At 66.2% G+C, this 110,854-nt stretch carries 110 protein-coding genes and 3 pseudogenes (1 of these 113 running past the window's edge); 49 read left to right on the top strand and 64 right to left on the bottom strand.

The genetic code is table 11. From position 1 onward, the window contains the following. The 6 genes from M2351_RS18235 to M2351_RS18255 all read right to left on the bottom strand — a co-directional run. A protein-coding gene (locus tag M2351_RS18235; RefSeq protein WP_264657536.1) for a PAS domain S-box protein crosses the window boundary here: on the bottom strand, positions 1-832 show its 5' portion. Its footprint begins 1,616 nt before the window's first position; only the first 832 of its 2,448 coding nucleotides appear in the window; the start codon lies at positions 830-832; its stop codon lies off the left edge, out of view. A gap of 333 nt (positions 833-1,165) precedes the next feature. Then, positions 1,166-2,857, bottom strand: a complete 1,692-nt coding sequence (locus tag M2351_RS18240; protein ID WP_264657537.1) for a methyl-accepting chemotaxis protein — start codon at positions 2,855-2,857, stop codon at positions 1,166-1,168. A 464-nt stretch (positions 2,858-3,321) separates the two neighbouring features. Further along, complete coding sequence (locus M2351_RS18245) at positions 3,322-4,608, bottom strand: MFS transporter (RefSeq protein WP_264657538.1); 1,287 nt, start codon at positions 4,606-4,608, stop codon at positions 3,322-3,324. Between the two features lie 470 nt (positions 4,609-5,078). Further along, on the bottom strand, positions 5,079-6,584 hold the full coding sequence (locus tag M2351_RS18250; RefSeq protein WP_264657539.1) for a tagaturonate reductase: 1,506 nt from the start codon (positions 6,582-6,584) through the stop codon (positions 5,079-5,081). A gap of 124 nt (positions 6,585-6,708) precedes the next feature. Then, positions 6,709-7,197, bottom strand: a complete 489-nt coding sequence (locus tag M2351_RS45130) for a hypothetical protein (RefSeq protein WP_406567405.1) — start codon at positions 7,195-7,197, stop codon at positions 6,709-6,711. Continuing rightward, on the bottom strand, positions 7,086-7,433 hold the full coding sequence (locus M2351_RS18255; protein WP_264657540.1) for a hypothetical protein: 348 nt from the start codon (positions 7,431-7,433) through the stop codon (positions 7,086-7,088). Before M2351_RS18255 ends, M2351_RS45130 begins: the two co-directional genes overlap by 112 nt. Here M2351_RS18255 and M2351_RS18260 point away from each other — a divergent pair. The 9 genes from M2351_RS18260 to M2351_RS18300 all read left to right on the top strand — a co-directional run bounded on the left by M2351_RS18260 (position 7,432) and on the right by M2351_RS18300 (position 16,938). After that, positions 7,432-8,598, top strand: a complete 1,167-nt coding sequence (locus M2351_RS18260; RefSeq protein ID WP_264657541.1) for a hypothetical protein — start codon at positions 7,432-7,434, stop codon at positions 8,596-8,598. The two genes, M2351_RS18255 and M2351_RS18260, sit on opposite strands and share 2 nt — an antisense overlap. Positions 8,599-8,665: 67 nt before the next feature. Then, positions 8,666-9,634: an IS5 family transposase gene (locus tag M2351_RS18265; RefSeq protein ID WP_264657542.1), complete on the top strand. Its 969-nt coding sequence runs from the start codon at positions 8,666-8,668 to the stop codon at positions 9,632-9,634. 102 nt (positions 9,635-9,736) lie between these two features. Continuing rightward, positions 9,737-10,363, top strand: a complete 627-nt coding sequence (locus M2351_RS18270; RefSeq protein WP_319801898.1) for a 4Fe-4S binding protein — start codon at positions 9,737-9,739, stop codon at positions 10,361-10,363. 2 nt (positions 10,364-10,365) lie between these two features. Beyond that, the gene (nosZ, locus tag M2351_RS18275) at positions 10,366-12,345 is read left to right on the top strand and encodes a TAT-dependent nitrous-oxide reductase (protein WP_264657543.1); all 1,980 of its coding nucleotides are present in this window, start codon (positions 10,366-10,368) and stop codon (positions 12,343-12,345) included. 25 nt (positions 12,346-12,370) lie between these two features. Beyond that, positions 12,371-13,627, top strand: coding sequence for a nitrous oxide reductase family maturation protein NosD (locus M2351_RS18280; RefSeq protein ID WP_264657544.1), 1,257 nt, complete (start codon positions 12,371-12,373; stop codon positions 13,625-13,627). Then, on the top strand, positions 13,614-14,543 hold the full coding sequence (locus M2351_RS18285) for an ABC transporter ATP-binding protein (RefSeq protein WP_264657545.1): 930 nt from the start codon (positions 13,614-13,616) through the stop codon (positions 14,541-14,543). The genes M2351_RS18280 and M2351_RS18285 overlap by 14 nt, the downstream gene beginning before the upstream one ends. After that, on the top strand, positions 14,540-15,373 hold the full coding sequence (locus M2351_RS18290; protein ID WP_264657546.1) for an ABC transporter permease: 834 nt from the start codon (positions 14,540-14,542) through the stop codon (positions 15,371-15,373). Before M2351_RS18285 ends, M2351_RS18290 begins: the two co-directional genes overlap by 4 nt. Further along, a complete protein-coding gene (locus M2351_RS18295; protein WP_264657547.1) occupies positions 15,370-15,930 on the top strand; it encodes a nitrous oxide reductase accessory protein NosL in 561 nt (186 codons plus the stop codon). The genes M2351_RS18290 and M2351_RS18295 overlap by 4 nt, the downstream gene beginning before the upstream one ends. A 3-nt stretch (positions 15,931-15,933) precedes the next feature. Then, positions 15,934-16,938, top strand: coding sequence for an FAD:protein FMN transferase (locus M2351_RS18300; protein WP_264657548.1), 1,005 nt, complete (start codon positions 15,934-15,936; stop codon positions 16,936-16,938). 88 nt (positions 16,939-17,026) lie between these two features. On the opposite strand, the gene M2351_RS18305 is transcribed toward M2351_RS18300, so the two are convergent. Then, complete coding sequence (locus tag M2351_RS18305) at positions 17,027-17,398, bottom strand: c-type cytochrome (RefSeq protein ID WP_264657549.1); 372 nt, start codon at positions 17,396-17,398, stop codon at positions 17,027-17,029. 1,116 nt (positions 17,399-18,514) lie between these two features. Between M2351_RS18305 and M2351_RS18310 the strand changes: the two genes are divergently transcribed. The 3 genes from M2351_RS18310 (at position 18,515) to M2351_RS18320 (ending at position 20,075) form a co-directional block, all read left to right on the top strand. Continuing rightward, positions 18,515-18,895, top strand: coding sequence for a response regulator transcription factor (locus M2351_RS18310; RefSeq protein ID WP_264657550.1), 381 nt, complete (start codon positions 18,515-18,517; stop codon positions 18,893-18,895). Between the two features lie 183 nt (positions 18,896-19,078). Next, positions 19,079-19,804: a helix-turn-helix domain-containing protein gene (locus M2351_RS18315; RefSeq protein WP_264657551.1), complete on the top strand. Its 726-nt coding sequence runs from the start codon at positions 19,079-19,081 to the stop codon at positions 19,802-19,804. A gap of 79 nt (positions 19,805-19,883) precedes the next feature. Next, complete coding sequence (locus M2351_RS18320; protein ID WP_264657552.1) at positions 19,884-20,075, top strand: (2Fe-2S)-binding protein; 192 nt, start codon at positions 19,884-19,886, stop codon at positions 20,073-20,075. 114 nt (positions 20,076-20,189) lie between these two features. Here the strand turns inward: M2351_RS18320 and M2351_RS18325 are convergent, their stop codons facing one another. After that, on the bottom strand, positions 20,190-20,474 hold the full coding sequence (locus tag M2351_RS18325) for an HU family DNA-binding protein (protein ID WP_264657553.1): 285 nt from the start codon (positions 20,472-20,474) through the stop codon (positions 20,190-20,192). A gap of 632 nt (positions 20,475-21,106) precedes the next feature. Here M2351_RS18325 and M2351_RS18330 point away from each other — a divergent pair. Continuing rightward, complete coding sequence (locus tag M2351_RS18330; protein WP_264657554.1) at positions 21,107-22,987, top strand: AMP-binding protein; 1,881 nt, start codon at positions 21,107-21,109, stop codon at positions 22,985-22,987. Positions 22,988-23,018: 31 nt separating this feature from the next. On the opposite strand, the gene M2351_RS18335 is transcribed toward M2351_RS18330, so the two are convergent. The 3 genes from M2351_RS18335 to M2351_RS18345 all read right to left on the bottom strand — a co-directional run bounded on the left by M2351_RS18335 (position 23,019) and on the right by M2351_RS18345 (position 24,096). Next, on the bottom strand, positions 23,019-23,204 hold the full coding sequence (locus tag M2351_RS18335) for a YdcH family protein (RefSeq protein WP_264657555.1): 186 nt from the start codon (positions 23,202-23,204) through the stop codon (positions 23,019-23,021). Positions 23,205-23,548: 344 nt separating this feature from the next. Continuing rightward, positions 23,549-23,731, bottom strand: coding sequence for a hypothetical protein (locus M2351_RS18340; protein ID WP_264657556.1), 183 nt, complete (start codon positions 23,729-23,731; stop codon positions 23,549-23,551). A 32-nt stretch (positions 23,732-23,763) separates the two neighbouring features. Continuing rightward, entirely contained in the window at positions 23,764-24,096 is a 333-nt protein-coding gene (locus tag M2351_RS18345; RefSeq protein ID WP_264657557.1) for a hypothetical protein, read from the bottom strand. 180 nt (positions 24,097-24,276) lie between these two features. Between M2351_RS18345 and M2351_RS18350 the strand changes: the two genes are divergently transcribed. Beyond that, positions 24,277-24,435, top strand: a complete 159-nt coding sequence (locus tag M2351_RS18350; RefSeq protein WP_264657558.1) for a hypothetical protein — start codon at positions 24,277-24,279, stop codon at positions 24,433-24,435. Between the two features lie 99 nt (positions 24,436-24,534). On the opposite strand, the gene M2351_RS18355 is transcribed toward M2351_RS18350, so the two are convergent. Together M2351_RS18355 and M2351_RS18360 are read right to left on the bottom strand one after the other, a co-directional pair. Further along, positions 24,535-24,795, bottom strand: a complete 261-nt coding sequence (locus tag M2351_RS18355) for a hypothetical protein (protein WP_264657559.1) — start codon at positions 24,793-24,795, stop codon at positions 24,535-24,537. A 10-nt stretch (positions 24,796-24,805) separates the two neighbouring features. Then, complete coding sequence (locus M2351_RS18360; protein WP_264657560.1) at positions 24,806-25,654, bottom strand: DNA/RNA non-specific endonuclease; 849 nt, start codon at positions 25,652-25,654, stop codon at positions 24,806-24,808. A gap of 151 nt (positions 25,655-25,805) precedes the next feature. On the opposite strand from M2351_RS18360, the gene M2351_RS18365 reads away from it, so the two are divergent. Further along, positions 25,806-26,573 (top strand): IS5 family transposase, encoded by a 768-nt coding sequence (locus M2351_RS18365; protein WP_264657561.1) that lies wholly within the window; start codon positions 25,806-25,808, stop codon positions 26,571-26,573. Positions 26,574-27,135: 562 nt separating this feature from the next. On the opposite strand, the gene M2351_RS18370 is transcribed toward M2351_RS18365, so the two are convergent. The 5 genes from M2351_RS18370 to M2351_RS18395 form a co-directional block, all read right to left on the bottom strand. Next, positions 27,136-27,726: an IMPACT family protein gene (locus tag M2351_RS18370; RefSeq protein WP_264657562.1), complete on the bottom strand. Its 591-nt coding sequence runs from the start codon at positions 27,724-27,726 to the stop codon at positions 27,136-27,138. Between the two features lie 214 nt (positions 27,727-27,940). Next, positions 27,941-33,181, bottom strand: a complete 5,241-nt coding sequence (locus M2351_RS18375) for a RecQ family ATP-dependent DNA helicase (protein ID WP_264657563.1) — start codon at positions 33,179-33,181, stop codon at positions 27,941-27,943. Between the two features lie 216 nt (positions 33,182-33,397). After that, positions 33,398-33,580, bottom strand: coding sequence for a hypothetical protein (locus tag M2351_RS18380; protein ID WP_264657564.1), 183 nt, complete (start codon positions 33,578-33,580; stop codon positions 33,398-33,400). A gap of 608 nt (positions 33,581-34,188) precedes the next feature. Beyond that, positions 34,189-34,977, bottom strand: a complete 789-nt coding sequence (locus tag M2351_RS18385; RefSeq protein WP_264657565.1) for an IS5 family transposase — start codon at positions 34,975-34,977, stop codon at positions 34,189-34,191. Positions 34,978-35,408: 431 nt separating this feature from the next. Further along, complete coding sequence (locus M2351_RS18395; RefSeq protein WP_264657566.1) at positions 35,409-36,167, bottom strand: molybdate ABC transporter substrate-binding protein; 759 nt, start codon at positions 36,165-36,167, stop codon at positions 35,409-35,411. 590 nt (positions 36,168-36,757) lie between these two features. Here M2351_RS18395 and M2351_RS18400 point away from each other — a divergent pair. Beyond that, positions 36,758-38,056 (top strand): IS701 family transposase, encoded by a 1,299-nt coding sequence (locus M2351_RS18400; RefSeq protein ID WP_264655659.1) that lies wholly within the window; start codon positions 36,758-36,760, stop codon positions 38,054-38,056. Between the two features lie 258 nt (positions 38,057-38,314). Here the strand turns inward: M2351_RS18400 and M2351_RS18405 are convergent, their stop codons facing one another. After that, positions 38,315-38,896: an HNH endonuclease gene (locus M2351_RS18405; protein ID WP_264657567.1), complete on the bottom strand. Its 582-nt coding sequence runs from the start codon at positions 38,894-38,896 to the stop codon at positions 38,315-38,317. A 100-nt stretch (positions 38,897-38,996) separates the two neighbouring features. On the opposite strand from M2351_RS18405, the gene M2351_RS18410 reads away from it, so the two are divergent. Next, positions 38,997-39,209 carry a hypothetical protein gene (locus M2351_RS18410; RefSeq protein WP_264657568.1) on the top strand — a complete coding sequence of 71 codons (213 nt, stop codon included), beginning with the start codon at positions 38,997-38,999 and terminating at the stop codon, positions 39,207-39,209. 320 nt (positions 39,210-39,529) lie between these two features. On the opposite strand, the gene M2351_RS18415 is transcribed toward M2351_RS18410, so the two are convergent. From M2351_RS18415 to M2351_RS18435, 5 genes are all read right to left on the bottom strand, one after another. Next, complete coding sequence (locus M2351_RS18415) at positions 39,530-40,816, bottom strand: S41 family peptidase (protein ID WP_264657569.1); 1,287 nt, start codon at positions 40,814-40,816, stop codon at positions 39,530-39,532. Between the two features lie 403 nt (positions 40,817-41,219). Continuing rightward, positions 41,220-42,065 (bottom strand): MBL fold metallo-hydrolase, encoded by an 846-nt coding sequence (locus M2351_RS18420; protein WP_264657570.1) that lies wholly within the window; start codon positions 42,063-42,065, stop codon positions 41,220-41,222. Between the two features lie 116 nt (positions 42,066-42,181). Next, complete coding sequence (locus tag M2351_RS18425) at positions 42,182-42,463, bottom strand: hypothetical protein (RefSeq protein ID WP_264657571.1); 282 nt, start codon at positions 42,461-42,463, stop codon at positions 42,182-42,184. Positions 42,464-42,720: 257 nt separating this feature from the next. Then, a complete protein-coding gene (locus tag M2351_RS18430) occupies positions 42,721-42,942 on the bottom strand; it encodes a CDGSH iron-sulfur domain-containing protein (RefSeq protein ID WP_264657520.1) in 222 nt (73 codons plus the stop codon). A 456-nt stretch (positions 42,943-43,398) separates the two neighbouring features. Continuing rightward, on the bottom strand, positions 43,399-43,581 hold the full coding sequence (locus M2351_RS18435) for a hypothetical protein (RefSeq protein ID WP_264657521.1): 183 nt from the start codon (positions 43,579-43,581) through the stop codon (positions 43,399-43,401). Positions 43,582-44,462: 881 nt separating this feature from the next. Here M2351_RS18435 and M2351_RS18440 point away from each other — a divergent pair. Next, entirely contained in the window at positions 44,463-44,861 is a 399-nt protein-coding gene (locus M2351_RS18440; protein ID WP_264657572.1) for a hypothetical protein, read from the top strand. Positions 44,862-44,922: 61 nt separating this feature from the next. Here M2351_RS18440 and M2351_RS18445 read toward each other — a convergent pair whose 3' ends face one another. Further along, complete coding sequence (locus tag M2351_RS18445; RefSeq protein ID WP_264657573.1) at positions 44,923-45,165, bottom strand: hypothetical protein; 243 nt, start codon at positions 45,163-45,165, stop codon at positions 44,923-44,925. Positions 45,166-45,224: 59 nt separating this feature from the next. Further along, positions 45,225-45,899: a M50 family metallopeptidase gene (locus M2351_RS18450; RefSeq protein ID WP_264657574.1), complete on the bottom strand. Its 675-nt coding sequence runs from the start codon at positions 45,897-45,899 to the stop codon at positions 45,225-45,227. Between the two features lie 236 nt (positions 45,900-46,135). Between M2351_RS18450 and M2351_RS18455 the strand changes: the two genes are divergently transcribed. Then, entirely contained in the window at positions 46,136-46,642 is a 507-nt protein-coding gene (locus M2351_RS18455) for a hypothetical protein (RefSeq protein ID WP_264657575.1), read from the top strand. 630 nt (positions 46,643-47,272) lie between these two features. Beyond that, positions 47,273-47,632 (top strand): hypothetical protein, encoded by a 360-nt coding sequence (locus M2351_RS18460; RefSeq protein ID WP_264657576.1) that lies wholly within the window; start codon positions 47,273-47,275, stop codon positions 47,630-47,632. A 109-nt stretch (positions 47,633-47,741) separates the two neighbouring features. Here the strand turns inward: M2351_RS18460 and M2351_RS18465 are convergent, their stop codons facing one another. Next, positions 47,742-47,957, bottom strand: a complete 216-nt coding sequence (locus tag M2351_RS18465) for a hypothetical protein (protein WP_264657577.1) — start codon at positions 47,955-47,957, stop codon at positions 47,742-47,744. 45 nt (positions 47,958-48,002) lie between these two features. Between M2351_RS18465 and M2351_RS18470 the strand changes: the two genes are divergently transcribed. Together M2351_RS18470 and M2351_RS18475 are read left to right on the top strand one after the other, a co-directional pair. Further along, a complete protein-coding gene (locus M2351_RS18470; RefSeq protein ID WP_264657578.1) occupies positions 48,003-48,260 on the top strand; it encodes a type II toxin-antitoxin system Phd/YefM family antitoxin in 258 nt (85 codons plus the stop codon). Further along, positions 48,260-48,646 (top strand): type II toxin-antitoxin system VapC family toxin, encoded by a 387-nt coding sequence (locus M2351_RS18475; protein ID WP_264657579.1) that lies wholly within the window; start codon positions 48,260-48,262, stop codon positions 48,644-48,646. Before M2351_RS18470 ends, M2351_RS18475 begins: the two co-directional genes overlap by 1 nt. Before the next feature lie 206 nt (positions 48,647-48,852). Here the strand turns inward: M2351_RS18475 and M2351_RS18480 are convergent, their stop codons facing one another. The 5 genes from M2351_RS18480 to M2351_RS18500 all read right to left on the bottom strand — a co-directional run bounded on the left by M2351_RS18480 (position 48,853) and on the right by M2351_RS18500 (position 54,129). Continuing rightward, on the bottom strand, positions 48,853-49,548 hold the full coding sequence (locus M2351_RS18480; RefSeq protein WP_264657580.1) for an IS6 family transposase: 696 nt from the start codon (positions 49,546-49,548) through the stop codon (positions 48,853-48,855). A gap of 134 nt (positions 49,549-49,682) precedes the next feature. Then, complete coding sequence (locus M2351_RS18485) at positions 49,683-51,479, bottom strand: sensor histidine kinase (protein ID WP_264657581.1); 1,797 nt, start codon at positions 51,477-51,479, stop codon at positions 49,683-49,685. A 2-nt stretch (positions 51,480-51,481) separates the two neighbouring features. After that, positions 51,482-52,948: a tyrosine-type recombinase/integrase gene (locus M2351_RS18490; protein ID WP_264657582.1), complete on the bottom strand. Its 1,467-nt coding sequence runs from the start codon at positions 52,946-52,948 to the stop codon at positions 51,482-51,484. Positions 52,949-53,578: 630 nt separating this feature from the next. Further along, positions 53,579-53,785, bottom strand: a complete 207-nt coding sequence (locus M2351_RS18495; protein WP_264657583.1) for a hypothetical protein — start codon at positions 53,783-53,785, stop codon at positions 53,579-53,581. Between the two features lie 11 nt (positions 53,786-53,796). Then, positions 53,797-54,129, bottom strand: coding sequence for a hypothetical protein (locus M2351_RS18500; protein WP_264657584.1), 333 nt, complete (start codon positions 54,127-54,129; stop codon positions 53,797-53,799). A gap of 314 nt (positions 54,130-54,443) precedes the next feature. On the opposite strand from M2351_RS18500, the gene M2351_RS18505 reads away from it, so the two are divergent. Next, positions 54,444-54,698, top strand: a complete 255-nt coding sequence (locus tag M2351_RS18505; RefSeq protein ID WP_264657585.1) for a DUF4167 domain-containing protein — start codon at positions 54,444-54,446, stop codon at positions 54,696-54,698. A 125-nt stretch (positions 54,699-54,823) separates the two neighbouring features. Then, positions 54,824-55,036 carry a hypothetical protein gene (locus tag M2351_RS18510; RefSeq protein WP_264657586.1) on the top strand — a complete coding sequence of 71 codons (213 nt, stop codon included), beginning with the start codon at positions 54,824-54,826 and terminating at the stop codon, positions 55,034-55,036. Positions 55,037-55,160: 124 nt separating this feature from the next. Here M2351_RS18510 and M2351_RS18515 read toward each other — a convergent pair whose 3' ends face one another. From M2351_RS18515 to M2351_RS18535, 5 genes are all read right to left on the bottom strand, one after another. Continuing rightward, a complete protein-coding gene (locus M2351_RS18515; protein WP_264657587.1) occupies positions 55,161-56,123 on the bottom strand; it encodes a complex I NDUFA9 subunit family protein in 963 nt (320 codons plus the stop codon). A 129-nt stretch (positions 56,124-56,252) separates the two neighbouring features. Continuing rightward, positions 56,253-56,504 (bottom strand): hypothetical protein, encoded by a 252-nt coding sequence (locus tag M2351_RS18520; protein WP_264657588.1) that lies wholly within the window; start codon positions 56,502-56,504, stop codon positions 56,253-56,255. A gap of 12 nt (positions 56,505-56,516) precedes the next feature. Then, positions 56,517-57,830 carry a DUF6745 domain-containing protein gene (locus M2351_RS18525; RefSeq protein ID WP_264657589.1) on the bottom strand — a complete coding sequence of 438 codons (1,314 nt, stop codon included), beginning with the start codon at positions 57,828-57,830 and terminating at the stop codon, positions 56,517-56,519. A 28-nt stretch (positions 57,831-57,858) separates the two neighbouring features. Continuing rightward, entirely contained in the window at positions 57,859-58,191 is a 333-nt protein-coding gene (locus tag M2351_RS18530) for a hypothetical protein (protein ID WP_264657590.1), read from the bottom strand. A 651-nt stretch (positions 58,192-58,842) separates the two neighbouring features. Further along, complete coding sequence (locus M2351_RS18535; RefSeq protein ID WP_264655659.1) at positions 58,843-60,141, bottom strand: IS701 family transposase; 1,299 nt, start codon at positions 60,139-60,141, stop codon at positions 58,843-58,845. 325 nt (positions 60,142-60,466) lie between these two features. Between M2351_RS18535 and M2351_RS18540 the strand changes: the two genes are divergently transcribed. From M2351_RS18540 to M2351_RS18550, 3 genes are all read left to right on the top strand, one after another. Then, a complete protein-coding gene (locus M2351_RS18540; RefSeq protein ID WP_264657591.1) occupies positions 60,467-62,242 on the top strand; it encodes a Rieske (2Fe-2S) protein in 1,776 nt (591 codons plus the stop codon). Between the two features lie 176 nt (positions 62,243-62,418). Then, complete coding sequence (locus M2351_RS18545) at positions 62,419-62,703, top strand: hypothetical protein (RefSeq protein WP_264657592.1); 285 nt, start codon at positions 62,419-62,421, stop codon at positions 62,701-62,703. A 184-nt stretch (positions 62,704-62,887) separates the two neighbouring features. Continuing rightward, the gene (locus tag M2351_RS18550) at positions 62,888-63,742 is read left to right on the top strand and encodes a TAXI family TRAP transporter solute-binding subunit (protein WP_264657593.1); all 855 of its coding nucleotides are present in this window, start codon (positions 62,888-62,890) and stop codon (positions 63,740-63,742) included. Here the strand turns inward: M2351_RS18550 and M2351_RS18555 are convergent. From M2351_RS18555 to M2351_RS18600, 11 genes and pseudogenes are all read right to left on the bottom strand, one after another. After that, positions 63,703-63,888, bottom strand: a pseudogene (locus tag M2351_RS18555) (IS3 family transposase); the annotation flags it as partial. The gene M2351_RS18550 and the pseudogene M2351_RS18555 overlap by 40 nt on opposite strands. A 343-nt stretch (positions 63,889-64,231) precedes the next feature. Continuing rightward, the gene (locus M2351_RS18560) at positions 64,232-65,431 is read right to left on the bottom strand and encodes an IS256 family transposase (protein ID WP_264654291.1); all 1,200 of its coding nucleotides are present in this window, start codon (positions 65,429-65,431) and stop codon (positions 64,232-64,234) included. A 304-nt stretch (positions 65,432-65,735) separates the two neighbouring features. Further along, positions 65,736-66,470 (bottom strand): ISAzo13 family transposase, encoded by a 735-nt coding sequence (locus tag M2351_RS18565; RefSeq protein WP_264657594.1) that lies wholly within the window; start codon positions 66,468-66,470, stop codon positions 65,736-65,738. Continuing rightward, the gene (locus M2351_RS18570; protein WP_264657595.1) at positions 66,370-66,924 is read right to left on the bottom strand and encodes an ISAzo13-like element transposase-related protein; all 555 of its coding nucleotides are present in this window, start codon (positions 66,922-66,924) and stop codon (positions 66,370-66,372) included. The genes M2351_RS18565 and M2351_RS18570 overlap by 101 nt, the downstream gene beginning before the upstream one ends. Positions 66,925-67,057: 133 nt before the next feature. Beyond that, a complete protein-coding gene (locus M2351_RS45135) occupies positions 67,058-67,549 on the bottom strand; it encodes a helix-turn-helix transcriptional regulator (protein WP_406567406.1) in 492 nt (163 codons plus the stop codon). After that, entirely contained in the window at positions 67,546-67,791 is a 246-nt protein-coding gene (locus M2351_RS18575) for a helix-turn-helix domain-containing protein (RefSeq protein WP_264657596.1), read from the bottom strand. The genes M2351_RS45135 and M2351_RS18575 overlap by 4 nt, the downstream gene beginning before the upstream one ends. A gap of 365 nt (positions 67,792-68,156) precedes the next feature. Further along, complete coding sequence (locus M2351_RS18580; RefSeq protein WP_264657597.1) at positions 68,157-69,131, bottom strand: recombinase family protein; 975 nt, start codon at positions 69,129-69,131, stop codon at positions 68,157-68,159. A gap of 209 nt (positions 69,132-69,340) precedes the next feature. Next, positions 69,341-70,240 (bottom strand): recombinase family protein, encoded by a 900-nt coding sequence (locus M2351_RS18585; protein ID WP_264657598.1) that lies wholly within the window; start codon positions 70,238-70,240, stop codon positions 69,341-69,343. Between the two features lie 46 nt (positions 70,241-70,286). Continuing rightward, positions 70,287-70,613: a helix-turn-helix domain-containing protein gene (locus M2351_RS18590; protein ID WP_264657599.1), complete on the bottom strand. Its 327-nt coding sequence runs from the start codon at positions 70,611-70,613 to the stop codon at positions 70,287-70,289. After that, entirely contained in the window at positions 70,606-70,866 is a 261-nt protein-coding gene (locus M2351_RS18595; RefSeq protein WP_264657600.1) for a type II toxin-antitoxin system RelE family toxin, read from the bottom strand. The genes M2351_RS18590 and M2351_RS18595 overlap by 8 nt, the downstream gene beginning before the upstream one ends. 569 nt (positions 70,867-71,435) lie before the next feature. Then, positions 71,436-72,347: a class I SAM-dependent methyltransferase gene (locus M2351_RS18600; protein WP_264657601.1), complete on the bottom strand. Its 912-nt coding sequence runs from the start codon at positions 72,345-72,347 to the stop codon at positions 71,436-71,438. Positions 72,348-72,479: 132 nt separating this feature from the next. Between M2351_RS18600 and M2351_RS18605 the strand changes: the two are divergent. After that, positions 72,480-73,452: pseudogene (locus M2351_RS18605) on the top strand (IS3 family transposase); the annotation flags it as partial. On the opposite strand, the gene M2351_RS18610 reads toward M2351_RS18605, so the two are convergent. Further along, complete coding sequence (locus M2351_RS18610; RefSeq protein WP_264658083.1) at positions 73,415-74,833, bottom strand: IS30 family transposase; 1,419 nt, start codon at positions 74,831-74,833, stop codon at positions 73,415-73,417. The pseudogene M2351_RS18605 and the gene M2351_RS18610 sit on opposite strands and share 38 nt — an antisense overlap. Positions 74,834-75,168: 335 nt before the next feature. Here M2351_RS18610 and M2351_RS18615 point away from each other — a divergent pair, with 335 nt between their 5' ends. Then, positions 75,169-76,407 (top strand): IS110 family RNA-guided transposase, encoded by a 1,239-nt coding sequence (locus tag M2351_RS18615; RefSeq protein ID WP_264657602.1) that lies wholly within the window; start codon positions 75,169-75,171, stop codon positions 76,405-76,407. Then, entirely contained in the window at positions 76,404-77,603 is a 1,200-nt protein-coding gene (locus M2351_RS18620) for an IS256 family transposase (protein ID WP_264654291.1), read from the top strand. The genes M2351_RS18615 and M2351_RS18620 overlap by 4 nt, the downstream gene beginning before the upstream one ends. 39 nt (positions 77,604-77,642) lie before the next feature. On the opposite strand, the gene M2351_RS18625 is transcribed toward M2351_RS18620, so the two are convergent. Then, complete coding sequence (locus M2351_RS18625) at positions 77,643-78,296, bottom strand: recombinase family protein (protein ID WP_264657603.1); 654 nt, start codon at positions 78,294-78,296, stop codon at positions 77,643-77,645. Positions 78,297-78,395: 99 nt separating this feature from the next. Here M2351_RS18625 and M2351_RS18630 point away from each other — a divergent pair, with 99 nt between their 5' ends. Next, a complete protein-coding gene (locus M2351_RS18630; protein ID WP_264657604.1) occupies positions 78,396-81,368 on the top strand; it encodes a Tn3 family transposase in 2,973 nt (990 codons plus the stop codon). 184 nt (positions 81,369-81,552) lie between these two features. On the opposite strand, the gene M2351_RS18635 is transcribed toward M2351_RS18630, so the two are convergent. Continuing rightward, positions 81,553-82,290 (bottom strand): IS1 family transposase, encoded by a 738-nt coding sequence (locus M2351_RS18635; RefSeq protein WP_264657605.1) that lies wholly within the window; start codon positions 82,288-82,290, stop codon positions 81,553-81,555. A 285-nt stretch (positions 82,291-82,575) separates the two neighbouring features. Between M2351_RS18635 and M2351_RS18640 the strand changes: the two genes are divergently transcribed. The 3 genes and pseudogenes from M2351_RS18640 (at position 82,576) to M2351_RS45145 (ending at position 84,165) form a co-directional block, all read left to right on the top strand. Beyond that, a complete protein-coding gene (locus tag M2351_RS18640; protein WP_264657606.1) occupies positions 82,576-83,097 on the top strand; it encodes a DUF2141 domain-containing protein in 522 nt (173 codons plus the stop codon). Positions 83,098-83,360: 263 nt separating this feature from the next. Continuing rightward, positions 83,361-83,912: pseudogene (locus M2351_RS45140) on the top strand (lysophospholipid acyltransferase family protein); the annotation flags it as partial. Positions 83,913-83,979: 67 nt separating this feature from the next. Then, complete coding sequence (locus M2351_RS45145; protein ID WP_406567422.1) at positions 83,980-84,165, top strand: LpxL/LpxP family acyltransferase; 186 nt, start codon at positions 83,980-83,982, stop codon at positions 84,163-84,165. A 107-nt stretch (positions 84,166-84,272) separates the two neighbouring features. On the opposite strand, the gene M2351_RS18650 is transcribed toward M2351_RS45145, so the two are convergent. Continuing rightward, a complete protein-coding gene (locus tag M2351_RS18650; RefSeq protein ID WP_264657608.1) occupies positions 84,273-84,461 on the bottom strand; it encodes a hypothetical protein in 189 nt (62 codons plus the stop codon). An 83-nt stretch (positions 84,462-84,544) separates the two neighbouring features. Between M2351_RS18650 and M2351_RS18655 the strand changes: the two genes are divergently transcribed. Then, complete coding sequence (locus tag M2351_RS18655; protein WP_264657609.1) at positions 84,545-85,165, top strand: DUF1003 domain-containing protein; 621 nt, start codon at positions 84,545-84,547, stop codon at positions 85,163-85,165. A gap of 409 nt (positions 85,166-85,574) precedes the next feature. Here the strand turns inward: M2351_RS18655 and M2351_RS18660 are convergent, their stop codons facing one another. The 3 genes from M2351_RS18660 to M2351_RS18670 form a co-directional block, all read right to left on the bottom strand. Continuing rightward, the gene (locus tag M2351_RS18660; protein ID WP_264657610.1) at positions 85,575-86,528 is read right to left on the bottom strand and encodes a sensor histidine kinase; all 954 of its coding nucleotides are present in this window, start codon (positions 86,526-86,528) and stop codon (positions 85,575-85,577) included. A gap of 230 nt (positions 86,529-86,758) precedes the next feature. After that, complete coding sequence (locus M2351_RS18665; RefSeq protein ID WP_264657611.1) at positions 86,759-87,481, bottom strand: Crp/Fnr family transcriptional regulator; 723 nt, start codon at positions 87,479-87,481, stop codon at positions 86,759-86,761. 327 nt (positions 87,482-87,808) lie between these two features. Continuing rightward, a complete protein-coding gene (locus M2351_RS18670) occupies positions 87,809-88,402 on the bottom strand; it encodes an exopolysaccharide biosynthesis protein (protein WP_264657612.1) in 594 nt (197 codons plus the stop codon). A gap of 256 nt (positions 88,403-88,658) precedes the next feature. On the opposite strand from M2351_RS18670, the gene M2351_RS18675 reads away from it, so the two are divergent. Beyond that, the gene (locus M2351_RS18675) at positions 88,659-90,545 is read left to right on the top strand and encodes a PHA/PHB synthase family protein (protein WP_264657613.1); all 1,887 of its coding nucleotides are present in this window, start codon (positions 88,659-88,661) and stop codon (positions 90,543-90,545) included. 59 nt (positions 90,546-90,604) lie between these two features. Here the strand turns inward: M2351_RS18675 and M2351_RS18680 are convergent, their stop codons facing one another. Next, positions 90,605-91,117 (bottom strand): hypothetical protein, encoded by a 513-nt coding sequence (locus tag M2351_RS18680; protein WP_264657614.1) that lies wholly within the window; start codon positions 91,115-91,117, stop codon positions 90,605-90,607. Between the two features lie 53 nt (positions 91,118-91,170). Beyond that, the gene (locus M2351_RS18685; RefSeq protein ID WP_264657615.1) at positions 91,171-91,413 is read right to left on the bottom strand and encodes a hypothetical protein; all 243 of its coding nucleotides are present in this window, start codon (positions 91,411-91,413) and stop codon (positions 91,171-91,173) included. Between the two features lie 450 nt (positions 91,414-91,863). Between M2351_RS18685 and M2351_RS18690 the strand changes: the two genes are divergently transcribed. From M2351_RS18690 to M2351_RS18700, 3 genes are all read left to right on the top strand, one after another. Continuing rightward, positions 91,864-92,109, top strand: a complete 246-nt coding sequence (locus M2351_RS18690; protein WP_264657616.1) for a hypothetical protein — start codon at positions 91,864-91,866, stop codon at positions 92,107-92,109. Between the two features lie 169 nt (positions 92,110-92,278). Then, a complete protein-coding gene (locus tag M2351_RS18695; protein ID WP_264657617.1) occupies positions 92,279-92,578 on the top strand; it encodes a hypothetical protein in 300 nt (99 codons plus the stop codon). A 78-nt stretch (positions 92,579-92,656) separates the two neighbouring features. After that, positions 92,657-92,944 (top strand): hypothetical protein, encoded by a 288-nt coding sequence (locus M2351_RS18700; RefSeq protein ID WP_264657618.1) that lies wholly within the window; start codon positions 92,657-92,659, stop codon positions 92,942-92,944. Positions 92,945-92,997: 53 nt separating this feature from the next. On the opposite strand, the gene M2351_RS18705 is transcribed toward M2351_RS18700, so the two are convergent. After that, positions 92,998-93,330, bottom strand: coding sequence for a hypothetical protein (locus M2351_RS18705; RefSeq protein ID WP_264657619.1), 333 nt, complete (start codon positions 93,328-93,330; stop codon positions 92,998-93,000). Positions 93,331-93,700: 370 nt separating this feature from the next. On the opposite strand from M2351_RS18705, the gene M2351_RS18710 reads away from it, so the two are divergent. From M2351_RS18710 to M2351_RS18755, 10 genes are all read left to right on the top strand, one after another. Continuing rightward, complete coding sequence (locus M2351_RS18710) at positions 93,701-93,991, top strand: hypothetical protein (protein WP_264657620.1); 291 nt, start codon at positions 93,701-93,703, stop codon at positions 93,989-93,991. Between the two features lie 156 nt (positions 93,992-94,147). Then, positions 94,148-96,004 (top strand): magnesium-translocating P-type ATPase, encoded by a 1,857-nt coding sequence (gene mgtA, locus M2351_RS18715; RefSeq protein WP_264657621.1) that lies wholly within the window; start codon positions 94,148-94,150, stop codon positions 96,002-96,004. 36 nt (positions 96,005-96,040) lie between these two features. Next, positions 96,041-96,685, top strand: a complete 645-nt coding sequence (locus tag M2351_RS18720) for a cation transporting ATPase C-terminal domain-containing protein (RefSeq protein ID WP_264657622.1) — start codon at positions 96,041-96,043, stop codon at positions 96,683-96,685. A 361-nt stretch (positions 96,686-97,046) separates the two neighbouring features. After that, on the top strand, positions 97,047-97,343 hold the full coding sequence (locus M2351_RS18725) for a hypothetical protein (RefSeq protein ID WP_264657623.1): 297 nt from the start codon (positions 97,047-97,049) through the stop codon (positions 97,341-97,343). Continuing rightward, positions 97,306-97,725, top strand: a complete 420-nt coding sequence (locus tag M2351_RS18730; RefSeq protein ID WP_264657624.1) for a CBS domain-containing protein — start codon at positions 97,306-97,308, stop codon at positions 97,723-97,725. The genes M2351_RS18725 and M2351_RS18730 overlap by 38 nt, the downstream gene beginning before the upstream one ends. Positions 97,726-98,057: 332 nt before the next feature. Further along, on the top strand, positions 98,058-98,591 hold the full coding sequence (locus M2351_RS18735) for a pentapeptide repeat-containing protein (protein ID WP_264657625.1): 534 nt from the start codon (positions 98,058-98,060) through the stop codon (positions 98,589-98,591). Between the two features lie 3 nt (positions 98,592-98,594). After that, positions 98,595-98,927 (top strand): hypothetical protein, encoded by a 333-nt coding sequence (locus M2351_RS18740; RefSeq protein WP_264657626.1) that lies wholly within the window; start codon positions 98,595-98,597, stop codon positions 98,925-98,927. After that, a complete protein-coding gene (locus M2351_RS18745; RefSeq protein WP_264657627.1) occupies positions 98,924-99,121 on the top strand; it encodes a hypothetical protein in 198 nt (65 codons plus the stop codon). Before M2351_RS18740 ends, M2351_RS18745 begins: the two co-directional genes overlap by 4 nt. Positions 99,122-99,266: 145 nt before the next feature. After that, the gene (locus M2351_RS18750) at positions 99,267-99,557 is read left to right on the top strand and encodes a hypothetical protein (RefSeq protein ID WP_264657628.1); all 291 of its coding nucleotides are present in this window, start codon (positions 99,267-99,269) and stop codon (positions 99,555-99,557) included. A gap of 74 nt (positions 99,558-99,631) precedes the next feature. After that, positions 99,632-100,819, top strand: a complete 1,188-nt coding sequence (locus tag M2351_RS18755; protein ID WP_264657629.1) for a histidine kinase dimerization/phosphoacceptor domain -containing protein — start codon at positions 99,632-99,634, stop codon at positions 100,817-100,819. A gap of 77 nt (positions 100,820-100,896) precedes the next feature. Here the strand turns inward: M2351_RS18755 and M2351_RS18760 are convergent, their stop codons facing one another. From M2351_RS18760 to M2351_RS18785, 6 genes are all read right to left on the bottom strand, one after another. Next, positions 100,897-101,580, bottom strand: coding sequence for a chemotaxis protein CheB (locus tag M2351_RS18760; protein WP_264657630.1), 684 nt, complete (start codon positions 101,578-101,580; stop codon positions 100,897-100,899). A 23-nt stretch (positions 101,581-101,603) separates the two neighbouring features. After that, positions 101,604-101,969, bottom strand: a complete 366-nt coding sequence (locus M2351_RS18765; protein ID WP_264657631.1) for a response regulator — start codon at positions 101,967-101,969, stop codon at positions 101,604-101,606. Beyond that, entirely contained in the window at positions 101,966-105,133 is a 3,168-nt protein-coding gene (locus M2351_RS18770) for a CheR family methyltransferase (RefSeq protein ID WP_264657632.1), read from the bottom strand. The genes M2351_RS18765 and M2351_RS18770 overlap by 4 nt, the downstream gene beginning before the upstream one ends. Before the next feature lie 266 nt (positions 105,134-105,399). Then, positions 105,400-109,389 carry a chemotaxis protein CheB gene (locus M2351_RS18775; RefSeq protein WP_264657633.1) on the bottom strand — a complete coding sequence of 1,330 codons (3,990 nt, stop codon included), beginning with the start codon at positions 109,387-109,389 and terminating at the stop codon, positions 105,400-105,402. Positions 109,390-109,822: 433 nt separating this feature from the next. Continuing rightward, complete coding sequence (locus M2351_RS18780; RefSeq protein WP_264657634.1) at positions 109,823-110,083, bottom strand: anti-sigma factor family protein; 261 nt, start codon at positions 110,081-110,083, stop codon at positions 109,823-109,825. Next, positions 110,076-110,570: an RNA polymerase sigma factor gene (locus tag M2351_RS18785; RefSeq protein ID WP_264657635.1), complete on the bottom strand. Its 495-nt coding sequence runs from the start codon at positions 110,568-110,570 to the stop codon at positions 110,076-110,078. Before M2351_RS18785 ends, M2351_RS18780 begins: the two co-directional genes overlap by 8 nt. Between the last annotated feature and the right edge of the window lie 284 nt (positions 110,571-110,854).

Raw genomic sequence — 110,854 nt, forward strand, 5'->3', positions numbered from 1 at the left:
CGGCCCCGGCGGGCAGGTGCTCAACCATGCGCGCGAGGCGGCGTGCGGACGTCATCATGGCCTGTTCGGCGCGGACATGCTCGGTCACGTTGCGCTCGTTCACCAGGACCATCGGCTCGCCGGACACTGGGTCGATCGTGATGCGGGCATCGAACCGGTGCCACCCGAGGCCGCTGTTGGTTGAGACCTCCACGAACCGACGGAACACCTCGCCACGGTCCAGAGCGGCCAGCAAGTCGCACCGGTCTTCCTCATGCACGAAGTGTGCGGCCAAACGGTCCCGGTCGCCGTCCAGGCCGACTGGCCCAAAGGTCCTCTCGGCGGCGGGATTGCGCATGAGCGGAAGGCCGTCGCGTGAGAACAGGGAAATTTTCACGTAGGTCTGATTCAGGGCTTCGACGCCGCGCAGCGTGGCCGGATCGACCGGTTGGTCGATGACCTGGGCCTCGTGCAGCATGCCCAAGCGGCCATCCGGCAGGATCATACCGGTGCGGCGCACGCGCGTGGTGACCGGCTGGCCCTTAGGGTAGAAGGTCCATTGGTCGATGACCTGGTTTCCCGCCGTCAATTGCTGCAGCAATGACGCCAGGCGGGTCCGCGCCGCGTCCGACATATCGCTGAAGTCCCGCTCCAGGAACTCCTGCTGGCTGGCTGCACTCCAGAGCTCCAATGCGGCTTGGTTGGCCCAGACCATCCGGGTGCGCTCGCTGTCGAACAACCACACCGGCATCCACAAAGCATCCAGCAGCGGCAGATCGGAAAACGTCAGATGGCCGGACGGTAGCCGTGCCTTGTCGGGTTGCGGAGTATCCCAAACAGCCTGGCCACGCATCTGGTAACTTCTCTTGGTTGCAGTCGATTGGGGGGCCGGTGCCATAGAGAATACGCCTGAAAACATTAATTTATAGCAACGCTCCCTGGTCGAAGTCCTGGGGAGTGTTTGACGGAGCGTTGGCCAGCGTATTGCCGGGAGGTGAGGTGGGGCACGAAGGCTCCAAGTCTCAGAGGATGCGTAACCTGAGGTCTGGACGTTCGGCTGTTGGGCCGCTGGGTTTGCCGCGCCGCGTACCGGGCGCCCCTTCAGCCCGGTCATCCTCAGCGCCGAACCTGCCGCGCCGTCAGGCTGGCGACCGCCGAAATGACACAGTCTGCAAAGCACGGTGGGTCATCCGCGGCGCACCCCTTCCAGGAAACGGTTCACCTCGGCGTCCAGCGCGTCCGTGTGCGCGGACAGCTGGCGGACCGACGCCAGGACCTCGTGGGCCAGCGTGCCGCTCTGATCGGCCGCGGCGTTCACCCCGGCGATGCTCTGCGAAATCATCTGGGTTCCCTGGGCAGCCTGCTGGATGTTCCGGCTGATCTCGCGGGTGGCCGCTCCCTGTTCCTCGACGGCCGAGGCGATCAATGTGGCAACCCCGTTGATGTCGCCGATGACGCGGACGACGCCCTGGATTTCCTCCACCGCCGCGCCGGTCATCGACTGGATGTCGGCGACCTGCGCCGCGATGTCCCCGGTCGCCTTGGCGGTCTGGTTGGCCAGGGCCTTCACCTCGTTCGCCACGACGGCGAAGCCCCGGCCGGCCTCGCCGGCGCGGGCCGCCTCGATCGTGGCGTTCAGCGCCAGGAGATTGGTCTGCGAGGCGATGGAATTGATCAGCTCGACCACCGCCCCGATCCGCTCGACCGCGGCGGCGAGGCCGCCGACCTTGCCGTTGGCCCGTTCGGCGACGCCGACCGCGCTACGGGCGATCTGTGAAGATTGCCCGACCTGGCGGCTGATTTCCCCGATCGAGCTGGACAGCTCCTCGGTCGCGGACGCGACGGTCTGGACGTTGGCCGAGGTCTGCTCGGTCGTGGACGCCACCTCGCTCGCGAGCCGGCCGGTCTGGTCCGCGGCGCGCGTCACATCGTGCGCGCGGCTCTCCATGCCCTCGGCTTCCCGGGCGACTGCACGGATGACGCTGCCGACGCTCTGCTCGAAACCGGCCGCGAGGTCCGCCAGGGCCTTGCGCTTGTCCTCCGCGGCACGGCGGGCGAGGTCCGCCTGCTCGGCCTCCAGGCGCTGCCTGGCCTGGGCGTTCTCCTTGAACACCTGCAGGGCCTTGCTCATGGCGCCCAGCTCGTCGGTGCGGGCCGCCTCGGGAAAGGCGATCGCGAGGTCGCCGGCGGCGAGGGCGCGCATCCGCTCCGCGAGGGACCGGATGGTGGTGCTGATGTTCTGCCCGACGAGCGCCAGCAGCAGGATCGCCGGCAGAGCGAGCGCCGCGATCACGCCGAGCAGCGTCCAGAGCTGCGTGAGGAAGGCCGCCCAGATGTCGTCGATGAAGACGCCGGTCCCGATGAAGATGCCCCAGGGCTCGAAGCCCTTGACGTAGGCCAGCTTGACGGCGGTTTCACTGCCGCCGACCGTGCGGGGCCAGTCATAGACGTAGGTGCCTTCGCCCTTGCTCTTCACAAGGGCGATCAGCGCCGGGATGACCGGCACGCCTTTGGCATCCTTGATGCCCGACACGTCGGCCCCCATCAGCTTCCGGTTGGCGTGCGCGAAGCCGATGGCGTCGTACGTGTGCGCGAACAGATATTCTTCACCGCTGTAGCGGATGGCCAGAAAGGCCTCCTTGAAGCGCGCCTGCGCGTCCTCCCGATTGAGGATTCCCGTGGCGACATCGGCCTCATACTTCGCGGCCATGCTGTGGCCCGCTTCAACCATGAAGCGCAGGGCGTCGACGCGGTCCTGGTACATTCGGTTGTAGCTGAGGGACAGCCCGGCGCCCGCGATCACCAGGCAGGCCACGCTGGCCGTCGCAATCAGGCCCAGGAGCTTTGCGCGAATGGAGAGGGTACTGAGTGTCATCATGCACCGCCTTTGGGCAGCGATCGCTCGTATTGTGTGCACAATTTATCATTAGACTTCGAAGGAAGGACTCCAAAGCGGCTGTGCCATTGTGCCGCAGCGTCTGCGGCATGCCATCGTGGTGCAGGAATGCGCGATCGGCGGCGGCTTACGGATCGGCATAGGAGCCATTGGCCCGTTGATGCCTGTTATCACCGTCGCCCGATGCCGTTCCAACACCACGCTGTGCATCGCCACCAGTTCCTCGCGCCACATCCCGTGTGACGACTTGGGGGGCCGATGAGGTCAGTCTGTGCCCTGACGATCTGGGTCAGTGAGGATACCATCCAGGCCTGGTGCGCGGCTCCGCGGACCACCCGTGGCGGCCGGCCGAGCTGGCTGGCCCTGTGGGTGGCACGTGCCTTGGCACGTCAACAAAACGCCGTGCCCCGGGGAGCCCAAGGGCACGGCGTTTCGGGATGCGCCGGTCACTCGGCTGCGGCGGGGTTCAGCGGCGTCGCGGTCGCGGCTTTGCCCGCGCCGCGCTGGCCCAGCATCAGGGCGATGATCGCGAAGGCGGTCAGGTCGAAGACCGAGAGGCAGGCGAACAGCGGCTCGTACCCGATGGTGTTGGCGAGCTGGCCGATGATCAGCGAGAAGATCATGCCGCCGAGGTAGCCGGCCATGCCGCCGAAGCCCGTCGCCGTGGCGACCTCCTGCTTCTCGAACGTGTCGGTGACCAGGGCGTAGAGCAGGCTCGACAGCATCTGGTGGGCGAAGGCACCCATGGAGAACAGGAAGATCGCGGTGATCGGGCTGGTCGACAGGCCGATCAGCGCCGGGCCGATCATGCACACTGCACCGATGCCGACGCCGGCGATGCGGGAGTTGACCAGCGTCATCTTGAAGCGCTTGGCGAAGAAGGGCGACAGGTAGCCGGACAGGATGCAGCCCAGGTCACCGAACAGGAAGGGCAGCCAGGCGAACAGGGCGAACTGCTTGATGTCCATGCCCCGGGTGCTGACCATGTACAGCGGGATCCAGAAGCTGAAGGTCTGCCAAGCCGGCTCCGTCAGGAAGCGGGCGGCGGCGATCGCCCAGAACCTGCGCTTGCCCAGAACCTTCTTCACCGACGGCTTGGCGAGCTGGGTCTGCTGCTGGCCGTCCAGGATGTAGGCGTGCTCGTCCTTGGTCAGGCGAGGGTGGTTCTCCGGGTTGCGGTACAGCGACACCCAGATCAGCGACATCGCCACCCCCATCAGGCCGGTGACGACGAAGGCGATCTGCCAGCTGTAGCTGACCGACAGCCAGATGACCAGCGGCGGGGCGACCATGGCACCGACCGAGCTGCCGGTGTTGAACCAGCCCGTGGCGATGGAACGCTCCTTGGCCGGGAACCACAGGGTCGAGGTTTTCACGCCCGAGGGCATGGCGGCGGCCTCGGACACGCCCAGCAGGCCGCGGAAGAAGGCCATCGACTGCCAGCCGCCGGCGAGGGCGTGCAGAGCGGCGGCGGTGCCCCACAGGAAGGCGAACATGAAGTAGCCGAGCTTCAGGCCGATCAGGTCGGTGATGTAGCCGGCGACCGGCTGCATCAGGCTGTAGCAGAGCTGGAAGGCGCTGACGACGAAGGAATACTCCTCGGTCGTGAAGTGCAGTTGTTCCTTCAAAGTCGGAGCGAGGATGCCCAGCGTGTTGCGGTCGATGTAGTTGACGATCGTGCCGAGCATGACCAGGGCGAGGATCTGCCAACGCAAACCACGGATTTTTTTCATGTTCGCCTCGCTTGCGTGTTGCGGGTCGGAGGACCCTGCACGCCACTGCGCTTGGTGGGGTGTTTGATCGTGGAGCCGGCGTTCGGCTCCCGACTGTCCAGAGCGCTTTGGGCCTGAGGCTTCGCAGCGCTGCGATCGGGCCCGTCGTTCCGATTCGGAGCGGGCCAATCCTTAAGGTAATTATACTAGTATATCAGTCCCGCTCGCAACGGCGATTTTGGTCAGCTTTTGGAAGAGCCAAAATGTTCCACCTTTTCGGATCGGGGGCTGAGTGCTTTATCGCACGAGCGGAACAATGCATCGCGCGGTGCGTCATCGGCATGACCTAAGTCAAACGGACTGCAATAACCGATGTCGTGCGAAATGCCATTGCTCTCGTCGAGCCGGACAACGGAAGGTCGGGCCTCGAAAATGTGAAAAGCCCATTCCCGTGACAGAAAAGGGCTTTTCCGAGAGATGGACGGAACGGCTTACCTGGCGAGCAGGTCCGCGAGGGCGCCGCGCATTCCCTTGGCCTGGATGGCGGCGAGGTGGGCGGCGGTGCGGACGGCGAGCCCGGGGATGCGGGTCAGGTCCTCGCCCCACAGCCGGGCGTCGGCCAGCACCGTGTTGACCAGCGCCGCGGGGTCGTTGTCGTGCGCCGCCCAGGCCGCGGCCATGGCCGCGATCACCGCCGCGTCGTCGTGGATCGGGTAGGCCCCGGCGTCGCGCGTGCCGGTGTAGGCGCCGTCCGTCAGTATGCCCTGGTAGAAGCGCAGCAGTGCGGCCAGCGAGAAGGACAGCCCCTCCGGCGCCTCACCCCTGGCGGCCACCGCGTCCTTCAGGCTGGGCAGCACGCGCACGGCCCACTTCGACACGGAGTTCAGGGCGATCGAGATCAGCTCGTGCCGGATGTACGGGTTGCCGAACCGCTCCATGATTGTGCGGGCGTAGTCCTGGCGCTCGGCCTCGGGCAGCGGCACGCAGGGGACGATCTCCTCGAACATCACCTTGGACAGGTAGGCCGACAGGGTGGCGTCGTCCATCATGCCCTTGACCGTGTCGATGCCCGCGCCATAGGCGGCCAGCGCGCTTGCGGTGTGGGCGCCGTTCAGGATGCGCACCTTGCGGCTGCGGTAGGGCTTCAGGTCGTCGGTCCACACCACGTTCAGGCCGGCCTTGTGCAGCGGGAACTCCTCGGCCAGGGCCGCCGGGCCTTCGATGACCCAGACGTGGAAGGGCTCGCCGGCGACGGCCAGCGTGTCCTCGTAGCCCCACTTGGCGGCCAGTTCAGGGGCCTCGTCGCGCGGGTAGCCGGGGACGATGCGATCGACCAGCGTGTTCAGGAAGTGGTTGTGCGCCTCGACCCAGGCGGCGAAACCTGGTTCCAGCCCCCAGCGCTTGGCGTGCGCCAGCACAATGCGCTTGAGGTTGGTGCCATTCGCCTCGATCAGCTCGCAGGGCAGGAAGACCAGGCCGGTCTCGGCCGTGCCGCCCAGCACCTTGAAGCGGGCGTACAGCAGGGCCGCCACCTTGGCCGGGAAGCTCTGCTGGCAGGCGCTGGGAGTGTAGGGCTCCTCGACGTCGGCGATGCCGGCCTCGGTGGTGTTCGAGACGACGAAGCGCAGCGCCGGTGAGGTGGCGTGATCGAGCATGCGGCCCCAGTCGGGATAAGGGTTCAGCGCGTCGGACACGCAGCTGACCACACGCCGGTCCTCGACCTCCTGCCCCTTTTCGAGGCCGCGCAGCAGGACGGTGTAGAGGCCGTCCTGCGCCTTCAGCAGGCCGGCAATGCCCTGGGCCAGCGGCTGGGCCACCGCCACGCCGGCCTGCGTCAGGCCTTGGCCGTTGGCGACGTCCACCATCCAGTCGACGAAGCCGCGCAGGAAGTTGCCGTCGCCCACCTGCAGGATGGTGACGGGAAGCACCGGCGCGCCGGCGGTGTGCGCGACGTCGAGCGAGCCGCCGGCGAGACGGTCACGGGAGAGGAGAGACATGGGGAGCTCCTAAAGCCACACGGCGGTTCGAGCACGGCGTCCCTGGCGCGCAGCCGCTGTATTTTAATATATCAGTTCGATCCGCACTCTAGGCGCGAGTGGCCGGGGGGCGAAATGAGCTAGGTCAAGAACGGTCCCGCCTCAGGGATTGGGCGTGGCGAGGGCGGTGGCCCCGCGGGCGAGGCGCTCGATGTCGGCCCAGCGGCGCTGCTTGACGGCGTCGGTCGGGGATAGCCCGGTGCCGCCGAGGGCGAAGACATTGGGCAGGGGCAGAATCTCGCGGACATTCTCCGCCTTGATGCCGCCGGGTGGGGCAGAAGCGGATGTCCGGGAGGAGCGGGGCCATGCCCTTGAGCGCCGGGGCGCCGCCGTTGAGCATGGCGGGGAAGAACTTCAGCTCGCGGAATCCGTGCTCGTAGGCGATCGGCGCCTCGGTCACCGTGGCGGTGCCCGGCAGATAGGGCAGGCCGACGGCCTTGGCGGCCTCGCCCAGCCGGTCGGTCAGGCCGGGGCTGACGACGAAGCGGGCGCCGACGTCGCGTGGGTGCCGCCGTGCACCACCCGGTGGCCGGCCGCAACGACCGTGGTGTCCTTCAGGGTGCCTTCCAGCCACCTCAGCCGGAAGCGCAGCAGCGAGCCGCGCTCGGCCCCCTCCAGCCCTGTGAGAGTGTGGTCGGCGAGGACGTGCTTGGCGGCGTCCTTGGCCTCGAACTTCGGCGCCGTGCCGATGCCGGAGATCTGGCCGTTGAGTACGTGGTCAAAAAGACCGGGCGGTTGGTATCGGGTTGGGGGTGACGGGAAGCGTCGGCAGCTGTTCTGGCGAGCGTCCCCCAGCTGCTCTCCGGTCATGCCGACACCGCTGCTCGACCTTGATGCCCTCTCCCTGGACGACCTGAAGCGCCTGGTGGCGGAGCTTCTGGTCCGGGTGTCGGCGCTGGAGGACGAGAACCGGGCGTTGCGCGAGGAGAACGCCCGGCTCAAGGGACTGCCCAAGCGCCCGAACCTGGCGCCGGGCGGCATGGACAAGGCCACGGATCCGGACAAGCGCTCCAAGGTCAAGGCGGCGCGCCGGCAGAAGCGCAAAGGCGGCAAGCGCACCCCGCCGGCAACCGAGGAGCGCACCCTCACGGTGGCGGTGCCGGTGGGCTCAAAGCGCAAGGGCTACGAAACCTACACCGTCCAGGATCTCGCACTGACGCCGCGCATCATCCGCTACCGCCGAGAACGCTGGCTCACCCCGGACGGCCGACCGATCGTCGCTCCCTTGCCCGAGGAGGTCAGCGGCCATTTCGGCCCCGGCGTGGTGCGCTTCGTGCTGATGCAGCACGTCCAGGGGCAGGTCACCACCGAACGCCTGCTCATCCAGCTGCTCGCGCTCGGGCTGCGCATCTCCAAGGGGCAAGTGATTGCCTTGCTGAACGCTGACAATGCGGCCTTCCATGCGGAGAAGGACGCCATCCTGGACGCCAGGCTGGCCACCGCGCTCTGGGTGACGGTGGACGACACCGGCGCCCGCCATGCCCGCGCCACCCAGACCACCACCCACATCGGCGATGAGCGTTTCGCCTGGTTCGCCACCCGGCCCTCCAAGAGCCGCTTGAATTTCCTGGAGCTGCTGCGCGCCGGGCGGCCCGACTACGTGATCAACGCCGCCGCCGAAGCTTACATGATCGACCACAAGGTGCCCGAGGCGGTGATCGCCACCCTGGTGGAGCATGAGCACCGCCGCTTTGCCGACCCGCCGACCTGGGAGGCGCATCTGGCAAGCGTGGACATCGGCGGCCAGCGGCGCGCCGTCACCGAAGCCGCCGTGATCGGGGCGATCACCGAGCGCGGGCTGCTGAGCGACACCGTGATCGTCTCCGACGATGCCGGGCAGTTCGACGTCTTCACGCACGCGCTCTGTTGGGTTCACGCCGAGCGCCATCTCCGCCGCCTGATCTGCGTCACCGACGAGCAGCACCGGCTGGTCGCCGTGCAGCACCATCTGGTGTGGTGGGGCTTTGGCGCATAAATCGGGAAACGGCGGCTGAACGGGCGATGGACGGGTATAGAGGTATGCCCCGTTGCCGAGAGCGCGCATGCCCTACAAGCACAACGAGCCACGTCGTCATCACATCCCGAAGGCCAAGTACAAGGTCGCGAATTGGCCGGCGTATGATCGGGCTCTGCAGCAGCGCGGCAGCTTGACCGTCTGGATCACGCCGGAGGCGCTGGAGGCGTGGACGCCAGCCAAGACAGGCAAACGCGGCCGACCGCCGGCCTACGCGGACCTCGCCGTCGAAACCGCTGTCATGTTGCGCTTGGCCATGGGCCGGCCGTGGCGCCAGACCGAGGGGCTACTGCGCTCCATCATGCAACTGCTTGGTCTCGACCTGCCGGTTCCAGACCACACAACCCTGGCCCGGCGCAGTGCGCGCCTGGCGCTGACGACGGCGTTGAAGGTACCAAATGGAGCGGTGAGCGTGATCATCGACTCCTCGGGCCTGAAGGTCTTTGGGGCGGGCGAATGGCAGCACGAGAAACATGGTGGGAAACCGCACCGTACCTGGCGGCGGCTGCACATCGCCGTGGATCCGGATCACGGCGACATTCTCGCGGCGGAGCTGACCACCACGGACGAGGGTGATGCCTCGCAGGTCGGCCCCTTGCTCGATCAGATTGCCGCCCCGATCAGGGCGGTTCTGGCTGACGGCGCGTACGATGGCGATCCCGTATATCGGACCGTCGCTGAACGCCAACCCGACGCCAGGGTGATCATCCCGCCGCGCTCCACGGCCGTCCCGAGTGGCACGGCCGAGGTGGCTCCAACTCAGCGCGACCATCACATCCGGATGATTGCCGAGAAGGGCCGCCTGGGGTGGCAGCGTGCCGTCGGCTACGGCAAGCGCTCGCTCGTGGAAACCGCGTTCTACCGGTACAAAGTGTTGATCGGCCGCAGCCTGCGGGCTCGGAGTCTGTCCGCCCAGAAGGTGGAAGCTCGCATCGCCTGCGCCGTGATCAACCGAATGACCAGCCTCGGTCGGCCGATCTTCCAAAAGGTGTCCTGAACACCGCAACACCGGGGGACAATCTGGCCGCACCCCGATTTGTGCAACAAGGCCCGTTCGGCGCGCTGCAGGAGTTCGTCAACATGGCGGCGCGCGCTCCGCGTGCCGCAGCTGCGGCTGCCCTGGGGGCTGCACGAGCGGCTGTGGCCGATCAAGTACATCGTCTTCCTCGGGCTGTTCGCTGTCTCGCTGCACTCGCTGGCGCAGGCCGAGGTGCTGGCCGAGGAGGAGCCGTTCAAGACGGCCATCATCCTCAAGTTCGCCCGCGACTGGCCGTTCGTGCTGTACGTCGGCGCGTTGCTCGCCGCCAACCTGTTCATCGAGCGCTTCTACTGCCGCTACCTGTGCCCGCTCGGGGCGGCGCTGGCCATTCCGGCCCGCCTGCGCATGTTCGAGTGGCTGAAGCGGCACAAGGAGTGCGGCTCGCCGTGTCAGCGCTGCGGCGTCGAGTGCCCGGTCCAAAGCATCCATCCGGAAGGCAACATCAATCCCAACGAGTGCATCTCCTGCATGCACTGCCAGACCCTGTACTGGGACGACCACCGCTGCCCGCACATGATCCAGCGCCGGCTCAAACGCGAGCGCGCCCAGGCCATGAAGCCGGCTCTGCCCAAGCACGTCACCGACCCGCCTCTGAGCCAGAGTGACGATCCGAACAACCCGCTGGTCGCTGGCGGCATCGTTGCCGCCCCGCCGGTGCGGCCCCCCAAAGACCAAGGAGGATCCTGATTATGTCGAAGGACGACACCTCGAAGGACGCGTCCACGCAGACGGGTGGCACGACCGGCGACGTCTCGCGCCGCGACCTGCTCGGCGGAACGGCCAAGCTCGCCACGCTTGCGGGGCTGGCCGGAGCCGGCGTCGCCGGGGGTGGGCTGGCGCTGCGCCCCGGCGCGCCCGAGGCGCAGGCCGCGACGACGGCGTCCGGTGGCACGCGCGGGGCCCAGAGCGCGGCGATCGAGCCCGGCCAGCTCGACGAGTACTACGTGCTGTTCTCCAGCGGCCAGTCCGGCGAGCTGCGCCTGTACGGGCTGCCCTCCATGCGCGAGCTCATGCGCGTCCCCGTCTTCAACCGCGACAGCGCCACTGGCTGGGGGCAGACCAACGAGAGCCTGCAGGTGCTGACCCAGGATCTGCTGCCGGAGACCCGGGAGTTTCTGAAGAGCCGCGGCGGCACCTACCAGAACGGCGATCTGCACCACCCGCACATGACCTTCACCGATGGTACCTACGACGGCCGCTACATCATCGCCAACGATAAGGCCAACACGCGCATCTGCCGCATCCGCGCCGACGTCATGAAGTGCGACAAGATCATCGAGGTGCCGAACGCCCACGACATCCACGGCCTGCGCCTGCAGAAGTACCCGAAGACCGGCTACATCTTCGCCAACGGCGAGCACGAAGCACCGATCCCCAACGACGGCAAGGTTCTCGATGATCCGTCGAAGTACCTGGCGATCTTCACCGCCGTTGACGTCGACAGCATGAAGGTGGCTTGGCAGGTCATCGTTGACGGCAACCTCGACAACGTCGACGCCGACTACCAGGGCAAGTATTGCTTCTCGACCTGCTACAACTCCGAAATGGGCATGAACACCGGGGAGATGACGGCCAAGGAGCAGGACTGGGTCGTCGTCTTCAACATCAAGCGCATCGAGGATGCGGTGAAGGCCGGGCAGGCGCAGATGATGAACGGCGTCCCGGTGGTCAACGGCCGGCACGGCTCGCCGCTCACCCGCTACATCCCGATCTCCAACAGCCCACACGGCATCAACACCGCTCCCGACCAGCGCCACGTCGTGATCAACGGCAAGCTGTCGCCGACGGTGTCGGTGATGGACGTGACCAAGCTCGACGACCTGTTCGACGACAAAATCCAGCCGCGCGACGTCATCGTCGCCGAACCGCAGCTCGGCCTCGGGCCGCTGCACACCGCCTACGACGGCCGCGGCAACGCCTACGCCACGCTGTTCATCGACAGCCAGGTCTGCAAGTGGAACATCGACAAGGCGATCCGCGCCTACAAGGGCGAGAAGGTCGACCCGATCATCCAGAAGCTCGACGTCCATTACCAGCCGGGCCACAACCACACCTCCATGGGCCAGACCAAGGAGGCCGACGGCAAGTGGCTCATCTCGCTCAACAAGTTCTCCAAGGACCGCTTCCTCAACTCCGGCCCGCTGAAGCCCGAGAACGACCAGCTGATCGACATCTCCGGCGATGAGATGAAGCTGGTGCACGACAGCCCGTCCTTCGCCGAGCCGCACGACGCGACGATCATCCACCGCTCCAAGATCAGCCCAAAGCACGTCTGGGACCGCAACGACCCGATGTGGGAGCAGGCCCGGCAATGGGCCAAGGAGGACGGCGTCACGCTGGAGGATGCCTCCGGCGTCTACCGCAAGGGCGACAAGGTGCGCGTCTACATGACCACCGTAGCGCCAAGCTTCAGCCTGGAGAAATTCACCGTGAAGCAGGGCGAGGAGGTGACGATCATCATCACCAACCTCGACGATGTCGAGGACCTGAGCCACGGCTTCTGCATCTCGAACTACGGGATCAGCTTCGGCATCGACGCTCAGGCGACGCAGTCGGTGACCTTCGTCGCCGACCGGCCGGGCGTGCACTGGTTCTACTGCACGTGGTTTTGCCATGCCCTGCACATGGAGATGCGCGGGCGCATGCTCGTCGAGCCGCGCTCGGCCTAAGCCGATGGCAAGGTTGGCCCTTGCTGTGATCCTAGCGCTCGCCGCCATCCCTCTCGGGGCGGTGGCGGGCACCGTCGACGTCGTGCCCGGCGGAGGGCTGGCCCAGGCCATCGCCGCGGCGTCCGACGGCGACGTGCTGCGCCTGGAGCCAGGCGTCCACGCCGGCCCGGTGATTGTCGACAAGGCGGTGACCCTCGAAGGACTGCCAGGGGCGGTGGTCGATGGGCGAGGGCAGGGGAGCACCATCAAGGTGACCGCTCCGGGCGTCACCATTCGCGCACTGGAGGTCCGCAACTCCGGGCTCAACCTCGAAGCCCAGGATTCCGGCGTCTTCCTCGACAGGAAGGCCGCCGGAACGACGGTCGAGCATAACCGCCTCGAGGACAACCTGATCGGCGTCTACGTCTGGGGCGCCGCGCAGTCGGTCGTCCGCCGCAACACCATCGTCGGGCGCAAGGACATCCGCGTCAACCAACGCGGCAACGGTGTGCAGGTGTGGAACGCGCCCGGCGCCAAGATCATCGACAACGACATCAGCTTCGGGCGCGACGGCATCTTCACCACCTCGAGCAAGCGCAACGTCTTTTCCGGCAACCGCTTCACCAACGTCCGCTTCGCCGTTCACTACATGTACACCAACGACAGTGAGGTCAGCCGCAACGCCTCCTACGGCAACGACGTCGGCTACGCGCTGATGTACTCGTCGCGCCTGCTGGTGCGCGACAACCTCTCTGAAGGCGACCGCAACCACGGCTTGATGTTCAACTTCGCCAACGAGTCGGTGGTGGAGGGCAATGTCATCCGCAAAGGCGGCGAAAAGTGCGTCTTCATCTACAACGCCAACAACAACCGCATCGCCGACAACCGGTTCGAGGGCTGCGACATCGGCGTGCATTTCACCGCCGGCTCGGAGCGCAACCGCATCACCGGCAACGCCTTCATCGGCAACCGCACGCAGGTGAAATATGTCGGAACCCGCGACCTTGAGTGGTCTGAGCGCGGACGCGGCAATTACTGGAGCGACAACCCGGCCTTCGACCTGAACGGCGACGGCATCGCCGACACCGCCTACCGGCCCAACGACGTGGTCGACCGCGTCGTCTGGTCGGTGCCGCTGGCCAAGCTGCTGCTCAACAGCCCGGCGGTCCAGGTGGTGCGCTGGGCGCAGTCGCAGTTCCCGGCCATCACCCCCGGCGGGGTGGTGGACTCCGCCCCGTTGATGCGCCCGCCTGAGCGCAAGCCGGGCTGGCGTCAGGAGGACCTCGCCCGTGAAGGAAGCTGACGCGGTCATTCTCGACGGTCTCACAAAGCGCTACGGCGACCGCACCGTGGTGCATGGGGTGACCTTGGCGCTGGCCGCCGGTGAGCGGCTGGCCCTGCTCGGCCACAACGGCGCGGGCAAGACGACGCTCATGAAGATGATGCTGGGTCTCGTGCGCCCGGACGGCGGAGAGGTGCGCGTGCTCGGCCGCGACCCGGCCGAAGCGGCGGCCGACGTCCGCCGCTCGGTCGGCTTCTTGCCCGAGAGCGTCGCCTTCTACGAGGCGATGACCGGGTGGGAGACGCTGCGCTTCTACGCGCGCGTGAAGCGCCGCCCGGCCGAGGAGTGCCGCGCCCTGCTGGCCCGCGTCGGGTTGGCGGACGCGGCCGGGCGGCGCGTCGGCACCTATTCCAAGGGCATGCGCCAGCGCCTCGGGCTGGCCCAGGCGCTGCTCGGCGCGCCACGGCTGCTGCTGCTCGACGAGCCGACCACCGGCCTCGACCCGGAGCTGCGGCAGAGCTTTTACGGCATCATCGCCGAGCTGAAGGCGCAGGGCACGGCGGTGCTGCTGTCCTCCCATCTGCTGACCGAGCTGGAGGAGCGGACCGACCACATCGCCATCATGAACCAGGGCCACCTGGTCGGGCTCGGCACGCTGGGCGACCTGCGCGAGCAGGCCGGCCTTCCGGTGCGCTTCCGCTTGCGGGTGGTCAACGGCGACGCCGCGACCGTGGCGGACCATTTCGGCGCGCTCGTCTTCGAACGGGTGCCGGGCGAGGTGGGGCCGGCCTGCCCGGCGCGCGACAAGATGGACGTGCTGCGCGCCATCGCCGGCTTGGGCGATCGGGTCGCGGACGTGGAGGTGGTTCCGCCCAGCCTCGACGACGTCTACGCCAGCTTCACCGGGCGGCCGCTGAGCGAAGGAGCCCCGGCATGACCACCGTTCTCGCCATCGCCTGGAAGGAGGTGCGGGACGGGCTGCGCAACCGCTGGGTCCTGGCCACCACGCTGCTGATGGCGGCGTTGGCCCTGGGCCTCGCCTTTCTCGGCGCCGCGCCGACCGGCAGCAACGTCGCCGCCTCGCGGCTTGCCGTCACCGTGGTCAGCCTGGCCAGCCTGACGATCTTCCTGGTGCCGCTGATCGCGCTGCTGCTGGCCTACGACGCGCTGGTCGGCGAGATCGAGCGCGGCACCATGCTGCTGCTGCTGGCCTACCCGGTGGCGCGCTGGGAGATCGTTGCCGGCAAGTTCCTCGGCCACGCGGCGCTGATTGCCATCGCCACCGGGGTCGGCTACGGCGTGGCCGCCGCCGCCGTCGCCTACGCCGCGCCGGGCACCGGCGCGGAGGATTGGCAGGCCATGGGGGCGCTGATCGCCTCGTCCATTCTGCTCGGCGCGGTGTTCCTGTCCATCGGCTACCTGCTGAGCGGGCTGGTGCGCGAGCGGGCGACCGCGGCCGGGCTGGCCATCGCGGTCTGGCTGGTCTTCGTGTTGCTGTACGACCTCGGCCTGCTCGGCTATCTCGCGGCGACCGAGGGCAAGGGGGTGTCGGCGGAGACGTTCGGTTGGCTGTTGCTGCTCAATCCGGCCGACGCGTTCCGGCTGTTTAACCTGACCGGCCTCGAGGGGGTGCGGCAGTTCTCCGGCATGGCCGGGGCGAGCGGACAGGCGCCGGTCAGCCCGTTCGCCCTGATGGCCGCGCTCCTGGCCTGGGTGCTGGTGCCGCTGCTCCTCGCCCAGGCCGTCTTCCACAGGAGGCAGTTGTGAGGCGTGCTCTTCCGGTCCTGCTCGCGCTTGTTCTCGCCGCCTGCGGCGAGGAGAAGGCGCCGGCCCCGCCGCCGCCGGCGGCGCTGACCCAGGACGCGATTGGCTACTACGACCACATGACCGTCCTCGACCACGCCGGGCCGAAGGGGCAGATCTTCGTCAAGGACCGCGACCAGCCCTACTGGTTCTCCTCGGTGCGCGACACCATTGCCTTTACACTGCTCCCGGAGGAACCCAAGGACCTCCGCGCCATCTACGTCCAGGACATCGGGCGGGCGCAGAGCTGGCAGGACCCCGGACCGCAAAGCTGGATCGACGCCCATACGGCGCTCTACGTCATCGGCAGCCGGCGCCTGGGCGGCATGGGCCAGCCGGAAGCGGTTCCCTTCTCCGCCCGCGAGGCCGCCGACGCCTTCGCCCACGACAACGGCGGCCGGGTCGTCGGCTTCGCCGACGTCCCGCATGACTACATCCTGGGCGACGACCGCTCCGCCGCCGCGGCAGCGGCCGCGCCGCCACCGCACGACGCGCATTCCGGACACGGGCAAGGGCACTGAGCCATGCTGACCCGCCGCCGCTTCCTGACCATCACCGCGGCCTCGGCCGCTCTGGCGACCGCTCCGTCGGCCCGCGCCGCCGTCCCACGGGTCGAATGGCGCGGCACGGCGCTCGGCGCCGAGGCGCTGCTGCGCCTCGACCACCCCGACGAGGCGCTGGCGTGGCGGCTGATCGCCGACTGTCTCGCCGAACTCGAGCGGCTGGAGGGCGTCTTCAGCTTGTGCCGCCCGGACTCTGCGCTGTGCCGCCTAAATCGTGGCGGCGCGCTCGAGGCACCGCCATTGGACCTCGTCGTCCTGCTGACCGAGGCCAAGCGCTACGGCGACCTGAGCGGCGGCGCCTTCGACATCACGGTGCAGCCACTGTGGGAACTGCACGCCCGCCACTTCGCGGCTGCGGACGCCGATCCGGCGGGCCCGCCAGAGGACAGGGTCGCCGCCGCCCGGACGCTGGTCGATTACCGCCAGGTGCGCGTTGCTCCCGACCGCATCGCGTTCGAGCGCCCAGGCATGGCCGTGACGCTGAACGGCATCGCCCAGGGCTACATCACCGACCGCCTCGCCGATCGCTTGCGCGCGGCTGGCCTGACGCACGTGCTGGCCGATTTTGGTGAGGTGCGGGCCCTCGGGCCGCAGTGGGATGGGCGTCCATGGCGCATCGGTCTGGAGGACCCGATGGAACCGGGGCGCATCGCCGCGACGATGCCGATCCAGGATGGCGCCGTCGCCACCTCCGGCGGCTACGGGACGCGGTTCAGCCCGTTGTGTCACCACATCTTCGACCCGGCGACCGGGCACAGCGCCAACGGGGTTGTGGCCGTGACCGTGAGGGCACCGACGGCAACCCTGGCCGACGCGCTGTCGACGGCTCTGGCCGTGCTGCCCCCGGAACACGCCCAGGAGTTCCTGGAGCGATGTCCGGGGGTCGGGGCGTGGATCACGATTCCTCCGAACAAAACTGTGGTGTATGGGGGAGCTATGATCGATGAGCGCCGTGCGGGACCGTGATGCTGGGGTCAGGCCGCCCGACCGATCGTTTGAGGCACCCGCTGGCCAGAGCCGGCGGGTGCGCTCCTGTGCCAGGCGGACGAACCGCTCAGCTGTTCTTTTTCAGATAGGCGATGAGATCCTTGCGGGCCTGCTCGTTCTTCACGCCGGCGAACGCCATTTTGTTGCCGGGAATGGCGGCCTTCGGGTCGGTCAGGTACTTGTCCAGGCTGGCCTCGTCCCAGGTGATCTCCGCTTTCTTCATGGCGTCGGAGTAGTTGAAGCCCTCGTGCGAACCGGACTTGCGGCCGACGACGCCGTGCAGATTCGGGCCGACGCGGTTCGGGCCGCCGGCATCGATGGTGTGGCACGCCTTGCACTGGTTGAACACCTTCTCACCGGCCTCGGCGTCCTGCGCAGAGGCGACGCTGGGGAACGACGCGATCAGCCCGAGAGCAAACACGGCAAACGCGCGCTTCATTTTGGTTTCCTCAGGTTGTGAACACGACATTGGCCGGCGGCTCCATCAATGGGGAGGGGCTACGACACGGAGGCTTCCGTGACAAGGCCCCGTGGCCAGCGCGGGATCAGCGTTCCCGCAGTGCCATGCGATCTTGGAAGACGCGGGCCAGTACGGGAACATCATTCCGCCGTTTCCGTTCCACGCGATCGTCAGTCGCGAACGACGAGCTAAGGTGGAGCGAGGTGTCGTGCCGACGGCAAGGTGGCTGCGGTCTCCGCCATCCGGCATCGTACGTCGGGCATGTCGGCCGAGTTTTCGACATTGGGGCGGCTCGGGCGACTCTGATGGCGGGTGTGTCGCGACGAGCGCGCCGCGCGGGGACGCACAGCGTGTCGCGCGGCGGCGCCGGTGAGGCACCGGCAGCGGCACGGAGGACCAGTCGTCCGGGAATGGTGCTCGCCGTCCATTCCCAAGAGAATGCCTCGGGGCTATCGACGCACCGCCCATCAGCGGCATAGTCCATATGGGGCCCGCAGAATGTGCGCGGGCATTGGTTCCTCAAGGACCGGATTTCACCACTTCACCCAGCGGCAATGGGCATTGTCGTTGGATGTTGCCGCTGTGATCGCCGTGGCGCGCTAGGGTGGGGCGTCGCTCTGCGGCACTCCCCGCAAAGCCGCGCGCCCGGCGCTCGCAAGTGACGAGTTGCTCGAGTGTGCAGGACGTCGCTCTGCATTCATACTCGCAAAACGCCAGGGTATCCGGGACCATGGCGACAAACCTCGTCAGGGCCTTTGGAAACAATTGTGCCAGCATGCCCCACCTCCATTCCAGCGAAGGAACCGGCCTCGATTGCGCGACAGACTCACTCTGAACGGTTTGATCACGGTCAACCCCACGGCTCTCTTTCGGGTACCAACCCTTTTGCGCCGCGCTCCGGTGCGCACCCGCAGCTCCTCGACGAAGACGACTTTGCTTGCCGCTACCGGGAAAACACGGGAAAGCGGCTGATCTGGATCAGAACAACCGCGCATACGGGGATCTCCGGATACCGGCGCCGCGAGGCGACGCTTATCGTCTGTGAAGCGCCGACGTCCGGCGTTTCTTTGCGGTGAGCGGAAGTGGGAGGCCGTCATGGCCGAGACGAGTGAAGGCATCGTGTACGTCGTCGACGACGATGAGCCGGTCCGGGACTCGATGAAGGCGTTGCTGGAAGCCTGCGCCCTCGAGGTGCGGGACTTTGAAAGCTGCCAGAGCTTCATCGACCAGTTCGACGGCACGCCGGCGGGTTGCCTTGTCCTCGACCTGCACCTGCCGATCATGAGCGGCCTTGAGTTCATCGAGCGCTATGGCCCCACCCTGCACGGCCTGCCGGTGATCATGGTCTCTGGGCGCGGCGATCCCGCCACCTTCGCCCGCGCCCGCGAGGCCGGGGTGAGCGCCTTTCTGGAGAAGCCCTTCGAGGCGGACCAGCTGCTCGACGCCGTGCAGCGGCTGCTGCCCGCAGCCGCCTGAGGCCGCGTAAGGCCGGATGTCGAGGGCCCGTACGGGGGTCCGCGTATAGGTAGTTTTCCGTAGGGGAACTCCCTTAGGTACAAGACCGAACTGCACAGCGGGCAAGGCGGTGGCTAACTTCGACCCATCAGGCGGTTGCGACACACCACAGCAGCCGCTTCCGCAAGCTGCCGAGGGCCCGTCATGTCCGCTCACGCCTCTACCATCGTCGCCCAGCCCACCCGCGTCGTCCCGGGCTTCCTGGCCGCCACGATGCCACCGTCGCTGAGCGCGATGCCCAAGGCCCAGAGCACCCCCGCCGCCGACCCGCTGGCCGCCATCACCCAGGTCAAGGTCATGGACCGCGAACAGCCGATCTTCGCGGAAGGCGACGCGGCCGACGCCCTCTTCCGGGTGGTCGACGGGGTGATCCGGCTCTACAAGCTGCTGCCCGCCGGCCGCCGCCAGATCATCGGCTTCCTCCAGGCGGGCGACATGATGGGCCTGGCCTTCGCCGAGCGCTACCTCTACTCGGCCGAGGCGGTCACGGCGACCACGGTGCAGCGCATCTCCCGCGCCCAGCTCGACGACCTGCTGGACGCCCAGCCCTCCCTGGCCCGCAAGCTGCTGTCGGTGACCACGTCGGAGCTGGTGGCCGCCCAGGACCAGATGCTGCTGCTCGGCCGCAAGACCGCGCTGGAGAAGCTGGCCTCCTTCCTGCTGGCGCTCAGCGAGCGGGCCGGCGGCAAGCGCCTGGTCGGCGTGCCGATGAGCCGCAGCGACATCGCCGACTACCTGGGCCTGACGACCGAGACCGTGTCACGCGGCTTCACCAAGCTGAAGACCAGCCGCCTGATCCGCATCCTCGACGGCGGCAAGGTCGAACTGCTCGATCACAACGCCCTCGCCGACCTTGCCGACTGCGCCTGACGGCCTGAGTGACGCAAGCGTCCGGCTCAAAGGCATACGGAACGGACACCCCACCCACCCGCGTTCCTCATCGGATTCCATGTACGTCTGCATCTGCAACGCCCTGACCGAAAACCGGGTTCGTCACGCCGTCCGTGCTCATCGACCGGACACGGTGCGCGACGTTTACGCCGCCTGCGGCGTGGCTCCCCAATGCGGCAAGTGCGCCGACACCATCGCGGGCATTCTCGATGAGGAAGGTCCTTCGGCCCTACAGCTCGCCGCGGAATGACGCCAACACGGCCGCTGTGCTTCCGGTCATCGCCGGCTCACCCAACACGGCTCGAGTGAAACGGGGACGGCGTTGCCGCCGCCCCTCCATCGACACAGGCAGCACGCCTGAGGGTCAGGCCGCGTTGCCGTTGACCGCTGCCTTCAGAGCTTTCCCCGCTGAGAACTTCGGCGCCTTGGAGGCGGCGATCGTGATCTCGGCGCCGGTCTGCGGGTTGCGGCCGGTGCGTGCGCCGCGCTCGGCGATCTCAAACTGCCCGAAGCCGGGCAGCTTCACCGTCTCGCCCTGGATGAGCGCGTGCTGCAAGCTCTCGAGCACGGCATCCAACGCCTTGCCGGCATCGGCTTTGGTGCCGCCCAGCTTGGCGGCGACGGCGTCAATCAGTTCAGCCTTCGTCATTTCTCGTTCCTCGTCCCGTGGATCGCGGAAACACCAAGAGCTTCGGCGAGTTTCGCGTCGAGATTGAGCTAAGCCCGACAACACACTTTGCGCAAGCCCAAATCGGCTGAACACCCAGGACTTCCAGCGTTTACACAGGGATTGGAAGACACTTTGCGCGAAGAGGAAGGGGCTCCGACATCCCAAAAAGGCGAACAGCAGGGCAGGGCAGGGCAATGTCCGCTGAGTGTCTGGCCCGCCGCGTTCAATCCGTCGCCATTTGGAATTACCGTGGTGTGTGTCGGCAGGGCAGTGTGAAGGGTGCCGATCGGCCCTTGCTAGCATTCCATCAAATCCGCTTGAACCGGTGTGCACACCCTCGCCGTGTCGCCTGTTGGACGGGGTGCTGATGGCCAAAGCCAGCGTAAGAGCTTGGCTCCCGCCTGCTGTTTTCTTCGCGCCCCATACTTGAGAGGGCACATGCGCGGAGCGGCCATGGCGGCGTGGTTGGTCAGAGCGGCGGTGCGCGGACGGCTGCGCTTTGCTTATCGCATCAAGGTGCATGGACGCGCCCATGCCGGCAGCGCGCGCGGGTGCGTCGTCGCCGCGGATCCGCAATCGCTTGTGGACACATCGTCCCACCACGACGGGCGGTGTCCGGCGTCGACTTGGTCGCCGTCTACGGCACCCCGGCGCTGGTCGCGCACCTCGCGAACGCGGCCGTGCTGCCGGTGCGCATCGACGGCGCCGCTTTCACGCTCTTCTCCCTGGCCAAGTGGCCGGGCGTGCGCCGGTTCCCGAGGATTGCGCTGGCGATGGCGCCAGCGCGCCGCCTCACCGTGGACCCGGCCCTGCGCGGATGGGCGCGCCGGACCGCTCTGGCGGACGCGCTGTACACGGTGATGGCCCGAGCGGCATTGGACGCTTATGACCAAAACCGCAGCGTCTTCGACGCGCTGCTCGATGCCCGCTCGCGCTTCGGTCGCAACACCCGGATTCTGGAGGATGCCGAGCGCCAGCCCCTCACCTACGGCCGGCTGGTGTTGGGCAGTGTGGCGCTGGGACACGCGCTGACCCGGGCTGCGGGGCGGGGCGGGGCGAGGTCGTGGGCGTCCTGTTGCCCAACACCACGGCGGTTGGCGATCACCATCTTTGCCCTGCAGGCGTTCGGCCGCGTGCCGGCCATGCTGAACTACAGCATGGGACCGGACGCGCTGGTGACCGCCTGCCGAATGGGCCGCATCCGAACGGTGCTGACCTCACGGCGCTTCATCGCGCTGGCGCGCCTTGAACCGATGGCCGCGGCGTTGGCCGAGCACACCGTGTTGGCCTGTCTGGAGGACGTGCGCAAAGAGGTCGGCCCGCTGGATAAGCTGTGGGGGCTGGCGGTGTCCTGGGTCCCCACACTGATGCGCGGGCGGACCGCCCCCGCGGGCTCGCCGGGCGCGGTGTTGTACACCTCCGGCTCCGAAGGAACGCCCAAAGGCGTGGTGCTGAGCCACGCGAACTTCCTGGCCAATGTGGCGCAGATCGCCGCGGTCGTCGACCTGTTCCCGACCGACCGGGTGGTCAACCCCTTGCCGGTCTTCCACAGCTTCGGCCTGACCGCCGGTCTGTTCCTGCCCCTGCTGGTTGGCGTGCCGACCTGCTTGTATCCCAGTCCCCTCCATTACCGCGCCGTCGCGGCGCTGGTCGCCGAACGGAAGGCGACCGTTCTGTTCGCCACCGACACCTTCCTCACCGGTTACGGCCGCGCGCCGTCGGAGGGCGAGCTGGCCTCGCTGCGCTACGCCGTGGCCGGGGCCGAGCCGGTGCGTGAGAGCACGCGGCGCCTCTACCGCGACCGCTTTGGCGTGCCGCTTCTGGAGGGCTATGGCGCGACAGAAACCACGCCGGTGCTGGCGGTCAACACGCCAACGCACGGCCGCGCCGGTACGGTGGGGCGCTTCTTGCCCGGCATCGAAGCCCGGCTGGCCCCCGTGGAGGGCTTCGCCGAGGGCACCCAGCTCGTGGTGCGCGGCCCAAACGTCATGCTTGGCTACTATGTGGCGGAGCGGCCCGGCGTGCTGCACCCGCCGCCTGGGGGGTGGTACCCGACCGGCGACATTGTGACGGTGGACGCCGCAGGGTACGTGCGGATCGTTGGGCGCGTGAAACGCTTTGCGAAGATCGGCGGCGAGATGGTCTCGCTGGCCCGTGTCGAGGCGGACGCCGCGCAGCATTGGCCCGACGACACGCACGCGGCGGTCGGTCTGCCAGACCCGCGCAAAGGCGAGCGTGTCGTGCTGGTGACCAGCCGTGCCGGCGCACAGCACGATGAGTTCGTCGCGTTCGCCCGCGCCCGCGGCATCCCGGAGCCGACGGTGCCCAAGGCGGTGCTGTGGGTGGAGACGATCCCGACGCTCGGCTCCGGCAAGGTGGATTACCCTACCGTGCGGCGCATGGCCGAGAACGCGTTGCGTGAAGCAGGCGCGCGGCAAGCCGGCCTCAAGAACGTTCCATCGTCGAAGGATGTGATCCTTGATGGTGGCTGACCGGCCAAGCCACGCTTCGAGATCGACCGGCTCAGCTGCGGGTGAGCCGGTCGATCTCGTCCTTCAGGGTCAGTTTTTCGAGCTTGAGGCGTTTGACGGTTGGATCGTCGGCGCGGGGCGTCGCCTCGCGCGCGGCCACCGCGTGATCGAGTGCGGCATGGCGTTGGCGCAGCTTTTCAAGGTGAGTGTCCGGCCGGTGGAAGCGTGGGGGCGGCATGGAGGACTTCTCGACAGGGTGATCGCATGACCAACCGCTGGACGTGCCACGCATGCTGAACGTCGGCGGGCATACGCCATCGGCGCTCCCCTGCCCTGAAAACTACCATGATTTTTCATAATAGCGCTTATAAGACTTAAGCTTGGCGTTAGGGTTGATTCTATCCTTAAGTGCAACTTTTGTGTCAGTGCAAGGGCTTCCCGGGCCAAGGGGACTCGGCTCATGACCGTTGCGCGCCTGGGGTGCTGACCACAGAGTTGGTCGCGACATGGAAGGCACAGCGTCCATGCTCCGCGCGTCTCACGGCAGCCGGTCGGACATCCGATGTGTCGCCGCGGAGCCGCTCACGGGACCGGGCGCCAATGTTTGCGGTCGCCCAGGGCTTCCACGCTGACGAGGAGTTCGTCGCTGGGCATGCCGTCCTCCAGGAGCAGGCAGGCGTGCGGGAGAAGACCCGGCTTGTCGACGAGGGCGGTGACGACGTAGACCTTGGACGAGCCGGCCGCCCGGGTGAAGCGGTCTCCCACCTGTACCGGCGTGCGTGCCGTCTCCCCTCCCCTCACGGTAGGCCGGCGAGTTCGTCGAGCAACTGCTGGTACTGGCTGGGCGGCAGCGCCCGCTGGTCCGCGGCCATGCGGCGCAGGGCCTCAATGCCCGCCGGCGTGAAGGTCGCCTTCAGCCAGTGCGCGCCGTCGTCCACCAGAGACAACAGGCCACGATCGATCATGCTCTGCACGGCAGCAGCCGGCTTAGGCTGACCCTTGTGCGGGCCGGTCGCCCAGCGCTTGACCAAGATGCCGTCGTGGAGGGAACGGGCGCTGCTGAGCCGGAGCATGAACTCGCGCCGGATCAGGTCGCGCTCCTTGGGTAGAAACTCAGGCGTGGCGGTCATCGCGTCTCACGGAATGGCCAAAGCGGCGCTGAGATGTAGCGTACCCGTCCAGGGAAAAGAAGGTGCCCGGGAGGATTGGTTGCCCGCGGCGGTTTTCCGAACGGGGACGGCCGGCGCGCACGCGTGTTGGAGAGCGATCGACGGGCTGCATCGGCCCGTTCCACGAGCGAGGACGACGCGATGGGCGAAAACCGCAACCCCGACACAAAGCCGGACCAGGCCGGGAACGACGGCGCCACCAGCAAGCCCGAGATCCCGCCGCCGGGGACGAAAGACGAGTTGGCGAAAGCTCAGGAGGAAGCCGCTCAGGAGCGCGCGGAAAACGGCGGGTATCAGTGACCGCCGTGGTCCAATCCCGCTGACCCGCTCACCGGCACCCGCCAGGCCCTTCACCCCGGCACCATCGCGGGAGGCGCGCCAGCCCGCGCGCGGGCAGCCTCAGACGAAGGGGTTGGGCGCGGTGTCGGGCGGCTCCGGCGGGGCAATGTTCTCTGGCAATGCCTTGTCGGACTCTAGGGCGTGCACGACCTCGTCCAGCAGCGCCTTCAGGGCGCGGGCATGACGGAGGCCCACCTGATCCCTGGTCAGGTCCAGCGAGCCGAAGAGCGCCAGTCGGTCGATGTGGTTCTCCACAATCAGCTCGCCGAGCGTCAATGCCTCGCTCTCGTTGGCGAACGGCTTGATCGTCTTCCCCGTCATCACGCTCTCCTCACCGCAGCAGCTTTTTCAACGCACCGGTCCAGCCCTCGTCCGCCTCCGACGCCGGGCCTTCGCCGCCCGGCCGCCGCTTGCCCGGCAGGCGCGGGGCGGGCAACGCCATCGCCGTGCTCTTCACCATGTCCGACACCCCTGGAAACGGATCAACGCCGCTCATGTCGCGCAGCTGGCTGATGGAGATCGCCTGCCACGCATCTCCGGGAGCGTTCGAAGACACGTAGGCGCCGGCCTCATTGCGCTTGGGATCGTAGACGGCCTTGAACAACGCGGTTGGCACGAACACCCAGCCCTTCAGCCGCTGCAGCGTGGTGCCCTGGAACAGCGGCCCGATGACCACGTAGAGCTCGCCGCGCTGCCGCGCCAGACCGCGCACCGCCCCTTCGATGCCTGCCCACACGCCGCAGTTCTGCTCGGACACCTGCGGCACCATGTTGGCCAGCGAGAAGCTCTCCTCCTGCGAGGCATCGTCGGGCGCGTCGGCGGCCGGAAAGAGGTGGCCGCGGTCGTACCCGGACCGGGCGAAGTCGGCCAGGGTGGAGCGCTCATCGGCCGGCAGGCGTTCTTCCTCGTGGAAGGTGCCCTTGCGCGGCGTGTCGACCGCCGCCTTCAGGCTGGCACGCGTCATACGCTCGGCCGCCCACAGCGGAGTCCGGGTCACGCCGGAGTGCAGCACCGCGAAGGCCCGGAAGCACAACTCTCGCGTCTTGGCCGTCATCTTCGGATCGGTCAGGTCAGGCGCGCTGCCGCCCTTGAAGTGCTCCGGGCAGGCAGTCGGCGCGGCCCCAGCGGTGCTGGGGAGCGCCAGGAGAACGAGAAGCGCTGCGGCGGTGCGGGTTAGCATGGTGGCCGGTGATGGGGGGCTTCGGTCCAGGGCAGCCAAGCACCAACGCGGCTGTTTGCTTAGGCCCGGTTTCCAGAACTCTCCGAGGTCAGCTGCGAGCGTGATCAAGTAACCGCATGCCGGTTCCCGTGCCTTTGGCATGGGAGCGGACATGCGCGCGCAGGCGGTAGAGCTGGTGGCTGGCATCATCGACCGGATCGAGCCCCGGCACCCCGGTCCGGGGCGCCCCCCGGTGCCGACGGCGGAGGTGATCCGGACGCTCGGCTTCTTTGTGCGCGAGGGTGTCCAATGGCGGGAGTTGAAGGCTGCGGACGGACGCGCCTCGGGCTCCACCCTGCGCCGCCGCCTGGACGAGTGGCACACCACGGCGTTGCTGCGCCGTGTCCATGCCGTCCTCATCCGCATGGCGCGCTCCGGCCCCGACGCCGCCGCATGGGACGTCGTGGTGGACAGCTGCTCGGTGCGGGCCAAGCGGGGCGGCGAGTTGACCGGGGCGAACCCGACCGACCGCGGTAAGCCCGGGACCAAGTACCACGTGGTCGTCTCGACCGATGGCCTGCCGCTGGCGGTCGTCCCTTCGCCCGCCAATGTGCATGACACCAAGCTCTTTCCGGATCTGCTGCGCCTGGCCCAGGTTGTCTGCGCCGCCATCAGCAGGCTCTACGCGGACGCGGGTTACGACAGCGCCGATAACCGCTGGCTCTGCTTGCGCGACGGCATCCAGCCGCACATCCGCAAGATCGGCGAGCCCCACGGCTCGGGGCTCGGCAAAGTCCGCTGCGTCGTCGAGCACGGCTGCGCTTGGCTGCTCGCAAACAAACGCCTAGATCGACGGCAGGACAGGTTGGGGCGGATCATACTCGCGCTGCTCACCGCCGCGGCGATCTTCATCGTCGCCAACCGCCTCAGCGCATTCTGAAAACCGTCCCTTAGGGGGAATGTCCGTTTCAGCCGAAAACTTCCCCCTTCAAACCTGTGCAGTGGGCTCCATGCTTCCCAATGGGGCCGCTCAAGCCGCTTGGTCGCGCTGGTGCTGCCGCACGGCTTCCGAGTCCCACGCCGAGCTCCGAAGGGCTGCAAGGGGCTCCGGAGTGAGATCGCCGGAGAACACAACGTGATGCATGACATCGCCCAGGGTTCGGCGCAAAATGCGCGCCGCCAAGGACATTCTCGGCATCTCTGTGGCCTCGACCAGGAACGCAACCGGCCGATCATCGCGCAGTGGCTGAATAATCCAGGCCTACACACCGGCTCTCTGCAAGGCCTCTAACCCGGCAACGATCGGCTGAAAGACCACCTGGCGACGTTCCCGCAGCTGTTGGCGCCGCGTTGTCCGATCCTGCGATGGAGAGGCTGCCATCGTCACCTCCCGCCGGTAATGTCCGGTGCTCATCCCCGTCAACAGCTGGTGCGAAGGGACGGCACGCGGCTGCGGAGATGGGCTCCGCGGCTTGCAGTTTGTGAAGGGCCGTCCCCTTTCATTACACGGGCGAACTTTGGATCTCGGCCTGACCTCGAGAAATATCGTTGATTATGCGGATGACATCGTTCAACTCCCCGGAGGGCAACGTGATTTGGAGTTGCACACCGTCGGGCTTAAAGCCTTTGGTCTCGATGAGGGCCGCGGGGAAGGCGCTAAGTCCCGATCTGATCCTGGCTTCGTCCGCGAAAGCGCAGGTGACGGATAGGGCGGCAAACGTGATGATCGGCTGCCGTTCAGCAGCACGGAGACAGGCCAACGCGGTGCCACCGTAGGCGCGCATCAGCCCGCCCGCTCCGAGAAGAACACCACCGAACCAGCGGCTGACCACCACGGCCACCCGATCCAAGGCCTGGCCGTCTATAGCCTGAAGGATCGGACGCCCCGCAGTCCCTCCAGGTTCGCCATCATCGCTGGAACGGTAGAGGTCACCGATCCGGAACGCCCAACAATTGTGACCGGCCTCCTGGCTGCTGCAAGCAGCGATAAATCCGCGCGCTTCTTCCTCGGTGCCGACCGGCCCCGCCGAAGCTAGGAAGCGGCTTTTCTTGATCTCTTGCTCGAGCTGCTCTCTTCTTTTAAGAGTAAACATTGTCTTTCGTCGCCATAGATCCTGTATTGGCCTGAGGCCAGTTCCCCGTGCGCACATCAAGCTTATTCGCTCGATCGGAAAACTGCGACCTTTCAAACCGGTATCTGGAACGGCATGTTTGTGCGGTGAGCGGTCCGCTGGCGGAACGGGCAATCCCAACAGAGCTGCGCTGAACGTTCGGCTGACGAACTCGCGATGCGGTTCCGGATCGACGTCAACCGGCGGCGTTGGTCCAGACTTCGAGAATTGGGATTTCCCAGGCGGTGACCTGGACCCGGTCGCGCCATTCCTCCGCGTCGTCGGTTCGGTTGCGCTTGACCATCGCGAGCACCCGCGCCTGCGCGATGGACGGGGCGAGGCGGGCCCACCGCTCGCTGGCGGCGGTGGACAGACGCGCCACGGTAACGCCGTCCGCGGTCCGCACGCTCACGCGCCGCTGGGCGTCCGCGGGCGCGTCCAGGCTCACCCGATCGCCCGGCCGGAGCGCGGCCAGGGCCTGGTGCGTCCAGTCGCCGGGCGGCAGTCGGCCGGCGAAGCCGATGTAGAGGTCCCCGAGGCCGATGACGTGGCGGCGCCGGTTGAGCAGCGCCGGGTCCGCGCGGTCCGCGGCCTGCGCCGCGGCCCGGTCAAGGTCGAGGCGGTCCAGGAGCGGCAGGTGCGGATGCCTCGCATCGCCGCGGCGCAGCAGGCACAGCGTCTCGCGGGCCCGGGTCATGCCGACGTAGAACAGGCGCCGTTCCTCCTCCGCCTCCTCGCGCGTCGCCGCGTGGCCCCAGCCGCCATCGAGGATGAGGACGTGGCGGAACTCCAGCCCTTTGGCGCCGTGCAGCGTCCCGATGAAGATCCCGCTGCCGGCCGAGCGCTCGCGGCGGCGCTGGGCCAGCGCCTCGTACAGGAACTCGCGGACCCGCTCCGGCTCGGCCGGCGCTCCGCCCTGCCGGACGGCCCATTGATCGAGCAGCTCCGTTACGAGCCGCCACCAGGGGGAGGGGCCCCGGTCGGCCTGCGCGGCCGCAACTTGCGTGCGCAGCCAGGCGTCGGTGACCCGAGCCTTGGCCCGCCTCATTCGCTCCAGGAGAGCCGACACCTCCCGCAGGCGGTGCAGCGGAAAGCGCTCCCCGTCGCGATCGTAGACTGGGGCGCACGGCAGGCCCTCCTGCTCGCACAGGGCGTGGACGGGCATCAGGTCGTGCCGGGTGCGGGCGAGCACGGCCACCGCGCTCCACACCGTCTCCGGAGCCAGCGTGCGCAGGCGGCGGACCTCGGCGAGCGTCGCGCCGAGCTGGTGGGCCGCGTCGTCCACCGCGAGCCGCCGCACGCGGCCCCGCCCCGCCGGGTCGAGCGCCGCCCAGCGGCCGCCGTCCGGCTGCCCGGCGCGGGCGCCGTCGATGCGGATGGGATGGTCGGGTTTCATGCGCTCGGCGTTGGCGGCGATCACCGCGCCGGCGGCCGCGATGATCGCCGCCGTGGAGCGGTAGTTCTCCACGAGATGATGAACCTGCGCGTTGTAGTCCTCGCGGAAGCGGCGGATGAAGCCGACGTTGGCCCCGCGGAACCGGTACACGGACTGGTCATCGTCGCCGACCGCCAGCAAGGCGATGCGCCCCTCGGGCTCCTTCTCCTGCCGGCCGGCGATGGTTGAGACGAGGTTGTACTGGTCCTCGTCGATGTCCTGGTATTCGTCGATCAGGATGTAGCGGTAGCGCGCCAGCAGCCGTTCCCGGATCTCCTCCGCGTCGAGGCCGGGGAGATCGCGCTCGCCGCGCAGCAGCGCGGTCGCGTCGCGGACCACGCCGTCAAGGCCGCTGCGCGCTGCCGCGTCGGCGCCGCGCTCCACCCGCTCGGCGAAGCTCGCCCCGATCAGCCGCATGGCGAGCGCGTGGTAGGTGTGGGCGTCCACCCAAGCACCCTCCTCCCCGACCAGGCCGCGCAGCCGGCGGCGGACCTCCAGTGCGGCCGCGTGGTTGAAGCAGAGCACCAGGATGGCCCGCGCCGGCACGCGCCGGACGCGCATCAACCAGGCGCAGCGGTGCACGATGACCCGCGTCTTGCCCGACCCGGGCCCGGCCAGGACCAGCAGGTTGCTCCCCGGCGACGCGGTGACGATGGCCTCCTGCGCGGAATTCCGGAGGTCGGTGACGATGCGCGCGAAGGTCTCCGGCGTGACCGGCCGGGCCAGCTCGGTCTTGCGGCCGGGAAAATGCCGGGCCACGAGGCGGTCCTCGGGAAGCGAAAAGTAGTCGGCGGCGAAGGCCAGCGCGCGGCGCGTGTCGGTGAGCCCAAGCCGCGCGAACTCGCCCATCGCGTGGATCTGCAAGGCGCGGCTGCGGTAATGGCGGGCGAGCGGCTCGTGGTCGGCGACGGTGTAGCGCCGCGCGCGCGCCGCCTCGGGCAGGCGCAGCGTCAAGCCCTGGCGGAACACCGACAGCCCGCCCTGCAGGATGATCGCCTTCCAGTCGTGCAGCATCAGCAGCGCCGCTTGCGCGGCGGCGACCGGGTCGGGGCAGTCGGCGGCCAGCAGCAAGTCGGCCCCGACCGCCTCGGCCAACTCCTCCAGCGTGAAGGGGACGATGGACCGCCCGCTCGCCTCGGCCGCCTTGGCCTTGCCGAGCAGATGGTCCAAGAGGAGTCTGGCGACTGCGCTCCGCGTCCGGAAGGCGGCGACCACCGCGCTCCACCCGCCGACTGGCGCCACGCTGTAGCGGCCATGCGCGCGCACCGTGAGGCGCAGCCGCGCCCCGCCGGTGCCGGCGCGTTCCGGCTCGTTCAGCGTCTTGAGCAGGCGCCGCACGAGGTCGGGCTGGCTGTCCACGCACCCGCGGTCGTGCAGCCGCTGGTTGGCCGCGCGCAGTTCCAGCGTGAACGGCGCCTCGTCCGGGTTCTCCTCGCGCAGCAGGTCGAGCAGCGCCTGTCCGATCTCGACCAAGTGCGCGAAGACCCGGCGCGACGCGCTGCTCCCGGCCGGCCGGACGAGCGCGGTCAGCACCGTGCCGCTCTCGATCAAGCCTTGGCGCGCCATCGCGGCGAGGATCGCCTGCACCCGCGCCGTCGCCAAGTTGGGGGGGCCGTCGGTCTCCTCGGCCAGGGCTGGCAAGCGGGCCAGCTCGTCCATGGTGAGCGAGCGCTCCTCGCCGGAATCGGCGCCGGCCGCCACCAAGCAGCGGAAGACGGCCATCCACTGCTGGGTGGTCCGCAGCGGCAGTGCGAGCGCGGCGATCTTTTGCCGCGCCTCGTCCAGCGACAAGGGCCGCGGCCGGGCGGTGACCACCCAGGTGCGGTTCTCGTTGCGCTCGAGCAAGCCGGCACGCTCGAGCCAGGACAGCGCGGTCTTCACCTTGGTGTCGGCGTCGCCGTCCTCGGCGTCGAAGCCAAGGTCGAGGTCGGGGTCGGCGATCAGCTCGCCGGTGGTCGCCACCACCTCGGTCCGGCCGAGCGCGCGGGCGAGCCGGCGCGCGCCGCGCAGCACCTGGGCGACGTCGCGGCGGGTCAGCTCGGACAGGGCGGCGAGGCGGAATTGCTTCTCCAGGTCCTCCGGCGTGAACAGCAGGACGCACGTCGCCGGCCGCCGGTCGCGGCCGGCGCGCCCGGCCTCCTGCATGTAGGCCTCCAGCGAGCCCGGCACGTCGGCGTGCACGACGAGCCGCACGCTGTCCTTGTCGATGCCCATGCCGAACGCGTTGGTGGCGCACACCACGCGGATGGCTCCGGCGACGAAGCCCTCCTGCACGTCGAGCTTTTCGGGGGCGCGCAGGCCGGCGTGGTAGGCGGCGGCGTCCCAGCCGCGCGCCGTCAGGTCGTCGCGGATCTCCTCGGTGCGCCGGCGGGTGGCGGCGTAGACCACGGCGCACGCGGCCGGGTCGCCGCGGGGAAGGTGCCGGGCCAACAGCTCGGCGATGCGGTTGGTCTTGTCCGCCTCGTCGACGGCCTCCACGGCAAAGGCGAGGTTGGGCCGCTCGACGCCGCCGACGAACAGGGCCAGCTCCTGGCCGAGGCGCTCGCGGAAATGCGCGACGATCTCCTCGATGACCTCGTGCTTGGCGGTGGCGGTCAGGCAGGAGACCGGCGGCGGCGGGACGCCCTGGCGTTCGGCCAGTTCCGCGATGAAGCGGGCGGCGTAAAGGTAGTCGGGGCGGAAATCGTGGCCCCACTTGGACAGGCAGTGCGCCTCGTCGAACACCCAGGTGGCGATGTCGCGCTGCGCAAGCGTGCGGGCAACCGACGGGTTGCGCAGCTGCTCGGGCGAGACGTAGAGAACCGCCACGTCGCCCTTGCGCACCCGGTCCATCACGGCGCCGCGTTCCGGCAGCGTGAGCGTGCCGTACAGCGCCGCGGCCGCAAGCCGGCCGGTCTTGGCCTCCAGGTTGTCGACCTGGTCCTTCATCAGCGCCTGCAACGGCGAGACGACCACGGTGAGGGCGCCGGTGCGGCTGTGCCGGGCCAGCGCCGGCACCTGAAAGCACAGCGACTTGCCAGCGCCGGTCGGCAGGACCGCCAGGTGCGGCCGGCCGGCGAGCCCGGCCTCGACGATGCGTTGCTGCAGGCTGCCGCCGTCCGGCGCGGCGGGCTCGGGACGGAACGCGTCGAAGCCGAAGGTCGCCGTCAGCCAGTGCACGGCGTCGAAGGCCGAACGGCACCAGGGGCACCGCGGGCTGCCGCACGGCGTGTCGCGCAGGTGCGCCAGCAGCCGGGCGGTGTCCGGCCACTGGCGCCGCACCCACGCCGGCACGACCGAGGAGCCGCCGGCAACGGTGAGCCACGCCAAGGCGTAGGCGAAAGCGGGGCGGCCGGCCGCCGCCTCCAGCTGGCGGGCGTCGAGGCGCTCCACGGCGCCGACGCAGACGTCGGCGCCGGCGCAGCGCGCCCACGCCTCCAGCGCGGCGGCCGGCGTGGGCAGCCCCGGCGCGCCAAGAGCGGCCAGGAGGTCGGCCATGCCCCGCCAGGGATCGTCGCTCCAGGCGAAGCGATGGAAGGCGGCCACCTCCGGCTGGGTGCGCGCGAGGAGGGCGAAGGCAAACAGCTCGTCGCGCAAGACGTCGCGGCACAACCGGGCGTCGGCCACCGGGTCGTTCACCGCGTCGTGGACCAGCTTGTAGCCCTTGATCAGCCGGTGGTACGGATTGCCCGGGAAGGCCAGCGGCGACAGCATCAGCGTGTCGACCACCGGCAGCGCCAGGACGCCGAGGCCCGGCACGGCGTCGCGCAGAATCGGGAGGTCGTGGTCCAGGATGTTGTGACCGGCGATCCGCTCCGCCCCGCGGGCGAACGCGTCGAGCTCCGTCAAGCGGGCAAGGGCGGCTGTGCGGTGCCCCTCCCAGCGGAACACCCGGTCACCCAGCACGGCGCCAACGGCGCGCGGCCGTCCGGCCCGATCGACCTCCACATCCAGGAACAGCGTCCCGCCGAGGATTGCGTCGGCGGCCTCCCTGGGCGCTGCACGTGTGGGCGCGGTGAGCATGCCTGCGAAAACGCCGTGGATGATGTCCGCCTGTGCTTGAAAGTACGAATTCGCATCGACTTTTAAATGGCTGGGGGATCCGAAGCGCGAAATGGACGACGGCGCGCTCGGAGGTCGTGGTGGTCGCTACCACGTCAGGGGAGAAACGCACCGCCAAGGCGGCGGAATCGCGGCACCATCATCGGTGAAGGGCGGTGGCGTGCCCGTTTCGCCGGGCTATCCCCGGATCGTGATCTCGATCTGGGCGACGTCGACACCGTACATGGCGGCAAGGCCCTGCTTGGCCTCCACCATCGTCAGAGGGCGGACGCCGCTTGCCGGCTTTTGAGCCACGGGCGAGGCAATGCTCGCAGCATCGGCCACGCCACCGGCGCGGGGCGTCCGTTCGATCGTTGCCATAGACGCTTCGGGCGCGAAGCCTGTGGGGCTCTGGCGGGGCTCAGGGGCGTTTCGCGCTCCTGGCTAAGCCACGGCCGCATGCGCGCCCAGTTGCCGTCCTGGCGCCCTTTGCGGTTGATGTTGGCCTTACTGCCGCAATGGTACACCGCCCCCAAGGCGATCCCCGGCTCCAGCCAAAACGGCTCGGGCATGCTGACGGCCCGCTCAAAGGGCGTTGGCGCCTGGCCAGCCTTGTAAGGCACCGGCACCGGAGTCGCCGCCGCGGCTTTCCAGAACGCCTCGTCCTGGCCAAAGGCCGAGAGAACCGCGCCCAGTTCCCTCTTGCGGAGCGTGACCACGAGCTTCGGGGCGACGATCGTGATCGTCGGCTTCAGGAAGTTTCGGCCGCAGGTCGCGAAGCACGCCGGGTCTCCCACCCTGTTTGCCGTGGCGTTGCCGGGCTTCAGGCACAGAACGGCGTTCGTGAAGAATGCTATGTTGGGACCGCCCGTTTGCGGCGCCCCGATGTGAACCCCAAGCTGCGCAAGCAGCGCGACAAGAGACTTGTTGGTCTGGAATTTGCCCAGGTCGGCGGGATCGCGGCCTTCGTAAGAGTGCGCTTTGAAAGTTTATTGCGCGGGGCGGCCGAGGCGGCGGAGCATCAGCTGGCTCATGGCGATCCGGATCCATGCCTCGCTGGTTTGCGGGAGAGCTCCGTAGTCCTTGCTCAGCCGGCGCGACCGGTTGAGCCAACCGAAGGTTCTTTCCACGATCCACCGCCAAGGCAGCACCTGGAATCCGGCCTTGTCGCGCGGCCGTTTCACAATCGTCAGCACCCGCCGCAGCGTCTCGGACACCCAGGCGACCAGCTTGCCGGCGTAGCCGCCGTCCGCCCAGACCAACAGCACCGACGCAAACTGCTCAACAAGAGCCGAGAGCACCGCCGGAGCGCCGGCACGATCCTGGAGGTTTGCGGCGTGCACCTGCACGACCAGCACCAGGCCGAGCACGTCCACGACGAGGTGGCGCTTGCGCCCGCGCATCAGTTTGGCGCCGTCGTAGCCGCGTACACCGCCACGCTCAGTGGTCTTGACGGTCTGGCTGTCGAGGATCGCCGCACTGGGCTCGCGCGTGCGGCCGAGGCGTTCGCGCAAATCACCCCGCAGCTGGTCGTGGATCGCCGACCAGACACCGCTGCGCTGCCACGCCTGGAAGTAGCCATACACCGTGGAGACCGGCGGATACTCGCGCGGCAGCATGCGCCATTGGCCACCCGCGCGCAGCGTGTAGAGGATGGCGTTGAAGACCGCGCGCATGTCGGCGGTGCGCGGCCGCCCGCCCGGTTTGGCCGGCGGGATCAAGGGCTCGATCAGCGCCCATTGCTCATCCGGCAGATCGGTCGGGTACAGGCTGGGCATCGCATGCTCCGCTCGTCACGAGAGGTACGTAGATACGGCCCCGCTTTGGGTGCTGTCCCGCCCCGTGATGGCGCGCTTCAACGCGCAACAAACTTTCAAAGCGCGCTCTGAGTGGAAATCTGAAGTACAGCCAGACCATGTGGCTGATCAGTTCCGAAGGGAAGCGGTGGCCGGCATAGAGCGACTTGGTCGAGGTCGTCATGCCTGCCTCATACCCAACCCGCGCCTCTCAGGCAACCCACCCAACCGCCAACTTGACGATGCCGTCTCGGTTGCAGGGCGGTCCGAGCTGAGGTCCGGCGGCCGGTCACAGGTGTCGATCACCGTGGCAATGAGATGCAGAACGCGGCAGTCCCTGCCTGGTACCCTAGGCATGGCGGCCACATCACAGGGCCGCCATACCACCCCAAGGACCTTATGCCGTGGCAAGATCAATCGACGCCGTTCGCCGCGAAAAGCTCCTTTGCCCTTGGTGAGCCCAGGAATCTCACAAAGCTTTCGGCCGCCTCACGCTCCGAAGCGTTCGTCATCAGCGCCGCCGTGTATGTGAGATAATTCTGTAGATCACCAGGAAGTGGGCCAAGCAACCTCATGCCCGACGTCGTTGCAATGAGCGGCATCGTGCCAGCGACGAAGTCATTGCCCCTGCCCTGGAGAACCGGCTCGAAAATTCCGTTTGGCGCGGTCCGTACAATCCTTGAACTGAGAGTCTGCGCAATTCCCAGCCTCTCAAGGGCCCGGGCAAAGGTATTTCCTGATACGACTTTGTTGAAGACGATGAGGTCTGCGCCGAGCAGCGTTTGACGCAGCTTCTCCGGCGTGGAGATGTCGTGGACAGGGCTATTGGTGCGGTTGCCAAGACCAACGCCGACCCGACCGACTACGGGCCGCTCTCCTGCGTTCACTCTGCCGGCTCGGATCAACTCCTCTATGAAGTCGGGTTGCACGATGACGACGTCCGCTGCCTCGCCAGCTTCGATCCTCCGCTTGACCTCGGGCGACGGATCGAAGGCCAAGCGGACCTGATTGTGCGTCTCCTGGCCGAAGAGTTCGGCGACTTTTGCCAATGCTGGCCCGAGAGGGCTGTCGGCCAACACCCTGAGCTCGGCCGCCTGGGCCACAAAAGCCAGTCCAGAGATGATGCCGGCGAGCAGAGCTCGCGCCGCGAGGTGCCTGACGTTTGTTCGCATCTCCGACCTCCTTCATTCTGACCGCGTTCTTTGGGCCCTCAGTCGCAAGTGTACGGCAGCATTGGCGACTGCGAACTGAATGGTCGCCCGAACTGTCGATGTCCAACAAGCATTTCCTTGCTGGACGTCAGCCACGCTGCAGCGGTGAGCGCGGAGTGCGCCGCTCTGCGCCCAACTCCTTGAGCGTCGTGTCGATGACCGGCTCGCCCCTCCTCGCATCTGCGATCGCATTGGGCTTTCTTGACCCTCCCCCTCCCTTTCGATTGCAGAAGCCGATTGCTACCAAACCGACGTCAACCCGCCCGGTGATCATACCCAACATCCAGCAAAGATCGCTTGCCATACGAATGGTTATGGTATACCATATTCCGTATGCCGACGACTGTCGGGCGTTGTTGTTGCACTGTGGAGCCGCCTTCGGGCGGCTCTTTCTTTGACTCCTCCCGCTCACTTTCGGTTGCAGAAGCCGAATCCGGGTTGGGCTCTACCACAGTGATTGAGCCAAGCTCTAGTACTACAGCGGGGATTATCCGAAGGTGAGTTTGAGCGGCGCCGACTGTTAAGCGTGGATCAGTAGGGAGGGTCCACGGATGACGACCATTGCTGAAGCGGAACGATGGGCGAGCGCGCTGGAGCATCTGGTGGAGCAGCTTGCGCCCCGCTTTCGTCGCCTGGAGGCGCGTCAGCGGGCACTGACGTATTTGCGCGGTCTTCTGGCCCCTCTGGAGCGCAAGAACGGCTGGCATCTGGCGGAAGCCGCCGGCGATCGCACGCCGGACGCCCTGCACGACTTCCTTGGTCGCGCCCGCTGGGACGCCGAGGCGGTGCGCGATGACCTGCAAGCTTATGTGGTTGAGCACCTGGGGGATGCCGACGCTGTCCTGGTGCTCGACGAGACCGGTTTTCTCAAGAAGGGCACCCGCTCGGTCGGCGTCAAACGCCAGTACTGCGGCACCGCCGGGCGTACCGAGAACTGTCAGGTCGCCGTGTTCCTGAGCTATGCCAGCCGCCGCGGCCGGGCGTTGATTGATCGCGCGCTGTACTTGCCGGAGGAGTGGACGGCGGATGCCGAACGCCGGCGTCTGGCCGGGGTGCCGGAGGAGGTGGGCTTTGCCACCAAACCGAAGCAGGGCCGGGCGATGCTGGAGCGCGCCGTTGCGGCGGGGGTGCCCTGCGCCTGGGTGACGGCCGACAGCGTGTACGGCGGCGACTACGCGCTGCGGCTGTGGTTGGAACGGCAACCGATTGGCTATGTCCTGGCGGTCACCAGCAAACAACGGGCGCCGCTCGGTTTTGATACGGTCAAGGAGCGGGCCGTCGCCCGCGTAGGGGCTTGCGACTGGCAGCGACTGAGCGCCGGCGATGGGGCCAAGGGCCCGCGGCTCTACGACTGGGCGTACAAGAGCTATCCGTCACTGCGCGCGGGCTGGAGCCGTGGCCTGCTGGTGCGCCGCTCGATCGCGGAACCGGACAAGCTGACCTACTATTTGACCTTTGCGCCGGAGGGCACGCCGTTGCTGACACTGGTGCGGATCGCGGGCACACGCTGGACGGTGGAGGCGTGTTTCGAAGCCGCCAAGGGCGAGGTGGGGCTGGACCAGTACGAGGTGCGCACCTGGACGGCGTGGCACCGCCACGTCACGCTGGCCATGTTCGCCTTGGCCTTTCTCACCGTCGCCCGAGCGGCGGCTATCGGGGGGCGAGGAGCGCGTCGATCTGTCGGCCGATTTGCTGCCCCTCACCGTGCCGGAAATCCGCCGCCTGCTTGCATCCTGGATCGGCCTGCCGCGGCCCGAACCCACCGTCGTTATCGCTTGGTCCGTCTGGCGGCGCCAACACCAGCAACGCGCACGCCAGTTCCATTGGAGGCGCCGTACCCAAACCGGTAAATCCCCGCTGTAGTACTAGGGCAGGTCAAGTGGTTCTGAGGAATGCCGTTCCCGCGCGCTATAAACTGGCCGTAAACTCTCGCCAGTTTGATGTTTGTATAACGGGTGGTGGCGCGTTCTTTTATGATGCGACAGTCATTGATCTGAAGTCTAGCGGCGACGTTATGTCCATTTCGGGCCGGGGATGCGAACCGGACATTATAAAGAATTTCATGGCAGCACTCAGCAGGCGGCCAGTCTCCTGAGTAGATTACGTCCTTATCTGGCCACCGCTCGGGCAGCGCTGCACCATTGTCGGATGTACCGGTCGGCCTGGAGGGTCGGGTCGCGCTCAACGACGTCCAAACACCATGACGCCAGGCCATCCCATGAAGAGCCGGCCTGCTCTGGGCGGAGCGTCCACCCGCGTTCTGACAGCAAAAAGTTCGCTTTGGCGGTGTTCGCCAGCATGGACGCGGTCACCCAGTTGGTCGCGTCATCGGCGCCGCCACGGCTTACGGGAACAACGTGGTCAATGGTGGGGAACAGCTCCCAATAGGCGAAATGACACCGGTCGCTCTTCCAGTTGGGATGGAAAGGAAAATCCTCCGGCAACAGCTTGGACAGGAGCCGAAGCGTTCCAGGAAACACCAATCGCCGGCCGGAATACCGATCGAGAAAGCCGTCTCGCCGAAAAATCACCATGCATTGGCGAGGTGTATAGTCGCGAGCAGAGGGGCGGATTGGGTTGAAAGGGTAGTGGGTGCGAAGGAGTTGCTGCGCGTCAGCGGCCGTACCGGTTGAGAGGGCGGCACAGACGGCCGATAAGGTCTCGTCTGGTTGTGGAATCCGGTTGGCCATGTGATGCGTCCTGGCTCCATTCCGTGACGGGGGCAACTGTTCGCAGACTGGCGGTGCGGTAGATAGGGTGACCAACACCGCACATGAGGATTATAGTGCGATGCAGATCGCGTTTACCGTACAGACGGATGATCGATTCGTATTCGGTGCCCGTCATTGGCTGGCCGAAAAGGGCGTCAGTCACGAGAGCGTTCCCATCGACGTGCCCGGCTGCGGCCATGTTCCGGGCACACGGCATTGGAAGCTGTCGTTCGTCCGTCACGAGGACGCGGCCGCGTTCAGAAAGTTGTTTGCCGGCATCGTCGTAGCCTGACGGTTGGCCCTGTCATATGGCCGGCGCATGAACCGTTCCAAGATCGGCCGGCGGTATGATACGGACGGCTCATGATCAGTTCCCACATGAAAATGCTCGTCAAATGCAATTCATTCCCGGACTATTTCGAGGGCACGCGGCCGTTACTGACCGCCTGCTTTCCGTGACGAGCAGATGACAATTGCTTCAAATTGCTTTGTGGGAAGCCTTCAGGCGCTGTCGGTATGACCCTTTCGCACATGGCGCAGCCTTGTGCTGTCGGGTTTGGACCGAAGGCCTTCGATTGGCTGCCATTAATAGCCTTGAGCGTGATTCGCTGATCATGTCCCGGAGAGCACCGCGATTGCCCGGTTGAGTTGTGGATCATTCGTTCCCATGGAGGGCGCGTCGACCGGGACCTCGATTGTTGGCGTGACGCCACCCCCCTCCAGGCGCTCGCCATCAACCCACACGTCTTGGACGGCCAGCAGCAGCAAGCCGCGTCCGACAAAAAACGCGGTGGCAGCGAGAACCGCCCCTTCGGTGCGAGTGCCGATCACCTCGCCCAGTCGATACTTCTTGAAGCCATAGGCGAGAACTTCCTTGCCGCTGCGCGTGCCGCCGTTGATCAGCATGGCAACGGGCTTCCGCCACCTCACCGCGACGAATGCGCTGCGGCCGTTGCGGTCGGTGACCTGCATCGTCGGCGCACGAACGTTGAACAGGTCGAGATATTCAGGGACGGCACCGCCCCAACCGCCACGCAGATCCCAGATGAGGGCGTCAGCATCCATGAGGGGGCCTCGAGAGAGAAGTCGTTCGAGGGCACGTTGGTAGACGGCGCCCGCGTAAGACCAGACATGGACATAGCCAATGCGCCGCCCATTCGCCTCTATGATCTGGGCGCTCTCCTCCATTCCGGACAAGAACATTCTGGTGGGCTCGATATCGGCCGGCAGGACTGGAAGTCGCATAACCGAGTCGCCGCGGCGCACCTGCAAGATTACGGATGTCCCGACTTTCCCCTGGAAGGAGCCGACCGGTTCAAACGCGGCCCCATCGGCGGCGAGGATCTCGTCGCCGGCGCGCAGGCCAGCGTGGTGCGCCGGTGTGCCCTCAACAACGCCGATGATCATGGTCCGACCGCTCGGCTCCGTGCGTGAAAAAATCCCGATGCCGGGATAGGAGATGCGACCGTTCGGGAAAGCACGCTGAAACCCACCACGCCGTCGCAACGCGCCTTCGAAGATGTCGGCAAGCTGGTAGTATTCGGGCTCGTCCGGTATGTAGTAGCGCGTGTGTGACGCACGCAGCTCCGACAACATCCCATTGATCACGATTGCCAGGGAGCTTCCGGAGGTTGCGTGCTGCGCCCGCGGCAGATAGCGCTCCCGAGCCCCAACCCAATCCAGGCCGTTGTAGCGGGGATCAAAGAAGCGGTCGCGCACGGCCTGCCAGACGCTCTCGAACGTGGCGACACCTTGCGCCGCGTCATAGGGCTTGGCTGGTGCATCCGTCGGTGTCTCCGCGGCGCTCAGCGCAACCGGCGACATGGCGGACGCCGCAACCATTGCGACGAGCCCCAACACGTCGCGACGCGATGGTGATCGGTCGTTGACTCCGTTCATGGCCTCATCATCGTCTGGCCTGTGGGCAAGGTGCGCGGCGGTGCACAAGCTGACAAGCAATCATAGGCGCATTCGGACATCGAAGATTTGGGGGCGCGGCGCGAATACGCCAATCAGTTTGCCTCATGAATTTGGTCCAGCGATGCCGAGTTACGCTGGGGCATCGAGGCAGGAAAACGGCGGCTCCGGTTGCCTGCTCGTCGGGCGAGGCTGCCGGAATTCAAATCGCCGCTGTTGAAGGAATGTCGGCCCAGGCAGTCGAACTGATGGCGAGGCCCTGGATGGCGCTCACCGTGTTGCCGTGCCACAGCCTTGCTCTTCTGATCGATGTGAGATCCGCCGGGCTGACGGTGGGCCTGCCGGGCTGGCCATCGCCGGCCCGCGTGCGGTGACACCGCCCCAGCTATTCCAGGCGTTCCAGGAGCGCGGCAAGTCGAGCCCTCATCTCGCGGAACGGCAGACAATGGCTTCCGCCATGGCCGGCGAACACCCATTCAAAGCGATGGCTGAGCAACCGCCGCAAAGACCGTAGCTGGTCCGGCCATGACCACCAGCACACCTCCCGCCACGCCGTCAGGTCGTTGTGCTCAAAGCTCCAGGCAAGGCTGTCGCCGGTGAACAGAAATCGCTCATCGCACAGATACACCACGCTCCCCGCGGTGTGACCAGGCACCGGGATCGCCAACAGCTCTTCGGTGATCCCAACCGGCTCCGCACCGCAAATAACGTGGTCGGCGAAGGGCGCAGCATCGCGATCGGCTTCGTGAATCCAGACACGGGCGCCAAAGTGGCGGGCGTAGCGTTCGGCATCGCCGACATCGTCGCGGTGGGTCAGAAGGACGTCGGAAACCCCTCCACGGTTTTCGAGAGGACGGACGACGGCCGGTGTCCAACGCGGCGCGTCGACCATCAGATTTCCCGCCGGCCGCCGGATTAGGAAGGCATGCGCTCCATAAGAAGACCGCGCGTTGTAGCCAAGGCGATCGACGCCCTCGGTCATGGGCTCCGGGAATGCGCCCGTAGGCACGTCCTCGTGGCACTCGGTCCGAACCGACGCCGTCGGACAGGCGAGCCGCGCCCGCCACGCCTGCAGCCTCTCTTCAGCGGTGAGCGGCTGTCGGGCGAAGACCGACTGACCACCTCGCGCGACGATCAATCCGGGTGCCAGGGTGCACGCCGCGGAACAATCAATGCAGCGGGTGTCGATGTACCAGTTCCCCGGGGCGCTGAGCGCATGCCGCTCGATCATCGGACGGGCCTCCTAGAACGAAAAAAGCGACCTCTTCCCGGCCTTATGGAGCCACCGGTACACCGAGCGGCCCGTCCACAATCCGCGATCCGGGGGCGGATCGGCCAGGCTCGTCCTCAGGCTGTGCTGCTGGCTTGCGTCGAGCAGCGGTCTGGCGTCCCTTGCGGCGGCAGGCGGATGCCCCGCATCCGCCGAGAGCCGGGGTTGAACTGGCGCTGGTCGCCCAGCCCCGCACCCCCGGCCCGATTGTCGTGTCCCGCGATGACGCTGACCCAGCGCGGCGTGTCCCCCGTCACCTCGGCGACAAACTGGGCCGAGCGCCCACTGGTCAGCAGCCAAATGATCTGCAGATTCGTCCGCTCCGTCGCATCCGTCGCGGCCTTGTACAGCCGATGCAACTCATCGGCTCCAAGGTGATGAACCAAGTGAACCTTGCTGCCCATGCCAAATCAGGTGGAGCGGGCCAGCCTTAATGGAAGCCTTCAAACGCCGGCCCTGCAACTCGGGTGCGCCGAGGCGACCGCTCCTTTATGCTCACGTTGCTTATCATGGGTTGGAGGCCGACACCGAAGCGGGGTCGTGACCGGTGGTCCGCCCACTTACACGCGATGGCACCCCGGTGACGGCGGGATCCTGATGCCGCTGGCCGGGATGATCAGCCGCCCTCGGCCGACCCCGGCACGGCGCGCGCCGCCGCTTGAAACCCAATTTTGGAGTGGGTGCCGTCACAAAACGGCTTCTTCGTCGAGGCGCCGCAGCGACAGAGCCAAACCTTGCTTTTGGTTGGCAGAACCTTGCCGTCAGCATCGTGCAGTTCGATCATGCCCGTCACCAGATAAGGCCCGTTCGGCGTGGCTTCGATCTTGACCTCGGCCATTGGCAGCCCTCCGTCCCCTTACACTCGCGTCCTGGGGGCGAGCCCAGTCCGCTCCATCGCCTGTTAACAGTGCCGGGCGTCACTTCTCCTCAGTCGGCTCCAAGCGTCAGGATAGGTCGGTGGACATCACGCGATGGCGGCTTGGTCGACGCCTGGAGAGACCAGAACGCGCCGCCCGCGCCAAGCGACTGCTTTGCCGGCTCAACGCCCTCGGCTACGACATGCTGCGGTGGCACAGGCCGGACCCGGACCGCACTCCAACACCTCGTCCCAGTCGGATGTTTGTTCAGACCAGCCAGGTATTTCTGGCCAGGGCGGCGCTCTCCTTCCATTACCGAGGCGTCGTTTGTGCATTGCTCGTCCAACGCAGACGCCCGCACCGCAAAAAAAGAGAAGATGGCAATGCTGCATTGCGGAACAAAGCGCGAACACCTAGGGTTGCCGCTGTCGTTTTGTTTAGGAGAACTGACTGATGCTTGGGGAAGCCCCCCCGCTGAAACTGACCGGCTGGGCGTGGCTCCACACTGGGATCGACCGCCGCATCATCGGCTGGGATGCCGAGGCCGGCGCGTGGGTGGCGTCGCCGCCGGTGGCCTCCGTCGGGTCGAGCGCGCCAGGGACGCCACCGAGCTGGGCCATGACCGCGAGCCACCGGGCTCTGCAGCTGTCAGATCCAGCGCGAACGCTATTGGACGACATGCTGGGAGCCATCGATCAATTCCGGGCGGAGCATCCTTTCGTCGCCGGCCAGAGCAACGCGGCAATTTCCGTCCGCCTGTGGCGGCCGCGATCCAATGGCCGATCGGGGCCGGTTTCGCGCCGATCCGCATGACCTGGCAAGGAGTGCAGCTGTTGGCGCTCCGCCCTCCGCCACTCACCGGCAAGCGGCGGTTAGGCTATTGAACCTGTCTCCGTTCTTCTGAGGGGCATACGCGAATATGCACTCTGAGCGCGATCTTACGAAACATGCGCAACTTTCACGGTTATCCCTGTTGGATGGGGTAGGATACCGGGGAGGGGGCGTTGAAGGTCTATGAATACGAGCTGCCGCTGGCAGTGGAGACCGCCGCCGTCCGGTTCATGCGTGAGGCCGGCGAGTTTCGTGCCGAGGGCCTGCGGGCAGAGCTGGAACGCTTGGGCGTTCCTCGAACCCTGTCCAAATGGCGCCCGGCGTCCGCTCCACTCGCCACCAACCTCCTCCAGCGCCATCGCTTGGCCGGCGACCTCCGGCAGGTCAGGCGGCGCGTCTGGTGTTGGTCTCGGTGCCCGGGCGCCAGAGTTTGAGAGTGGCAATCAGTTGGTGTCTTTCCTTGAAGAGGATGAGCGATGTGCCCCCATTAGGAACCAGAGGGGGCCCTGTCCAGAGGAGTGGTTCGGCTCGGTTTCGTTCATGAGCCCGGGCCAGGTGTTATTCTGGTCCGGTCGGACCTCGCCACGATGGCGCACTCTTGTCACACGCGCCCGCGTTGACCGCACCTGTTCGGTCGCCGATATGTCGTTGTGGACCACAGGAGCAACGTATGTTCGACGGAACCTACGATGCCGATACCACGTCATCCCTGCTGGATGCGCTGCTGCGGGCATTGGAAACCTTGCCCGGCATTGACGAAGCGTCCTGGGATCTGGATTGCCTCCGGGTCGCCCTGCGGATCGCGCGCGCAACCGAGGCGGCCAGCGATCTGACGAGAGCGGAATTGGCGTTCAGCGCGCTGAATCCGGCCAGCCGTGCCCTGCTGGTTCGCCACATCACCAAGCTTGCCCAGCGGCGCACGGTGCGCGCCTCGCGATCGGTGTCGTCGACAGCAATCCGGTCCGGTCCCATGTCCGTCATCATCACCGCCCTGTCGCGACGCCCAGCCCCCAGCAGCGGCACCATTGCCGGAGAACGCTTAAAACGCGACTTGGTCGGAGGCCGGTGAACGAAAGCGGCATCGCGGGCCATCTGATCTTTGAGGCGTGACCACCGTCGGTGGGCTGCCTTCATGCTTGGGGGAATTGCATCCGGGGGCCAAGCCGCCGGACCGGCTTTTCTCCTCGTTCGCAGGCGATGCCTTCAGCCTTCAACAGGCACTGTGCCTCTTCGAGGTCTTCCCACGGCGACACGGAAATCTCGGTGTCAGCTTCCCGGCGCACGGCAAACTGCTGCTCTATTAGAACGTCCATCGCCCGCGCGCAGTCGTCGACGGTGGACAAGCGGAGTACCGGAACCGTCAACTCAGCCACGGATGGCCTCTGGATCAAAGCGGCGGATGAAGCGCGTACAGGTCATAAGTTCCCTCCTTTTACGGCGCGGCGGGATACCGCCCACGTCCTTCGACCTTCCACAGCAGCCGCAGACCATAGGCGCCCATGGCGAGCCACAGGGCGATCCAGACAATCTGGGGCACTCCGGTCACGGCGCTCAGGTTCCGCGCGTCGCTATGCCCGCCGAAGCCGAAGAGAAGGAAGGTCGGGGAGTAGAGGCCGGCGACGAAAACGTAGGCGCCAATGAACTTGAGGACTGTATGGGTCAGAGCCTTGCTGTTCCAGCGCCAGAGGGCAATCAGGATGACGCTCATCACTGCCCCGATGCCGAGCGTCGGCAGATCGATCCAGCTGGCCCAGCGGATGACGGTGGCGGCGATTAGCAAGCCTAGCGCGGCGGCCCAGCGCGGCGACACCTTGTCGGCGTTCGAGGCGGCCGCCAGGTAGAGCAGGCCTCCGAATAGAAAAGTCGAAGCATAGCCGGCCAGGCTGATGAGGAACGGCCAACCGCCAGACGACAGAACGGCTCCCGAGCCTAGCAGATGAAGCTCCAGCCGCTCGACGCGCCCGCCGGTCAACAGGGTGAATGTCGCGTGGCCGAGTTCATGGAAATAGGATTCATACCATTCGAACGGCGCGCGGATGATTGGAACATTCGACACAAGCCACGCAGCGGCAAGGTGCCCGAGCAGATGGATCTGGCGGCGGGTCATAGCCGTCGCGAATGGAGAGTTGTCGCACTGTGGGATGATCGGCGTTTCAACATGGACAAATCCTTCAAATCCTTGAGATTGGAGCCTTGTCCCACTTTTCGTCCTGACGCCGGACACCGAAAATGCGGAGAGGCCATCCCCCTGTGTAACGATAACACCTTACGCCTTTAAGTTTGCGAGGGATTCGGACCTAGAGTTATTCTCGGTGTCGTTACCAACCCCTGAGGGAGGAGGCCATGGGCAAGCGTCTCGCGGGAGTGATCGGGGGTACGATCTTCGCCATCGCCCTGGGGGCCGGCGGAGCGGTGGCCCAAGACGGCGGTCAGTGGAACAGCAAGGCCGTGCTGGTGGTCATTGGGACCAAGGCCGTGACGCTGGAGGACCAACCGGGTCACATGATTGCCATCACGGAATTCGACGGGGCGGCGTTCAACTCCGATGGCAAGCCGTTCCTCGACAAGGCCCGGTATCAGGTCACGGATATCACCGACACGGCCGGGCAGGAGATCGGGTACAAGACCTTCACCGAGCCGGATGGGTCCAAAGTCTACGCCCGATACCTGCTGAAGGAAAAGAAGAAGGACGGGGCACAGACCGTCTGGAACGGCACCTGGGAGTTCACGGGCGGCACGGGCAAGTACCGAGGCATCACCGGCCGGGGCAGTTATCACGTCGTCTCGGTCAGCGACACCGCCGTATGGGACGAACTGACGGGCGAGTACAAGGTCGCCCCGTCGCAATGACCAACGGGCCGGGGTTTTCCCGGCCCTTTTTGCGTTAGGCCACGTCGAGCTGTTGGGCGATGTTGATGACCTAAAGTTGCCACCTATCCAGAAACCGGAGAGATACATCGCTCTCACCACCTCCGGGCACTCACACGATGGCACAGCCAGCCGTTTGTCCGTTATGCGGGGAGGCCGCCGTCAGGGCGAGGCGCTGCGGTGTGACGTCCCGAGGAGAAACGGCCGTCAGTTGCGCCCACCGCCTAGAATTGACGGTCACGTAAGGAACGGTTGAGCGCGCTGGCAAGCTACAGGGCTCCGCGAAATGGTCCGTTTTCTGATCGGGTCCTGACAACCGGTCGCGATCACGCGACTCAAGGATGTGCTCATCCCACACGCCATGGAACCACTGAGGATGATCGGGCCGTTCTTGAAAATCTGCTCCAGGATCATGGTCTTCAGCACTGCGGTGGCCGGCTCATTCAAAGACATAAATCTAATCCTTCGAAAATGCCTCGAGATTATGATGCATTTGAGGCACAGCCAGAAGTGCTGGTGACACACATTGAGCCCATCAGGCTTGCCTCACGGAAGACATCGGATTTATCCAGAACACAGTTCGTAAGACGACCTTCAGTCAACGGGGGAGCCATGCGCTCTGTATTTGTGGCGATCGTTGCTTCCGTGGCCGCTGTTACCACGACCGCCTTAGCTGATGGCAAGCGCGACATGACAGTTTTGAACCGAACGGGTTCGGACATCGCGGAAATCTACGTCTCGCCAGCTGGAGCAGCGCGTTGGAATGACAACGTCATGGACCAGGAAATGCTGCAGGATGGTGACCTGGTCAGCGTTCATCTGAGTGAGGATAACGCCTGTGTCGCTGACGTCATGGTGGTCTTTGACGACGAAGAAGCCGTGGAATGGAGCGGTCTCGACCTCTGCCAGGCCTCGTCGGTTGCGCTCCGCCATGACCGCTCGGCACGGCGAACTTGGGCGGAGCACCTGTGAGGCTCGCGCGTCATTGATCAAGCACACCATTGCGTTCTGGTCCCCGGTCGATGTGGTTGATGACGAAACTGTTCTGATACTGCGCGAGCAGCAACGGTGCGGAGCACGGTTACTTCAGGTCGGAAAGGCAAGTCGTCAGTGAAGCGATCGCGTCGGTGTCGTGCCAGGCAAGGTGTGTTGCCGTACGCAGCCGCTCGGAAGGGTCCCGGCGCCTTGCGCGATCGGCAAGGCCGACGGCGATGTCGACGTAAGCCGACGCGTCCGAGGCAACGGTGTGGGTGATGCCGATCCCCTCACGCGCGATCGACTTGACTAACTTGACCAACTGCGTCCGTCGCGCTAACTTGGCCACGTTGGTTAGGGAGGAGTCATGGATCAGATCAGCCTGTACGACGCGAAAACCCATCTGTCGGGCCTGGTCGACCGCGCGGCCGCCGGGGAGGAGTTCGTCATCGCTAAGAACGGCGTTCCCATGGCCAAGCTGGTGCCGTTTCCCAAGCCGAACGCGCCGCGCACGCCGGCGCGCGCGCTGGGCCTGACCCGCATCGCGCCGGACTTCGACGATCCCGATGCGGACATCGAGGCGCTGTTCGCGGGCGAGGAGACCGGCGGCGAGGGCCGCGCCTGATGGACCTCCTGCTCGACACACACGTGTTTCTCTGGTGGGATGCCGGCGCCGACCCGATCAGCCCGGCCGTGCGCGCCGCCATCGCCGATCCGGACAATCGGGTCTACGTAAGCGCCGCGTCCGTGTGGGAGATCGCGATCAAGGCCGGGAAGGGGAAGCTCGCCTTCTCCGGGTCGCCCAGCAGCGCCATCGCCCAGAACGCTTTCCTGCCGCTGCCCATGACGCCCGAGCACGCGGAGCGTGCCGGGGGGCTCGACTGGGCGCACCCGGACCCGTTCGACCGCATGCTCGTGGCGCAGGCTGAAAAGGAAAGCCTGACGCTGGTCCACGCCGACGGGGTGATCGCCGACTACAAAGGCGTCGCCCAGCTGTGGGCGCGCGCCTGACGAAGCCGCAGGCGCCGAAGGGCGCCAGGCCCGCTGTCGAACCGGAAAAGCGCCGCATGGAGCTGGACACGGTGTGCCGGGATTGCGCCGCCGCCCTGCGGGGCGGCCCGTCGCGCTGTCCGAAGTGCGGCGGCCGCCGGCTCGTCACGCAGGCTTTGTCACAGGAACCATTCCGACGCGCGGAGATCTCGGGGGCACCGACGGGTTCACGCCATAGCGGTCGCGGCCTGCCAGTCGGCCCTGGCCTGCGCCCGAAAGGCACGCAGGGTGCGGCGCGAGATCAGGTGGCGCTGAAGGTTAAAGGTGTTGTAGGTGGCGGAATGCATGGAGACGAAGCGCTGGGCGGACCCAGGTGATTTGAACCGCTGCATCTTGCGTTCGCGTCGGCGGACCGGCTGGTGCGAGACCTCGGCCCGGTTGTTCTTTCGTCGGCCTTGCTCATGGCGGGCCGTTAGGCCGATCTCCCGGAACGCCGCCCCGTAGGAGCGCAGCTTGTCCGTGGTGACCTGGGTGGGCGAGAAGCCATACTTCTTCAGCAGCTTGAGCATCAACTTCAAGGCCGCAGCCTTGTCGCGTCGGCGCTGGACGAGCACATCCAACACCTCGCCTTCGTCACCGACGGCCCGCCACAAGTACATGAGCCGGCCGCTGACCCTGATCACCATCTCGTCCAAATGCCAGCGCGGGCTGGGTTTCGGTCGGAGGCGCCGCAGGTTGCGGGCGATGGCCGGCCCGAACTTCAGCACCCAACGCCGGACCGTCTCGTAGGACACCTCGACGCCGCGTTCGGCCAGCAGCTCCTCGACATCCCGGTAACTCAATGTGAACCGGAGATAAAGCCAGATCGCGTGCCGGATGATCGCGGGCGGGAACTGGTGACGGGCGTACGAGATCGGCGACATTCGAGCACCGTAACCTGACGGTCGGCTTGCCGCCAGGGATGACGTGACAATGCCCATGCAACCGGTGCAAGCAGCCCCGACACGGCATCAATCGCAAATCCGCCGGACAACTCCGCCCGGCAACGGCCACGCTCTCAGGTGTCGCCGCTCGCCGGCGTGCGCGGAGCCATCTCGTGCCGCGGCACAATGATCTCGACGCTCGTGCCGATTCCGACCTCGCTCTCCAGCCGGATGTCGCCGCCGTGCATCGCAATCAAGCGCCTGGTGATTGCCAGCCCCAGGCCGGTGCCACCGTAGCGGCGCGACGGCGTCACATCGCTTTGCCAGAACGGCTCGAATGCGTGCGTCAAATCTTCCGCCGACATGCCAACGCCAGTGTCGACCACCAGAACGCGGGCCTGGTCGTCGCTCGCGCTCAGCAGCACCGTGACGGTGCCGCCCGCATCGGCGAATTTGACGGCGTTGCCGAGCACGTTGATGAAGGCCTGCCGGAGCTTCGTCGCGTCGGCGAACAGGACGATCCGTCCCTCCGATGGAGGCACGTGCAACGCGACCTGTTGTGCGGCCGCCTGCCGACCCACGACACGGACCGCCGCTGCGACGATCTCTCCGAGATCGACGGCCTGGAGATCGAGCGTCGCCTTGCCGGCGTCGATCTTGGAGAGGTCGAGGATGTCGTTGATCAGCGCGAGCAGATGGGCCCCGCTCTGGTGAATATCCTTGGCATACTCGGCCGTATCCGCGCGCGACAGGGGCGGACCTTTGATCGTGAGCAGCTCGGACAGCCCGATGATCGCGTTGAGCGGAGTGCGCAGCTCGTGGCTCATCATCGCCAGAAAATTGGATTTGCTGCGGTCGGCGGCCTCAGCCACAAGGCGCGCGCTGTGCGCCTCCTCCAAAGCTTTCTCCACGGTGAGCAAGGCCTCCCGCGCCGTGCCCTCGGCTTGGCGCCTCCGCGACACCTCGCGCGCAACCGCCGTTCCACCGAGCGTGCACATGCTCGCCAGCAGCAGCGTCAGCAGGCCCGCCAGTTGCATGCTCTGGCGCCAGTCGTCGAGCACGCGATCCAGCGCGTAGGATGCGGTGACCACGAGCGGCAGACGGTCCAGCCGCTTGTATGCGGCCAAGCGCCGGGTGCTGTCGAAAATGCTCGTGACCTGGAAGGAGCCCTCCGGCGCCTTGGGCAGGTGCTCGGCGAAGAGGGGGGTTTGGACCGCGTTGCGCCCGACCAGGTCCTCGGTGAAGGGGTGCCGCATCAGCACGTCCCCCGTTGTGGTCAGCAGCGCGGTCGTTCCATCGAAGCCGAGGTTCAGCCCCGTGTAGAGGGTGTGAAAATGGTCCGCGTCGATGATGGCGAGGGCGACCCCGGCGAACCGCCCGTCAACGTCGGACAGCCGGCGGCTCATGCCGAACACGACCCTCCCGGTGAGGCGGCTTTTGAACGTCGCGGAGATGTAGAGCCCGTCGACAGCACCCTCACGGTGCACGGCGAAGTAGGGACGATCGGAGGCGTTCATCCGGCGGGGTGGAAAGCTATCGGAATCGGCAACGACGTCGCCCTGGGCGTTGAGAACGATCACGTTCAAAACGATGGAGGACGCCGCCGCGCGCTCCATGAGGGTCGCTTGCATGTCTTCCGGCCAGAGCACCGTGGGGTCGCGCGTCGCGCTTTGCGCCACGACCGCGCGAAGCACGCGATCAGCGGCCATGAAGGACCGTTCGGCATGGTGTTCCAAGGCGCGGGTGACGCTCAGCAGGGACGCTTCGGCCCGGTGCAGATGATCATCGCGACTGTGCCAGGCGTAGAGGCCGCACCCCACCAGCATCATCACGGAGAGCGTGAGGCTGCCGGCCACAATGCCGGCAGGCGACACGAACGCGGCCCGCACGCCGCCCCAACCGCGGAAGCGCATGGCGATGGTCGCGAGCATGGTCAATCCGCCGTCGTGATGCGAACGGGCGTGCGCTCCGGCCCGCCATCGTCGTCGTTTGCCATGTCGGCGGCGTCGGCCTGAGCCCGCCGGACCTGAGCCACGGCGCTGCGCGACGCTTGCAGCTCCTCAGTGTAGCGCGCCGGCATGCGTGAGGTTTTCCAGCGGCCGGCCTGCATCAGGCCGGGCAGGTTGACGCCGGCGGCCAGAAGGTCCTGGGCGGCCCCGACGCGCAAGGAGTGTCCCCCGTACCCAGTGGTGAGCGCCGTCTCCCTGCCCATCCGGCGCATGACCACGGCACGCACGGCGGCGGGCTGCAGGCGCGCGCCATAGCCACGCCGCGCCAAGGAACGGAACAGAAAGGTGCCGGCGCCGGCCGGACGTCCGGTGGCCGGATCCACGGCGGCCTCGATCGCCGCGCGCCAGGCGGCGAGCGCCGCCATCGTCTCGGCCGACAACCAGGCGATCGCCCCCTGCCCTTCCTGGTCGGTCTTCGAGCGCCGGATGCGGATGGTCCCCTCCCCCACCCGCGCCTCCGGATCGCGGGCCGGATCGGCTTCCGTCACATCCTCCCAGCGCAGCGCGGCGAGTTCATCGGCGCGCGCCAGCGTGTCGCGGCCGACCAGAAGGAGCGCGCAGTCCCGCAGATCGATGAGGCGCGCCGCCGGGCTCCGCGGCTCCGCATCGTCCATCGCGGCGAAAATGGCCGCCAGCTCCTTGTTGCCCACCGGCTTTGCCTGACGCTGGCGCACCGTCTTTTCACGGGAATGGGCACGGCGCGCGAGGGCGACGGGCCAATCGGTGCACGGCGACGGCAGGCCGGCAGCGCGGTGCACCGCGGTGATCGAGCTGAGGTAGCGGCCGATGGTTGCCGGCTTGCGCGTGGCGCCGACCTCCTCGACGTAGGCCTGCACGGTCTCGGGCGCTGCCGGTAGCCAGGGAACGCCGCGCTGGGCGCACCAGGTCCGGAACAGGCGTAGGTCGCCGCGCAGGGCCTTCCGCGTGGCCGGCGCGAAGGCGCGCGCGGCCAAGCCATAATAGGCGCGCAAGCGCTCCTCCAACTCGGGAGGCAAATCGGCGTCCGGGCTTGGCGCGGCCACGGCCGGCAACACCTCCGGGAAGGGGTCGGGCATGCCGAGCAGGGCGTGCCATCGGCGCAGCGCCCAGCGGTGGAGCGCCACGCTGGAAGGTGCCCGCGTCTTCACATGGGCCAGGTAGGCACCCGCCCGGTTCGCGTCGGCCGGCAGTGCCCCGGTGTTGGGCGCCGTCGCCCGACACCAGCCGAGGTAGCCGCGGGCCACGCTGAGCAAAGCACGTCGGGAGCCGACGGACAGCGCGGCCAGGGCCTGTTCAGCTGCGGAACGCGCGGCTGCCGTGACGGCCACCTCGTAGGCGAAGGGAAAGCCAACGGCCTGGTCGATGGAGGAACGCTCCGCAGGGGAGCGGATAGTAGGCGGGGAACTGGGCATTGGGTCCGCTACGAGATGCTGGCGCTTGAACCTACCTCAGACGCGCGGACGAAAACCACCGTTAAACCACCCATAAGTGCCATTATCGACGGCTAAAAAAACCTCTTCCGATCAGGATTTTGCGGCTGTGATGAATGAGGCTGTCATCCCTTCAACTTTGCCTCATCGCCCGCGTGGGCCCCGCTGCCCATTTCTGAAATTGACTGGACTGCACAATCATTGGCCCGAGTTGGCGACGAAGTTGATAGGCGTTGACGACGTGCTGCCGGAGTGGATCCCGCTTCAAGCGCCGGGGGTTTCTTCTCCCGCACCGCATCACATTGACAACGCTCGTCGAGGCAATGCGCATAATCTGGTTTTGTCCTCAGCCAAACGAGCGCGCCAAAGCTCGTCGGCAGGAGGACGATCATGCCGCGGCGGTGTCAGCCTGGATTAATGGCCGGCCCGCTGTCCACCACGCCGATCAGGTCGGGACGGTCGTTCCTGACCGAGCCAACCTCCTTGCTGACCCGCCAGACCAGCATGTACTCACGCGGGTACGGGACCAGCAGCGCCCGCAGCGCGTCAGGGCTGTCTCCCCCGGCCCAGCCAGGCGCTCCACCGGGTGTTAACGCGTGCGGCGGAGGCGCCTCAGGGGACCGGGCGCCAATGCTGCTTGCGGGCGCCCAAAGCATCCACGCTGACGAGGAGTTCGTCGCTGGGCATGCCGTCCTCCAGGAGCAGACGGGCGTGCGGGAGATGGCCGGGCTTGTCGACGAGGGCGGTGACGACATAGATCTTGGGCGATCCAGCCGTCCGGGTAAAGCGGTCCCCCATCTGAACCGAAATGGGTGCCATCTCCCCTCCCCTTACGGCAGGCCGGCGAGCTCGTCGAGCAGCGGCTGGTACTGGCGGGGCGGCAGCGCCCGCTGGTCCGCGGCCATGCCGCGCAGCGCCTGGAGGCCCGCCGGCGTGAAGGTCGCCTTGAGCCAGTGCGCGCCGTTGTCCACCAGGGACACCAGGCCACGCTCGATCATGCTCTGCACCGCAGCCGCCGGCTTCGGCTGACCCTTGTTCGGGCCGGTCGCCCAGCGCTTGACCAGGATGCCATCGTGGATGGACCGGGCGCTGCTGAACCGGACCATGAACTCGCGCCGGATCAGGTCGCGCTCCTTGGGCAGAAACTCGGGCGTGTCGCTCATTGCATCTCACAGGAGTTCGAAAACGGCGCTGAGATGTAGCGCGCTCGACCAAGGGAAAGAAGAGGCCCATGTGGGTTGAATGCTCCGCCCGCCGGAAGAGTCCGGCTCCGGTGCTGCCCCGCGCCCTACCCCGGCCCACGCCGATTATCGACGGTCCGCCGGTCGGTCGTGTTGCGTTCTTCCCGCCGGTCATGAATGATGCCGCCGAAGCGTTTCGGACCTTCTCTGGCGTGGCGCACGAGCGCGACGATTAAGCGTTCGAGAATGATCCATCGCTCCCCATCGCGGCCCACACCACCGGAGGACCAACGTTCATGCCCTTTGACAACCCGGCGAGCAGTCGCGCCCGTCGGCAGTTGCGGTTCGGTAAAGCGGCCCAACAGCAAGCCACGCAGGGAGCCCCGGCGCGAGCGCACCCAAAGGTGAATGGTTCGGCCGAGCAAAGGCACGCTCAGTGGCTCGCCCGCGCTGGCGAGGCCGAACGAGCCGGCGATGCCGTCGAAGCCGAAACGTGCCGCCAGTACGCGGAGCATTGGTTTCGCGTGGCTCACGGCCGCAACGAGCCATGAGGCTTTGCGGATCCTCCCTTTCGCCACAGTGCCGCGGCCGTGGCCTCCGTTTGCGCGCCCCCTTTGCGCCGTGGCGATGTCCGCAGAACTTGGCGAGCATAGGGCGACAACAACTGGAGGATACCATGGACCATCCGCGCAGGCTCGCCGCTCTCGTTGATGATCTGGCCGTCATCCATCAGTCGCTTGATCAATGGCGCGAGGCGCTGGCCGTCCAAGGGTTGCCCTACGAGGTGCGGCATTATGTGCTCGAACAAATCGATGTGGCGAGTCTGGCCCTCGGCCGGGCGCGCCAGGTCGCAGCCCGTGTTGGTTCGGATAACGGCCGCAACGCGTAGCGCGGGCAAATCCTGGTGTGACCCAAGGCGGTTCGGGGCACGACCAACGACGATTCATTCCACCGGCAGTCTCGATCCAAGGCTCGCGCCATCTTGCTGCGTCAGCAGCGCTGGCCCGACACCATCAGGTTTCGCTCAGACGGTCCACGACGTCCGGCACGATGGCCTCCACCGGCGTCGGCGTGATCGAAAGCTCGCGCAGACCGGGCCACACGCCGGAAGCAATCGTATCGTGCCGCAGGAGTTCGATCTGGTGGCGCGTCAGCGGCGCTCCGGGCAGACGTTCGGCGATCAAGGCCACAGCCTGCCACACGGCGAACGGCAGCGGCACGGGCCTGTGGCGAGCGCCAAGCGCTTCGGCGAGGGATTGGAGAAGCTCCCGGTAGGTGTAGACGCGCGGACCGCCCAATTCGTAGCAGCCGTCCGCCGCGCCGGCCGGATCGTCCAGCACGCAGGCGATCGCTTCCGCGACATCGTCCACATAAACCGGCTGCAGCTTGGTCCGACCGCTGCCGAACAGCGGGAAAACGGGCAGTACCCGGATCAATTTTATGAGGTTTGTCAGAAACGCGTCATCGTTGCCGAACATGACCGCCGGGCGGACCAGCGTCGCAGTGCCGAACGCCTCCACCACCACCCGTTCGCCGCTCCCGCGCGCTCGAATGTACGACGCGGGTGAACGCGCGTCGGCCCCGATGCCTGAGATGTGCACCAGCCGCTGCACACCAGCAAGGCCCGCATGCCGGGCAATGCGGGCCGCCCCCTCAATGTGCACCGCGGCAAAGGTGTCTCGGCCGCCCTCGACGTACAAGCTGACTGCATTGACCACGCCATAGGCGCCCGCGAGCGTTGCCGCGATTGTCGTCTCATCCTGCACATCCGCTGCCACCGCCTGGAGGTCTGGCCGGTCGGTCGGGATCAACGCCCGGGTCCGCTCCGGATGGCGCGAAGCGGCCCGCACCGCAAACCCGCGCGCCAAGAGATGGCGCACCACGCGGCGGCCGAGAAAGCCGGTCCCGCCGAATACGGTGACAAGCCGGCGGCGGTCCGGCGCAGGCTGTTCCCTGTGGCCCTCCATGGCGATCATGCCGGAGACTCCGCACCGCTCCAATGCTCAGGACTCTCTCGCTCACAGCCGACAGACTTCTGTGAGCCCATCGCAACAGTCGACACTCATCATCCCTGCGGCCGTCGTCGGGCCCTTGGTTCTGACCGGTCAGGCGAAGGTCAAAAGCTGATCGATGGTGCTTTTGTAGATGGCGTCGGCCTCGATCACCTGTTGCTGGTTGGCGGCGGGGACCTCCGCGCTCCAGGCGACGAGCGTTGCCCCGGACGTGCTCACCACGACAATCCTCCAGCGGATCACCTCATCGCCGCCGGTGACGACCTGGCGCTCATGCTCGACGGCGCCGATCGCCTCAATCCGGACGATCTTGCCAGGGGCGATCTGATGGCGGTCACGCGTCACCTCCGTTCTGGTTCAGGCCTCGCGCACCGGTTGGTACGCGTCAGCATCGAGGCCGAATGTCCACGCGACGCCGGCGCGTGGCGTTGTGGTCGCTGGTGGGACCCGCAGCCAGTAGGCCCGGCGCCGCCCATCGGGCTCCGGCGTGGAATTCAGCACCCGCACCATCACCAAAGGCTCACCATCGAAATCCCACGCGCGCCACAGTTCACCAACCGGATCCGCGGCAAGCTTGTGGCCGCCAAGCGCACGCATCAGGCGCTCAGGACCGAAGCATTCGATGAGGACGCGGCGCAGAGCGGCGCTGAGCCCCTGCTGAAGGTCGTCGATCGACAGCCGCGCCAGATCCAGATCAATGGCGCCCCCGACCTCGCCGTCGACGGCCAGCAGCACGCTGCCATCCGCCCAGCGGACCGCCGCGCCGGCGCCGTTGTGCAGAAGCCCCCGTTCATTCCCATGGGCTTCCACCGGTCGCGCCAGCACCAGGGCCACGTGGCGGTAAGCCCACAGCACGTCAGCGTGGCGCAACAGGGCCAACGCGGCATCACCGATGGCGGATGAGGGGCGATCCGCAGCCCCCGGAGATCGGCAATGGTCAAACAGAGCCCGGATCGGGCACTCCGGCGCGGGCGTCACCTGTCGCAGGACGTGCGCCAGGGCCGGGCGCAGCATGAGATGGTGCTTGAGCGTCTCCACCGGGAAGGAGGACTGCGCCGGCAACGCCCGGATCAGCAGGCGGTCAATGCGGGGTGCAACCAAGCGCCCGAAGCGGCAGGGAAACCGCGTCGCGCCGCCCAATGGACAACCGAAGAGACCGGCCACGGCGAGCGCGCTCAGAACCCCACCAATGAGGCTGAGGCTGCCGCCATAATAAACCGCGGCGGGGACAATGGCCGCCGCCGCGAGCAGAAGCGCAGAATGGGCGCTCAGGCCGGCGATCACGCCGCGCACAGAACGTTGGCCATGACCGGGAAGCCCTCCAATGAGGCTGGCGAGCGCCAGGACCATAGTGCTGCCGATCCACGGGGTGGCGGAAATGCCACCGCTCGCAAGGTCAATCGCCAGCGGTTTGCACCAGCCGATGAGACCGATCACGAGACCAAGTACCATCGCCATCCACAGCAGCCAACGGCGCCAACTGATCCACTCCAGCGCGCGTTGCGCCTCCCTCGGTCCGGCAAGCCACACGATGGACCGCGGCGGGGCAAGGCCCGCGGCGATATAGAGGTCGCGAACGCTCCATTCGGCCTGCTTACGATCCCTATGCCCGGACCCTACCTGGGGCTCGCGCATTCGCCCGGCCAGGACCGCGTGACCCGGCTCATCCATGCTCCGCTCCAACGCTCGAGCTGACCGCTTAGTCAGCGACCCGGCCGGCCTGGGCGCGCGGCCGGTATTCGCGCTGCTGGCGGACCTCGTACAAGCCGGGCTCGACGAGGATCGCGGCATGCTCTTCGTGCTGCAGGGCGACCGGGCCGGGGCCGTGCACTTGAATGAACCCGCGCCCGGTTTCGTCCTCGCGGAAGAAGCGCACGCGCTCGGCCGCCATGCCGTGGGCATGTCCGGTTGTTTCGCCGTGCGCCAGGATCACGCGGTCGCGCGTGGGTTCGAGAAGTCGGGCCCCCGTGGGCAAGTGGTCGGACGCGACGAGAAGCACGTCGCCCTGGCGGTACTGCTTTGCGTGAGGCATCGTCGGCCTCCTGGCTTGATCGGCGCTGGTGCGCCACGGAAACCGTCGCGATTATAAATCGTGCCGCCGTCAATGGGGGATTGGCGCGGATGGGCATGCCTGTCGGTTCTACAGCACCCGTGCCCTTTGCCCGGAGCACCGCTCCGTCGCCTCCCGTTTTGCACCGCCGACGGGCGGGCTGCAGAAGACGATAAGCTCCTTCGTGACGGCGTCGCTTTCGACATTCGACCAAATATTGTCGGATGCCGAGGTTTTTGGCGCCCAAAAAGGAGTGATGCACCTACGCGACGGGCTTGAACATCATTCTCCGCCGCTGTGCCAGCGCCAGATACCTGCATGTTCTTTGGAATGATGCTTTATCGGAGTGCTTAATGGGAGCTTCTCTTGAGGGAGGAAGCCATGCTCCATCATGCTGTCCTGATCAGTGATGCGCTGAGAACAGCGAGCGCTGAAGGCCGTCTCAGAGACACACTGATTCCGGCTATGTTTGGCTGTCCTGAGTGCCACACGGCGTGGGTTATCGCCTCGCCTGATCCACTCGGTTCCTGTCGAGATTGTGGACAGCCTTTGGCCGTGCTTTCGACTGCGCAAGCCTCCGCCGTCTTTTTTGAAAATAGGTTGGCGTCCATGGCCCAATACTACAGCGGGGATTTACCGGTTTGGGTACGGCGCCTCCAATGGAACTGGCGTGCGCGTTGCTGGTGTTGGCGCCGCCAGACGGACCAAGCGATAACGACGGTGGGTTCGGGCCGCGGCAGGCCGATCCAGGATGCAAGCAGGCGGCGGATTTCCGGCACGGTGAGGGGCAGCAAATCGGCCGACAGATCGACGCGCTCCTCGCCCCCCGATAGCCGCCGCTCGGGCGACGGTGAGAAAGGCCAAGGCGAACATGGCCAGCGTGACGTGGCGGTGCCACGCCGTCCAGGTGCGCACCTCGTACTGGTCCAGCCCCACCTCGCCCTTGGCGGCTTCGAAACACGCCTCCACCGTCCAGCGTGTGCCCGCGATCCGCACCAGTGTCAGCAACGGCGTGCCCTCCGGCGCAAAGGTCAAATAGTAGGTCAGCTTGTCCGGTTCCGCGATCGAGCGGCGCACCAGCAGGCCACGGCTCCAGCCCGCGCGCAGTGACGGATAGCTCTTGTACGCCCAGTCGTAGAGCCGCGGGCCCTTGGCCCCATCGCCGGCGCTCAGTCGCTGCCAGTCGCAAGCCCCTACGCGGGCGACGGCCCGCTCCTTGACCGTATCAAAACCGAGCGGCGCCCGTTGTTTGCTGGTGACCGCCAGGACATAGCCAATCGGTTGCCGTTCCAACCACAGCCGCAGCGCGTAGTCGCCGCCGTACACGCTGTCGGCCGTCACCCAGGCGCAGGGCACCCCCGCCGCAACGGCGCGCTCCAGCATCGCCCGGCCCTGCTTCGGTTTGGTGGCAAAGCCCACCTCCTCCGGCACCCCGGCCAGACGCCGGCGTTCGGCATCCGCCGTCCACTCCTCCGGCAAGTACAGCGCGCGATCAATCAACGCCCGGCCGCGGCGGCTGGCATAGCTCAGGAACACGGCGACCTGACAGTTCTCGGTACGCCCGGCGGTGCCGCAGTACTGGCGTTTGACGCCGACCGAGCGGGTGCCCTTCTTGAGAAAACCGGTCTCGTCGAGCACCAGGACAGCGTCGGCATCCCCCAGGTGCTCAACCACATAAGCTTGCAGGTCATCGCGCACCGCCTCGGCGTCCCAGCGGGCGCGACCAAGGAAGTCGTGCAGGGCGTCCGGCGTGCGATCGCCGGCGGCTTCCGCCAGATGCCAGCCGTTCTTGCGCTCCAGAGGGGCCAGAAGACCGCGCAAATACGTCAGTGCCCGCTGACGCGCCTCCAGGCGACGAAAGCGGGGCGCAAGCTGCTCCACCAGATGCTCCAGCGCGCTCGCCCATCGTTCCGCTTCAGCAATGGTCGTCATCCGTGGACCCTCCCTACTGATCCACGCTTAACAGTCGGCGCCGCTCAAACTCACCTTCGGATAATCCCCGCTGTAGTACTAGGCGGCGGTCAATAGGGCCGGCGCTTGGCGGCCCGGGGCAGGGAGACAGGAGGCGCCGGTGCGTCATCAAATCGTCGATGGAATGTCGTCTGGCGGCGACGAGGGGCGGTCAAGGCGCTGCACCCTCACGGTTGGAGTGAATTTAGGAGGGGCTCACCCAGCGGCACCCGCTTTCGGACAAAGGGCTGTCAGAGCATCACCTCCGCCGCCAGATTGTTCTGTGGTGCGAACGAGAAACACGCCCATGGACACGCCGGCATCGGACTTTGTGCGCGCGGGTAGCCTGGCCGACTTGATGGCCAGAGGGCGCCTCGTCGTGCACGGCCGCCATCCCCCGATCCTGGTGGTCTACAACGAAGGACGCGTCTTCGCGCTCGACAATCGCTGCCCGCACATGGGCTTTCCGCTCGACCGCGGCAGTGTCGAGGACGGCATCCTGACCTGTCATTGGCATGATGCTCGCTTCGATCTCGCGAGCGGCTGCACATTCGACCTGTGGGCCGATGACGTACCAACCTGTCCGGTCGAGGTTCGCGCCGGCGAGGTCTGGGTCAGGCCGGTATTTGGCCATGAGGACCCGGCGCGCCATTGGCAGCGCCGGCTCGACGATGGCCTCGCCCACAGTCTCGGCCTCGTCATCGCCAAGAGCGTGCGGGGACAGCTCACGGCGGGCGTGCCCCCGCGCGCGATTGTGCGGCAGGCCGCGCTGTTCGCCGTGCATAACCGCGACGGCTGGGGGACGGGCGTGACCATCCTCACCGCCCTTGGCAACCTGCTGCCGCTCCTCCCCGAGGACGAGACCTATCTTGCCCTGTTTCACGCGGCGCGGCGGGTTGCCGTGGACTGCGACGGCGAGGCGCCACGCCGGGAGCGCGCGCCGCTCGCCAGTCAGCCCGACCTGGCCACCCTCGAACGCTGGCTGCGGCACTGGAGCGCCGTGCGTCATCGCGACGCCGCGGAACGGACACTGCTCACCGCCATCGCCAATGGCACCCCGCCGGCTGTGCTCGCCCGTCTGCTGGTCGCCGCGTCAACCGACCGTGCCTTCGCTGACGGCGGACATTCGCTCGACTTCATCAACAAGGCTTGCGAATGCCTCGACGTCATCGGCTGGGAGAACGCGTCCGCCGTGTTGCCCAGCGTGGTCGGTCCGATGGTAGCGGCGCGTGGAGCTGACGAAATGACCGCTTGGCGCCATCCGATTGACCTGGTCCGATTGTGCGAGGAAAGCGCCGCGGAGTTGCGCGACCTTTTCATGACGCCTCGCCGCTCCCATGCTTGGTCCGATCATGCCGAGTTGTCCGCCGCCCTTCTTGGCGATGACGCGAAAGCGATTCTGGAGGCGCTCAAGGCGGCGACCCGGGCTGGCGCGTGCCCGGCCGACCTCGGCCGCTCCCTGGCTTATGCGGCGGCCCTGCGCGTGGCACGCTTCGGGACCGCCAACGAGCATGCGGACTGGGAGACAGCCCATCACGTCTTCACTTATGCCAACGCCGTCCACCAAGCGCTGAAGCGGATCGGGGTGGACGCCGAGCGGAATGGTGGGATCGAGGCGGTGCGTGGGGTGCTTCATGGGGCGATGGCGGTCTACCTCGCCCGTTATCTCAATGTACCGTCGGCACGGCTGCCGGGCGACGACGGCGATCGGCTGGACGACCTTCCCGAACGGATCGAGGACATCCGTGCGGCGTTGCTGGAGGCCTTTGATCGCCAACGACAGGTCGACGTGGCCGCCCGCTTGGTTGCGCGCCACCTCACGCTTGGTCACCCGCCGAACGCGCTGATCGCGGCACTCGTGCAGGGGCTGCTCCGGGAGGATGCGGGCTTTCATGCCTACCAGATGCTGGAAGCGGGTGTGCGGCAGTTCGGCGAATGGGGCAACACCGGCCCAGGCCGCCATATTCTCATCGCCGTGGCGCGCTACCTGGCCGCCCATTCGCCAACCGAGCGGGCGCTGTTTCAGACCGCCGACATCGCGCAGCGGCTGCTGCGGGGAGGCGAGCTTCATCAGAATACGTGAGGCCGGTCGGGACGGCCTTGCTCGTCGCAGGCCGGGCTCTATGGTCATGACAGCCTCGGCCACGCATGCAGGTCGCCAGTCGAAGGGGGCGTGTGGATGCTTCCCATGCAGCGGCTCGAACAATGGGCCCCGCTGCTCTGAAGGCACTCTGGCCACCGGCGACGCATACCAAAGGCATGGCTTCGTCCGTTGAGATGTCTCCGCCTATCGAGGTCGGCATGTCACAAGGTCCCATCGGCACACTGCTCGCCCTAACCATCATGGTTCTGTCCGGTTGTGCGGAAACCTATGAGCCGCCGGGTGGAGATTATAAGAAGGTGAGCGCACTGGTTCGGTTTCCGGATTTCTATCCCGGCCTCGGCACGCTCTATGTTCAGCCCAAGACGTTACCCGTCGGGCCGTTCCGGGCGTACGACCGCGACGGTAAACTGGTGAGCAGCATCTACATGGTGCCGATGTAAGGATCTCAACGCCCAGACCGCATTCGATCTCATCCGCGGCACCCCGTTGCGCGTCGATCACATTGACATGCATTACACCAGTGGCCATCCCGGCGTCGATGAGCCGCACTACCATATCAGTCTCTGGCATGTGTCGCCCGAGCAGGCCGCTCAGCTGCAATAAGCTGTGTCAGGGAGGCGGACCATGGTGTTTCGACAGGCAGGAATGGTGCTGGTCGTTCTGGCCACCATCGGGGTGACCAGCGGTCGAGTCCAGAGCGCCAAGCCCGAGCCGGAGCCGGCCACCGGCATCGGCCTGGTCACACCAGGAAGTGACCCGGGGTCGGTCCGCATCGTCCAGGACCTCGCCTTGGTGCTGGCCGATGAAACGCTCGGCATCCGACCTGTTCGTGGGGCTGATCCCGTGCAGACCGTCAGCATCATGCTCAAGGACCGCGGCGCGACCGTCGGCATTGTTCCGGCTGACGTCTTACCCTATCTGGGGCGCAGACCCAATGCCCCGGATGCGGGTGACAAGCTCCGGTATATCGCCAGGCTCTACGACGAAGACGTGCATGTTCTGGCCAGACGGGACATCCCAAGCCTAACGGGGCTGGACGGGTATCGGGTGAACGTCGGCCTGCCCGACAGCCGGACCCGGATCACCAGCACGATTCTCTTCACCAGTCTGGGCATCTCCGTTGAGCCAACTTTCGCGGATGAGCCTATAGCCTTGGCGCAACTGCTGCGTGGCGAGATCGCTGCCCTTGTTCATGTCGGCCGCAAACCCGCCCGTCTGTTCTTTGATCTGAACCGCGGAGATGGCGTGCACTTTCTGCCGATTCCGCTCAGCCCCGCACTATCGCAAACCTACTCGCCGTCTCAGCTTGGCATCGCTGATTATCCGCTGCTGATCGGCGCCAGCGAGGCGGGGCGGGGCGCCCCCATCGGCACGGTGGCCGTGTCCACGGTGCTGGCCGTGGTTGATCCTGAGCTTCCCCCGGGAGAATGGACACCGGGTTATGCGGCCCGAAGCTCGGCCTGCTCTGGGGTGATGTAGCCGAGAGCCGAGTGGATCCGCTGGCGATTGTAGTAGCCTTCGATGTAGGCGACCAGGTCCCGTTTAGCGGCTTCGCGTGTTGGGTAGCGTGTCTGGTGGACAAGCTCAGATTTCGCTGTCCCGAAGAAACTCTCCATGGGCGCGTTGATGCTCCTATAGAAGTCAAGCAGCGTGTCGTTGCCCGACCAAACTTGTGCGTTTCACAGCGGAAGCGCCGTCGGTGTCGCGCGGAGCGTCGTCCAGCGCAGGGTGCATCCGGGTCGGATGGTCCGCCTTCCGCCGCCCCCTATCAAGCCTGGCCCTTTCGGGCCACCGCCTGCGGCGGCACGGGGCTTGACAGGGACCGGCCTTCAGGCGGCTCGTTCCACCATCGGATGCACGGTCTCGTGTCGCTGGGACGTCAAGGCATGGTCGCTGAACATGGATCGTGCCCCGAGGCGTGGTGTCTGAGGGGGCCTCTGTGCTCTTCGGCGGGTTGAGGCCGCCGGTCTACTCCGCTGCGATGGACAGCGGATCAGGGGTGTGAGGGTGGCACAGCTCGGCCAGGCTTTCCATGGTCATGTAGCGCCGGGCCACCGCCCATTCATCATGCTGCTCCAGCAGCAAGGCGCCGACGAGGCGCACAACCGCCCCTTCGCCAGGGAAGATGCCGACGACGTTGGTGCGCCGCTTGATCTCGCCATTCAGCCGCTCCAGAGGATTCGTGCTGTGCAATTTGGTGCGCAGGTCCTTGGGGTACTTCATGTAGGCCAGCACGTCGAACTCCGCCTCGTCCATCAGCGCCGCCAGCTTGGAAAAGCGCGGCCGCAGGCTGTCGGCCACCCGGCGCCACTGCTCATGCGCCGCCTCAGCGGTCTCCTGGGCAAAGGCGGTGCGAATGGTGGCCGCGACCATCGTCTGGTGCGCCTTGCCGACGCAGGCGAGGAGATTCCTCATGCAATGAACACGACAGCGTTGAAGTGTGGCGCCCAGCACCTTGGAAGCGGCGGCCTTCAGCCCGAGATGCGCATCGGCGATCACCAGCTTTACGCCGCGTAGGCCCCGGCGGGTGAGGGTGCGCAGGAAATCGGTCCAGAAGGTCTCGGCTTCCGACAGCCCGAGGCCGAGCCCCAGCACCTCGCGCCGGCCATCGCTGTTGACGCCGATGGCCAGTATGGCGGCGAGCGAGACGATGCGGCCGTCCTGGCGCACTTTCACGTAGGTCGCATCCAGCCACACAAAGGGCCAGTCGCCTTCCAGCGGCCGGTTCAGGAACGCCTGCACGCGCTCGTCGATGTCCTGGCACAGGCGGCTGACCTGGCTCTTGGAGATGCCGGTCATGCCCATCGCCTTGACCAGATCATCGACGTTGCGCGTCGAGATGCCCTGCACGTAGGCCTCCTGAATCACCGCGATTAGCGCCTTCTCCGCGGTGCGGCGCGGCTCCAGGAAGGCCGGGAAGTAGGAGCCGCGCCGCAGCTTGGGGATGCGCAGGTCGATGGCCCCGGCGCGCGTCTCCCAGGTCCGCTCCCGGTAGCCGTTGCGCTTGGTCTGGCGGTCCTCGCTGCGTTCGCCATACCCGGCGCCGCACAGGCTCTCCACCTCCAGCTCCATCAGGCGCTGGGCGGCGAAGCCGACCATCTCGCGCAGAAAGTCGGCATCGGCGCTCTTCCCAATCAGCTCCTGAAGAGCGATCCTGTCCTCGGTCATCGTGGTCTCCGTCTTGGTTGATGGTCGTTAAGCAACCTCAACTTAGCCGAAGAACACGGTGACCGCCGCTCCCGAACGGCCGGCCCGCCTGCGCCAGCTATGGGGGAGCGCTCCGGCGGGCCAGCCTCACGCCTCAGACACCACGCGGTGGGACGCGATCCCAACCGCCTTGTGACCTATTTTTACAAGCATCTTGGACGGACCCGTGTCTCACACCATCACTGTGGGGACAGCCGCCCGGCCAAGCCAGCGCTTGGTGCAAGGCCCATTACGGCATCTAGGGGCACGGCAGGGAACTACCTGCTCATTCGTCATCCCAGTTGGTTCGTGGTGATAGGGTGTAGTTCCACGCCGGGCAGACGGTGTGCGGCGCCAAGCGGAGAATTCGCATCGCCTCGTCGGAGACACGCTCCCCGGTCTCGTTGCCACCGCGCTTGAGAAGGGCCGTCACGCGCAACCCGGCGGCAGTGACGGTTCCAGCGATGTAGCGCACGACCGTATCGAAGGTGCGCAAGGGCACGCCGGCCCAGTTCAGACTGATGAAGCTGAAGAGCCGATGCTCGATGGGGTTCCACTTCGAGCAGCCGCTGGGATAGTGGCACACCGTGACCTCCAAGCCGCAGGGATCGCAGAGCTGTTCCTGGAGTTGCGCCTTCCAGACGCGCGAGCGGCAGCTGTTGGAACCGCCGGCATCGGCCAGGATGAGCAGGCGCTCGGCGTGTGGGAAGCGGCGGCTGCCGTCATTGGCCCACCAGTCCCCGATCGCCTCGACCGCAAAGCGTGGTGTATCGAAACAATCACCGATGCACACAAAGCCGCGGTTGTTCGTCAGGTCGAAGACACCGTAGGGGATTGCTTGGCCAACCGCGTCTTGCGGCCAGTCGTGCACCAGCACCGCTTCGGCGGTCCGGCGCCATGTCCGGCCGGCGTTCTTGTAATTACCGACCAGCTCCTTTTTTTTTCGTATCAACACTGATGATCGGCTCGCCGGCGGCTTGGAACTGCGCCCGCTGCTCGGCAATGTGCTGGAACTGAGCATCGCGTTCGGGAGGTGAACTGTGGGCTTCGGTGCGCCGAGCGTTGACCTTGGGCGAGTAGCCGAGCTGGCGCAGCAGGCGCGCCACCGTCGGCCGGCTCGCCGGGTGCCCGGCCGCGGCGAGGGCGGCGCTCAAATGCCGCAGGGAACTGCGCTTGCCCTTGGCGCGGCGACCCATCGGGTCGCCGGCGGTCTCGGGGGCGAGCAACGTCTCCAGAGCCGGAACAAGCTCCGGATCCTGCACCTCCCGCGCCGGGCGCCCGCCTCCGGGAGCGCGGACGCGCTCGGTCGGGCGCTCGGCCAAGCCGGCCGCGAGTTCGCGCCGGCCGCGCCGAATGGTCCGCCGATTCAGGCCGGTGATCTGCGCCAGCAGCGTTTCCCCGCCGCGGCCAAGGCGCTCGGCTTCGAGCGCGACGAACCAGCGGCGCTGCTGCTCATCCAGACGACTGATCAGCACGTTGATGTGCTCGTGAAGGGCACGATCCGCGTGCGGCTCATCGGCCCGGCAGCGCGGACATCCACACGGATGAACAACGGACAAGGACATCGGCAACTCCCGTCAGCGCCGACGAAACAAAACTGCCTTCTTCCTAACCGACGTTCTGAGCGGATAGTTCCCTGCCGTGCCCTAGGCCTCGTTCAGCAGCCTTTTCTAGTCGAACGCTTCCGCCGTCTGGGCTGAACGCGATCCCAGCCTCTTCCAGCGCGGTCCGCATCAGTGACACCATTGGCTCCACGCTGGGGTGCTTGCCACGCTCCCACAGGCCAATGGTGCGCGCCATAACGCCGGACGCCCGGGCCAAGTCGAGCTTGCTCCAGTCCATCAACGCGCGGGCTTGTCGGCATTGTTCCGGGGTCATGCGGGGTGCCTTGTTGATATTTGGTCCGTGTGGCACGACCGGAGGGCCACCGTGTGCCTCCGGACCCTCCTGGTCCGCCGCGTCGATCATAGCACCATAGACGGTCCACACGGTGTTCAGCGGCAGGCCAGTCACTTTCATCGCCGCCACCACCTGCGCGGCCGTTGGCTTGCGGAGGACATGAACGACCTGTGGCTCCGACTTGGGTGGTCCGCCCGTCATGGCTCATCGCCGTCAGGGCCCGTCGGGTCGCACAGCCGCGCACCCGATCCGCCGTCCGCGTCAAACGCGATGCCGGCCGCCTCGAACGCGGCACGCAGGCGGTTGCGTGTCGTTGGTGTTGCTGCCGTGGTGCCCAGTTCGAAATCCTGAAGCGTGCTGTAGGCCAGCCCGGTCCGCCGTTGCGCCTCCAGTCGAGACCAGCCGAGGAGCTTGCGCGCGGCGAGGCACTGTTCGGGGGTCATGGAGCCGTCTTCGTTCCGGGGCAGGGGCAGGCGTGTCGAACCTACTCCGCGGCGGCGTGGTCGTCACCCTCCAGCAAGCCTTGCGCGGTCGCGGTCGAGCGGCGCCCGTTCCAGCTCGGCCGAAGAGCAGAACATTTGCGGGGCAAGGCGGCCCTGCGGCAGGCAGTGTCGATCTAGCCCAGCAAGGCAGCGGCCACGCGTTTTGCGAGATGCCGATTTGGCTACGAACGGCATGCTGACGGCAGATGCGATTGCGGGCACTCCGCTGGCAATCCCGCCCGCCATTTTGCGCATGCGCCCGAGGCGCGGGGACAACTGCGCGCAAGCGCCTCCTGAAGCACGAGCACCTCCCCGCGCGCTCCCAGTCAGCTTTGCGTGGTCCTCGCTTTCAATGACTTCGGCGGGCGACCGCGCCGGCGCGGCGCCTCCGGCTTGGGCAGGGGCCGGTCTTCCAGAAGCCCTTGCGCGACGGCTTGGCCCAGCAAGTTCTGCACCGACGACACCGACCAGCGCGCCTCGCCGCGCGGCGTCCGGCAGTGAATGCCCTCCAGATGTCGGGCGATGTTGGCGAGCGTCGGGTTCTCCAACGTGTTCACCGCCATGGCGACCAGGGTGACCAAATCGTCGCTGTCCCGACGACGCGGCGTGCGTTCCAGCACCGCTTCGTCCACGAAGCCGTCCCGGGCGAGGCGCCGGACAGCGCGCGCCAAGGCCGGACCGGTCCAGGGGCCACCGTCAGGCCGCCGCGAGCCGCTCTTGGCCAGACTGCGGGCCACGGTCTCCCACGGATAGGCGGGCCGCATCGCCCGGACGTGGGGCAGAATGGCGTCGGCCACGCGCAGCACATCGGCGTCGCGCCGCGCCTCACGCGCGTCGGTGACAGCACGCACCGCCGAGGCGGAGCGGAAGCGCAGTCCCGGATTGCCACCGATGCGGCCGCGCTCCCGGGCCGCCGTCAAGCCGGCTTTGGTGCGCTCACGGATGAGCGCGCGCTCGAACTCGGCCACGGCGCCGAGGATCTGCAGGGTGAAGCGGCCCTGCGGGCTGGTGGTGTCGATGGGATCGCCGAGCGAGCGGAAGCCGGCTCCCTTAGAGTCGAGGGCCTCGATGATTTCCAGCAGGTGGGCGAGCGAGCGCGCCAGCCGGTCGATGCGCACGACCACCAGCACGTCGCCCTTGCGGCAGCGCTCGATGGCGCGCTTCAATTCCGGGCGCGCCCGATCGCCGCCGGAACCATGTTCGCGGTGGATCGTTGAGCAGCCAGCCGCCTCAAGAGCGTCGAGCTGCGGATCCGTGGTCTGCTCGTCGGTGGACACGCGCGCGTACCCGATAAACGCCATTGGCTCCTCCTGGCACGGCGACCTTTCACCTGGTTCAGTCGCCAGCATTCTCCGGATCCGGCTGTCGCTCCGGCTTTATGACTGGACTCGGGAATGAGGATTTCTGCGGCGGGGTTCCGGCTTGATGGGTGGACTCTCCGGCTTCAAGACCGAACGCTCCGGCTTCATGAGCGAACAAAACGGCAGCATGTTTTCACGTTGCTGGTGGGTCAGCGGTTGGCCTTCGGCATCACGAGACCGAACCGCTCGGCGCGGTCGAGCAGCGCTTTGACCGAAGACGCCGACCAGGTCGTGCCACGGCGTGGCGTGCGGATGCGCATCTCCTCCAGCCGCGCGGCAATGGCGCGCAGGCTGATGGTCGGGTCGGCCCCTCTGATACCGGCAATGACCAGCAGGAGGTCGTCCTTGGGCGGCTTGCGCGGCGCCGGCGCGATCAGGTCCGGCTCGGCCAGCCCTTCCGCGACGAGCCGGTGGACCGCCCGCGACAGCCGGTCCGCCGTCCAGGGCCGGTCGGGCGACCCAAGCCGACCGAGCGCTTTGGCCACCTTCCCCCAGGAGTTCCCCGGGCGCAGGGCACGCACCTTGGGCAGCCACGCCTCCATGGTCGCCAAGAGGTCGGCGACATACTGGCGGTCGCGGATGGCGGCGAGCTGGGCGATGGCGTCGGGATCGCGGCGCTTGAGGGCGGGATTGCCGCCCACCCGCCCGCGCGCCTTGGCGGCGTTCAAGCCGGCCTTGGTCCGCTCGCGGATCAGGGCACGCTCCAGCTCCGCCGCCGCCCCCAGCACCTGCAGGGCGAACTTGCCCTGCGGCGTGGAGGTGTCGATCGGGTCGCGCAGCGACTTGAAGTGGGCGCCGACCGCCTCCAGCCCTTCGATCACATCGAGCAGGTGGGAGAGCGAACGGGCCAAGCGGTCGATGCGCGCCACCACCAGGATGTCGCCCCGTCTCACCTGGGCGATGGCCTTGGCCAGTTCCGGCCGCGCCCGGCTGCCGCCCGATGCCGTCTCCTCGAAGATCACCGCGCAGCCGGCGGCCTTCAGCTCGTCGAGCTGACTGAAGGTGGCCTGATCCTCAGTGGACACGCGGGCGTAGCCGATCAGGGCCATCGCCGGCCTCGTCGGTCCGGCGAGCCCGTGTGCTGCTTGGTCGTCATCAGAGGACCAACCAGTCGACCGAGGTGTCCAGGGCCTCGGCAAGCGCCTTGTACGCCTCCACCGACCCGGGCTTTTTGCCCGCCTCGATCTCCGACACATAGCCCGCGCTCACCCCGGCCTTCCCGGCGAGCGCCCGTAGGGACAGCCCGCGAAACTCGCGCCACACGCGGACCGCGTTCTCCCCCTCCACAATGCGCTTGGCCCACTCCAGCGGCATCGGCTGTCCGCCGCGCGCCTGCATGGCGGTGAGGATGTCCTCCAGGTCTTCGAGCCGCGCGGTGAGGGCATCATACTCAGCCCGGGGAATGGTGACGGTCTCAGTCATAGGCTTCTCTCCGATGGCGAACGCGATGCACCAGCATGATCGTCACAGTGCCCGCGGCATCGACGGTGAACAGCACACGGTGGTCGCCAACGCGCAGCCGGAACAGATCGGAGCCCTGCAGGGCTTTGACGTTGTTGGCTTGCGAGGCCGGGTCGGCGGCGTATTGCTCGACCTTCTTGAGAATGCGGGCGCGATCCGGCGGCGTCAGCGCCTTGAGGTCTTTCGCCGCTTTCGCCAGGATCTGAACCTGCATCATCATCTCCGCGAGAACGGTCGCAACGTTCTCTCAAAGAGAACGCTGCGTCAAGCGCCTTGTTCTCTGTTGGCGTACACTCGCCGCCATTGTACAATTTTATTGGTTACCGGGAAACGATCGTTTGGCCACCTGTACAGGTCATCTGAACAGCCGGACGCGCACGGCGGCGTCGCTCGCAAGGTGGGGCGAGAGGGTGGTCATGGGATGGGTGGGAGTCCGGTCATGAAGCCGGAAAAACGTTCGGTCTTAAAGCCGGAAGACGGGCCAAAACGGCCGAAAACCGCGAGAGTCCGCTCATAAAGCCGGAGCGACACCCGCCATGAGGCAAGGACGACGCGCGTGGACGTGCCGTTTTCGGTACGGGGAAAGCCACAAAACGCCCACGGGGTGAGAGCGCAGGCCGCTGCAAATCGGCTTCTAAACGGATCCACCCGACAACGCCACAGCCAGCCGACAGGCCAAACCATGCGCGAAGGGAATTTCGCGCCTGTGAAGGACCTCTATCACGAACCTCCAGTCTCAGAATACAACTCCATTTAGCTATCATCTCCAATGATTTCAGCGGCTTACACCGAAGCCGCGCTGCCGTTTTCAGGGATTTCCGGTTCCAGCAAACAGAGCGCCAACGCTGCGGGGCGGGCGTCGGCGAGTTCGGCCCGCCAACCCGGTTTCGAAACCACGATGGAACGGTCGGCCCCCCTGGGAGCCGCGGAACGGCCATCCCGGGTTGAGCGCCAAACCACGATGGTCTCTCCGTCGTCGGACTGGAATGGCGCCTCGGCCAGGTCGCAGAGGACGTGTTCGGCGAACCAGCGGCGAAAGGCCCGGTGACGATCGATGACCGTCCCGTAGACGGGGTTCTCGTAAATAAGAAAGACGTCGCGCGCCTCCCGCGCAGTGGCCTCGCCTAGCCGGTCAACGACCCGGGCCAGGACGTCGGGGCCGAAGGAATGGTAAATGAAGACAACCAGATCCCCGTCCGGCAGCGGCACGTCCAGCGCATCGCCCTCCCCGATGATAACCGGGGGGCGGTGGGGAAAGCGCTTTGCGACGATGGCCGCGTTGCGCCGGGCAATCCGCACGAGGTGCGGGGAAATGTCGACCCCGACGACGGCCCGGAACGGGTGTTCGCTGGCGATGATCGTCGACCGTCCCTTGCCGCATCCGAGGTCCAGGAAGCTGCGGCGTTCAAGGTTCGGGATGGAGCGCAGGGCGGCCCGCAGGCAGCTCGGCTGGCACCCGGCGTAGGCGGTGATGCCGGCGTCGCCCGGTCGGCCGGCCCTGAGGAGCCAAGCCGGGATGTAGCCGCTCGTCCGCGTGCCGTGGTCGGCGTCGAAGGGATGGACGCGCAGCCAGGGATCGCCGCGGCGGCTCGTGTTCTGCAACCTGACCAGGGCCGGCCAGAGGACGGCGTTCCGGGCCGCCCACGTCGCGGCGGCACGCACGACCGAGCGGAGGGGCAGCCTGGACGGCATCATGGCGGTGGCCCACCGTGACCGAGGGGACGTCCCGCTATAGCAGCGCGCGTTCGCTCGCGGAACGGAATATGGCACTTCCCCGATTCAGTGGACACCTCTGTTAAGCTCCCGTTGGGAGCGGAGAGGTGAATGATGACCAAGGGACGGCGCTTCTTCACGGACGAGTTCAAACAGGAAGCGGTCGCGCTGCTGGAAAGCAGTGGGCGGCCGTTGGAGCACATCGCCAAGGAGCTGGATATCCAACCGTCGGTGCTGCGCAACTGGCGCCGGCGCGTGGCCCGGCCAGGGGGGCCACCGCAGCTCCCCATCCAGCCGGCGGCGGGCCCCCTGGCCAGCGGCGATCAGGCCGCGGAGATTGCCCGCCTGAAGCGCGAACTGGAACGCGTCCGCATGGAACGAGACATATTAAAAAAAACTGTCTCAATTTTCTCGGAGCCACGGAAATGAGGTTCCGGATCATCGAGGACTGCCGCGCCGATTACCCGGTTCGCGTGCTTTGCGCGGCTCTGGAGGTCTCGCCGTCGGGTTACTATGCCTGGCGCTCGCGACCGGAGAGCCCGCGCCAGGCGGCGAACCGGCAGCGGCTGGCCGACATTCGGCAGCTCCACGAGCAGCACCGTAAGCGCTACGGGGTCCCGCGCCTTCATGCCGCTCTGCGGGCCCAGGGCCGGACGGTCAGTCGTGGGCGGGTCGAACGCCTCATGCATCATCACGGCATTCGCGCCCAGCGGCCCCGCACCTTCCGCGTCTGTACCACCGACAGCAACCATGCCCTGCCGATCGCGCCCAACTTGCTCGATCGCCACTTCACGGCCACGCGGCCGAACGAGGTCTGGCTCACCGATATCACGGACGTGCCCACGGATGAGGGCTGGTTGTACCTGGCCGTCATCCTCGACCTGTTCAGCCGCAAAGTGGTAGCTGCGCTGGCCCTGGCGGGCTCGGCTGGGCGATGCGCGACCACATGCGCACCGAGCTGCCGCTGGCCGCCCTGACCATGGCCATCCCACACCGGCGGCCCCCGCCCGGCCTCCTGCATCACTCCGATCGCGGCAGTCAAGGCGGATTCAAGCGGTCGTCGCAACAGCCTCTTGGTGCTCTCCCTTATCGATGGATTGGAACAGTTCGTCCAGCGCCTCGGCCGGAGTTTTCCAGCCGAGGGTTTTGCGCGGTCTTGTGTTCAGGGCGAGGGCAACGGCCGCCAGGGTATCGGCGTCATGCACGGTGAGGTCGGTCCCCTTGGGGAAGTACTGGCGTAACAGGCCGTTGGTATTCTCGTTCGTGCCGCGCTGCCACGGACTGCGCGGATCGCAGAAGTAGACGCAAAGCCCGGTGTCGATCCGGATATGGGCGTGTTGGGCCATCTCCGCCCCCTGATCCCAGGTCAGCGACCGGCGGAGCTGGGCGGGCAAGGTTGCGATGGTGCGCGCAATGGCGTCGCGGACGGCCTCGGCACCATGGCCGGCCAGCGCCGGCCCGTTCTTGACACGCGGTCCGCTGGCGTGCCCCGGCATCGGGGGCAGATGAAGCAGCATCGTGAACCGCGTCGTCCGCTCCACAAGGGTGCCGATCGCCGACCCGCCCAAGCCGATGATGAGATCCCCCTCCCAGTGCCCCGGCACCGCCCGGTCCGCCACCTCCGCCGGGCGTTGGCTGATCATGACTTCCGGGGTGATGAAGGACTTGCCCCGCTTGCGGGTCCGCGCCATCGGAACGCGCAGCGTCCGCCCGGTCCGCAGGCAGGCGGTCAACTCGCGGCGCAACGCTCCGCGGCCCTGAATGAACAGCGCCTGATAGATGGCCTCATGGCTGATGCGCATCGTCGGGTCCTCCGGGAAGTCGAGCCGCAGGCGCCGCGCGATCTGCTCGGGGCTCCACGCCTTGCCCCACCGCCGGTCCTGCCGAGGTCCGTGTCGGCGAGCCTTCCAGGCCACGGCCGGTCCGGGGATCGCCGCTCCGTTCGGAGCAACCACCGTGCCGGCCAGACGCTCCTGCACGTAGGCGCGCAGAACCGGATTGACCACCAGCTTGGCCGGCTTGGGCCGGCGCGCCGAGCGGTCGGCGTGCCACTGCGCGGTCGTTGCCCGATACTCCAACCCGCCCGAGCGAGTGGCGGCATTGCGCCGCAGCTCGCGGGAAATGGTCGAGGCCGCCCGCCCCAGCTGGCGAGCGATCTCCCGCACGCCGAGCCCCTGGGCCCGCCGCAGCGCGATCTCCTCCCGCTCCGCAAACTGCAAGTACCGTCCCGACGGCGGCTTCGCCGATGACGCAAACTTCGCTGGTGGCATACCCCCGGCCTCTCGGAACCAACGTCCCCCCACCGCGGGCGACACGCCTGCTATGGATGCCGCATCCTCGCTCGATTGTCCCGTTGCAATCGCCGACCAGAACTGCCGACGATCCTCACGCTGTGCTGAGGGAGGCCGGCCAGGTGACCGCAGAGGAGCTCGTCCAGATCGATCCGATTGCCGCTTCCATATCTTCATCGCAGCCTCCTTCGGCAGGCTGTTGCGACGACCGCTTGAATCCGCCCAATTTGCCGCGGCGGAGTACCGCAAAGCCTTGAAGGCCCACGGCATCGTGCCGTCCATGAGCCGCAAGGGGAACTGCTGGGACTGTGATTATGTCACTGTCGTCCGGTGGGCCTGACCCTTGTCTGGGATTGACCACGTGTCATGGCGTTGACGTGTCGGCCCTCCGGACGATGCCTGGCGATCGGGCGGGACGTGACCTCATAGGAGCCTGAGGCCAAGCGTCCCGTCACAGTCCTGTCCGCCCGCCGGATCGCCGGCCCCTCACACTGACCGGAGAGCCGACGACCATGGGCCAGTTCTTACCGACCGACATCATCATCGGCGTCGATACCCACAAGCACACCCACGCTGCCGTGGCCATCACCGGGCTCGGCGCCCGCATCGCGGAACTAACGATCCAAGTTGGCCGGGACGGCTACCGTGAACTTGAAGCCTGGGCCTTGTCGCTTGGCACGGTCGGTGCCTTCGGCATTGAGGGCACCGGCTCGTATGGTGCCGGCCTGGTGCGAGCCCTTCGTGACAATGGCCATGTTGTCCACGAGGTCACCCGTCCGGACCGTCAGTTGCGTCATCAGCACGGAAAGACCGACCACCTCGACGCCGAAGGCGCGGCTCGCGCTGTGCTCGGTGGCCGGGCCCGCGGCCTGCCCAAGGCGGGAACCCGTCAGGTTGAGATGATCCGCCACCTGAAAGTGGCCCGCGACACAGCGGTCAAGGCGCGCACTCAGGCGATGCTGACGCTGAAGGCCATCATCGTCGGTGCGCCGGCCGCCCTGCGCGAGCAGATCGAGGCGCTCACAGGCAAGATGACGCTGATCCGTTCCCTGGCCGCCCTGCGGCCGGGCCCAATCACCTCCACGACGGCCTCGGCCAAGGCCAGTCTACGCGCTATTGCCCGGCGTTGGCTCGACCTTGATGCCGAAATCAAAGCCCATGATGCCCATCTCGAAGACCTAGTCGGCCGATGCGCCCCGACGATGATCCAAGCCCATGGCATCAAAACCGGCACGGCGGCGGAGATGCTCATCCTCGCCGGCGATAATCCAGAACGGATCCGCTCGGAAGCGGCCTTTGCTAAGCTCTGCGGCGTCTGCCCGATCCCGGCGTCGAGCGGCAAAACCAGCCGGCACAGGCTCAATCGCGGTGGACACCGACAGGCCAATGCGGCCCTTTATCGGGTGGTCGTCGTGCGCATGCGCGCCCACCAACCCACCCTCGCTTACGTCCGGCGCCGGACGGCCGAGGGCAAGAGTAAGCCGGAGATCATCCGCTGCCTCAAGCGCTTCGTGGCACGAGAAATCTTCGGGTATCTCTGCGGCCCTCGCCGAGGAGTTTCCCCAGAGAACACCGCGGCATTGTTCAGATCGCGTCCCACCGCGTGGTGTCTGAGGCGTGAGGCTGGCCCGCCGGAGCGCTCCCCCATAGCTGGCGCAGGCGGGCCGGCCGTTCGGGAGCGGCGGTCACCGTGTTCTTCGGCTAAGTTGAGGTTGCTTAACGACCATCAACCAAGACGGAGACCACGATGACCGAGGACAGGATCGCTCTTCAGGAGCTGATTGGGAAGAGCGCCGATGCCGACTTTCTGCGCGAGATGGTCGGCTTCGCCGCCCAGCGCCTGATGGAGCTGGAGGTGGAGAGCCTGTGCGGCGCCGGGTATGGCGAACGCAGCGAGGACCGCCAGACCAAGCGCAACGGCTACCGGGAGCGGACCTGGGAGACGCGCGCCGGGGCCATCGACCTGCGCATCCCCAAGCTGCGGCGCGGCTCCTACTTCCCGGCCTTCCTGGAGCCGCGCCGCACCGCGGAGAAGGCGCTAATCGCGGTGATTCAGGAGGCCTACGTGCAGGGCATCTCGACGCGCAACGTCGATGATCTGGTCAAGGCGATGGGCATGACCGGCATCTCCAAGAGCCAGGTCAGCCGCCTGTGCCAGGACATCGACGAGCGCGTGCAGGCGTTCCTGAACCGGCCGCTGGAAGGCGACTGGCCCTTTGTGTGGCTGGATGCGACCTACGTGAAAGTGCGCCAGGACGGCCGCATCGTCTCGCTCGCCGCCATACTGGCCATCGGCGTCAACAGCGATGGCCGGCGCGAGGTGCTGGGGCTCGGCCTCGGGCTGTCGGAAGCCGAGACCTTCTGGACCGATTTCCTGCGCACCCTCACCCGCCGGGGCCTACGCGGCGTAAAGCTGGTGATCGCCGATGCGCATCTCGGGCTGAAGGCCGCCGCTTCCAAGGTGCTGGGCGCCACACTTCAACGCTGTCGTGTTCATTGCATGAGGAATCTCCTCGCCTGCGTCGGCAAGGCGCACCAGACGATGGTCGCGGCCACCATTCGCACCGCCTTTGCCCAGGAGACCGCTGAGGCGGCGCATGAGCAGTGGCGCCGGGTGGCCGACAGCCTGCGGCCGCGCTTTTCCAAGCTGGCGGCGCTGATGGACGAGGCGGAGTTCGACGTGCTGGCCTACATGAAGTACCCCAAGGACCTGCGCACCAAATTGCACAGCACGAATCCTCTGGAGCGGCTGAATGGCGAGATCAAGCGGCGCACCAACGTCGTCGGCATCTTCCCTGGCGAAGGGGCGGTTGTGCGCCTCGTCGGCGCCTTGCTGCTGGAGCAGCATGATGAATGGGCGGTGGCCCGGCGCTACATGACCATGGAAAGCCTGGCCGAGCTGTGCCACCCTCACACCCCTGATCCGCTGTCCATCGCAGCGGAGTAGACCGGCGGCCTCAACCCGCCGAAGAGCACAGAGGCCCCCTCAGACACCACGCCTCGGGGCACGATCGCGGTTTTGCTCCGAGCGGATGCGCTTGGTGATCTCTCCGACGATGCCGCGGCTGGCCTTGCCGTCGATCCTCTCGTGAATCTGCCGGATGCTGAGGGTGGTTGAGGCGGCGAGCGCCTCGATCTCGGTGACCACCGACCGCCGGATTGGCGGGCGGCCCAGGTGTTTGCCGCGCGCCCTGGCAGCCTTCATGCCGGCGGAGACGCGCTCGCTGATCAACGCAGATTCCAACTCAGCCATGGCCCCGATGATGGTGAACATGGCCCGACCCGCGGGGCTGTCGGTATCGACTTGGTCCTGGACGCTGATGAAGCGCACGCTGAGGTGCCGGAACTCCTCGAGCGCCATCAGCAGGTGGCGCGTGCTGCGGGCGAAGCGGTCGAACTTCCAGACGAGCACGCAGTCGAACTCACGCCGTCGCGCGGCGGCCATCAGCGCGTTGAGCCGCGGGCGTCCTTCGTGACGGCCGGACACGGCGACATCGCAGTAGTCGCCGACGATCACCAGACCGGCCCGCTCGGCGTATCCGCGCAACCCGTCGTATTGCAGGTCCGGCTTCTGATCGGCGGTCGAGACGCGCAGGTACAGCGCGGTGCGGCGGCCAGGGGGCATGACGGTCCCGTCCAATAAGGCATTCCTTTGCGGACAGGAAATCGATACTCCCTATCCCTTTGAAATCCTACCCGCCTTTTCGCCCCTTCGGCGCTGCCTTTTCCGGACACCCCAATGACGGCCATGGACCGCACCGCTTACCCGCGCCCGGGGGAGCGATTGACTCGCGACGAACTCCAGACCCGGTATGACTTGAGCGAGGCGGATCATGCCTTCCTACGGGCCACCGCCCGCGGCGATGCGGGCCGCCTGACGCTGGCGACAATCCTGAAAACGCGCCTCGACCTCGGGGTCTTTCCGGCGCTCGAGGAGATCGATGCCGGCATCGTCACGCATCTGGCCAAGCAGCTCGGTTTGGCGACCTCTCCGCCTCTCCTGCCCGAGGACGGCGGGAAGAGGACCCTTTACCGTTACCGCGCAACGGTTCGCGCCCATCTTGGGGGCGCATCCTATCCCGATGCCGGAGAGGCCCTGGTCACGAACACCGTACTCGAAGCGGCCGAAACCATGAGCGACCCCGCCGATCTGATCAATCGGGCCATCGAGGCGTTGCGTGGCGCAAGGATCGACTTGCCGGCGTTCAGCACCCTCGACCGGTTGGTCAACCACCTGCGCGGTCGGGTTCACGAACGGATGTACGGGCGGGTTGCGGCGCGGCTGTCGGCGGAAAACATGGCGGCGCTCGACGCGTTGCTGACGGTGCCGCCCGACGCCACCACCACACCCTTCACCCGTCTCAAGCAGACGCCCGGGCCGGCGCGCTTCGAAACCATCGCCCTGTGGACCGACCGCCTCGGCTGGCTGACCGCTCTGCCCGATCCCGGGAAGTTGCTGGAGGGGATTTCCCACACCAAGCTTCGCCAATTCGCGGCGGAAGCCGCCGCCCTGGAACCTGGCGAGCTTCTGGACATGAGCCAGCAGGGCAAACGGCACACCCTGCTGCTCAGCCTGATCCGCCAGGCCCGCACCCGCTGCCGCGACGAGTTGATCGAGATGCTGATCCGCCGCGTTCGGCGCACCCAGGCGGCGGCCAAGGAGAGGCTCGCCGCCCTGCAGGACGAGAACCGCGAGCTCGAAGAACGGCTGATCGGCCTTTTCGGACGCGTGCTCGCCACGGCGAAAGCCGAGAACGCCGACGCCGCCTTTGGACGTCACGTTCGGATCCTGCTGACCGAGCAAGGCGGCATCGACCGCCTCACCGAGCAGTGCGAGACCGTCACTGCTTGGCACGGCAACAACGATCTGCCGTTGCTCTGGCCCATCCATGCCCGGACCCGAAGCCTGCTGTTTCGCCTGGTCGACCTGATGGACATACGGTCCGCGACCCAGGATCGCAGCCTGTTGGACGCATTGGCGATGGTAGTGGAGCACCGCCAGTCACGCCGCAACGACCTGCCGAACGACCTTGACCTCGGCTTCGCCTCGCAACGGTGGCGCAGCTTCGTCGTCAACCGCGGATCGGGGAGTCCGGCCATCGACCGGCGCGCCCTGGAGGTCTGCGTTTTCATTCACCTGGCCGACGCTCTTCAGGCTGGGGATGTGTACATCGTCGGCGCTGAGGCGTTCGCCGACTACCGCGACCAGTTGCTGCCCTGGCCGGAGTGTGCGCCACGGCTGGCTGCCTACTGTCGCCTTCTTGACATGCCGGAAAGCGCCGAGGCGTTCGTCGCCCGGCTGAAGGACGAGTTGACCCGAACCGCCGCCGATGTGGACGCCGGCTTCTCCGACAATACCGAACTGTCGCTCGACGCCGACGGCACGCCCCATCTGAAAAAGCCGCGGGTGGCCCGCGAGCCGGACGGCTTGGCGGATTTCGAACGGGAAATTCGCGCCCGTATGCCCGAACGCCATCTGCTCGACATTCTCAAGCACACCGAGCACTGGAGCGGCTACACCCGCCACTTTGGCCCGCCGTCCGGTTCCGACCCCAAGCTGGCCAACGCCGTGCAGCGCTATCTCTTCGCCGTCTTCGGCTATGGCTGCAATCTCGGCCCCGTCCAGACCGCCCGCCACGCGCCCGACATCGCCACCGCGCAGGCGCTGCGCCGGATCAACGCCCAGCACATCAACGCCGACAAGCTGGAGGCGGCGATGGCCGACGTGATCGGCCAATACACCCGCTTCGGCCTGCCGCGTTGTTGGGGCGACGGCCGGGCGGCGATCGCCGACGGCACACACGTGAAGCTCCGCGAGAACAACCTGCTCGGTTCCCGCCACATCCGGTACGGCGGCTACGGCGGCATCGCCTACCACCACATCGCCGACAGCTACATCGCGCTGTTCACCACCTTCATTCCCTGCGGTGTCTGGGAGGCGGTCCACATCCTCGACGCCCTTCTGAAGAACCGATCCGTCCTACAGCCGGATACCCTTCATGCGGATACCCAGGGGCAAAGCGAGCCCGTCTTCGGTCTGTGCCGCCTTTTGGGCATCACGCTGTTGCCGCGCATGCGCAGTTGGGCCGACGTCGCCTTCTACCGCCCGGACAACGCCGTCCGATACCAGCACATCGAGGCTCTGTTCAGCCGCGAGATCGACTGGGCGCTGATCACCAAGCATTGGCCGGACATGATGCAGGTGGCGCTCTCGATCCAGGCCGGCCGGGTCCTGCCGTCGATGCTGCTGCGCAAGCTCGGCACCTACAGCCGGAAGAACCGCCTGTCCCGGGCGTTCCGTGAACTGGGCCGGGTCAAGCGCACGCTCTTTCTTTTACGCTTCATCTCCAACGCGGACATCCGCCAGAGCATCCACGCCGAGACGACCAAGATCGAATCCTACAACGACTTTCTCGACTGGGTGTCCTTCGGCGGACCGGTGATCAAGAGCGGCGATCCGGTCGAGCAGGACAAGCAGCTCAAATACGCCAGCCTCGTCGCCAACACGATCATGCTGTCCAACGTCACCGACCTGACCGCGGTTCTGTCCTCCATGGCCGCGGAAGGCATCGCCGTCACCCCGGACCTCGTCGCCCGCCTCAGCCCCTACACACGTGAACACGTCCGCCGCTTCGGTCAGTACGTCCTCGACATGAACGACCTACCGGGGCCGCTCAATCCAACGCCCCTTCCCTTCGAAGTGCCCTTATGACCTATTTTTACACGTATCTTGGACGAACCCGAGAAGGATCAATCGCCTACAACTCTGCCCCTTCGCGGACGACCTGTGCGCCAATGACATGGTCGGCGCCGACCGTAGTGCGCGGACGCGGCGTTGGCGACGGCTCGCACGCTGACGCGAAATCCGGGAAGGTGTCACGGGGTAACGACGCAGTTTAGGCAAGAGCCTTGCGCTGGAGCGAAATGCCGGGAAGCCGGTGCATTTCTGGCCGGGCCTCATCGTTGCCATTGAGTTGGGCAAACAGGGCCATACGGCGGTTCACCATGGCCTTGCTCTTGGAGACGATGATCGACTTGCGGCGGCAGGTTCCGACCCAATGCCGCTGGCGGCCATTGTTGCGCTCCAGGGCGACACTCTGGTCCTTGCCCTGATAATGCCGCCCGATCGGGAGAACCGTGTCGTAGACGGCGAACTGATCGGTGCAAAACAGGCGTGCGCCCCAGCGTTGCAGACGCTCGTACAGACGCCGGAAGGTGGCTTCGTCGCGCTTGCCGCATTCCCAGTCGATCAGGCGTCCTCTGTCGCGGTCGTACGCCTTCCAGATCCAGAGTTTCTGCGCCTTGCAGCCGAGATAATGCCACATCTCGTCGATCTCGATGACGTTGGCCGGCTCCGGAATCGGCTTGGAGCAATGCCGGTCCACATACTGGCAGACCCAACGCAGCACGGACTGGCCGGTCGTGCCGAGCAACTTGCCGACGGCGCGCAACGACAGCCCATGCCCGTACAGCGTCACCGCCGCTTGCTTCGTCGGCTCCGGCACCGTCGTGTCCGGCAGGCGCGTGAACTGGAAGCCGCACCTGCGGCACAACCAACGTTGTTTGCCCAGCACGTGGCCGGATTTCACCACCCGCACGCTGCCGCAGCGCGGGCACCACGGTCGTTCACCCAAATCGACCCTTCCTCGTAGAATGAGCCGATTACATGGGATGCGTCGTTATCCCGTGACACCCTCCGGAGCGGACCGTTCAGTGGATGGACGGGAGGTGCAGGTGCAACTCGTCGGGACTGAAATCCCGCATTTTCGGACGATGCTTACCCCAAGAGCCAGGCCCGACCGGATGAATTCTTGGGTCAACCTGTGCGGTTGTCAGGATGGTGCGGCAAAGCGGGATGTTTCATTGCCATACTGTTGAATGATCGTGGCCCTGAATGACAGGTCATGAAAGGATGTCCCATGACAACCGAAGCCAGCCTGAAGGTGTTGCTGATGCGCCTTCTGTCACCTGTCCTGCTGCCCCTCGTCGCTCTTCCTGTGAATGCGAGCGAACTCAGGATATCCGTCGACGGTATTCGCTCGCAGCATGGCAGTGTTCTGATCGGACTTTATGATAGTTTTAGCAGTTTCAATCGCGCCATCGCGCTGTCCGATAAGGATGGATTCCTCAATGATCCGAACCGCTTTGCCGCAGTGGCTCTGAGGGCCAACGCGGCGATGAAAAGTGCAGTGGTTTTCACAAATTTGTCCCCTGGACAATACGCCATCATCCTGTTTCATGACGAAAACGGGAATGGGAAACTTGATAAAAATGCTTTCGGCGTCCCAACCGAGCCCTATGGATTCAGCAATAATGCGCAAGGATTTCTTGGCCCTCCGGCCTTTGAAAAGGCCATGATGCAGATCGGCACCAGCAACAAAGATGTTCACATTGCCCTGGTCTTTCATGGCGCATCAGGAGCATCCGGTGGAAATCCTTAGCCAGACGAGCCCCACGACCGGTCAGTCCTCTTGCGGTCTTGAGCGCTTCGGTTTCGATGCGATGGCTGGCGTCTCGGCGGACGTTGCCTGCTGGAACTGAGTTCTTCCGTGCCCGCATGAAAACGGGGGATCTCCTCCCGGATGCGTGAGAAGAAAACATGACGACAGATCGCTTCGAGCACCGCCGTTTCGGGTTTTGGCGCGACTGCATCACGCATCCTCTGCAAGGAGCGCTGCTCGGGCTGCTGATCGCCGTCACGCGCATGCTGCCCGTTGACGTGGCATCGGCCTTCGGCGGGTTCGTCGGCCGCACGATCGGCCCGCGGTTGCGCGCCAGTCGGCGCGCCGACCGGAATCTGGTCCGGGCGCTGCCGGACCTCGACCCCGCCGCGCGACAGCGGGTTGTTCGAGGGATGTGGGACAACCTCGGCCGGGTCATGTGCGAGTACCCGCACCTCCACCGGATCATCGACGGCGGCCGTGTCGAGTTCGTCGACCTTGCGGGCCTTGGGGAACACCTGCACAACGGCCGGCCGGTGGTTTTCTTCGGTGCCCATCTCGCCAATTGGGAGTTGCTCGCCCCCTTCGCGGTCTCGCGTGGAATCGAGATGAGCGTCATCTATCGCAGCCCCAACAATCGCATTGCGGACCGGCTGGTTCGGCGCCTGCGCGGCACACCGGGCCTGAACCAGATCCGGAAGAGTTCCGCCGGCGCGCGCGAGGCCGTTCGCGCGGTCCGCAAGGGTGGCGTCCTTGCCCTTCTCGTGGATCAGAAGTTCAACGCCGGTATGCCGGTCCCATTTTTCGGCCAGGATGCGATGACCGCCCCGGCCGCGGCCCAGTTCGGGGTGCATCACGGCGCGATCCTGCTTCCAAGCCCGGGTGGAACGGCTGGGTGGCGCGCGCTTCCGGGTGACCCTCTACCCGCCGCTCAAGCGCCCACCGACCAGCCCTCCCGCACAGGCCGTCGACGTGACCATGCGGACGATCAATGGGATCGTCGAGGCCTGGGTTCGCGAGCGCCCGGAACAGTGGCTCTGGCTTCATCGCCGCTGGCCCAATCAATGAGCGGGCGTTTTCTTGACGGTTGCGTTCGGAGGTGCAGGGGCTGACAATCACCGCCCGCAAACCACATTACGGACTCAGCTTCCGGTTGCCGCATGGGATCATGGCCCCTAACCCAGTGCCGGAGGCGGATTTCCCTCGCCCCTGTTGAGCTGGGCAGCCATATCATCCGCTTCGTTGAGGCTGAGGTGATCTTGAGCCCGACCGTTGACGGATGCGACCTTTCCGCTGCACAAATCGATCACCATCCACCCCGTGCCGGTCCGGTCGATGGTGAAATCGTAGATGGGCTTGTTCATGTCAGCGCTCCTTTCGGGCGAGGACGGGCACCGCGGTGCCGCGGGTGCTCACTCAATTCCGATGGGCAACTCCGATGGGCAGGGTGCCGAACACTCTGGCGATTGAAGAAGGCGGCCGATCGTTCCGCTTCGGCGAACGACAGGCCGCGTCGCAGAGGCTCGTCGACCATTTCACCATCATGAACGGCAGTGTTGACGACCATCCAGCCATCATAATCGAACCGGGGCGCATACTTCGGCACAACGCCGTTTTTAAAAGATATCATCATGCTCCTAATGTGATGCGTCAGAAGTCCCCCGCGTCTGCGCAAACGTACACCCGCCGATGTTTTTATGCGGCGTCCCAAGCCGTTGCCGACCTGGCGAGTGGAAAATGGAAGGATTGCACAAAGGAAGGAGAACTGCGCCACCTTGCCGAGGAATTCCTGAACACCGGCTACGATTCGCTCAGCGAACGCGAGCGGAACGTGATTTCACACATCGGCCGACGCCACCACGTCGCGCAGAACGTCAGCCACGCTTTCGAAGAGAAACTGACCATCGGCGACCGGCTCGCCGATGGTCTCGACTACGAGGTCAACTTCAAGGCGGAGGTGGAGATCACGCGGCGTCACGAGAAACCCGATCACCTGCGGATCGACGCCGTCCTGGCCCGGCTGGATGAGCAAAAGGACCAGATCATGCTCCTGCAGCGCCGCCATTGAAGCTCCAGCCCATGGCTTGTTCGCCGGTAAAGCTTTCCGGGAAGGTTTTTCGCAATGCCAATATCAGATGATTTTCGGGTGACGTTTCCCGTTTCGAACGGCGTCTACGGAATCAACTTCATCGCAGAAGGGTCATACCAAATCCCGCTGATCGTAACCGATCATCGGGCCTCAATCGCCGGCGCCGGCGTCCGCCGGCTTGGCTCCGCGGGCATGTGCCCGCGCGGCGGTAGTCGCCGCCGATACCATGTCCCGATGAGTTGGTCTCCTCGGGACATGGTATTGGGCACTGTTTCCAAGACTCAGGAAAGACGACCGAGAAAGGCGTTCTCCTCGGACCTTTGGGAGCGTGTGGCGGGAGAAAGCATTGCCACCGGGCGCGCTCCATTTGGGTTGACCGCTGCTCCGCTCAGACGGGAAGAGTTGGCCCCAATTCACGAGACAAGGGGATGGAGAGGGTGAATCGGACACCACCCTTGGTCGTCACCGTCATTTGGGCCCCGACCTGTCCAGCCATGAGCGTGACGAGTTGGAAGCCGAGCCCCTGGCCATCCCCCAAGGTCACGTGCTTGGGCAGGCCGCGGCCATCGTCGGCCACCGTCAGCACCGCCTTTCCATTCCGGCAGGACAGTTGCACCCACACAGTGCCCGGCTCGCCTGGGGGGAAGGCGTGACGGAAGGCGTTGGTCACCAACTCATTAACGACCAGCGCCAGAGCCTGAGCCGCCTCACAGCGCAGGGTGACCGGCTCCGCTTCCAGGATCAGGGTTCTGTGCTCTCCATCGATCCCCATGGCGCGGATCAAGCATCCGCACAGCCGCTCCAGGTAGGCGCTGAAGTCGAGCTGGTCCGGGCTGGCGCTGGCGTGCAAAAGCTCGTGGGCGGCGGCCAGCGCCTCCAGCCGGGCACAGGCCACGTTGGCGAAGGCCAGGACCCGCGCGTTCTTCTCGCGATGTGCCTGGATGCGCAGCAGGCTGATGATATCTTGAAGGCTGTTCTTGATCCGGTGATCGATCTCCCGGTTGAGCAGGTCCTTGCGCCGGATCGCTTCATTCCGCTCCGCCAAAGCCCGGCCCAGTTCCTGCGCTTGCTTGGCGGCATCCTGGCAGGCGGCGTTGGCTTGCGCGAGCGCTTCCGCGGCGGCCGTCAACTGGCTTCCAAGCGTGCGCACCGCGGCTTCGGCGTCGAGTGGCAGTGCTTTCCGGTCGCGGCTCGCCGCCATTTTGGTTTCCATCAGTTCGGCGTGACAGCGCGCAAGCAGGCTCCGCAGTTCGAAGTTCTCCCACCGGAGGCGCTCCACGTCGTCTCCGAAGGGGGAATCTGGCGCAGACACCCGATTGCCGAAGTTGGCGCTCTGGTCCACACTACCGTGGTCGGGGAGGTTCCAATCGCTGTTCGTCGTCCGCTTAGAGTCCACCTGGCTCACTCCCCAAGCAGCAAATGGGAAAACGGTATTTTCTTCGATGCAAGGCGACCTGTCTATTCGCTTTCGTACAAGGGGAATGCTTGACCCCCGGGTTTTGCTGATGTCAGGCCAGCAGGCGTTTGGTCCGCTCCGTCACGAGCGCGGACGTGCCGCCCTTGAAACGGCTGCTACCGTTTCGATGGGGCGTTCGGGTAAGCATTCCCTAGCGGAAGCAAGCGCCGGAACTCATCACGGACGATCCGGTAGCAATCGCAAGCCGCCTCTTCCAACCCAACCGGATCCGTGATCGTGATGTGCCCACGCGTATGACGGATCAGTCCAGCGTTCTGCAGAAGGTTCGCTGTCACCGTGACTCCGGACCGCCGAACGCCGAGCATGATGGCGAGATACTCATGGGTGAGAGGAAAGTCATCACCAGCGCGGTCCCGGCTCATCGACAGCCAACGGGCGCATCGTTCTTCAATACTGTGAAGGCTATTGCACGCCGCCGTCTGGGCGACTTGATTGAAGTGCGCTTGGGCAAAGCGCAGCAGTTTCGTCCGCAATGTGTCGCTCCGGCGCAGAGCGGTTCGGAGCGCCTGGGCCGACATCCGCCAGCCGTCACCTGGGATCTGCATGTCGCACTGGCAAGGTATCCGGTCGGCCTCCAGCAGAACCGGCGTGCCGACCAGCCCCTCGTTGCCAATCGTGCCCACCTCGACCGCGTCACCGTCCGGCAGGACATTGATGACCGAGGCACATCCGCGTTCAATGAACCACACCATCGTGATCGGTTCGTCCGCTCGGTAGAAGGTCATCTTGTGCGGCAGGGAAGCAGGCTCCAAATGAGGCCGGATCAAAGCCTCCTCTGCCGATGACAGGCTGCTCAGGATGAAGTTGCGGCTCTCCATGGTGACGCTCTCTGGGTTCGCGGCGTGGGTTGCTCATTGCTCCAACAGGCACACCCCTTCGCCAGCACCAGCGTTCTGTACGCTATCGAACAGACAGGCGATCCCATTCGGTCGAAGCGTCAACCCCCCTCGATCTGGCCAGAAGCCAGTATAGGCGGCATTTTGATGTGGTGGCCGAAGACCTGAGCGAGTCTGACGACCTGCGGGTCCTAGACTACCACGGGCAGCGTGCCTTTCAACTGTTCCGCTTCGACGAGTTGGGAGCGCCAATGGTCCACGAATCCGGAAGCCAGAAGACGGTGGCCTGAGCGGTCGTGACTCTCTCCCTTATAGGAAGCTGGGCAACCAGCCGGTCGCGCTCACCGCCTCCCAGGCCGCCGCCACGACGATCACCGACAGCAGGAGAGCCCCGGCCAGCGCCGCGCAGAGCAGCGCACCGTCTTCCTCCAGGTAGGCAAAGGCGATCAGAACGATCAGGAGGGCGGAAGGGACGTTGCTCAGGGGGACCGGGATGAGGAGGCTTGCGCCAAGCAGCAGGACGACACCGCCGACCACGCGCTTGGTGGCCGCGAACGGGGTGGGCCAGCGTGGACGGATGAACCGCTCCAGGAACCGCAGCACCGGGACGGTCCGGCGGATGATCGAGGCGAGACGCCGCGTCTGGAAGCGATGCAAGGCGACGCGCCGTGGGACCACGGGGCCGGGCCGGTCCAGGAGCATTTGGACGGCAACGATGATGAGCAACACGCCGACCACGCCCGACACTCCTGGAAGCAAGCCGAGAAGCGCCAAAAGAAGGAGGATGACGCCGAAGGAGCGCTGCCCAAGCCGGCTGGTGAGCCAGTGCAACGTAATGTGCTCCGCGGGATCTTCTCCGAGCATGTTGTCCAGCGTCACGGACGTGGGCACGCGCGTGATCATGATGCACTCCCGCAAGGATCACATGGTCAGGTGATGGTGCCGGTTGGACGCCATGGATGGGCGGCACGCATGGACACGCGATGCCATGAACCAGTCGCCGATGGGCCTGTTCCTCACCGCTGCCTCGGTTCATGCCCGTGCCGGAGTTCGCGTCGGGTAAAACGAAAACCCACCAGCGATGTTGGTGCCGGTGAACGTCCTCACCAGCCGCGGTCGGCCAGTCGCCGCCGGGCGGGACAACCGACGGAGGATTCCCATGGGCACCAAGACCGGCACGGGGCATCATCGCCGGCGACGCCAAACCGGTGGCGGCGCTGGCAAGCCGTGGTGGCCGATCACGCCCGACGAATTGGCCGGCACGATGCTGGACGCGGGAACCCGGCAACTCACTGACCTCCTGGCCCAGGATCCGGTGCTTCGTTCCATTGACGGCCTGTGGAACGCCAATCCTTTTCGCACGATTATTCCGGTCGACTGGGCGGAAGTCGCCCGCGCGCTCCGGACCGTGTGGATCCTGTCGCTTAGCCGACCGGACGAAGCCATCCGCAAGGCGGCCGCGGTCCAGGCGGCTGCTTGGCGTTCGGCCCTGGAGGCCTGGAACGACGCCGGCCGCCGCTGGTGGGGCATGGCGGACGGAGCGGCGGCGGGTGGATCCAAGTCCGGGCCGTCACCCGACGGCGACAAGCGCTTCGCCGCTCCGGAATGGCATTCCAATCCGGCTTACCGCACGCTTAAGGAGATGTACCTGCTGGCGTCCGACTGGTTGCTGGAGCAGGGCGAGCACGCCGACGGCCTTGATGATGCCGAGCGGCGGCGGTTGACGTTCCACCTCCGCCAGTTCGTCGATGCGATGAGTCCAACGCTGCTGCTGTTCTCCAACCCCGCCGCCTTGCGCCGGGCCCTGGAAACGGGCGGCGTCAGTCTGGCCGACGGCGCGCGCCATCTGCTTTCGGATCTGAGGGACGGCCGCCTCAGCATGGTGGACGCCACAGCCTTCGAGCCGGGGCGCAACCTGGCGACGACCCCCGGCACGGTGGTCCATCGCAACCGGTTGATCGAGCTGATCCAGTACCAGCCGGCGGGCGGGCCGGTGCACGCGGTGCCGTTGCTCATCATGCCGCCCTGGATCAACAAGTACTACATCCTCGACCTGCAGCCGAAGAACTCGATGGTGCGCCATCTGGTCGAGCGGGGCTTCACGGTGTTCGTGATCTCGTGGAAGAACCCGGACGCCTCGATGGATGGCGTCGGGTTCGAGGACTACATGGACCTCGGCCCCCTGGAGGCCGCGGACGTGGTTCGTGCGATCACGGGGGCCAATTCCATCAATGTGATGGGGTACTGCATCGGCGGCACGCTGCTCGCCATCACGCTCGCCTGGCTCGCGGCGAAGGGCGACGCGCGGTTCAACGCCGCCACCTTCATGGTGTCGCTCCAGGACTTCGCTCACGTCGGCGACACCGCGGTGTTCCTGGGCGAGCCGACCATCGACTTCATCGAACAGCAGATGATGGAGCGCGGCTATCTCGACAGCCGGGAGATGAGCAACATGTTCAACCTCCTGCGCTCCAACGACCTGATCTGGTCGAACGTGGTCAACAACTACCTGATGGGCAACAAGGCGCCGGCCTTCGACCTGCTGTACTGGAACAGCGACGGCACCCGCATGGCCCGGGCGGCGCACAGCTGGTACCTGCGCAACACCTATGTCGAGAACAACCTGATCGTTCCGGGCCGGGTCAGGCTGAAGGGCGAAGCCATCGACCTTGGGCGCATTCCGCAGGACGTCTACGCGGTCGGTGCGGAGAAGGACCACATCGTTCCCTGGGACTCCGCGTGGCGCGTCACCCAACTGCTCAAGGGCAGCGAGGTGCGCTACGTGCTGGCCTCCAGCGGGCACATCGCCGGGATCATCAACCCGCCCGGCGGCAAGGGCGCCTACTGGATCAACGACGCCGCGGAGCCCGCCACCACCGCGCAGGCGTGGCGCGAGAAGGCCGGCGCGCACGGCGGCAGCTGGTGGACGGACTGGACGGCGTGGCTGGCCGAACGGTCGGGCCCAACAGGAAAACCCCCGACGATGGGAAACGCGGCGCATCCCCCGCTCGTGGACGCGCCCGGCACCTACGTGCTGGAAAAGTGATCGTCCATGGCCGCGGGGTTTTCCACCGGCAGGCGGATCCGGCCGGAGCGCGGGAGGTGTCAGGACCAGAGCCAGCGCAACATCCAGGCGACGAGGATCACCATCAGCGCAAGCAGAATCCAACGGCCGAGGGCTTCCGGGTTGCGGCGCTGCCCGGCATCGCCGTCGCTCAACACGCCGGGGATCGCCGTGGTGGAGCCGCCCTTGGGCAGGAGCGTCACCAAGCGAACCGCGATCGTGAGCGCTTCCGAAGGGTCCAGCGGCGGTCCGGGAAGCCGACGAAGAATGACGGCGAGCGCCGATGCGGCGGCGTCCCTCGGCAACACCGCCAAACGGGTCCCCTCCGCCCACGGATCAATACCAAGCCGTGTCAGCGCCGAGAGGACGCTGAGCGGGCTTCCGTTTTTTTCCTCCCACACCGGGGCAGACAGGAACTCGCCCAAATCGGAGTGGTGCAGCGTGTATTCAGCGCGCAGCGGCATGCCGGCCTCCCAGAAAACATCAAATAAAAAATGTCTGACATTGCTGCAAACGTTTTTTGTTGAAGGGTGTTCGAGGATCAATTCGAGCAAGCCGCTTCATACAGGCTTTTGATCCGCGCACGTCGCGTCGAATCTTTGGCCAGTCAATAAAATCGTCCGTCGTTCAGGTCACGCTCGAACTGGCAGACCCAGGATTCGCTGAACGTTGAGCGGTATGAGCGTGACACCAACGTCGGCTTGTAGACCACGGTTACAACCTCGGTCTGGACGGTGCCACCCCTGATGACGCGGGCTGCAATGCCATTGCTCATGCTGAAGTCGCTTTCATGAAGCATTTTGCGTGAAAGGCACCGGCCGTAGTTTTCAAGCTCTGAAGCTGCGGACATGGTTGCATCCCTTCTTGGACTTTTCCGAACGGAAGCCGGACAGGCTGGCTCGACGATTTTCCGGTCGGCATCGATCGGCCAACGGAAATCAGTAAGACTTCGAAAATTAGGCAGTCCAACCATTCCTGGATTTAGAACGCTACGATAGGAAATCAATAGATTTTCCGGCTTTCACTGGATAGCCCGGCAAGAGCTCTATTCAAAAATAAAATAGTCATGTCTTTCATCGGCTTAGTTGCCGGTCGCTATTTTGTGTGATGATAAAATAATAAAGCCGCCCAAAGATCGGTCGTGTCGCTTGCTTCTCAAAGCGATTCGGTTCGAGTTGTCAGCACACCCGCTTGACGACGAACGGCCAAGACCGTGACGACCCTGCCCGCGAGCGTCATCGCGGCAAGGCAAGCCGATCGGGCTGGGCACGCAGCCGGTGACACATTTTAAGGAACAGTCATGCACAAAACCGTAGTGGCCCTGTACGACAGCCGCGCCGACGCGCAAGAGGCGCGCGGCGAACTGGAGCGGGCGGGCTTCGCAGGCTCGGCCATAACCATCGAGGTCAGCGTTGAGCGCCACCCGGTCACTCAGCAAAGTCCTGATCATCGAAACCGGGGCAGCCGAACGGACAACTGGGGCATGGTTCCCGGCGAGCCTGCTTTTCAGGAGCGCACCATGCGCCCGGGCAATACAAAGCGGTAGCCGCAGGCGCACCCCGAAGTGGGAGTGACCGACCCCAAGCCTCTTGCGGAGCGCCATGCTGCTGTTCATTGCACCGGGAAGAATCGCTGGCTCTCGCAGCCCGGCACGCCCGCCACCAAAATGAAGGAAGGTCGCCGCCCGACCGGACCGAGCAAAGGACCGCACCCCGATGAAATCCGCCTTTGTCCTCTTGCTCCTGTCGATCGTCGCCGGCGCGTCCGGAGCGGCGGCCGCCGAACGCAACCCAACGTACCTCTTCGATCCGGGCAATCACGTCGATGAGGCCGGCCTCGTGCGCAGCCGGGACGGCCGGCCCATTGGGCGAATCGAGGCGGATGTCGACGGCATCCGTGTGCTGCGCGACACCGACGGACGCCGGATCGGCAACGTCGTGCGCGGCTTCAACGAGAATGAACTGGTTATCCGCGACAGCGACGGCCGACGCCAAGGCACGCTTGAGCGCCGGTGACGGCGGGCCGACGCAGGACAAGGAGCACCCCCGCACCCTGACACTGCGGAGCGCACAGCGCTCTCACGGGAGAACAGCATGGTGAAGGTTGAAGTTGTCGTTCTTGCTGCCTTGGCGATCGCCATCCCCGGCAGCGCCTCCGCACTCACGTACGCAAACGCCACCTGCGACCAGCTGGTGGACGAGGTCGTCAACACGAAAAAGCTGTTCGAGCAGGCCGCCGCCGAATTCAGCCGGCAAGGTGAGCAGCCGGCGACCAAGCAGGACATCGTCCAGCTTTCTCGGCTGACGCAGCGCCATGACCGAGCCTTTGCCATGCTGGTGGTAAAATGCCCAGCGACACTTTCCAACATCGATTTCGAGTGAAGGGGCGGTCGAGGTCACCGAAGCCGCGTCACAGAACGCCCTGGGTCGGCCCATCACTCAACCTCCCGCATCGTTCCGCCGACTTCGTCATGCGTTGCATGGTGCGATGCCTTCTGGATGGGCGCCGGTGCGAGTGATGACCGTGCTTGACCGCTGTGGACGAGACAAGGTTGCTGCTTTCGTCGGAATCGCATCAATCGGGACAGAAATTCGGCAACCTCGGCAGCGTCTTCGATCGCATAGCCGGTTTGCAGCGTGTCGTTCAGCTTCGCGATTTTGCCCGTTGTTGCATCGAACACCGCCCACGTGCTCCCTGTGACGTCGCGGCGGATTTCGAAAAAGGTGCTTGTTCGGGCGCTATGGCCCGAAACGGAACCGCTGAGCATGGCGCTCCTCCTCTCCTCGTCCGTGCAAGTTGCCGGTGCAGGCACCCCTTTTTCCCACTCGCTTCGTCCCACGGCCGGGAACAACGGGACTTCAGCGCTGCACCTAAGGTCAGGACAAAGGCTTCAAGACAGGGGCCGTTTATAAAGTGGGGACTTGGCCGAACTGTTTCTCTGGCCGAATCATGGGAATTCCGGTAAGGACACTCGGGATCGTTGGCCCATACGTCGCATGCCCCCTTTGAGGACGTTGGGGCCCGCGCCATCTTCTCTGCAGTGTTTTCTGCACTGGCGTGATCCATTCGGGCTCACGCGCGGTGGATTTGCACCGGATGTGAAGCAGCATGGCTGTCCCGGCGATGGAGAACCTCCGATGACCAACAGCCGCACGACCGTCAAAACCGTCACGTTCACCCGTCCCTTCAAGTTCCGTGACATGGACGAGGAGCGACCGGCGGGACCGTACGAGGTGGAAACCGACGAGGAGCTGATCGAGCCGCTCTCCTTCGCCGCGTACCGGCGAACCGCTCTGTGGATCCGTCTGCCACAACGCCCAGGAGGGGATGGCTCGCAGGTGGTGCGCATTGAGCAGGACGAGCTGGATGAAGCCTTGGGGCCGGAGGAGGCGAATCCTCCCGTGCCGCCCTCTCCCCCCGGCACCTGAACACGGCGCACCGGACAAGGAACAGGACGATGACCATGCAACCGCCACGGACGGCACCGCGGCCAACGCCGTGGGCGACCATGATGAGCTACTTTGTGCCGCCATTGGTGATCCCCATCCTCCTCCTGCTGGCGGTGCTGCTGTTCGCGCTGATCCATGGCCCCGCCACCTGACCCGGCGCCATGCCTGAATTCCCGGCCAAGGAGCCAGGCGGAACCCCAGGGCGACGCGGCCGGGCTGAGCCGCGCCGAGGTGGAGATCCGCCGCCGGCGGTACGGCCTCAATCGGCCGATGGCGCACCGCCGCCGACCCTTGTGGCTGCAATTCTTGGCCCGCTTCCTCAACCCGCTGGTCCTGATTCTGCTGTTCGCCAGCGGCTTGTCGGCCGCGACCGGCAACCTCGCCAGCTTCGTGATTGTCATCGTGATGGTCGTGCTCAGCGTCAGCCTGGACTTCGTCCAGGAAATGCGCGCCGAGAACGCCGTTGAGGCGTTGCGCCGCACGGTCGCCGTGCGCGTCCAGGTCCGCCGTGACGGCGTTGAGGTGTCTGAGCCGGTGGATCAGCTGGTTCCCGGCGATGTGGTCCGCCTGGCCGCCGGCGACCTGGTGCCGGCCGACTGCCGCCTTCTCGACGCGCGGGACCTGTTCGTCAACCAAGCCATGCTGACCGGTGAGCCCTATCCGGCGGAGAAGCACGCCACTCCAGCCAAAAATCCCGGTGAAGATCCCGGCGAGGCCCTCAGCACCGTCTTCATGGGCACCTCGGTGATCAGCGGCAGCGCCATCGCCGTGGTGTGCCGCACCGGCGACGCGACGGCGTTCGGTCGCTTGAGCGGCACCCTGCAGGCACCCCCGCCCCCCACCGCCTTCGAACTGGGCATCCGCCAGTTCGGCTTTCTCATCCTGCGCCTGACGATCTTCCTGGTGCTGTTCGTGCTGGCGGTGAACGTGCTGTTCCACCGGCCCTGGCTGGACTCGCTGATGTTCGCGCTGGCGTTGGCGGTCGGGCTGACCCCGGAATTGCTGCCGATGATCGTCACCGTCACGCTGGCGCGTGGGGCGATGCGGCTGGCGGAGCGCCGGGTCATCGTCAAGCGGCTCGCCGCCATGCACAACGTCGGCGCCATGGACGTCCTGTGCACCGACAAGACCGGGACGCTGACCGAAGCGACGATCCGCATGGTCCGGCATCTGGATTTCCGCGGCGAGGAGAGCGAGCGGGTCTTTCGCCTCGCCTACCTGAACAGCCATTTCGAAAGCGGCATCAAAAGCCCACTGGACGAGGCCATCATCGCCTTCCGCACCCTGGATGTCACCGGCTGGCAGAAGATCGATGAGGTGCCTTTCGACTTCGAGCGACGGCGCGTCTCGGTTCTCGTCACCGATGGCACCGAGCGGCTGCTGGTGGTCAAGGGGGCGCCAGAAGACGTTCTGCGGCAATCCACCCACTACGAAGGAGAGGGAGGCGTCGAAAAGCCGCTCGACCCGGCGACGCGGGCAGAGTTGGATGCCCTTTTCCAGACACTGGGGGAGGATGGTTTCCGGGTGCTGGCCATCGCCTCCAAGGCGATGGGATCGGAGCAGACCTCCGCCGCGCTGGGGGATGAAAGTGAGCTGGCCTTCGCCGGCTACGCGGTTTTCCTCGACCCGCCCAAGGCGAGCGCTATGGCGGCGATCCAGGCCTTGTCCGGGGCTGGGGTGGCGGTGCGCATCCTGACCGGCGACAACGAGCGGGTGACCCGCCATGTCTGCTCCGAACTCGGCCTGCCCGTCATCGGCCTGATCACCGGGGACGACCTGCGGGCGATGAGCGAAGAGGCGTTGCGTGCCCGCCTCCCCAAGGTCAACGTGTTCTGCCGGGTGACGCCGGCGCAGAAGGAACGCGTTCTGCTGGCCTGCAAGCGGTCCGGCCGGGTGGTCGGTTTCCTCGGCGACGGAATCAACGACGCCTCGGCCCTCCACGCCGCCGACGTCGGCATCTCGGTGGACAGCGCCGCCGACGTCGCCAAGTAGGCCGCCGGCCTCATCCTGCTCGACCACGATCTGTCGGTGGTGCGCGAAGCGGTGATGGAGGGGCGCCGGACGGTGCAGAACGTCACCAAGTACATCCTGATGGGCAGCAGTTCGAACTTCGGCAACATGTTCAGCATGGCGGGAGCGTCGCTGTTCCTGCCCTTCCTGCCGATGCTGCCGACCCAGGTTCTGCTCAACAACCTGCTGTACGACGCATCGGAGGCCGGCGTTCCGCTCGACAGCGTGGAGGCGGAGGCGCTGGCCCGGCCGGTGCAGTGGGATCTGCGGCTGATCCAGCGCTTCATGCTGGTGCTGGGTCCGGTCAGCTCGCTGTTCGATTTCCTGACCTTCTACGCCCTGCTTCACCTGTTCGGCGCCGGCGAGGCGCTCTTTCAGACCGGATGGTTCGTGGAAAGCCTGGCCACCCAGGTGCTGGTCATCTTTGTGATCCGGACCCGCCGCGCCCCGTGGCACAGCTGGCCCCATCCGGTCCTGGCCGGGCTGACGCTGGGCGCCGCGTCCATCGGCGCACTGCTGCCGTTGACGCCGCTGGGCGCCTTCTTCGGCTTCGTCACGCCGCCGCCCACCTTCTACCTGTTCCTGGCGGCGGCGGTCGTCACCTATCTGGCCTTGGTGGAAATGGTCAAGCGCATGTTCTTTCGCCGCATCGCCCCGCGGTGAGATGGTCGCCGTTTCTCGGCTTTCCGTACCGCACGAACAGCACACAAATTCGTCGAACCATGGCAAATTCAGCGGGATCAGCCTTCCCATAATATTTCTGGAAATTGCGGCGAGGCTCACCATTTACTTCCTACTTCCTTCCCGTCTCAAGTCGGGCGGTTGCCGGAAGACTTTCCGGATCATGGCCCCGGATCATGGCCGATTGGAAGAGCATTGCGGAGATCATTCCAGTTCCCGGCATTCGCGGGGGATTGTCCAGCAACGGGCCGCCAGGGCCGAGGATCGCCGTCGGGAGACAAGGACAGGAGCCGCTCGTGATTGACCGGGCGCGCGGACTTGCTGCCCGAAGGGGAGCCTCGGCATGCTCGAAAAAACAAAACTTGCGTTCTTCGTCATCGAAACCCGGGCCGGCTGGACCGTGCGGGTCGATGGGTTCGTCTATCCCTTGTGCGCCAGCCTCACCGACGCGGTCGTCCGTGCGACGCGGGAAGCACAAGCGGCGGGCCGTCTCGGCTTTGCCAGCGTCGTGCTGACACGGCCGACGTCGGACCGCCCGTACGAAATCCGGTGGATGTACGGCCGCGATGCCTGTCCGCCAGTTGCCCTGGAGGAACCCCGCCATGCCCCGCCGAGTCTTCGAAGTGATGCCCGGCACTGACGCCGTGGTCCTGCCACCTTCGGCCACGGTCCACGCCGCGGCGGTGGCGATGGCGGAGCGGCGGCAGTGCGTGGTGCTCGCCATGACCGCCGAACGGTTGGAGGGCATCCTCACCGAACAGGACGTGGTTCGCCGCGTCGTCGCCGAACGCCGTGATCCGGAGCGCGTCACGGTGGCCGAGGTGATGACCGCGCATCCGGACACCATCCCCGCCGCCGACCTCGCGCTCACCGGACTGCAGATGATGGAGGACGGAGGGTATCGCCACCTGCCCGTCGTCCACGACGGGCGTGTCATCGGGCTGATTTCCCGCGTCGATTTTGCCGGGGCGGAAAAGACCGAATTGGAGGCCGAACGCCGATGCTGGGAACGGCTCGGGTGACGATCCCGCGTTGGACCGCCCGAATTGAACCAGTGCGTCCTGTGACGCGCTCCCGAACCGAAGGAAGATGATCATGGAATCGCGCTTCATGGCTTTCGCAGGAACCGCGCCCGAGGGCGCCGACGTTCTGCGTGAGCGCCTGCGCTGGACGGCCGCCGAACAACGCTGGCATGGGGCGTCGCCCTGTTCCCCCGGACGCCCTCCGACCTTATCGCCGTCCGGTCAAGGAGCCCTGCGGTGCGGCGCTCAACTGACCCGGTTCACCGAGATTTACCGGGTCCTGGCTTCCTGAACCCGGCCATACACCCCGGCCACACACAGAGGACAACACCATGGTGGAGCGTGTCCGCAGCCCTGTCGGTCAGGAGTCCGCTCCGGCGGAGAGAGTGCGGCCGTCCGCCGAGGCGCTCAATGCCGTGCTGGCCGCTCACCGCGTGTGGCTGGAGAGCGTGGGAGAAGAGGGCCGTCAAGCCGACCTGCGCCATGCCGACCTGTCCGGCCGGTCGTTGTGGCGGGCCGACCTGCGCCGCGCGCGGTTCGACGGCTGCGACCTGAGAGGTGCCGATCTTGACCACGCCGACCTCTCGGGCGCGCATTTTGACGGCGCCTGCCTGGAGCGGGCGTCGTTGTGGAACGTCCGGCTCGGCAAGACCCGCCTGTGTCAGGCCGATCTCCGGAATGCGAACCTGGATCACGCGGATCTGTCCGGTGCGGACCTGTCGGAAGCGGATTGCACGGAAACCAGCTTGTGGGGCGCGCGGTTGCACGGCGCCGACCTGCGAACCGCAACCGGACTCATGGGCGATCAACTCGCCAACGCCTTGGGTGATTCGGACACGCGCCTGCCGGACCGGCGGGAGGGGTGAGGCATGGGACACGCCCACTACCTTGTCGCGCAACGCGGGGCCGGCTGGTTCATTCTGCTGGGGAGGAACCGATACGGCCCCTTCCCGAACGGACGGAACGGCGCTCTGACCGCGGCCGTGCAGGCCGCCAATCAAGCCGGCAAGGACGGTCACGACGCCCGTGTGTCGCTGCGCGCCGTGGACGGAAGCGAGCGGACCCTCTGGTCCTTCGGGACTGACGGCTATCCCCCGTGCTGGGTGGAGCAGCTGCGGATCAAGGCGCCGAAACCGCGCCCCGCGCGGCCGCGCCCGGCGGCGCTTGCGCCCAGCCGGCCCGAACCAGGAGGAGCACCATGATCGACCGCGAACTTCTGAGGCGTTACGAGACGGTGTTCGGCTGCACCTTCGACGTCGCGCTCTGGACGCAACGGCCCGGCGACGGCGTGAACGATATGATGCGCGCCGCCCTCGCCGGATATGGCCCGCCGGTGACCGACGAGCGTATCGCATCCCGCGTGCGCGAGCGAATTGCGTCCCCGGAAGATCGATAGGCCGGCCCGTTTCTCCAGGCGGCCACATATTTGAACTTTCGGAATCCCACGGGCGATCCCCAAATCATCCATATTGCCCGGGATAATCTTGGTATTGGGTAGCTGAGAGACACACGTACTCCCGCCCTGGCTGCGGGAGAGGCGCGTGTCCCAGAATGATGAATCCGCCAATCGCTCTTTCGACCAACTCCTTCTCCGGAACCGTGAACTCATGGACGCGGCGGCGGACAGCATCGCACGCGCGTCCCAAATACGGCGAAAGGCCGAACGCGTCTTCGCTCAAGCCTTCGCACGGAGTGCGGCCCTTTGCGAGGAGGCCAAGGCGGTGAAGTCGCTTGCCCAAGACATGCAGATCTTATCGCAAAATACGCAGGTGAGAACAAGGAACGCGGTCAGCATCAGTCTAAAATTTCTTTCGAGTCTCAGGATTCCCTGATCAGCCTCTCTTGCGCGGAATGAATATTTTGCAAGACGCTGAACGGAAATAAAATACTGACGGCTGGGAACATTGTGAATTTCGACTACGTGTTTGGCGCCGGCTATGCCATGCTATCGGGCATGAGCAACTTCCAGCCGAACTTGCCCAACACACCGGAACGCACCGACGCGGAGCGGAAGGTGGATGGTGTGCGATCTCAGGGAGGAATTTTCGTCAAGGCGGTCGCCGCGACACGAGTGCCGATGATTGTCACCGACGCGACGCTGCCCGGCAACCCGGTGATTTTCGCCAACGACGCCTTTCTGAGAATATCCGGCTACGCCATGGACGAGATCCTTGGGCAGGAGCCGCATTTTCTGGACGGGCCGGAGACCAGTCCGGCGGCACTCCAACAATTCGAGAGCGCCATCGCCGAACGGCGCGACGAAACATTGGAGATCCTGCAGTACCGCAAGGACGGCAGCACGCTGTGGGCAACGCTGTTCGTCAGCCCGTGGGCCGACGAGGATGGACGGATCGTCCACCATTTCCTGTCCTTTCTGGACGTCACACGGCGCCGCGACGCCGAAGACGACCTGAGACAGTTCGCCCGGAACCTGGAACAGCGCGTGGCCGAACGGACGCAGGAATTGACGGTGGCCAACGCGCGTCTGTCCCGCCTTCTGACGGAAAACGAGGTGCTGCTCCGCGAGGTGGATCACCGGGCCAAGAACAGCTTGGCCATCGCCTCGTCGCTGCTGATTGCCCAGGCGTACCAACAGGCGGACCCGGCCGTCAGGGCGCTCTTTCTCGACACCCAGGAACGGCTGGGGGCGATGGCGCACGCGCACGACCTGCTCAGCAAATCGGGGGATCCCCGTCGGATCGGGCTTGCTCCCTACCTGCGGGGCCTCTGCGCGTCCTTGATGGCCGCATCCGGCAAGACTGCCGACATCCGGATCGAGGTGCAGGCCGACGACAGCATTCACATTCTGGCCGATCACGCCATCGCGCTGGGCCTGATCGTGAATGAACTGGTCACCAACGCCATGAAGCACGCGTTTCCGCCCAATCGGGCGGGACGCATCGAGGTGGCGGCCCGGCGGTCGCAGGCGGAGCGCGTGACGCTGCGTGTCCGCGACGATGGGATGGGCATGTCCACCGGCCGGGACGGTGCCCTTGGCTATGGAATCATTCGATCTCTCGTCGAAAAGATCAGCGGCGAGATGGAGATCGGTTGCGATGGCGGCGTCGCCGTCACGATCACCTTTCCGGCCTGACGTCCCGCGGCTTGATCGTTCTCGAAAGACATGCTACCGGACACCGGCCTGCAATAAGGAGGGGTGCACTCCGCGTCCTACACCCCTTTGCTCAGCGTCACGAGGAGAGCAGGCATGTCCTCTATCGGGAGGATGTAGTCCGGGTGGTCGTCGCGAAGGGCGCTCAGCGGCATCGAGGGCGTCTCCGCCTCATAGGGCTGCTGAACGATGATGACTCCGCCATGCTTCTTGATGGCCCGGGCGCCCAGGGTTGCGTCGAAATCTCCGCCGGTCAGCACCATTCCGACCGTCCTTGGCCCATAGGTCTCCGCCGCCGACTGGAACAGCGGGTCCGCCGCCGGGCGGGTGTGCCGGACCTTGGGACCCCGATCGAGGTGGATGGCTTCGGGCTGCAACCGCATGTGCAGGTCGGGGGGCGCCACGTAGATCCGGCCCCGCTCGATGGTCTGGCCAGGAACGGGGTGGTACGCCGGCAAGGGGCCGGCCTTGCTCAGAAGATGGGGCAAAAGACTGGGACGGTGCGCGCCGATGTGGACGACGACGAAGACGGATGCGGGCAGGTCCGCCGGAAGGCCGCCGACCAGCTTTTGCAAGGCCTGGACACCGCCAGCCGATGCGGCGATGACGACGATGTCGCGTGGCTGCGGCCCCATTGCGGAAACTCTTCGCTGCGGATTTCCGTTCAACACCGGCCGCGCTTTTCCGTCACGTTTTCCGTCATGCGGGCCATCCCGGTGTTGCTGCTCGCCGGCCTCGATCATCGGCGGCCCTTTCAGCCGCCCTTTCAGCCAAGAGCGTCGCGCAGCGCAAGGACGACGGCGGCGGGGTCGGAGGGCTTGCGGAGCAAGGGTCGGTGGCGGTGTTGCGCTGGGAGATGCTCCGGCCCGTACCCCGAATGGAAGACGAAGGGAATGGCGCCGGCAGCGAGCGCGTCGGCGACCGCGGTCACCGGTTCGTCGTCGAGCCGGGCATCCAGCACCGCCGCGTCGAACGCTTCGCGTTCGATCAGCGCGAGGGCATCCGCCAGGGAACCCGCCATGCCGACGATCGTGGCCCCGGCGTCCTCCAAGTTCTCCTCCAGGACCATGGCGATCAGCAGCTCGTCCTCGACGATCAAAACACGGCAACCGTCCAGAAGCTTTCCGGTCATGCGCCCTCTCCCAAGCCTTCGGGACCTTTGGCGTCGCTCCTGGTCTGGGTGATCGGCACCATGAGCGTCGCCTCCAGGCCGGCCGAATCGTACTCCACCACGGCGTCGCCGCGGAGTTCATGGCGGATTTGCTGGGTGATGAGCCTGGAACCGAAACCGTGATGGGCGGGCGCCGTCACCTCGGGCCCGTTCGTCTCGCGCCAACGGACGAGCAAGGCCATGTCCTTCTCCTGCCTGATTTCCGCCCGGCCGATTTCCCAGGTCACGGCGACATGCCCCGCCGGCACCGACAGCGAACCGTATTTCACGGCGTTGGTTGCAAGCTCGTGGATCACCATGCCGAGCGCCAGCGCAGCCTTGGGCCGGAGTTGGACCACCGGCCCCTCAATGGTGAAACGCCCCTCCTCGCCGGTGTAGGGCTTCACCTCGTTCAGAACGATGGCGCGCAACGGGACGTCGCCCCAGCCATCGCGCGTCAGCAGGTCATAAGTGTTGGAAATTGCCTGCAGGCGGCCGAGGAACGCCGCGTATTCCGGCTCCTTGGCCATGGTCTTCAGCGTCTGCCGGGCCAGCGCGGTGATGACCGTGAGCATGTTCTTGACCCGATGGTCCAGCTCGCCAACCAATTGGCGCTGCTGCTCTTCAGCCTCCTTCAGCGACGTGACGTCCACAAAGGTCAACAGCAGGCCTTCCAGATCGTTGCGCGCGTTCCGGTAGGGCAGGATGCGCATGATGTAGTGCCGGTGCCCCTCCCTGGACTGCACCGCCTTCTCCAGGGGCTCCGGGCGGACCAGGGCGTCGCGGAGATCCCGGGCGAGATCCAGCCGGTCGAGATGGCTGACGATGTCGGTCAGCGGGCGTCCGCGGTCGCTCGCGATCAGATTGAAAATCTCCGTCACCGCGGAGGTGAAGCTGCGGATCAACAGGTTCCGGTCGAGAAAGACGATGCCGATCCGGGTGCTGTTGAACAGGTTCTGGAGATCGCTGTTCGATTGGTCCAACGCCTCGACCTTGCTGTTGAGTTCGAGGTTGACGGCGTGAAGCTCCTCGTTGACGGATTGGGTCTCCTCCTTGGCGGTTTCCAGCTCCTCGTTGGTGGATTGCAGCTCCTCGTTCACCGAGATCAGCTCCTCGTTGGCTGATTTCAGCTCCTCAAGCGAGGTCTCGTACTCCTCGATCGTGCTCTGGAGGCGCTCCTTGGTGTCGCGCAGCTCGCGCTCCAGCTGCTCCACCGCGGTGTGATCCTGCCCCCAATGGCGTTCCTTGCCGTAGATCGCCTCCGGTGAGCCGGGGCGGCCGACGTCGGAAAACACGATCAGGAAAAGCGCTTCGCCATCCCGGTCGAATGGCTCGATCGTCAGGTCGATCAGCTGGACGCGGTCGTCCACCTCCACCGCGAGATGCTTGCGGGTGACCGGCTTGTGCGTCTGCGTCGCATCGTGCATGGCGCCGCGCAGGTCCAGCCGCAAACCCTTGCGGGCCATCGCCAGCAGCTGCCGGTTCGGCACGCCGGGCGGCGCCTGTAGGTATTTGCCGGTGTTGGCCGAATAGTAGACCACCTCGCCGTTCTGGTTGACCACGACGTGGGCCGGCGCGAACCGCTCCAGCACGCGGGCTTCGACCTGCCCGCGCAGCAGGGCGGCGTTGGACTGGGTGGAGCGGGGCGTCTCGACCGCCCCCTGGACCGAACGGCTGCCATGCCCGCCCAAAGGAAAGGGGATACTCACCGGGGCGGTGTCCTGCCGGCGGAACAGGCGGTGCTTCTTGTCGATGGGGGCGAACAGCGTCTGATGCTGCCCGATCGTTTCCGCCACGCCGAGGAACAGGTATCCGCCGGGCCGCAGGGCGTAGTGGAACATCGGAATGACCTGATCCTGGAGTTCCGCCCCCAGGTAGATGAGGAGGTTACGGCACGAAATCAGGTCGATGCGCGAAAAGGGCGGGTCGCGGACGATGCTGTGCGCCGAGAAGATGCACAGGTCGCGCACCTCCTTGCGCACGACGTAGCTGGTGCCGTCCTCGATGAAATGGCGCTTGAGCCGGCCCGGCGGCACATCCTGCACCAGGCTGGCGGGGTAGCGCCCGGTGCGCGCCACCTCTAGGGCCGAGTCGTCGATGTCGGTGGCGAACACCTGGATTCTCGGCAGCGCGTGCAGGGTCTCCGCATACTCGGACAACAGCATGGCGACGGAGTAGGCCTCCTCGCCGGTGGCGCAGCCGGGCACCCACACGCGCACCGCATCGCTGGCGTCCTTCCCCGCGAACAGGTGCGGGATAACCTGGTCCTCCAGCGCCTGGAAGGTCTCGCCATCGCGGAAGAAGGTCGTAACGCCGATGAGCAGATCGCGGAACAGCGCCGCCGCTTCGCCGTGATCCTCGCGCAGATGTTGGACATAGCCATCGATGTCGGTCAGCCGCAGGGCCTGCATCCGGCGTTGCACGCGGCGCAGGAACGTGTTGGGCTTGTAGCCGCGAAAGTCATGCCCGACCTGTTTGCGCAGGACGGTGGTGATGCTTTTGCGCGCCGCCTCCAGGCGCGCGCTCTCCCGCGCATCCCTGTCCTTCGTGAGATCGCCCAGCGGCGCGGCGACCCGGACGATGTCCACCAGCGTCGCCGCCATCGCCTCGACGGGCACGACAAGATCGACGACGCCGGCGGCGATGGCGCTGTTCGGCATGCCGGCATGGCGCGGGATGCCGTCGTGGCCTTGCGCGATGGTGAAGCCGCCCCGTTCCTTGATCGCCTTGACGCCCAGGGTTCCGTCGCTGCCGCCGCCCGACAGGATGATGCCGATCGCCCGTTCACCGCAGTCGTCGGCCAGCGAGCCGAGAAAGATGTCGACCGGGTTGCGCTCGCGATAAGTGGCGTTCAGCGGCCGCACGTGGAGCGCGCCGTCTCCGATGGTCAGCAGGGTTCCCGGTTGCAGGGTGTAAATGCGGTTCGGCTCGACGGCCTCCCCATCGCACGCCTGACGCGCCGGTGTCTTGGTGCATCGGCCGATGATGTCGGCCAGCAGGCTCTCGTGTTCCGGCGCCAGATGGGTGACGACGACGAACGCCATGCCGCTGTCGGCGGGCATGGCGCGGAACAGCCCCTCCAAGGCCTCGACCCCTCCGGCGGACGCGCCGATCCCCACGATCGGGAAGGATGGCTTATCGGTCATTCTGCGGTCCTTCCTGAGGTCCGAGAGGACCGGTTCGGTGTCGTTCAACGACGTCGGTGACGGTGTTCTTGGTGATCGACATGTGTGCATGTGTGGCCGTGGATCGCCACCCGCCTTCCTGCGTATGCCCTTTCCACGGACGCGGCGTGGAAGCCCGCCGAAGCCCTGGCGCCCACTGCGTCCCGTGATTCTTTTACTCCAACGGGGGCGGCGTCGCCATGCCGCGCTTCCGCAACACGCCCCCACGCCACCTGGGCGGCGTGCGATCAGTGGCGCGCCAGCATCTCCGCGAGGAGTTCGACGAGGCGGATCGAGTCCACGGGCTTGTTCAGCAGTCGATAACCGCTCCCCTGCGCTTCGGCCATCCGTTCCGGCGCGGTGTCGCCGGTGATCAGAACGGCGGCCGCCACGCCCCGTGCGCTTGCGGCGGCGATGGCCTCCGTCCCCCGCTCGCCGTGCGACAGGGTGTAGTCGGCAACGATCGCGTCGGGCGCCGGGGATGACCGCTCCAGGAGCGTCACGGCTTCACGCAGGCTGTGGGCGGCGAGCACCGTGGCGCCGTGCGATTGGAGCGACAGCGTCAACGCCTTGAGCACCAGCGCCTCGTCATCCACCACCAGCACCGTGGCGCCGTTCAGGGCAACCCGCGCATCGCCTTTGGGGGAGCCGCTTTTGGATGGGTCGAGATTGTCCTCGGGCTGCGCCTGGTCGGTCCCGGCGAGCGGGAGCGACAGGGAAAAGGTGGAGCCGTGCCCCACGTCCGAGCGCACCTCCACCGCGGTCCCGAGCAGGGCCGCGACGCGGCGCACCGTGGAGAGCCCAAGGCCGAACCCGCGGCTGTGGTCCCGGGCGGTCTTCCCGAGCTGAACATATTCGTCGAAGATGTGCTCGATCTTTTCCGCCGGGATCCCGACGCCCGTGTCGACCACCGAGAGCCGCACGGCCTCCCCCTCCACGGCCACTTCGACGCGGATGCCGCCCGTTTCCGTGAATTTCACGGCGTTCGACAAGAGGTTGCGCAGCACCAATTCGACCAGCAGGGGGTCCGCGCGCACCGCCACGCCGGTGTGCGGCACCTCAAGGAACAACTCGGTCTCTCTGGCCTGACCCTGAAATTCGCTGAGCAAACGGCCCAGCACCTCGTCCAGGTCGAAGTCGCGAATCTTTTGCTGGAACACCCCGGCGTCGAGCCGCGCCACCTCCAGCAAGCCGGTGAGCATGCCGGTGAGGCTCGCGAGGCTGTCGGCCAGGGGGTCGAGCAGGTCCCGTTCCTTGTCCCGGAGCGGCTGCATCTTCAACAGCCCCACGAACAGATTGGCGGCCATGACCGGCTGGCGCAGGTCGTGGCTGACGGACGCCAGAAAGCTCGACAGCTTCCGGTTTGCCGCTTCGGCCTTCTCCCGCGCCGCGCTCTCGTCCCTCTGGCGCCGTTCCCGGGTGACGTCGCGGAATAGGACGGCGACGCGGTCGTCGTCCCGCGTGACCTTCCAGATGTAGACCTCGAACCACTGCTCCAGAGGGGCGGCGAACAACTCGTGCCGTTCCGGCTCGCCGGAGCGCAACACGCGCGCCGGGATTTCCCACCAGTGCGGTTCGAGATCAGGAAACACGTCCCTGAGGCGCCGGCCCAGGAATTCCGCCTTCACCGTGCGAATGGCCGCCGGGTTGGCCTCCGAATAGACGGCGTCCACGGGCTGGCCGGCCTCGTCCCAGATGATCCGCGCCAGCACGAGCCCCTCGGTCATCGACTGGAACAGCGAGCGGTATTTCTCCTCGCTGGCCTCCAGGCGCGCCGTCGTCTGCCGGCGCTCGGTCACGTCGACGAAGGTGACGACCACACCATCGAAGCGGTCGTCGATGGTGTGGTAGGGCCGCAGCCGCATCATGAGCCAGCGGCCGTCGATCGTCGGCACTTCCCGCTCGATGGGGCACAGGTCGCGCAGCACGCGGCGCGCATCCGCGTTCAGCCCGTCGTAGTCGAGCCGGTGCGTAAAGGTCGTGATCGCGCGTCCGACGTCGGCGTCCGTGATATTGAACACGCGCGCCACCGTGGGCGTCAGCATGCGAATGCGCAGCTCCGCATCCAGGAAGAGCGTGCCGACCTCCGTGGAGGTCACCATGTTCCGCAGGTCGCTGTGAGCCGACGCAATAACCTCCAGCTTGCGCTGCAATTCTTCGTTGACGGTCTGAAGCTCTGCGTTCATGGACTGGAGTTCCTCCTTGGAGGTCTCCAGCTCTTCTGACGTGGCGCAGTACTCCTCGTTGATCGAGTGCAGTTCCTCGTTGGCCGCGCGCAGTTCCTGGATCGCAAGCTCATACTCGTCATGGCTTGTTTTCAGACGCTCGGCCGTCGTCCTCGATGCATCCGAAGACGGCTCCGCATCGATTTGGCCGCCATCCAGAAAGAACACCAGAGCTTGGCGCGTCGTGGATTCCGACGGCTGTGTCGGCGTCACCTGCATGAGAATCCGATGCGACGTTCCGTAGAAGGCCACAATGGTCGGCGGAGTCAGGGTGGCCTCGCCCTGCTCCAGCGCGCGGCGCAGGGCGATGTGCAGATCGATGCGCAGCTCGGGTCGGACCAGGGGCAGCAGATCGACGGTGAAGGTGCCACCGGAGGGCAGCAGAAAGCGTCCGGCCGTCGGCGACAGGTGCAGAATGCGCCGGTCACGGTCCACCAGCACGCTGGGCGGCGCCGCACGCTCCAGTGCCGAGACATGCATCTGCGCGATTGCCGTCTCATTGCCCACCCTAGGGCCCACCGGAGAGCGCGGGGGCCGATGCGCGGTCATCACCCTTACCTCGGTGGCCGGCAACGGCGGCAGCCGTCGCCTGTTTTGTGGCAGGGCACGATACAGGCACGCGTCGTGATTGACGGCGGAGTAGAGTTCGGTCACTACTTCCGCCGTCTCGGTCGAGCCCAGGAACAGACAGCCGTTGGGAACCAGCCCGTAATGGAACAGGCCGCAGACCTCGCGCTGGAGGTCGCGGTCAAGGTCGACGAGCAGGTTCCGGCAGGTGATGAGCTGAAGCCGCATGAAGGGCGGATCCTTCAGCGCGCTGTGGGAGGCGAACAGGACCAGATTGCGAATTTCCTTCGTCACCCGGTAATGCGCCCCCTCCTTGGCAAAAAACCGACGCAACCGGTCCTCGCTGACATCCGCTTCGATCGATGCGGGATACAGTCCCTCCCGCGCCGTGGCCAGCGCCCCCTCGTCCAGGTCGGTGGCGAAGATTTGAATGGGAACGGAGGCGCTGCGGCGAGTCGCTTCCTCCAGCAGGAGGATGGCCAGACTGTACGCCTCCTCGCCCGTGGCGCAGCCGGCAACCCAGACCCGGATGCCCTGACCGTCCTCCATCTGGTCGAAGATCGGCCGGATCGCCTCTGTCTCCAGCGCTTCGAAAGCGTCCGGGTTGCGGAAGAACGTGGTGACGGAGATCAACAGGTCTTCGAGAAGCTTCTGCGCTTCCTCCGGGGATTCCCGCAGGTGGTGAGTGTAGGCGTCCAGCCCGGCACACCGCGTCACCCGCATGCGCCGGCGGATCCGCCGCAGGACGGTTGCCCGCTTGTGGCGGGAAAAACTGTGCCCGGTGCGGGCCTGCAACAGTCCGAGGATGTCGCGGAGGTGGTTCTCCGCCTCCTCCCCGCCGAGCATCGGGCTGGCCGCCCTGTTGCGCACCACCTCGGCAATGCGCTCGCCCATGTTGCGGATCGGCAGAACGAAATCGGCATCCCCCGTTGCCAAGGCGCTGCGCGGCATTGCCGGAAATTCCGCCTCGTCCGGATCCTGAATGAAAACGACGCCTCCGGCTTCCTTCACCGCGCGGACGCCCGCCGCCCCGTCGGAACCGCTTCCGGTGAGAATGACAACCACACCGTCGCCCCGCGCGGCGGCGACGGTGCGGAAGACGTGGTCGATGGGAGCGCGGCTGTCCCGTGCTTCGCTGAACGGCCGCGCGGTGATGTGATCGCCCTTGATTACCAGTTCACGGTCGGGCGGGATCACGTAGACGCAGTTCGGCATTAGACGCGGGCTGTCCGCGACCGGCCGGACCGGCATCGTGGTGGACCCGGCGAGTATTTCGGCAAGCACGCCGGGGTGGTCCGGCGCCAAGTGCATGATGACGACAAAGGCAACGCCCAGATCATCCCCGATTTGGGCGAAGAACTCCCGAAGCGCCGACACACCGCCAGCGGAGGCGCCGATCGCGCAGACGGGCGTATAATCGTGGAAGATTCTCCCGCATTTTGCCATATCGCACGCATTCCTATTGCAAATCCAAATGGTTGTTTTGGAAACGTTATGGCGTTATGTTCGCTTTGTTCCTGCCAATACACACGTCAAATTTAGACTTCGAACCTCGTTCAAGCTTCGACGAGGCAATTAAACTTAACATAATTATCAATCCCTGGATAGCCTGCGCAGGCCATGAATCTTCCGGCAGATAAGCGCATGGCCTTCGGCTACCAAGTCGACAGATGAAGATGGCCATGAAAACACCCGGCATTCTATCTTTGTTTTTTGGCCAGCCGCCAAGGCTCCGGGCGCAGGCCCCGGCCGACTGGCACGCAGCAACCGTGGCGGCGGGCACAGGAAGCGTTCATCCGCCGACCGTATGACTGTGCCCGCGAATTGGTTGAACTCCGAAGCCAGCAGCGTCGGGCAGGATCAGGAACGGATGGGCCGGTCAAGGCGTGCCGGAGCGAAATCTCCGGGACCGGACTGACGTGAGAATGTCGAGCAGGCGCTCAGGAATGGGTTCGGAGAGAACCGGAGCGAACATCTCGCACAGACGCTGCCGGACCGCTTGGTCCTGGCGAACCTGCATCGCAATTTCAGGATTATCGGCTAAATAGGTTTCGACGCGCCTGGAACTTGCCGCATTGAGCTTGCCGCTGACATAATCATCGAGATTCTGGCGGGAGAACTCCGGTGTCTGTTCACTCATCCGCTTCCTCCTTCCGGAGGGCGAGGAAGCCCAAGGGCAATGCGCCAAGTTGATCGAACGCCTCGCGAAGGGCTTGCCTTACGTTGCGCACCGTCATGCGCGTGATGATCGCCGCCTCCTGGTCCGAAAACCCCTCGACGGCCATCAGGAAAAGAACCGCTTTCTGTGCAAACGTGAGCGCATGAAAGGCCAATTGCAGTCCGGGTTCACGGCTGTCTGCAACGTGAAGGTCGCTGGGCGGACCACGTGCCAGGGCCGACGCCTCCCTCGGTTGCTGAGCGCTCGGGGTTTCCCGAACGATTGCATCATGCTGAAGAGTGAACAGCCAGATGCGCACACCGTCATGGGGAACGTTCACAAAATTTTTGGCAGCGATGCGCAAGCATTCCTCGACAAGCCCATCGGCGACGTCATGGTGGCCGGTCATGGCTCGAGAATAACGCCGAAGATGTGGAATGAGCTTTTTAAGGACTGATATTTCCGCCATGTCTCCCCCTCTGCGGCGGGGCGAGATGGTTTTCGTCCCGCTCGGCTGTGCTGTTTTCTCAGCATACAGCATCATCGCAACGGAGAGGGGCAATCATCGGGGTCATGCGGGAAGGACCCGCGACCAATCATCCCGCATGAAGACGACCTGCCAGCCGCGCGCGGCGGCGAAGACGCGACTGAATTCCGTGCCGCCGCCGGTGAAGATGTAGGTGAGAAGCCGTTCGCCCGCAGGAAGGCGAGAACCCCGAGCATCGGCTGGTAGATCAGACGCGCGTGTTGATC

Origin of the sequence: Azospirillum canadense (assembly GCF_025961225.1) — a bacterium.
GTDB lineage: Bacteria > Pseudomonadota > Alphaproteobacteria > Azospirillales > Azospirillaceae > Azospirillum > Azospirillum canadense.

Excerpts from the sequence above, each read along its gene's own strand:
- M2351_RS18630 (WP_264657604.1), top strand. The coding sequence starts at position 78,396 with ATGACGGCCATGGACCGCACCGCTTACCCGCGCCCGGGGGAGCGATTG.
- M2351_RS18460 (WP_264657576.1), top strand. The coding sequence starts at position 47,273 with ATGCGCTCTGTATTTGTGGCGATCGTTGCTTCCGTGGCCGCTGTTACC.
- M2351_RS18430 (WP_264657520.1), bottom strand. The coding sequence starts at position 42,942 with ATGGCCGAGGTCAAGATCGAAGCCACGCCGAACGGGCCTTATCTGGTG.
- M2351_RS18360 (WP_264657560.1), bottom strand. The coding sequence starts at position 25,654 with ATGCTAACCCGCACCGCCGCAGCGCTTCTCGTTCTCCTGGCGCTCCCC.
- M2351_RS18740 (WP_264657626.1), top strand. The coding sequence starts at position 98,595 with ATGGGACACGCCCACTACCTTGTCGCGCAACGCGGGGCCGGCTGGTTC.
- M2351_RS18575 (WP_264657596.1), bottom strand. The coding sequence starts at position 67,791 with ATGACCCCCGAACAGTGCCTCGCCGCGCGCAAGCTCCTCGGCTGGTCT.
- M2351_RS18455 (WP_264657575.1), top strand. The coding sequence starts at position 46,136 with ATGGGCAAGCGTCTCGCGGGAGTGATCGGGGGTACGATCTTCGCCATC.
- M2351_RS18315 (WP_264657551.1), top strand. The coding sequence starts at position 19,079 with ATGTCCGCTCACGCCTCTACCATCGTCGCCCAGCCCACCCGCGTCGTC.
- M2351_RS18260 (WP_264657541.1), top strand. The coding sequence starts at position 7,432 with ATGCCGACACCGCTGCTCGACCTTGATGCCCTCTCCCTGGACGACCTG.
- M2351_RS18400 (WP_264655659.1), top strand. The coding sequence starts at position 36,758 with ATGACGACCATTGCTGAAGCGGAACGATGGGCGAGCGCGCTGGAGCAT.
- M2351_RS18780 (WP_264657634.1), bottom strand. The coding sequence starts at position 110,083 with ATGAGTGAACAGACACCGGAGTTCTCCCGCCAGAATCTCGATGATTAT.
- M2351_RS18355 (WP_264657559.1), bottom strand. The coding sequence starts at position 24,795 with ATGACGGGGAAGACGATCAAGCCGTTCGCCAACGAGAGCGAGGCATTG.
- M2351_RS18725 (WP_264657623.1), top strand. The coding sequence starts at position 97,047 with ATGCTCGAAAAAACAAAACTTGCGTTCTTCGTCATCGAAACCCGGGCC.
- M2351_RS18515 (WP_264657587.1), bottom strand. The coding sequence starts at position 56,123 with ATGATCGCCATGGAGGGCCACAGGGAACAGCCTGCGCCGGACCGCCGC.
- M2351_RS18250 (WP_264657539.1), bottom strand. The coding sequence starts at position 6,584 with ATGTCTCTCCTCTCCCGTGACCGTCTCGCCGGCGGCTCGCTCGACGTC.
- M2351_RS18245 (WP_264657538.1), bottom strand. The coding sequence starts at position 4,608 with ATGAAAAAAATCCGTGGTTTGCGTTGGCAGATCCTCGCCCTGGTCATG.
- M2351_RS18765 (WP_264657631.1), bottom strand. The coding sequence starts at position 101,969 with ATGACCGGAAAGCTTCTGGACGGTTGCCGTGTTTTGATCGTCGAGGAC.
- M2351_RS18410 (WP_264657568.1), top strand. The coding sequence starts at position 38,997 with ATGCAGATCGCGTTTACCGTACAGACGGATGATCGATTCGTATTCGGT.
- M2351_RS18600 (WP_264657601.1), bottom strand. The coding sequence starts at position 72,347 with ATGATGCCGTCCAGGCTGCCCCTCCGCTCGGTCGTGCGTGCCGCCGCG.
- M2351_RS18545 (WP_264657592.1), top strand. The coding sequence starts at position 62,419 with ATGGCTTCGTCCGTTGAGATGTCTCCGCCTATCGAGGTCGGCATGTCA.
- M2351_RS18525 (WP_264657589.1), bottom strand. The coding sequence starts at position 57,830 with ATGGATGAGCCGGGTCACGCGGTCCTGGCCGGGCGAATGCGCGAGCCC.
- M2351_RS18380 (WP_264657564.1), bottom strand. The coding sequence starts at position 33,580 with ATGGCAACGATCGAACGGACGCCCCGCGCCGGTGGCGTGGCCGATGCT.
- M2351_RS18495 (WP_264657583.1), bottom strand. The coding sequence starts at position 53,785 with ATGGCACCCATTTCGGTTCAGATGGGGGACCGCTTTACCCGGACGGCT.
- M2351_RS18710 (WP_264657620.1), top strand. The coding sequence starts at position 93,701 with ATGACCAACAGCCGCACGACCGTCAAAACCGTCACGTTCACCCGTCCC.
- M2351_RS18530 (WP_264657590.1), bottom strand. The coding sequence starts at position 58,191 with ATGCCTCACGCAAAGCAGTACCGCCAGGGCGACGTGCTTCTCGTCGCG.
- M2351_RS18535 (WP_264655659.1), bottom strand. The coding sequence starts at position 60,141 with ATGACGACCATTGCTGAAGCGGAACGATGGGCGAGCGCGCTGGAGCAT.
- M2351_RS18435 (WP_264657521.1), bottom strand. The coding sequence starts at position 43,581 with ATGGCCCAGCTCGGTGGCGTCCCTGGCGCGCTCGACCCGACGGAGGCC.
- M2351_RS18760 (WP_264657630.1), bottom strand. The coding sequence starts at position 101,580 with ATGATCGAGGCCGGCGAGCAGCAACACCGGGATGGCCCGCATGACGGA.
- M2351_RS18265 (WP_264657542.1), top strand. The coding sequence starts at position 8,666 with ATGCCCTACAAGCACAACGAGCCACGTCGTCATCACATCCCGAAGGCC.
- M2351_RS18510 (WP_264657586.1), top strand. The coding sequence starts at position 54,824 with ATGGACCATCCGCGCAGGCTCGCCGCTCTCGTTGATGATCTGGCCGTC.
- M2351_RS18365 (WP_264657561.1), top strand. The coding sequence starts at position 25,806 with ATGCGCGCGCAGGCGGTAGAGCTGGTGGCTGGCATCATCGACCGGATC.
- M2351_RS18255 (WP_264657540.1), bottom strand. The coding sequence starts at position 7,433 with ATGACCGGAGAGCAGCTGGGGGACGCTCGCCAGAACAGCTGCCGACGC.
- M2351_RS18290 (WP_264657546.1), top strand. The coding sequence starts at position 14,540 with ATGACCACCGTTCTCGCCATCGCCTGGAAGGAGGTGCGGGACGGGCTG.
- M2351_RS18565 (WP_264657594.1), bottom strand. The coding sequence starts at position 66,470 with ATGCTCAGTTCCAGCACATTGCCGAGCAGCGGGCGCAGTTCCAAGCCG.
- M2351_RS18485 (WP_264657581.1), bottom strand. The coding sequence starts at position 51,479 with ATGCTCGCGACCATCGCCATGCGCTTCCGCGGTTGGGGCGGCGTGCGG.
- M2351_RS18615 (WP_264657602.1), top strand. The coding sequence starts at position 75,169 with ATGGGCCAGTTCTTACCGACCGACATCATCATCGGCGTCGATACCCAC.
- M2351_RS18665 (WP_264657611.1), bottom strand. The coding sequence starts at position 87,481 with ATGGAGAGCCGCAACTTCATCCTGAGCAGCCTGTCATCGGCAGAGGAG.
- M2351_RS18620 (WP_264654291.1), top strand. The coding sequence starts at position 76,404 with ATGACCGAGGACAGGATCGCTCTTCAGGAGCTGATTGGGAAGAGCGCC.
- M2351_RS18345 (WP_264657557.1), bottom strand. The coding sequence starts at position 24,096 with ATGACCGCCACGCCTGAGTTTCTACCCAAGGAGCGCGACCTGATCCGG.
- M2351_RS18560 (WP_264654291.1), bottom strand. The coding sequence starts at position 65,431 with ATGACCGAGGACAGGATCGCTCTTCAGGAGCTGATTGGGAAGAGCGCC.
- M2351_RS18580 (WP_264657597.1), bottom strand. The coding sequence starts at position 69,131 with ATGGCGTTTATCGGGTACGCGCGCGTGTCCACCGACGAGCAGACCACG.
- M2351_RS18240 (WP_264657537.1), bottom strand. The coding sequence starts at position 2,857 with ATGATGACACTCAGTACCCTCTCCATTCGCGCAAAGCTCCTGGGCCTG.
- M2351_RS18405 (WP_264657567.1), bottom strand. The coding sequence starts at position 38,896 with ATGGCCAACCGGATTCCACAACCAGACGAGACCTTATCGGCCGTCTGT.
- M2351_RS18440 (WP_264657572.1), top strand. The coding sequence starts at position 44,463 with ATGTTCGACGGAACCTACGATGCCGATACCACGTCATCCCTGCTGGAT.
- M2351_RS18470 (WP_264657578.1), top strand. The coding sequence starts at position 48,003 with ATGGATCAGATCAGCCTGTACGACGCGAAAACCCATCTGTCGGGCCTG.
- M2351_RS18305 (WP_264657549.1), bottom strand. The coding sequence starts at position 17,398 with ATGAAGCGCGCGTTTGCCGTGTTTGCTCTCGGGCTGATCGCGTCGTTC.
- mgtA (WP_264657621.1), top strand. The coding sequence starts at position 94,148 with ATGGCCCCGCCACCTGACCCGGCGCCATGCCTGAATTCCCGGCCAAGG.
- M2351_RS18310 (WP_264657550.1), top strand. The coding sequence starts at position 18,515 with ATGGCCGAGACGAGTGAAGGCATCGTGTACGTCGTCGACGACGATGAG.
- M2351_RS18490 (WP_264657582.1), bottom strand. The coding sequence starts at position 52,948 with ATGCCCAGTTCCCCGCCTACTATCCGCTCCCCTGCGGAGCGTTCCTCC.
- M2351_RS18735 (WP_264657625.1), top strand. The coding sequence starts at position 98,058 with ATGGTGGAGCGTGTCCGCAGCCCTGTCGGTCAGGAGTCCGCTCCGGCG.
- M2351_RS18670 (WP_264657612.1), bottom strand. The coding sequence starts at position 88,402 with ATGATCACGCGCGTGCCCACGTCCGTGACGCTGGACAACATGCTCGGA.
- M2351_RS18420 (WP_264657570.1), bottom strand. The coding sequence starts at position 42,065 with ATGATCGAGCGGCATGCGCTCAGCGCCCCGGGGAACTGGTACATCGAC.
- M2351_RS18335 (WP_264657555.1), bottom strand. The coding sequence starts at position 23,204 with ATGCCGCCCCCACGCTTCCACCGGCCGGACACTCACCTTGAAAAGCTG.
- M2351_RS18595 (WP_264657600.1), bottom strand. The coding sequence starts at position 70,866 with ATGCAGGTTCAGATCCTGGCGAAAGCGGCGAAAGACCTCAAGGCGCTG.
- M2351_RS18745 (WP_264657627.1), top strand. The coding sequence starts at position 98,924 with ATGATCGACCGCGAACTTCTGAGGCGTTACGAGACGGTGTTCGGCTGC.
- M2351_RS18450 (WP_264657574.1), bottom strand. The coding sequence starts at position 45,899 with ATGACCCGCCGCCAGATCCATCTGCTCGGGCACCTTGCCGCTGCGTGG.
- M2351_RS18540 (WP_264657591.1), top strand. The coding sequence starts at position 60,467 with ATGGACACGCCGGCATCGGACTTTGTGCGCGCGGGTAGCCTGGCCGAC.
- M2351_RS18590 (WP_264657599.1), bottom strand. The coding sequence starts at position 70,613 with ATGACTGAGACCGTCACCATTCCCCGGGCTGAGTATGATGCCCTCACC.
- M2351_RS18640 (WP_264657606.1), top strand. The coding sequence starts at position 82,576 with ATGACAACCGAAGCCAGCCTGAAGGTGTTGCTGATGCGCCTTCTGTCA.
- M2351_RS18505 (WP_264657585.1), top strand. The coding sequence starts at position 54,444 with ATGCCCTTTGACAACCCGGCGAGCAGTCGCGCCCGTCGGCAGTTGCGG.
- M2351_RS18375 (WP_264657563.1), bottom strand. The coding sequence starts at position 33,181 with ATGCTCACCGCGCCCACACGTGCAGCGCCCAGGGAGGCCGCCGACGCA.
- M2351_RS18325 (WP_264657553.1), bottom strand. The coding sequence starts at position 20,474 with ATGACGAAGGCTGAACTGATTGACGCCGTCGCCGCCAAGCTGGGCGGC.
- M2351_RS18695 (WP_264657617.1), top strand. The coding sequence starts at position 92,279 with ATGAAATCCGCCTTTGTCCTCTTGCTCCTGTCGATCGTCGCCGGCGCG.
- M2351_RS18395 (WP_264657566.1), bottom strand. The coding sequence starts at position 36,167 with ATGCGAACAAACGTCAGGCACCTCGCGGCGCGAGCTCTGCTCGCCGGC.
- M2351_RS18650 (WP_264657608.1), bottom strand. The coding sequence starts at position 84,461 with ATGAACAAGCCCATCTACGATTTCACCATCGACCGGACCGGCACGGGG.
- M2351_RS18610 (WP_264658083.1), bottom strand. The coding sequence starts at position 74,833 with ATGAAGATATGGAAGCGGCAATCGGATCGATCTGGACGAGCTCCTCTG.
- M2351_RS18705 (WP_264657619.1), bottom strand. The coding sequence starts at position 93,330 with ATGCTCAGCGGTTCCGTTTCGGGCCATAGCGCCCGAACAAGCACCTTT.
- M2351_RS18320 (WP_264657552.1), top strand. The coding sequence starts at position 19,884 with ATGTACGTCTGCATCTGCAACGCCCTGACCGAAAACCGGGTTCGTCAC.
- M2351_RS45135 (WP_406567406.1), bottom strand. The coding sequence starts at position 67,549 with ATGACGGGCGGACCACCCAAGTCGGAGCCACAGGTCGTTCATGTCCTC.
- M2351_RS18770 (WP_264657632.1), bottom strand. The coding sequence starts at position 105,133 with ATGACCGATAAGCCATCCTTCCCGATCGTGGGGATCGGCGCGTCCGCC.
- M2351_RS18500 (WP_264657584.1), bottom strand. The coding sequence starts at position 54,129 with ATGAGCGACACGCCCGAGTTTCTGCCCAAGGAGCGCGACCTGATCCGG.
- M2351_RS18550 (WP_264657593.1), top strand. The coding sequence starts at position 62,888 with ATGGTGTTTCGACAGGCAGGAATGGTGCTGGTCGTTCTGGCCACCATC.
- M2351_RS18385 (WP_264657565.1), bottom strand. The coding sequence starts at position 34,977 with ATGCCCAGCCTGTACCCGACCGATCTGCCGGATGAGCAATGGGCGCTG.
- M2351_RS18350 (WP_264657558.1), top strand. The coding sequence starts at position 24,277 with ATGGGCGAAAACCGCAACCCCGACACAAAGCCGGACCAGGCCGGGAAC.
- M2351_RS18775 (WP_264657633.1), bottom strand. The coding sequence starts at position 109,389 with ATGGCAAAATGCGGGAGAATCTTCCACGATTATACGCCCGTCTGCGCG.
- M2351_RS18415 (WP_264657569.1), bottom strand. The coding sequence starts at position 40,816 with ATGAACGGAGTCAACGACCGATCACCATCGCGTCGCGACGTGTTGGGG.
- M2351_RS18675 (WP_264657613.1), top strand. The coding sequence starts at position 88,659 with ATGGGCACCAAGACCGGCACGGGGCATCATCGCCGGCGACGCCAAACC.
- M2351_RS18300 (WP_264657548.1), top strand. The coding sequence starts at position 15,934 with ATGCTGACCCGCCGCCGCTTCCTGACCATCACCGCGGCCTCGGCCGCT.
- M2351_RS18690 (WP_264657616.1), top strand. The coding sequence starts at position 91,864 with ATGCACAAAACCGTAGTGGCCCTGTACGACAGCCGCGCCGACGCGCAA.
- M2351_RS18685 (WP_264657615.1), bottom strand. The coding sequence starts at position 91,413 with ATGTCCGCAGCTTCAGAGCTTGAAAACTACGGCCGGTGCCTTTCACGC.
- M2351_RS18585 (WP_264657598.1), bottom strand. The coding sequence starts at position 70,240 with ATGGCCCTGATCGGCTACGCCCGCGTGTCCACTGAGGATCAGGCCACC.
- M2351_RS18785 (WP_264657635.1), bottom strand. The coding sequence starts at position 110,570 with ATGGCGGAAATATCAGTCCTTAAAAAGCTCATTCCACATCTTCGGCGT.
- M2351_RS18370 (WP_264657562.1), bottom strand. The coding sequence starts at position 27,726 with ATGTTTACTCTTAAAAGAAGAGAGCAGCTCGAGCAAGAGATCAAGAAA.
- nosZ (WP_264657543.1), top strand. The coding sequence starts at position 10,366 with ATGTCGAAGGACGACACCTCGAAGGACGCGTCCACGCAGACGGGTGGC.
- M2351_RS18700 (WP_264657618.1), top strand. The coding sequence starts at position 92,657 with ATGGTGAAGGTTGAAGTTGTCGTTCTTGCTGCCTTGGCGATCGCCATC.
- M2351_RS18475 (WP_264657579.1), top strand. The coding sequence starts at position 48,260 with ATGGACCTCCTGCTCGACACACACGTGTTTCTCTGGTGGGATGCCGGC.
- M2351_RS18480 (WP_264657580.1), bottom strand. The coding sequence starts at position 49,548 with ATGTCGCCGATCTCGTACGCCCGTCACCAGTTCCCGCCCGCGATCATC.
- M2351_RS18730 (WP_264657624.1), top strand. The coding sequence starts at position 97,306 with ATGCCCCGCCGAGTCTTCGAAGTGATGCCCGGCACTGACGCCGTGGTC.